The sequence below is a fragment of the Oceaniglobus indicus genome, from assembly GCF_002751875.1.
Lineage (GTDB): Bacteria > Pseudomonadota > Alphaproteobacteria > Rhodobacterales > Rhodobacteraceae > Oceaniglobus > Oceaniglobus indicus.
Genome location: NZ_NMZM01000005.1, coordinates 223,869 through 314,828, shown reverse-complemented (window position 1 = coordinate 314,828; position 90,960 = coordinate 223,869). Strand labels below are relative to the sequence as shown.

Here is a 90,960-nt window from a genome sequence, read left to right as displayed (position 1 = left end):
TGGTGCGCCCGATCAGACGCCCACGTCCCCCTTTTTCACCGCAAGGCTGGATGCCGTGCGATGGGCTTTAAGGTATGGGGCGTCGATCATCACGGTCTTCTCTTCGCCGTGGTCAGCCGCCAAAACCCTCGGGCACCTGTCGTAACGGGTCGCGACCCGCCTCCAGTCCTTGAGCCTGCCGAACATGATCTCGATCCGGTTGCGGCGTTTGTATCGGCGCTTGTCGTATTTGACGGGCTTCCTGCGTTGTCTTCGGCCCGGGATGCAGGCGCGTAACCCTTTGTCTTGCAACGCTTCCCTGAACCAATCGGCGTCATGGCCGCGATCCCCGAGCAGCCAATCGACGTTCGGCACGCTGCTGAGCAAGGCTCGTGCCCCGATGTAATCACTCACCTGTCCGGCGGTCACGAACAGGTTCGGTGGGCGTCCCCGGCTGTCGCAGATGGCATGCAGCTTTGTGTTCATGCCGCCCTTGGTCCGTCCAATCAGGCGACCGCGCCCCCCTTTTGACGCCCATGCTGGTCGCTGTGCGGTGTGCCTTGAGATAGGTCGCATCGTTCGCCATGCCCGGCGGCAAGACCGGCCAGCATCCGTGCGAGGACGTCTTGTTCGTGGCCTCACTCGAACCAGTGGCGTTCAGCCACTCACCTCGAGCGCTTCCAGCGCTTCCAGCGATTGTAGAGCGTCTTGTACGGCCCGTATTCCGCAGGCGCGTCACGCCAGCGCAGCCCATTGCGATTGATGAAGATAATCCCGCTCGGCACACGCCGATCATCGACGCGCGGCTTGCCGTGGGACTTCGGAAAAAAGCGCTCAAGACGCGCCATCTGCGCATCCGTCAGCCAGAAAAGACCAGACATGTTCACCGCTCGCTTTTCGAACCGTGACTCATGCCGTCTGTGAAAAATCAATGGGTCCTGAGGCTAATAGGGTTTCCCACGCTGGTGTCGATTTTTCACACCAAGGAGACTCCAGATGTTTCACCAAGCTCAACCCATCGTTCCGGCCACTGACTGGGCTGTCAACCCGCATCGCGGCGATGTCGTGCTGTTTCGCTTCCCCGTTGCCGAAGACACTGACGACGTTGAACCGCCAAAGCGGCGGCCGTGCCTGGTGCTCGATATCCGCAGAAGGGGAGGGGAATGCTTCGTAGACTGGCCTATGGCACCTCGTCCGATGGCCGCGCGAATCGCAGTTATGAGGTGATGGTCAAACAGCCGAGATCACGAACCTGCGCTGGCTTGAACAAGCCGGCGCGCTTTGTTTGTGCCCGGCGCATCATCGTGAATGTGAACAGCAGCGGTTTTCATTGTCCGGACGAGACCACCTCGCCGCTGATCGGACGCCTCGACGATGCGCTGATGGATCGGATGAACGCGATCCGCGCACGGATCCAGGCCGAGATATTGCCGCACACTACCGCGATGAGAGACGCCGGGAATAGGCGCGATGGGCGCGCGAAGATCGCGGTTTCCGATAGGGAGCCGCGCCTTCGAGCGACCCCACACCTCAACCAAAACAAGGAAAACACCAATGGAAATGCCATTCACCTCCGTCGACGAAATCACCGCACTGGCGGCCGCCTGCTTCCCGCTCGCGCGCATCGCCGCCACCGGCATCGAGGAAGACGTTCTCGAACTCATCCCGTGGGAGCCGGCGCAGGACGCCAAGGCGCTCGCAGCCCGGCTGCACCGCGGGGAGGTCTTCGACAACGGCGTCTTGGCGATGCTGCACGACCTCATCGGCGTTCTGGACGCCGAGATCACCGAGGGCACCTGCGTGCAGACTTTCTTCGACCACAGCCCGGAAAATGTTTCGAACGACATGAACTGGCAGCAGGGGCGACTCACGCCCGATGCAGACCGGCTCTCCGGCGCGCTGGCCGTGTTGCTGGAACTCTATGCCGCCTTGGCGGCGGTGTATGACATCTTGCAGGCCGAGAAGGCCTTGACAGGATTGCGCACCGCAGCCTGATCGAACACGCGGGCCGGAACACCCGCGTCAGGGCGCGCTGGCGATACTTCTGCTGCTGCAAATGCCGGCGCGCCCGCGAATGAAACGCCCGTGCGAGTCATCTCCGCACGGGCAAATGATCACGAGCGAGGGCACGGGTCTCGCCGGTCTGTCGGTTATCGGTGTCCACAGCCGAAGGAGATGTCGATGGCCCTCACGAACTTGATTGACCTGATTGCCGAAGTGGCTGCCAAAAGAATCGCCAAGGAGGGCAAGACCGGGGAAGACACACCAGAACAAGCCCGTACGGTTTTCCCTCCAATTCTGGCAATCTTTGGGCGGTTTCACGATTCTTTCGCAGGTTGATCTTGAGCATGCCCGATTTCGTGGGCCATCCTGCAATCCAACGAGACCGGGATGTGCACAATCCCCCGCGCGTGGCGATCTATGCGCGTTATTCCATCACGGGCGAGCAGGACATCAATGCAGACGAAGCCTTGATTGTTGAGCGGATCTTCAACGAATACGCCGCAGGCAAATCGCCCGTCCGGATCGCCGCCGACCTCAACGCCGACGGCATTCCCGCGCCGCGCGGCGGGGGCACCAGTTCGGGACATTGGCGCCAGACAACGATCAACGGCAACCGCGAACGCGGCACCGGGATCCTGAACAATCAACTCTACGTCGGACGGCGGGTGTGGAATCGGCTGCGCTACTCAAAACACCCGGAGACCGGCAAGCGCGTGTCCCGGCTCAATCGACCCGATGACGTGATGGTCTTTAAGGTTCCCGATCTGCGCATCATCGAACAATCGCTCTGGGACGCTGTGAAGGCGCGACAGACGGCACAACAGCGGGTTCGAGCCAAAAAGACCGCAAACGACCCCAACGGCCTGTCCGTGGCCCAGAGAATGCGCCGCCGGAAGTATCTGCTGTCCGGGCTGTTGTCGTGCGGGCAGTGCGGCGGCAACCTCACCATCGCCGGCAGTGGCAAGGCGCGGCGCTATTATTGCGCCAATGCCAAGGAGAAAGGTGCGGCCATCTGCACCGGAATGCCTGGCCTCAAAGAGCAGGATGCGGCGACCTCGATCTTGTCAGGTCTGAAAACCGGACTGATGCAGGACGAGGCCTATGCGGAATTTCGGACGAAGTTCCTGGCGCGCACGAAGGCCAAAGAGAAAGAGCGTGAGCATATGCTCCGTTTGCACGACCAGACCGTGCGCCAGTTGGAGATCCGGCACGTGAACCTGATGAAGGCCGTCGAGGATGGGGATTATTCCGCGCCGATCGTCGCACAGTTCAACAAGGTCGATGCAGAACTGGCCGATGCGCGTGCAAAACGCGCCGCGCTGACGCCCGAACCAATCGTGCTGCCCGCTGACTTGCCCGCACTCTACCGCGCCTACGTCAATGACCTCGCCGAGACCTTGGCGGACGAGGACGTATCGGGCCGCGCCAGCGAGGAACTGCACAGCCTGGTCGATACGGTGGTGGTTGATTGGGACGAAGAAGAGCGAAACCACCGGCTTGAATTGCGCGGTAAGCTGTTGGAACTGCTACAAACAACAAAGCCCGCCGGAGAGGCGGGCTTGGCTGACAGCGAAAGTTCGCTAAAGTTGGTTGCGGGAGTAGGATTTGAACCTACGACCTTCAGGTTATGAGCCTGACGAGCTACCGGGCTGCTCCATCCCGCGTCACGTGAGGCTGAGATATGGGAAAGGGCCGGGGGCTGCAAGGGGGGTGGCGCGGAAAAATGTCTTTTGGCGGGAATAAATATGCGGCGGCGCGGCAGGGTGGTCATGCGGTCAGGAAGGCGCGCACCGATGCTTCGAAATCCCGTGGTTTTTCCGCGTGCAGCCAGTGTCCCGCGTCGGGAAGCCGTGCAAAGCGGGCCTTGGGGAACAATCCGCGGATCGCGGGACGGTGTTCGGGAAGGACATAGTCGCTTTTTCCGCCCGAGAGGAACAGGGCCGGGTTGGCGAATGTGCCCTCGACGTCCGACGGCCAGCCCAGGATCCGGGGCATCTCGCGCGCCAATGTGTCGAGGTTGAGACGCCAGCGGCCGTGGGTCAGATCCAGCGATTGCAGCAGGAACGCCCGCACGCCGGGGTCTTCCACCGATTGCGCCAGGGCGGCGTCGGCCTCGCCACGCCGGGAAAAATCGCCCGCGGGCAGGGCGCGCATCGCCTCGATCAGGTGCATCTGCGTATGGCTGTAGGCCACGGGCGCGATGTCGGCGACGATCAGCCGGCGCACCGCATCGGGATGACGCAGCGCCAGAACCATCGCGGCCTTGCCGCCCATGGAATGCCCCAGGACGTCGGCAGGTCGGGGCAGGGTGGTCAGCACCTCGGCCAGATCGCCGGCCATTTCGGCATACCCGTGCGTGTCGCTGTGAAACGAATCGCCGTGGTTGCGCATGTCCACGCAAACCACCTGTCGGGCGTCCGACAGCCGCTTGGCGATCACGCTCCAATTGCGTGCCGACCCGAATAGCCCGTGGGCAATCAGCAGCGGTGGCAGGTCGCTCGGGTCACCATGAAAGACGGTATTCAACATGTTGCCATTCTAGCGCCGCCAGCGGACCTTCACCAGCCGGGACTTGAGCGGGTCCGGGTGTCGGGCTATGCCGCCTGCCGAAAGGATATCCGATGACCCCGAAAGAGCAGGCCGAGGATCTTGCCGCGTTGATCGGATCGCGCCTTGGCGTGGGCGGTCGGGGGCTGGAGGCGAAGCTGCGGCGCGCCGGACGGCTGTTGCCGCGCCGGATCCGCCGTGAAGCCGAAACCGTGGCCGAGGCCGCGCGGCTGTCCGATCATCCGAAACTGGCCAAACGGCTTGCCGGTGGCGATCACGATCGTGCCTATCGAGACTGCAAGCGGTTCCTCGAGAAAATCGACGGCTCGGAACGCGTCGTGCGCATGGCGTTGGGGCTGCTGACAGTCAACGCGTTCAACGTGTTGGTCGTTGGCGCGCTGGTGATTGCGGTTCTGGTCTGGCGGGGGTTCCTGTGATCAAGGGCCGGGGCGCGATGGATAGTTGCGCCAGATGCCGTGACCGGACGGTCGCCCGCTGATGCCATTGCAGTTACTTTCGGATGAGGACGGCAAGACGGCCCAACGCCGTGCGGTGACACGGCGCTTGGTCATTCGGTGGAATTGTCTCGCCGCTAGAAACGTAGGACGGTTACGAAAAGAGAACGAAACCTCGCGGGAAAACCCCTAAGGAATGCCGTTCGATAAAAGGGACGCGGATGGCGTGCCAACCGCAGGCCCCTCCAACTTTTCGTCCTCAATCCCGGCTTTCAAACAGCGTTGGACATTTTATGCTCCGGCCCGGGGTCGTGCCATTCCCGTGCACGGTCTTCAACCTTTCGCGGAAGGGGCGGCCTTGATGCGCGCCGCCCCTTCCGCGTTCGGTCGAGTCATGCAGTCGGATAGATCGGGAACCGGGCGCAGAGGTCTTCGACCTCGGCTTTCACGCGCGCTTCGGTCTCGGCGTTGCCCTCTTCGCCATTGGCGGCAAGTCCGTCGACGACTTCGACGATCCAATCCGCGATCTGGCTGAATTCGGCGGTTCCGAAACCGCGCGTCGTGCCTGCGGGCGAACCCAGCCGGACACCGGATGTCACCGTCGGTTTTTCATCGTCGAAGGGGATGCCGTTCTTGTTGCAGGTGATGTTGGCGCGGCCCAGGGCCTTTTCGGTGGCGTTGCCCTTCACCCCCTTGGGGCGCAGGTCCACCAGCACGACATGGGTGTCAGTGCCGCCGGTGACGATGTCCAGACCGCCCTCGATCAGGCGCGCGGCCAGTGATTTCGCGTTGGCGATGACCTGTTGCTGATAAAGCTTGAAGCCGGGTTCCAGCGCCTCGCCGAAGGCCACGGCCTTGGCCGCGATGACATGCATCAGCGGTCCGCCCTGAATGCCGGGGAAGATGGCCGAGTTGAACTTCTTCGCCAGCGCCTCGTCGTTGGTCAGGATCATGCCGCCACGCGGGCCGCGCAGGGTCTTGTGGGTCGTTGTCGTGGCGACATGGGCGTGGGGGAAGGGCGAGGGGTGTTCGCCCGCCGCCACAAGACCCGCGAAGTGCGCCATGTCGACGTGCAGGTAGGCGCCCACCATGTCGGCGATCGCCCGCATCCGCGCGAAATCGACCTGACGCGGGATGGCCGAGCCGCCGGCGATGATCATCTTCGGCTTGTGTTCCTTCGCCAGCGCCTCGACCTGGTCGTAATCCAGTTCCAGCGTATCGCGCCGCACGCCGTATTGCACCGCGTTGAACCATTTGCCCGACTGGTTGGGCTTCGCGCCGTGGGTCAGGTGACCGCCCGCGTCCAATGACATGCCCAGGATCGTGTCGCCGGGGGTCAGCAGTGCGGTGAACACGCCCTGGTTGGCCTGCGATCCCGAATTCGGCTGGACGTTGGCGAAACCGCAGCCGAACAATTCGCAGGCGCGCGCGATGGCCAGGTTTTCGGCGATGTCGACGTATTCACAGCCGCCGTAATACCGCCGTCCGGGATACCCTTCGGCGTATTTGTTGGTCAGAACCGTGCCTTGCGCCTCCATCACGGCGCGCGAGACGATGTTCTCCGACGCGATCAGCTCGATCTCGGTCTGTTGGCGGTGCAGTTCCTTGCCGACGGCCTCGAAGATCTCGGGGTCGGCATCGGCCAGCGACCGGGTGAAAAAGCCGGTATTCTTGTGGGGGGCGTTCATCGCGCATCTCCTGACGGAAGGGAAGTTGCGCGGTGTCTAGCCCATGCGCGGGATCGGAAAAAGCCCACAAAGCGGCGCACCCCGCATCCTTCGCGCGGCGTGCCCGGCCCGGCGCTTGGCAACCTTCGCGGTTGCGGGTATCCGCACCCAACCCCCGAGGAGACGGCCATGGCCCTGCGCGCTGCCACGTACGAAGACGCCTCCAGCATCGCCGCGCTGTCGCTCGAGGTGTGGCTGTCCACCTATATCCGGCGCGGCATCAACGGGTTCTTCGCCGATTACGCGCTGGACACCTTCACCACTGCGCGCACACGCGCGATCCTGAACGACCCGACCGAATGCGTCACGGTGTCGGACAACGTCGAAGGGATCGACGGCGTCCTGCGTCTGACCCACGGGCGCGCGGCGCCGGTGCCGGGCTGTTCGCCGGTCGAGATCACGACGCTTTACGTCCAGCCGCGCCACCAGGGGCGCGGCATCGGCGCCGGTCTTCTGGCCCACGCGCAAAGATGCTGTGTCGCCGCCGGCGCGCCGCGCCCCTGGTTGGCCGTGAACGCCGAGAACACGGCCGCCGTGGGGTTCTATGCCGGGCAGGGTTTCGAAATCGTCGGCGAAACGCATTTCAGCATCGCCGATCAATCCTATCCCAATCATATCATGTCCTTGCGCCCTGACATCTGACGCGCGGCCCTTGTGTTTTCGCGCCCTGCACGTCAATCCTTGGCGACCTCATCGGAGAATGTCATGGCCCGCGCCATTGCCTTTCAGGCCAGCAACGCCCCCATGGCCGAAACGGCCGCCCGCCGTCTGCGTGCCCTGCATGGCACCGTGCCGCTGGAAGAGGCCGATGTGATCGTCGCCCTGGGGGGGGACGGTTTCATGTTGCAGACGCTGCACGCGACCATGGCGTTGGATCTTCCGGTTTACGGCATGAACCGGGGCACGATCGGGTTCCTGATGAACGAATACAGCGAAGCCGACCTTCCCGCCCGGCTGGACGAAGCCATGGAAGAGGTGATCAATCCGCTGGTGATGCACGCCACCGCCATCGACGGCACCGTCCACGAGGCCCTGGCGATCAACGAGGTCGCGTTGTTGCGGGCCGGGCCGCAGGCCGCGAAACTGCGCATTGCGGTGGATGGGCGCGAGCGGATGGAGGAACTGGTCTGCGACGGTGCCCTTGTTGCGACACCGGCCGGATCGACCGCCTACAACTATTCGGCCCACGGCCCGATCCTGCCCATCGGCGCCGATGTTCTGGCCCTGACGGCGATGGCCGCGTTCCGACCGCGCCGCTGGCGCGGTGCGCTGTTGCCCAAGGCGTCGGTCGTGCGGATCGAGGTGATCGAACCCGACAAGCGGCCGGTCATGGCCGACGCCGACAGCCGTCAATCGGTGCGTGACGTGGCGGTTGTGGAAATCCGCTCGAAGACCTCGGTCCGGCACCGTCTGCTGTTCGATCCGGGTCACGGGTTGGAAGAACGGCTTTTGCGCGAACAATTCGTCTGAGGATCGCATGGGTTCGCCGCGTGGCGGAACCAATGCGTGCGCTGGAACATTGGGTGAACGCAACAGGAGGATGACATGGACGATCCGACCAACACCCCAAAGAGCGACGCACCCGGAAACGCGGAAAAGCCGGTGGACGACTGGGTCACGGGCGACGAAAGGATGACCGGCGCTCAGGCGTCGTATCTCAAGACGCTGAGCGAAGAGGCCGGCGAGGATTTCGATCCCGATCTGACCAAGGCAGAGGCCAGTATCAGGATCGATGCCTTGCAGCAGAAGACCGGGCGGGGCGCCTGACCCTCCCCCGCGTGGCATCGGTTTCGCGTTCGGATTGAAACTGTTTCACGGCGCGCGACGGGATCAGATCATTTGACAACGGCCCTCGAAGAACGGGATATGGACAGACGCCATATATTCCGGGAGGGGCCAAGATGGACGATGCCAAAAAAGACAGCCTTCGTCAGGCGGCCTTGGATTATCACCGATATCCCAAACCCGGCAAGCTCGAGGTGCGGGCGACCAAACCACTGGCGAACGGTCGCGACCTGTCGCGCGCCTATTCCCCCGGCGTCGCGGAAGCCTGCCTTGAGATCCAGTCGAGCCCCGACGCCGCGCGCGATTACACCTCGCGCGGCAATCTGGTGGCGGTGGTGTCGAACGGCACGGCGGTCCTGGGCCTTGGCAACATCGGCGCACTGGCCTCCAAGCCGGTGATGGAAGGCAAGGCGGTCCTGTTCAAGAAATTCGCCAACATCGATTGTTTCGACATCGAGTTGAACGAAAACGACCCCGAGAAGCTGGCCGATATCGTCTGCGCGCTGGAACCGACGTTCGGCGCAATCAACCTGGAAGATATCAAGGCGCCCGATTGCTTCATCGTCGAAAGGATCTGTCGTGAACGGATGAACATCCCCGTCTTCCACGACGACCAGCACGGCACGGCGATTGTCGTCAGTGCCGCCGCCACCAACGCATTGCGGCTGGCGAAGAAGCGGTTCGAGGACATCAAGGTCGTCTCGACCGGCGGTGGCGCGGCGGGAATCGCCTGTCTGAACATGCTGGTGAAACTGGGTGTGCCGCGTGAAAACATCTGGCTGTGTGATTTGGCCGGCCTCGTGCACGAGGGGCGCGTCGAAGACATGACCGAGCAGAAAGCCGCGTTCGCCCAGCCGGGCGGGCCGCGCACGCTGATGGACGTGATCGATGGGGCCGACCTGTTTCTCGGCCTGTCCGGCCCCGGTGTGCTGACCAAGGAAATGGTCGCCAGGATGGCCGACAGCCCGGCGATCTTCGCGCTGGCCAACCCGAACCCCGAAATCGACCCCGACGACGCACGCGCGGTTGCGCCCAACGCCCTGATCGCCACGGGCCGCAGCGATTATCCCAATCAGGTCAACAACGTGCTGTGCTTTCCGTTCATCTTCCGCGGCGCGCTGGATGTGGGCGCAACGGCAATCAACGACGAGATGAAGATCGCCTGCGTCGAAGGCATCGCCGAACTGGCCCGCAAGACCACCAGCGCCGAGGCGGCGGCCGCCTATCAGGGCGAACAGATGACCTTCGGCCCCGATTACCTGATCCCGAAACCGTTCGATCCGCGCTTGATGGGTGTGGTGGCGACCGCTGTGGCGCGCGCCGCGATGGAAACCGGCGTGGCGACCCGCCCACTGGACGACCTTGCCGCCTACAAGGCCAAGCTGGACGGTTCGGTGTTCAAGTCCGCCATGATCATGCGCCCCGTGTTCGAGGCCGCCTCGACCTCGGAACGCCGTCTGGTGTTCAGCGAAGGCGAGGACGAGCGCGTGCTGCGCGCCGCCAACGCGATCATGGAAGAAACCATCGACAAGCCGATCCTGATCGGCCGCCCCGACGTGATCGAGGCGCGCTGTGAACGGGCGGGGCTTTCGATCCGTCCCGGCCGCGACTTCGAGATCGTGAACCCCGAAAGCGATTCGCGGTATCGCGAATACTGGACGACCTACCACGAGATCCTGCAACGCAAGGGCGTCACGCCCGATCTGGCCAAGTCGATCATGCGCACCAATACCACCGCCATCGGCGCGGTGATGGTGCACCTTCAGGAAGCAGACAGCATGATCTGCGGCACCTTTGGCCAGTATCTGTGGCACCTCAAGTATGTTCAGCAGATCCTGGGCACGGGCCCGGTGCAGGGCGGGTTGCACGCAGTTGCCGCGCTGTCGCTGATGATTCTGGAAGACGGTCCGTTGTTCGTGGCCGACACGCATATCCACGCCACCCCCTCGGGCGCGCAGATCGCCGAAACCGTGATCGGTGCCGCGCGCCATGTGCGCCGCTTCGGGGTGGTGCCGAAGATCGCGCTGTGTTCGCATTCGCAGTTCGGCAACCTCGATTCCGATTCCGGCCGCCGGATGCGCGATGCGCTGGCCATACTCGACAGCCAGCCGCGCGATTTCGAATACGAAGGCGAAATGCACGCCGATGCCGCCCTGGATGGCGAGTTGCGCAACCGGATCTTCCCGTCCAGCCGGATGCATGGCGCGGCGAACGTGCTGATCTTCGCCAACGCCGATGCGGCCTCGGGCGTGCGCAACATCCTGAAGATGAAGGGCGGCGGCCTCGAGGTGGGACCGATCCTGATGGGCATGGGCAATCGCGCCCATATCGTGACGCCGTCGATCACCGCGCGCGGGCTGCTGAACATCTCGGCGCTGGCCGGCACGCCGGTCGCGCATTACGGCTGAACCCCGACAGGCAAAACGGCCGGGCACCGCCATCGAGGCGCCCGGCCGTTCGCGCGCTGTGATACTCCGTTACTTGCGCGGTGCCTTTTTCTTCGCCTCGACCACTTTCGGCGCGGCTTCGACCGGGGCGGTCATGCGCGCATCCGGTTTCGAGGGTTGTTTCATCTTCTTCTTCGGATTCTTGTCGCCCATGGCAACGTGACCTTGCTGACGGACCGGCCCTGTGCCGGTGCCTGGGATCAGCCTAGCAACCCCGTGCGTCACGCGCCTGTCCGTTTTCGACCGGGATGTCGCAAATCGCCCATTGCCCGAAGGCGCCCACACTCCCTAGACTTGATCATCTCGTGGGGGAGGCGCGCATGAAATACTCGGATATCTACAAAAGCTGGCAGGATGATCCCGAAGCGTTCTGGATGGAACAGGCCCGGGCCATCGATTGGGATCGGGCGCCGACCCGTGCGCTGGACGACAGCCGCCCGCCGTTCTATGGCTGGTATCCCGACGCGATGGTAAACACCTGTTTCAACGCGGTCGACCGGCACGTTCTGGCCGGACATGGCGACCGGGTGGCGATCATCCACGACAGTCCCGTGACCGGCACGGTGTCGCGCACCACCTTCGCCGAATTGCAGGACCAATGCGCGCGGCTGGCCGGGGCGCTGTTGGCAAAGGGCGTGACCAAGGGCGACCGCGTCATCATCTACATGCCCATGGTGCCCCAGGCGCTGGTGGCAATGCTGGCCTGCACCCGGATCGGTGCAATCCATTCTGTCGTCTTCGGCGGATTCGCGGCCAACGAACTGGCCAAGCGGATCGACGACGCGACCCCCAAGGCCGTGATCGCCGGATCCTGCGGGATCGAGCCATCGCGCACCGTGGCCTATAAACCCCTGCTGGACGCGGCCATCGAGCAGGCGACCCACAAGCCCGATTTCTGCATCATCCTGCAACGCGACACGCTGCGCGCTGATCTGATCGAAGGGCGCGATGTCGACTGGCACGCGGCGCAGGACGGCGTCACCCCCGCCGATTGCGTTCCCGTCGAAGGCACGCACCCGGCCTATATCCTCTATACCTCGGGCACGACGGGCGCGCCCAAGGGTGTCGTGCGCCCCACCGCCGGGCACCTGGTGGCGCTGAACTGGACCATGAAGAACGTCTATAACGTCAACCCGGGCGAGGTGTTCTGGGCCGCGTCCGATGTCGGCTGGGTCGTCGGGCACAGCTATATCTGCTATGCGCCGCTGATCCACGGCAACACCACGGTGGTGTTCGAAGGCAAGCCCATCGGCACCCCCGACGCCGGCACCTTCTGGCGGGTGATCCAGGACCATGACGTGCGCGTGTTCTTCACCGCCCCCACCGCGTTCCGGGCCATCCGGCGCGAGGATCCGAATGGCGAATTCCTGCGCAAATACGATCTATCGGGCCTGCGTGCGCTGTATCTGGCCGGTGAACGGGCCGATCCGGACACGGTGGAATGGGCGCGCGCGCAATTGAACGTGCCGGTCATCGACCATTGGTGGCAGACCGAAACCGGATACACCATCGTCGGCAACCCCATGGGGATCGAGCCGCTGGCGTTGAAGACCGGATCGCCGACGGTCGCGATGCCGGGCTATGACGTGCGGGTGCTGGACGAAGGCGGTGCGCCCGTGCCCCCCGGCACGCTGGGCGCCATCGCGATTCGCCTGCCGCTGCCCCCCGGCACATTGTCGACCCTGTGGAACGCAGAAGAACGGTATCACAAAAGCTATCTCGCCCATTTCCCCGGATATTACGAAACCGGCGATGCCGGCTATATCGACGAAGACGGATACCTTTTCGTCATGGCCCGCACCGATGACGTGATCAACGTCGCAGGACACCGCCTGTCCACCGGCGCGATGGAGGAGGTTCTGGCGGCGCACCCGGACGTCGCGGAATGTGCCGTCATCGGCGTGGCGGATCCGGTGAAGGGACAGGTGCCCATGGGGTTCGTCTGCCTGTCCAAGGGCGTGGACAAGCCCGTCGCGCAAATCGAAAAGGAATGCATCGATCTGGTGCGCAACCGGATCGGCCCCGTTGCCGCGTTCCATCTGGTCCGGGTAGTCGACCGTCTGCCGAAGACGCGATCGGGCAAGATCCTGCGCGCGACCATGGCAAAGATCGCCGACGGTCACGATTTCAAACCGCCCGCGACGATCGACGATCCTGCCATCCTCGACGAAATCCGCGCGACCCTGGCCGAGATCGGCTATCCCGCATCCTGACCGGGCGGTTGGCCAAACACGGTGCAGCGGCTGACCGGTCAGTCGTCTGTGCGCGATTTCAGGTAATCGATCCGGTCCTGCGCCTGCGCGCTGGTCAGGTTGCCATCGAACGGCTCGCCGGTTTCTTCGCAAAGCGCGCGCAGTTCGGCCGCCTGCTTTTCGGTCATCGGATCGTCGCCTGTCGTGTCGGGCGATGATGTCGCGCCGATTGTCGTCGCGGCGATGATGTCGGGGTTTGCGCCTGTTGCCATGATGTGTCCTCCTTTCGGGATCAACCATCGGCGGGACTTCGCGGTTCCCCTTGCACCTTGCCGGAACGACCTGCACCATGCGCCGCAGATCAGACCATCCGGAGGCGACATGACCCTGAAGACAGCCGCACGGCAGGTGCGCGAAAACGCCCACGCTCCCTATTCCGGGTTCAAGGTGGGCGCGGCGATCCGCACCGGCAAGGGCAATGTCTATGCCGGATGCAACGTCGAAAACGTGGCTTATCCCGAAGGCACCTGCGCCGAGGCGGGCGCCATCGCGGCCATGGTCGCCGCCGGGGAATACGACATCGTCGAAGCCTATGTGATCGCCGACAGCCCGGCACCGGTGCCGCCCTGTGGCGGGTGCCGCCAGAAGCTGGCGGAATTTGCGGGCGCGGACGTGCAGATCACCATGGCCACCACCGCGGGACGCAGCGAAACCGCCACCGTAGGCAGCCTTCTGCCCGGCGCCTTCACCGCCTCGCACATGGCCAAGGACGGCTGAGCGCGTGGACGCCCGCGCGCTGATCTCGGATCTCAGGGCGGGGCGCGCGCCGTCGGCCGATGCCCTGCGCGCCTTTGCCGCCGGTCTGGCCGATGGCACGGTCAGTGATGCGCAGGCGGGGGCCTTTGCCATGGCGGCCTGCCTGAACGGTCTGGGCGATGGCGGGGCGGTGGCCCTGACCATGGGCATGCGCGACAGCGGCGACGTGATGACCTGGGATTTGCCGGGGCCGGTGGTCGACAAACACTCGACGGGCGGTGTCGGTGATCCGGTATCGCTGATCCTCGCGCCGGCCCTGGCGTCCCTCGGCTGTTACGTTCCAATGATCTCGGGGCGGGGGTTGGGCCATACGGGCGGCACGCTGGACAAGCTGGAATCGATCCCGGGCCTGTCCACCGACCTGGACGAGGCGCGGTTTCGCGCCGTGGTGGGTGAGGTCGGCTGTGCCATCGTGTCGGCCACCACGCGCCTTGCCCCGGCCGACCGGCGGCTTTACGCGATCCGCGACGTGACCGGCACGGTCGAGTCTCTGGATCTGATCGTGGCGTCGATCCTGTCGAAAAAGCTGGCCGGGGGGATCGATACGCTGGTGCTGGACGTGAAGGCCGGATCGGGGGCCTTCATGGCCGATGTGCCGGCGGCACGGGCGCTGGCGCGCGCGCTGGTCGATACCGCGCGGGGGGCCGGATGTGCCTGTGACGCGCTGATCAGCGACATGAACCAGCCGCTGGCGCCGGCCTGCGGCAATGCGCTTGAGGTGCGCTTCGTGCTGGATGCCATTGCCGGGCGCGGCGATCCGTCGGATCTGATGGATCTGGTGAACCGTCTCGGGGCGCAGGCGCTGACCCTGGCCGGGATGGCCGATGACGATCGGGCAGGGATTGCCGCGATGAAACGGACGATCGCCTCGGGGGCCGCTGCCGAACGCCTGGGGCGGATGATCGCGGCCATGGGTGGTCCCGCCGATGTGCTGGACGACCCCTGCCGCCATCTTCCGGTCGCGCCGGTGGTGCGCGATGTTGCCGCGCCGCGCGACGGCTGGGTGACGGCCATCGACGGCCAGGCGCTGGGACAGACGGTCGTCGCGCTGGGCGGCGGGCGGATCGACGTGGGCGACCCGATCGATCCCGCGGTCGGGCTGGATCGGATCGTGCGGTTGAACCGGCCGGTGAAACAGGGTGAACCGCTTGCCCGGGTGCATGCCCGTGATGACACCGACGCCGCCCGTGCGATCCACGAGGTTCAGGCGGCGTTTCGGCTGGAGGATGAGCCGCCCGGCACGACCCAGCCGCTGATCCACGAGGTCTTGCAATAATTCGCGTCATCCAACATCTTCAGGTCCGCGCAACAGCGCCACCCATCGAAAGGACCACGCCATGAGCCGCGCCATCCTGATCGTGCTGGATTCCGTGGGCTGCGGCGGCGCGCCCGATGCGGCCGACTTCGGCGATGCGGGGGCCAATACCCTGGGTCATATCGTCGCCGCCTGTGCCGCCGGCGACGCCGACGAGGGGCGGCAGGGCCCGCTGCATGTGCCCAACCTCGACGCGCTGGGGCTTGGCGCGGCGATCCGTCTGGCATCGGGGGTCGAGACGCCGGGACTTACGGCGATTGCGACCGGGTGCTGGGGGGCCGCGACCGAAGTGTCGCGGGGCAAGGACACGCCGTCCGGGCATTGGGAACTGGCGGGTGTTCCGGTGCCGTGGGAGTGGCACACGTTCCCCGACACGACACCGGCCTTTCCGCCGGACCTGTCCGCGCTGATCGCCCGGCTGGCCAGCACCGATGCGATCCTCGGCAACTGCCACGCCTCGGGCACCGACATCATCGAGCGTCTGGGCGCCGAGCATGTGAAAACCGGCTTCCCCATCTGCTATACCTCGGCAGATTCGGTGTTGCAGATCGCCGCCCATGAAGAGGCTTTCGGTCTGGATCGCCTGCTGAAGCTCTGCGCCGACCTGGCGCCGCACCTGCATGCGATCAAGCTGGGGCGCGTGATCGCGCGGCCCTTCACGGGCAGCGCAGAACAGGGGTTCGTGCGCACCGCCAACCGCCACGACTATGCCATCGCATTGCCCGAACCGTCGCTGTGCGATGCGGTGCAGGCGGTGGGCGGGACGGTCCATGCCATCGGCAAGATCGGCGACATCTTCTCGATGCAGGGGATCGATACCGTCAAAACGGGACCGGATGCCGCGCTGCTCGAGGCGCTGAAAGCCCGCATGGACAGCGCCGCGGACGGATCCCTGATCTTCGCCAACCTCGTGGAATTCGACAGCCAGTATGGCCATCGCCGCGATGTCGCCGGATATGCCCGGCATCTTGAATGGTTCGACGCCGCGCTGCCGGACCTGCTGACGCGGATGCGCGATGGCGATCTGCTGGTGATCACCGCCGATCACGGCAACGATCCGACATTTCATGGCACGGAACACACCCGTGAACGGGTGCCGGTGCTGATCGCGGGGCAGGGGACAAAGCCGTTGGGCCATTGCGGCTTTGTCGATGTCGGTGCGACCGTCGCCGCCCACATGGGTGCAACCCTGAAACGCGGAAGGACCCTGTTGTGAGCCATGGCGCACGCCCGAAGATCGAATTGCACCTGCACCACGAGGGCGCGGCACCGCCGGCGTTCATCCGCGGCCTGGCCCGCGAGAAGTCCGTCGACATCGCGCGCATCTTCGATGAACGCGGCAATTACGCCTATGACGGTTTCGTCGATTTCCTGCGTGTCTACGAGGCGGCGACCTCGGTTCTGAAAACGCCCGAGGATTACTCCCGCCTGACCCGTGCGGTTCTGGCCGAATGTGCCGAGCACGGGGTGATCTATGCCGAAACCTTCCTGTCGCCCGATTTCTGCGGGGGCCGGGATGTCGGCGCGTGGCGCGAATACCTGCACGCGATCCGCGAGGCGGCGGAGGCGGCCGAACGTGCCGACGGCATCGTGCTGCGCGGTATCGTCACCTGCATCCGGCATTTCGGCCCCGACAAGGCCCGCCAGACCGCGCGCTGTGCCGCCGAAACGGCGGGCGACTGGATCGTCGGGTTCGGCATCGGCGGCGATGAAAACGCCGGCGCCCTGAAGGATTTCCGATGGTCGTTCGACATGGCCCGCGAGGCCGGTCTGCACCTGACGGCCCATGCCGGTGAATGGGGTGGGCCGCAATCGGTGCGCGACGCGCTGGACCTGGGCGTGTCGCGGATCGGTCACGGGGTGCGGGCCATCGAAGACCTCGCGCTGGTCGACCGTCTGGCCGAGGACGGTATCGTTCTGGAGGTCTGTCCCGGATCGAACATCGCGCTGGGCGTCTATCCGGACTGGCGCGCGCACCCCATCGAAAAGCTGCGTGCGCGCGGCGTCAAGGTCACCGTGTCCACCGACGATCCGCCGTTCTTTCACACCACGATGACGCACGAATACGACCGGCTGGCCGAAACCTTCGACTGGGACGAGGACGTGTTCGAACAGATCGAACGCACCTCGGCCGATGCCGCCTTCTGCGATGCCGACACCCGCGCGCGGATCCTCAAACGACTGGAGACACGATGACCGATCATTTCACCCTCGTCCGTCACCCGCTGGTGCAGCACAAGCTGACGCTGATGCGCCAGAAGGAAACGTCAACCGCCCTGTTCCGCCAGTTGCTGCGCGAGATCTCGCAACTTCTGGCCTATGAGGTCACGCGTACCCTGACGCTGACCACCCAGCGGATCGAGACGCCGATCTGCGAGATGGACGCGCCGGTTCTGGACGGTCGCAAGCTGGCGCTGGTGTCGATCCTGCGGGCGGGCAACGGGTTGCTGGACGGCATCCTGGAACTGGTGCCGTCGGCGCGGGTCGGTTTTGTCGGGCTGTATCGGGATGAAAAGACGCTGAAACCCGTGCAGTATTACTGCAAGCTGCCCGAAAAGCTGGACGAGCGGTTGGTGATCGCGGTCGATCCGATGCTGGCCACCGGCAATTCGTCGGTGGCGGCGATCGATCTGCTGAAGGCGGCGGGCGCGACCGATATCCGCTTTCTGTGCCTGCTGGCGTCCCCCGAAGGTGTCGCGCGCATGAAAGAGGCCCACCCCGACGTGCCCATCGTCACCGCCGCGCTGGACGATTCGCTGGACGAGAACGGCTATATCGTGCCGGGCCTTGGCGATGCCGGTGACCGGATGTTCGGCACCAAGTGACGCGATTGCCCCTTTACGCGAGGGGCGAAACCGGTGATTCTGACACCATATAATGTCTGGGGGGACATGATGAAAAGATTTTCCACCGTCGCCGGTCTGCTGTCGGCCGCAGTGTTTTCTGCCGCTGCTCTGGGCGCAGGCCCGGTCACGGCACAGAAGATTTCAGCCTATGATCAACCGGCCGAGATACCGCCGTCCAGCTTCAGGGGCCGCCAGTATGTCGACAGCCGGGGTTGTGTCTATATCCGTGTCGGCACCGACGCCGCGGTGACATGGGTGCCCCGCGTCAGCCGCAAACGCGAAGTGCTGTGCGGTCTTCAACCCACACGCACCGCCGCCGCCCAGGTTCCGGTCATCCCCGATCCGGTGGTCACGCCGCCGGCCCCGGTGCGCACAGCATCGTCGGTTCCGGCGCGCCCCATGGCCACGCCCGTCGCGCCCCGCACGGTGATCAGGACCGCCGCGGCGCCGCGCGCGCCGGCGCCCCGCATCCAGCCCTATCAGATCCCGCTGACCGGGAACGCCACCCTGATCCGCGGCGGCGCGGGCCATGCCCACGTGGCACCCGGGACATACGGCACGTTGCCGCGTTTCGAGACGGCGGCGGCGACCGGACGCTATGCGGTCGGCACGCCGTTGTCGGCGCCCCCGATCCCACCCGTCGTCACGCCGAAGGGCTATGTCGAGGCCTGGGATGACGGACGGCTGAACCCCCACCGGGGCAAGCAGCTTTTGTCGGGGGCGTTGCAGACCGCGCTGATCTGGACCCAGACCGTGCCGCGCCGCCTGGTCGATCGCAGCACCGGCAAGGATGTCACGCGCGATTACAATTACCTGATCTATCCCTACACCGATTACGGGCGCCAGAAGCGTGACCTTGCCGGGGGACAGCACGTCACCGTTCAGGTCAACGGCCAACGGATGATCGTCGCCAAGAGCCGCCTGCAGGAAACCCGCTCGGGTCACGTGACACTGTCGACGAAATCGGCGCCGCGCAAGGCGGCCGCGCCGCGCGTGCAGACCGCGGTCAGAACGGCCGCCCCCGCGCCGCAGGCGGTGCCCGGCAAGCGGTATGTCCAGGCGGGCACGTTCGGCGATGCGGCGAACGCCGGCCGCACGGTTGCCCGGTTGCAGAACGCCGGCCTGCCCGTGCGCACCCAGACGATCCAGCGCGGCGGGCGACAGTTGCAGATCGTCCTGGCGGGGCCGTTTGCGGATGCGCGCCAGACGCAAGACGGGTTGGCCGCGGTCCGACGCGCCGGGTTCCACGACGCGTTTGCGCGCAACTGAGGGGCGCCGGCGGACGCAGGACGAATGGCCCGGGCCCTGCCGTGCGGGGCCGGGGCTTGCCGATCACTCGCCGCAGATCGCCTGAAGCGCGACCCAGGTGCCATCATCCATGATCGGGCGCGCCAGGTCGGGGCGCACCGGATCGCCCTCAATCAGGGGCAAGGTGTCTTCGCCGGAAACGTCCAGCGCATAGGCATAGGGCGTCGACGGTATCCCGGCCTCGGCGAAGCGCGCCAGAAGCACGTCATCCTCGATCGGCGCGGGTGGGGTCAGCAATAGAGATTCGGCATAGGTTTCCAGCGTTTCGACCGGCAGCGCGCCGGTGGTCAACAGCCGGAACGCCGTCATCGGCCCGGTCTTCAGCAACAACCGCTCCAGCGGATCGGTCTGCATCGCACGGGTATCCTCGGCCAGGATGAACCCCGCCACCGGGGTCGGCCCCTCGAAATCCTCGATCAGCGCGCGGTTCAACAGGATGTAACCGCCGGGCAGGTGTTCGGCGAAACCGACCCCGCGCGACAACACCACAAGGCGCACGGGCTTGCGGCCCAGAACCCGGTCCGACAGCGCGTTCAAAGTGGTTTCGCTGCCGGGGGCGGCGCAGGGGCGGCCCGCGACCCGCTGGATCGTTTCCAGCATGGTGGCCCCGATATCGGCCCGGCTGGCATCGGGCACGACGCGAACCGTGTGGCGGATCATCGCGCCGGGAAGCCAGAACAGAGCCAACGCGGTAATCGTCAAGACCGCCGCGGCCGTGAGGTAATAGCGCAGTCGCCCCTCGCGCGGACGGCTGCGTTCGACCGCGGCGCGCACACGCTCGATCGCGTCGATCATCGTCTCGTCGTCGATCTCGAGAATCTCGTCGGCGTCGGCGCCGGGGATGAACAACGCCGGGCGCTGCCCGGGATTGGCGCGTTCGATGGCGGCCAATGACCAGTGGGCCAGGGCGGTGTCTTTCATGTCATAGATCGCCAGCGTGGCATCGCCGATGGTCACGACCACGTCGCGCCGCTGGGCCATGGGCCCCGAGCGCCAGATGCCTGTCGTTTCAAGCCGTTGATATTCGCTGAGTGCTGTCATCTGCGCATGCTGGCCCGGGCCGCTGCCTCGTTCTTATCGTTGGGCCGAGGGTAGGGCAGTGGCGCGGGCGCGGCAATGGCCGAGGACAGGGTGAAACGCGTGGTCAAAGAGCCTTGGCCGTCTCGCGCAGGGCGAATTTCTGGATCTTGCCGGTCGAGGTCTTGGGAAGCTCGATGAAAATCACGCGCTTGGGCGTCTTGAACCCGGCCAGTCGGGATTTGACGAAGGCGATCATCGCCGCCTCGTCGCCCGTGGCACCCGGCTTCAGTTCGACAAAGGCACAGGGCACCTCGCCCCATTTGTCGTCGGGCTTGGCCACGACGGCGCAGAGCGACACATCGGGATGGTGCATCAACGCACCTTCGATTTCGACCGAGCTGACGTTCTCACCGCCCGAGATGATGATGTCCTTGGCGCGATCGACGATCTGAAGATAGCCGTCGGGATGGCGCACGGCCAAATCGCCCGAATGGAAATAACCGCCGCGCAGCGCCTCGCGCGTTGCCTCGGGGTTGCGGTAATAGCCTTTCATCACCGAATTGCCCCGCATCATGATTTCACCCTGCGTCGTGCCGTCGGCGGGGGTTTCCACCATGTTTTCATCCATTACGGTGATGTGTTCCATCATCGGCATCGCAACCCCCTGGCGCGCCTTGAGGGTGGCACGCGCGTCATGGTCCAACCCGTCCCAGACGCCATCGTTCCATGTGCATTCGGTGACGTGACCATAGGTTTCGGTCAGACCATAGACATGGGTGACGTTGAAACCCAGTTCCTCGATCTTGCCAAGGGTGACAGCGGCGGGCGGGGCGCCGGCGGTGAAGATCTCGATCTTGTGGTCGAAGGCGCGGCGTTCTTCGGGGCGGGCGTTGACGATCATGTTCAGCACGATGGGCGCACCGCCGAAAAAGCCGACCTGTTCATCGGCGATGGCGTCATAGATCGCCTTTGCCGTGATGTCGCGGCAGCAGACGACACAGCCACCCAGCACGGGGATCATCCAGACGTGGTTCCAGCTGTTGCAGTGAAACAGCGGCACGATCGTCAGCAGGCGGGGATACAGGGTCATCCGCCACGACACCACCGTGCCCATGGTCATCAGGTATGAGCCGCGATGATGACAAACCACGCCCTTGGGCCGCCCCGTGGTGCCCGATGTATAGTTGAGCGCGAGGCTCTCCCATTCATCGGTGGGCATGATCCACGGCGTATCCGCCGCCCCCATCGCCAGAAGTGCATCGAACGTCAGGTGGCGGCCGGTTTCGGGGTATCCGGCCTGCGGATCCGGCACTTCGACGATGCGGGGCGCCGGGGTGTCCAAGGCCGCGACCGCCTGTTCGACCATCGGCAGGAACTGCGTATCGACCAATACCACCTTGGCGCCGCCATGGGCGAGGATGAAACTGACGGTATCGGGTTCCAGCCGCGTGTTGATCGTGTTCAGCACCGCACCGGCGGCCGGAACGGCGAAATGCGCCATGGCCTGTGCGGGCAGGTTCGGGATGACGGTTGCGACAACGTCGCCGGGGGCGACACCCAGCGCAGCCAACGCGCCGGCAAAGCGCGACACGTCGGCGTGATAGTCGCGATAGCTCCAGCGTCGTTCGCCGTAAACCAGCGCCTCGCGGTCGGGAAAGACGGCAGCAGCGCGGTTGAGATGCGACAGGGGCGTGAGGGCGACATGGTTCGCGGCCACCCGGTCGAGTCCCGTTTCGTCGTTCAGCCAGCCCATCGTCTTCTCCGATCCATGTGTCCGGCGCAGTATCGCCGGGGCGCACGGCGATTCAAAGCGGATTTTGCAACGCCTGCCCGGGCTTGGCCCGGAGGTTTCGCGGGTCTAGCATGCGGCATGATCATTTCGCCCGGCCGCCGGTTCATCTTTGTCCACGTCCCCAAGACAGGTGGCACCGCGCTAACCCTTGCGCTGGAAGACCGCGCGATGAAGGACGACATCCTGATCGGCGACACGCCCAAGGCCCGGCGGCGGCGCAACCGGCTGAAGCGGTTAACGGCGCGCGGGCGGTTGTGGAAGCATTCGACCCTTGCGGACATCGACGGGGTGCTGGCGGATGGCGTGCTGGACGACATGCTGGTGGTGACGCTGGTGCGCAATCCGTGGGACCGCATGGTCAGCTATTATCACTGGTTGCAGGCGCAGACCTTCGATCACCCGGCCGTCGGCCTGTCACGCACACTGTCTTTCGCCGATTTCCTTTACCATCCTATGATCGTGCAATCGTTCCGCGCGGCGCCCTATGACAGCTATGTCGCGCGCGCGGATGGCGGCCCGGTCAAGCGGCTGTTCCTGCGGCTGGAAAACCTTGACAGCGATATCGCCCCGTTCGAGGCGCACCTGGGCTTTGCGATCTGCCCGCTGGCGCCGGTCAACCGGTCCGACCGCCATGCCGATTACCGTTCGTATTACGATGAAGATCTGCAACGTCACGTGGCCGCCGTCTGTGCCGCGGATATCGCGCGGTTCGGTTATCGGTTCTGAGGCTGGTGCGCATCGGGGTTAAGAAATGATTAACCCAGCATTTGACACAATGGTGTCCCAATGCGGTCCAACCGACGGATGATGGTTGAGCGAACAAGGTTAACGCCCGGCGTGCGCGACACGCCCTCGGAGACTCAGCATGCTCGACTTCACGTCCAGACTTTTCGGCCCGTTCGGGACCGAGGCGAAACACTCCTTGGGGCGCGATCGGGATCATGCCGTTCTGCCATCCCTGGGGATGACGGCGGGCACCCGTGTGGCCACGTCGATCGGATGGCGCCCGGTCGAAGCGGTGATCCCGGGTGACCGGGTGCTGACCTTTGATTGCGGTCTGCGCGAGGTGGTTTCGGTCGAACGTTGCACGGTGTTCGAACCTTGCCCCAAAAAGCTCTGGCCGCTGCGGGTGCCTGCCGGCGTTCTCGGCAACACCGAAGCGATGATCGTTCTGGCCGAACAGCCCGTGCTTCTGGAAGCGGATTGCGCCGAGGATCTGTTCGGCGATCCCTTCGTTCTGGTGCCGGCCATGGCATTGGAAGGGCACCGCGGTATCGAACGTGTCGCCCCCGGCGAGATCGACAGCGTCATCGCGTTGCATTTCGCGGCCGATCAGGTCGTGTTCGTCAATTCCGGCGGATTGTTCTTCTGTCCGATGGACAAAAGCCGCGGTTTGGAAAGTCTGCTGAGCGACGAGTGTTCGCAGACCTATGTGACGTTGCCGATGGATCTGTCACGCGATCTGGTAAAGCTGATCGACCGCGAAGCGATGGCCATGGGCGCGACGGCCTGACGCCGCCGCACCCGATCGCTCACGCCGCGGCCTTGTCGGACGCGAACCGTCCATAAAAGGTGTCGCCGGATGCAGCCATGTCGCGCAGCAGATCCGGCGCCTTGAACCGCGCCCCATGCGCCTTGCTCAACCCATCGCAGAGTTCGACCGCACGCGCGGCCCCCAGGATGTCGAGCCAGCTGAACGGGCCGCCCGACCACGGCGCAAAGCCCCAGCCAAGGATCGCGCCGACGTCGCCTTCGCGGATGTCGGTCAGCACGCCCTCTTCAAGCGCGCGCACGGCTTCCAGCACCTGCGCGAACATCAGGCGATGCTGGACTTCGGCCAGATCCGGCTGATCCTCGGCCACGGCGAAGCGTTCGCCCAGGCCGCTCCACAACCCGGTGCGCTTGCCCTTGTCGTCATAGGCATAGAACCCCGAGGCCGACTTGCGCCCCATCCGGCCCTGATCGGCCATCCAGAACAAGACGTCGTCCACTGCGCCATCGGGATAATCGTCGCCCATGGCCGCCCGTGTGGCCTTGGCGATCTTCACGCCCAGATCGATCGAGGTTTCGTCGACCAGTTGCAGCGGCCCCAGCGGAAAGCCCAGCATCTTGGCGGCGTTTTCGACCAGGGCCGGCGCGACGCCTTCCGCCACCATGCGGATGCCTTCGTTGATATAGGGAATGATGCAGCGGTTGGCATAGAAGAACCGCGCGTCATTCACCACGATGGGCGTCTTGCGGATCTGGCGCACGAAATCCAGCGCCTTGGCGACCGCGATATCGCCGGTCTGTTCGCCCCGGATGATCTCGACCAGCATCATCTTTTCCACCGGGGAAAAGAAATGGATGCCGATGAAGTTCGCTGGCCGCGCAGATGCCTTGGCCAGGTCGGAAATCGGCAGGGTCGACGTGTTGGTGGCAAAGATGCAATCGTCGCCGACCACGGCCTCGACCGCCTTCGTCACCTCGGCCTTGATGCCCGGATCCTCGAACACCGCCTCGACCACCAGATCGCAGCCTTTCAGGGCTTCGTAATCCGTGGTGGCGGTGATCAGGGACAGCACCTGTTCCTTCTTCTCGGGGGTCGCCTTTTTGCGCGAAATACCCTTGTCCATGTAATCTGCGGCATGGGCTTTGCCCTTGTCGGCACTGTCCTGCTTCTGGTCGATCAGCACGACCTCGATCCCGGCAAGCGCCGACACCAGCGCGATCCCCGCGCCCATCATGCCCGCGCCCATGACGCCGACCTTCTTCACCGTCTGATCGGGGGCGTCGGGACGATTGGCGCCTTTTTCCAGCGCCTGCTTGTTGATGAACAGGCTGCGGATCATCGCGGATGAACTGGGGTTCATCAGGATGCTGGTGAAATACCGCGCCTCGATCTTCAACGCGGTGTCAAAGGGCACCATCGCGCCTTCGTAAACCGCCGACAGCAGCGCCTTGGCCGCGGGATAGACACCCTGCGTCTTGCCGTTGACCATCGCCGACGCGCCGACGAACGTCATGAAGCCGGCGGGATGATAGGGCGCGCCGCCGGGCATCTTCCAGCCCTTGACGTCCCAGGGCTTGACGATGTCGGAATCCTTGGCCGACAGCACCCAATCCTTGGCCTCGGTCAGCAGGTCGTCATGGGCAACGACGGCGTCGACCAACCCCGATGATTTCGCCTGCGACGGCGCCATCATCTTGCCTTCCAGCAGGATCGGCGATGCCGCCATGGCGCCCATCATCCGCGACACCCGGGTCGTGCCACCGGCGCCGGGAAAGATCCCCAACAGGATTTCCGGCAGGCCGATCTTGGCCTTGGGATTGTCGGTCATGAACCGGCGGTGACAGGCCAGCGCGATTTCCGTGCCGATCCCGGCGCAGGTGCCGTTGATGGCGCAGGCGACGGGCTTGCCGCCCTTGTTGGTCTTGGGATCCATTCCCGCGCGTTCGATCTTGCGCAGGATCCGGTGGCCGTTCATGGTGAAGTCGAACAGGCCCTGTGCGGGATTGTCGCCGCTTTCCGCGCGGATCGTTGCCAGCACGTTCAGATCCATCCCGCCGGCAAAATCCTTCTTGCCCGACGTGATGACGATCCCCTTGACCGCATCGTCGGCCAGGGCATCGTCGATGAAACCCTCGACAACGTCGAAAGCCTCGCGGGTCAGGACGTTCATCGATTTGCCCGGCGCGTCCCAGGTGATGACGGCAACGCCCTGCTCGTCTACGTCATAGGTGAAGTCGGTCATTCTGAATCTCCTGTGAAGAGGTGTTCAAGGCGGGATCCCGAAAGGATCCGAAAAGATCGGCGGGCTGTCATGCCGCCACGAATTCCTGCATCAATGCGGCGGGAATTGGGGATTTCCCACCGCTCTCGAATTCCATGAGCTGGATCTGGCAACGTCCGGCACTGTCGCGCCGCAGGTAATAGCGGCTGACCGTCCGATGCATCACCCGGTCATCGGCGGCCAGGTGATGCCAGGTGACATGGGCAACCTGCCGCCCCCTGCGGGGCAGCGACAGGATGTCGATGACGGGCACACCGCGCACGATATCGAACCGGCGCAGCATCCGGTCATAGGTGACCAGCCCATGGACGATATCCGCCTTGGTCGGGAAGGTGGCGATATCATCCCCGATGTAGATGGCAAACGGGCTGGCATAGTCGTCAACCATCTCGGACCAGCGTTTGGCCCGGAAGTTTGCGACGTGGCGCTCGAAGAACGCGGCGCAACTCATCACACCAGGGTTCCTCCGGTGCGGATCATCAAACGCGCTCGATGATGGTCGCGGCACCCATGCCGGACGCGATGCAGAGCGTCGCCAGGCCGACCTCGCGGTCCGAACGCTCCAACTCGTCCAGAAGGGTGCCGATGATGATTGCTCCCGTCGCGCCCAGAGGGTGCCCCATGGCGATGGACCCGCCGTTGACGTTGACGTGACCCGGATCGACGTCGAACCGCTGCATGAAGCGCAGCACGACCGAAGCGAACGCCTCGTTCACCTCGAACAGGTCGATGTCGCCGATCGCCATGCCGTGATCCTTCAGGATCTTCTCGGTCACCGGCACCGGGCCGGTCAGCATGATCGTCGGGTCGGTCCCGATCTTGGCCGTCGCACGAATGCGGGCGCGGGGCTTCAGGCCGTATTTCTCGCCAAATGCTTTCGATCCGACCAGCACACCGGCCGAACCGTCGACGATGCCCGACGAGTTGCCGGCATGATGGATGTGGTTGATGCGTTCCAAGTGCGGATATTTCATCAGCGCGATCTTGTCGAATCCGGGCATCACCTCGCCCATGTCCTTGAAACTGGGCTTCAGCGCGCCAAGGCTCTGCATGTCGGTTTCGGGGCGCATGTATTCATCACGCGCCAAGATCGACAGACCGTTGATGTCCTTGACCTCGACCATCGACTTGGCAAAGCGGTTGTCGGCCCAGGCCGCCGCCGCACGCTTCTGCGATTCGACGGCCAGGGCGTCGGCGTCATCGCGCGAAAAACCGTACTCGGTGGCGATGATATCGGCGCTGATCCCCTGGGGCACGAAATAGGTCTCCATCGCGACGGACGGATCGACGGCGATCGCGGCCCCGTCGCTGCCCATGGGGACACGGCCCATCATCTCGACCCCGCCCGCGATATAGGCGTCGCCCGCGCCGCCACGGATCTGGTTGGCGGCAAGGTTCACGGCTTCCATGCCGCTGGCACAAAAGCGGTTGATGGCGAGACCGGGGATGGACTGATCCAGATCCGACGCCAGAACAGCGGTGCGCGCAAGGCATCCGCCCTGTTCGCCGACCTGCGTGACATTGCCCCAGATCACGTCCTCGACCGCATGACCGTCCAGGCCGTTGCGATCCTTCAGCGCGTTCAGGATCTGGGCCGACAGACGCACGCTGGTCACCTCGTGCAGGCTGCCGTCGGCGCGCCCCTTGCCGCGCGGTGAACGGACGGCGTCATAGATATAGGCGTCAGTCATCTGTGTCTCCTTTGTATCCGATAACGGATGGATCGTGCCTTGCGAGCCGGGGCCGGTCTGCCCGTGTTCGGCCATCGGTGGTTTTCTGCCGGGTCAATGCCCGATGCTGCCGCAGGAGCGGGGGTTTGATACCCCCGCACCCCCGTCGAGTATTTCCGTCAGTAAGAAGTCAGGCCGTAGGGAAGTATTAACGTTAATGCTCCATGATCAAGCTGCGGGACAGGCTGGAGAGCCGATGACCGCTCGGTGAGAAGTCGCCCTGCCGACGGATCGATGAGGTCACGGATTAGGTTCCAGGGTTTCGGCAGGGCGCACCCATGGGCTTCTTACTGATAAAAATACTCCCCCGCCGGAGGCGTCCCACATCCGACACGCGTGCCCCGTCATCTTTTGCGCGCTTCCAGATCAGAATTGAACAGCCGCAGACGTGCGGTCAGGTTCTCGCTGTTCGTAACGCTGTCGAAATGTTCGAACAGGAAAGACAGCGCTTCGCCCTCGTCAAGCGCGGCGTCGTTGGCGAAGCGTTTCAATCGTCGATAACCGTCTTCCGTCATGGCGATCGGAAAGCGCCTGGTCAGCTTGAAGCGTTTCGGCATCTGTCCCTCCGGTTCTGGGGTGCGCGGTGAGGCGGAGCTTCGCCTGGGGGGTGGGTTTCAGAAGTGCGCCGCATCAAGGTCCATCACGACTTCGCCGCCACTCTGGATACGTGACAGGTGAAGTGCCGTGGCGGGCAGTTGGCGCGCCATGTAATAGCGGCCCGTGGCAATCTTGGTGCGGTAGAACTCGGCGTCACCATCGCCGGTCTCCAGCCCTTCCATGGCCGCCTTTGCCATCCGCGCCCACATCAGTCCCAGGCAGACATGCCCGAACAGGTGCATGAAGTCGTAAGACCCCGACAGTGCGTCGTTCGGATTCTTCATGTTCTGCATGAAATACATGGCGGCGGCCTGAAGATCCTTGCTGGATGCCTTCAGCGGGTCGAGGAAGCCGGACTTCAGATCGGCATTGCCCTCGTTCTCCTTGATGAAGCTTTTCACCATCTCGAAGAACGCCATCACGGTCTTGCCGCCGTTCAGGCCCAGCTTCCGCCCCACCAGGTCGAGCGACTGGATCCCGTTCGTTCCTTCATAGATCATGGTGATGCGGGCATCGCGCACGAACTGCTCCAGGCCCCATTCCCGGGTAAAGCCGGAACCGCCAAGGGTCTGTTGCGCGAGCACCGTCGTCTCGAATCCCTTGTCGGTCAGGAACCCCTTCAGCACCGGCGTCAGCAGCGAGATCATCGCCTCGGCTTCGGCATCGTCATTGCGGTGGGCGCGGTCGATCAGCGACGCACCCCAGAACGTGAAGGCGCGCGCGCCCTCGATGAAGGATTTCTGGTGCAGCAGGTTGCGGCGGACGTCGGGGTGCACGATGATCGGATCGGCGGGCTTGTCCGGTGCTTCGGCCCCGGTGACCGCGCGGCCCTGCAGACGGTCCAGTGCGAACCCCAGCGCGTTCTGATAGGCGACGACCCCCTGGGCATAGCCTTGCAGGCCGACGCCCAGGCGCGCTTCGTTCATCATGGTGAACATCGCGCGCATGCCCTTGTGCATCTCACCGATGAGATAGCCGGTGGCACCGTCATAGTTCATCACGCAGGTGGCGTTGCCGTGGATCCCCATCTTCTTTTCCAGCCCGCCGCAGGACAGGTCGTTGCGCGCGCCAAGGCTGCCGTCTTCGTTGACCAGGAACTTGGGCACGATGAACAGGGAGATGCCCTTGACGCCCTCAGGGCCGCCGGGAATCCGCGCCAGAACGAGGTGGATGATGTTGTCGGTCAGGTCGTGTTCGCCGGCCGAGATCCAGATCTTCTGACCGGTGATGCGATAGCTGCCGTCGTCGGCGGGTTCGGCCTTGGTGCGGATCAGGCCCAGGTCGGTGCCACAGTGCGGTTCGGTCAGGTTCATGGTGCCCGACCACGACCCTTCGACAAGTTTCGGCAGATAGGTCTGTTTCTGTGCGTCGGTCCCATGGGTGTGGATGGCGTTGTAGGCGCCATGGGACAGGCCCTGATACATGTTGAATGCCATGTTGGCGGATACGAACATTTCGCCCACCGCCGAGTTCATCAGATAGGGCATTCCCTGACCCCCGAACGCGGGGTCGCAATCGAGGCCGATCCAGCCACCCTCGCGCATCTGGTCATAGGCCCCCTTGAAGCCGGTCGGAGTGTGCACCGTGCCGTTTTCGAGGGTGCAGCCTTCTTCGTCGCCGACGACGTTCAGCGGTGCCAGCACGTTCTCGGCAAGTTTCCCGGCCTCTTCCAGGATCGCGGATGTAAAATCGCGATCCAGTTCATCGTAGCCCCCGATGCCCGACCCGGTGGCGTTCAAAACCTCGTGCAGAAGGAACTGCATGTCCTTGGTCGGTGCGGAATAGGTGGGCATTGTTTTTCCTCCGGGGGTGCGTCAGCCGATGTCAGGCGGCGTCGTGGCGGTTCAGTTCGGCCAGTCGTTCGGACGTCCAGCGCAGGTGGTCTTCCAGCTCGTTCATCGCGATCTCGAGTTCGGCGTGCTGGCGTTCGAGTTCGGCCAGATGGCGGCCTCCCATTTCCAGCGTCTTGACCAGTTGGGTCTCGTGCTGTTCCTCGGGGTTGTAGAGATCCAGAAGCTGGCGGATTTCCTCGAGCGAGAAGCCGAACCGCTTGCCGCGCAGGATCAGCTTCAGGCGGGCACGATCCCGACGCGTGAACAGCCGCTTCTGACCTTCGCGGATCGGCGCAAGCAGTTCCTTTGTCTCGTAGAACCGAAGGGTGCGCGGTGTCACGTCGAACGTGTCGCACATTTCGCGGATGGTCATCAGGGTCTGGCTCATGGTGAAAACTTTCGACTTGTTATGCCCCCGAGATGCGATCGATGCCTGCACCATACAAGCGTCGTTGACGTTCGGGTAAACGAAACGTGGCGTCATTTCATGCGGGCGACACGACTGGAACGTTCCGCAGAATTTCGCGCAACTTTTGAAGTGCGATCTGGCGCGTTCGGGCGGCGCGATCGCGCCGCCCGAATGCGACCTCAGTCGCCTTCGGGCGAGGTGGACCGCGTGGCGGCCACGCTGTCGCGGGTTTCCTGAAGCTCTTCGATCGTGCGGGCAAGCTGTTCCTGTTCGCGCTTCAGCGTTTCCAGTTGCCGGTCGGCCAGCCGCACCCATTCGTCCATCTGGGCCGCATTTCCCTGCTTGTCATAGATCAGCAGCCACTGCCGGATCTCTTCAAGCGAGAACCCCCACCGGCGCCCGCGCAGGATCAGCGTCAGGCGGGCGATGTCGCGCGGGCCGTAGAACCGCGCGCGCCCTTCCTTTTCGGGATGCAGCAATTCGATGTATTCGTAATACCGCAGGGTGCGCGGCGTCACGTCGAACCGGGCGCACATCTCCTTGAAGGACAGACGTTGATCGGACATTGCGGTTTCCTTTCGATGTGAAGATAGATCAGGGACCGGCGCGGTTCAATCGTGCCCGCGCCCCTGCGACGTTTCGGGGGTTGCCGCGCGGCGGGGAACGGAAAATAAGCGGGCTTGCCCTTTCGCCACAAGGATTGCCGGTATGAATGACACCGTGAAGGCCGTGAACGCGGCCCGTTTCATTGACGCGCTGGCCCACGCGCGTGCGCTGGGCATGTCGCTGGAACAGATCGGCGACGGGCGGGCCGAGATCAGCATGCCCTATGATCCGCGCCTGATCGGCGATCCGGCAACGGGCGTGATCCATGGCGGCGCCGTGTCGGCGCTGATGGATACCTGCGGGGGCGCGGCGGTGATGAGCCACCCGGACGGCACCCAGGCCACCGCCACCATCGATCTGCGCATCGATTACATGCGCGCGGCCACGCCGGGACAGGCCATTCGCGCCCGCGCCCATTGCTATCACGTGACGCGCAATGTCGCCTTCGTGCGGGCCGAGGCGCTGGACGATGACACCGAAAATCCGGTGGCGGCCGCTACGGGCGCCTTCACCTTCGAACGCCGCGAAGGGACGCAGCGATGAGCCGGCCAACCCCCGATCCCGTCGCCGTGGTCAAGCGACGGCGTGACGCCGCCCTTGCGGCCCTGGTGGGCGGCGTGCCCTATATCGCGTTCATGGGCATCAGCTTTGAGCGGCGCGGCGATGAATTGACCGCGATCATGGCGTTCGACGACAAGCTGATCGGCAATCCCGTGCTGCCCGCCCTGCACGGCGGTGCGACGGCGGCCTTTCTCGAGGTGACGGCGATCATCGAACTGGGCTGGTCCCTGATCTGGTCGCGCATGGAGACGGGCGCGCCCGAGCGTCGCACGCAAGGCGACGAACGACTTCTGCGTTTGCCGAAGACCATCGATTTCACAGTCGATTACCTGCGCGCGGGTCTGCCGCGCGATGCCTATGCACGGGCGCGGATCAACCGGTCGGGGCGGCGATATGCCAGCGTCCATGTCGAAGCGTGGCAGGACAACCGCGCCCGACCCTTCGCGCAGGGGACGGGGCATTTCATCATGCCGGACCTTGCGGCGTCGGACCCGGATACGGAGCCGTCCCATGAGTGAGCCCAAGGCCCTGACCCACCGGCGTGTTCTGAACATCGCGTTGCCCATCGTGCTGTCGAACGCGACGATCCCGATCCTCGGCGCGGTGGATACCGGCGTCGTGGGGCAGATGGGGCTGGCCGCGCCCATCGGTGCGGTCGGCATCGGCGCGGTCGTGCTGTCGGCGATCTATTGGGTGTTCGGTTTCCTGCGGATGGGCACCGTCGGGTTGACATCGCAGGCGCTGGGCGCCGGACAGACCGGCGAGGTCGCGGCGCTGTTGTCGCGCGCCCTGATGATCGGGCTGGGGGCGGGGGTGATCCTGATCGCGGCGCAGGTCTGGCTGTTCCACGCCGCGTTCGCGGTGGCCCCCGCCTCGGCCGAGGTCGAAGCGTTGGCGCGCGACTACATGGCGATCCGCATCTGGTCGGCCCCCGCTGCCATCGCGATCTATGGCATCACCGGCTGGCTGATCGCGGCGGAGCGCACGCGCGCGGTGCTGGGCATGCAGGTGGTGATGAACGGGCTGAACATCACGCTGGATTTGTGGTTCGTGCTGGGGCTGGACCTTGGCGTCGGCGGCGTGGCCTTTGCCACGCTGATCGCCGAATGGGCCGGTCTGGCCCTTGGCCTGTGGTTCTGCCGCGCGGCGTTCGCCGTGCCGGCATGGCGCGACTGGCCGCGCGTGTTCGACCGCGCACGCCTGAAGCACATGGCATCGGTCAACACCGATATCCTGATCCGCTCGGTCCTGCTGGAAGCGATGTTCGTGTCGTTCATGTTCCTCGGAGCACAGTTCGGTGACGTGCCGCTGGCCGCGAACCAGATCCTGATCCAGTTCCTGCATATCACGGCCTTCGCGCTGGACGGATTCGCCTTTTCCGCCGAAACGCTGGTGGGACAGGCCATGGGGCGGCGCCGGCCCGATCTGTTGCGCCGCTCGGCGGTGCTGACCTCGGGCTGGGGGCTGGCCATCGTCGTCGTGCTGTCGGCGGGGTTCGCCCTGTTCGGCGGTGCGGTCATCGACCTGATGACCACGGCACCGGATGTTCAGGCCGAGGCCCGCAAATACCTGCCGTGGCTGATCCTGATCCCGGTGATCGGCCTGCCGGCCTTCATGCTGGACGGAATCTTTGTCGGCGCGACCGCGACCCGCGATATGCGCAACATGATGGCGGTGTCGGCGGTGGTCTATGCCGTCGCGGCCTATGTCCTGCCGCCGCTGTTCGCCAATCACGGGCTCTGGATTGCGCTGGTCATTTCGCTGGTGATGCGCGGCACGACACTGTCCCTGCGCTATCCCCGGATCGAACGGCTGGCCGCCCCCGCCTAGGCCAGCCAGTCGTCGCGTCCGGTGCCCACGGCATCGGCCACGTTCGCGAACCCATCCCGCGCCAACAGATCGTCCAGCCCCCGCGCGATGTCGCCGACCAGCGCCAGCCCGCCATAGACCAACGCGGTGTAAAGCTGCACCGCCGCGGCGCCGGCGCGAATCTTGCCATAGGCTTGGGCCGCCGATCCGACGCCACCGACCCCGATCAGGGGCACGCGCCCCTCGGTCAACACGGACAGCCGGGCCAGAACGCGGGTGGACGGATCGAACAGCGGCGCGCCCGACAGTCCGCCCTTTTCGTCGGAATGGGCGCTGCGCAAACCGTCGCGCGACAGGGTGGTGTTGGTGGCGATGATGGCGTCGACCTTCTGCGCCAGCGCAACCTCGGCCAGATCCTCCAGCTCGTCCGCCGACAGGTCCGGCGCGATCTTAAGGAAGACGGGCACCCGACGCTCGAGCGCGTCGCGCGCCTCCATCACCCCGGCCAGCAGGGCCGACAGGGCGGCGGCGCCCTGCAGATCGCGCAGCCGTTCGGTGTTGGGGGATGATACGTTGACCGTGGCAAAATCCGCATAGGGGGCACAGCGCGTCAGAACGCGGGCGAAATCCGCCGCGCGGTCGTCGCTGTCCTTGTTGGCACCAAGGTTCAGGCCGACCGGAATGCCGTCGCGCGGCACCGACAGGCGCTGGGCCATCACTTCCATCCCGTCGTTGTTGAACCCGAAGCGGTTGATCGCGGCGCGATCCTCGCTCAGGCGGAACAGGCGGGGGCGGGGGTTGCCGGGCTGCGGGCGCGGCGTGGTCGCGCCGACCTCGAGAAAACCGAAACCGGCGGATGACAGCGGCACCAGGGCTTCCGCGTTCTTGTCGAACCCGGCGGCCAACCCGACGGGGTTGGGCAGCACCAGACCGGCAATGGTCGTCTTCAGGCGATCCGACGTGACCGGTCCCGGCGACGGCGCAAACCCCGCACGCAGGGCGCGCAGGGCAAAGCCATGGGCGGTCTCCGGGTCCAGCCGGCGCAATGCGGCCAGCCCGAATCGTTCGATGGCGTTCACTCGACCCCGTCGGGCAGGACGTGACCGTCTTCACCCTTGGTGATGGGGCGGTTCCATTTCACATCCGCCAGCGACAGCGCGCGATAGAGGTGCGGAAACTTGTCGCCCTCGCGCGCCTCTTCCCATTTCAGGGAATCGCCCAGGGCATCGGCATCCATCGCGACCAGGACAAGATCGTCCTCGTCGGCGAAGTGACGCTCCAGCGTGCCTTGCACCTGATCGGCGGTCGAAAAATGGACGAAGCCGTCTTCTTCGTCGATGGGCGCGCCGGGGCTTGTACCGAGGTCACGCAGGGTGGCCCATTCCTGGGCTCTCAATATCTTGTAAATCTGCATGGGCGGGTCATGCCCCGCGCGCGATCCGGGGTCAAGGCTCGTGCGTCGCTGCGGGCCGGCCGGGCACGATTGCACTTTGACAGATCGGCCATCCCGCGCCACTCTTTCAGGCAGCCAAACGCCCAAGGGGGGATCCCATGTCCATTCGTCTTCTGTCGTCGGCCGCCGTCCTGGCCCTGACCGCCGGAACCGCCAGCGCCGAATACAAGCTGACGGTCCTGCACACCAACGATTTCCATGCCCGGTTCGAGCCGATCAGCAAATACGATTCGACCTGCGCAAGCGAAGACAACGCGGCGGGCGAATGCTTCGGCGGCTCGGCCCGCCTGGTCACCGCGATCCAGGACGCCAAGGCCCGGTCCGACAACTGGATCCTGGTCGATGGTGGCGATCAGTTCCAGGGCACGCTGTTCTATACCCATTACAAGGGCAAGCTGGCGGCCGAGATGATGAACCGGATGCAATACACGGCGATGACGGTGGGCAACCATGAATTCGACGACGGCCCCGAGGTGCTGCGGGGGTTTGCCGAAACCATCGACTTTCCGATCCTGATGTCGAATGCGGACTTGAGCGGCGAGCCGTTGCTGAGCGACGTGATCCAGAAGTCGGTGGTGATCGAACAGGCCGGCGAAAAGATCGGCCTGATCGGCCTGACGCCGCAGGACACCCCCGAACTGGCCAGTCCCGGCCCCAACGTGATCTTCACCGACCCGTCCGACGCGGTGCAGGGCGAGGTCGACCGCCTGACCGACATGGGGGTGACCAAGATCGTGGTCCTGTCCCATTCCGGCCTGAACGTCGATCGCACCGTGGCCGAGAACACCACCGGCGTGGACGTGATCGTCGGCGGGCACGACAACTCGCTGCTGTCCAACACCATCGAAGGGGCCAAGGGCCCGTATCCCGTGATGGTCGGCGACACCGCCATCGTGCAGGCCTATGCCTATGGCAAGTTCCTGGGCGAGTTGAACGTCACCTTCGATGATGATGGCCGCGTGACCTCGGCCATGGGCGAGCCGATCCTGCTGGACGCGGCGGTGACCGAAGAGGCGTCGGTGGTGGACCGGATCGCCGAGGCGGCCAGGCCGCTGGACGAGATCCGCAACCGGGTTGTGGCCGAAACCACCGCCGCCATCGAAGGCGATCGGGCCGTTTGCCGGGTGCAGGAACGTGCCATGGGCAACCTGATCGCCGATGCGATGCTGGCGCGGGTGGCGGATCAGGGGATCCAGATCGGCTATCAGAACTCGGGCGGCGTGCGGGCCGGCATCGACGCGGGGCCGGTCACCATGGGCGAGGTGCTGACCGTGCTGCCGTTTCAAAACACGCTGTCGACCTTCCGGGTCAGCGGTCAGGCGATCCTGGCCGCGCTGGAAAACGGGGTCAGCCAGATCGAGGATGTCTCGGGCCGGTTTCCGCAGGTGGCCGGCATGACCTTCGCCTTCGATGCCGCGGCCGAGCCGGGGGCGCGGATCAGCGATGTCATGGTGGCGGGCGAACCCATTGATCCCGCGGCGATGTATGGCGTGGTCTCGAACAACTTCGTGCGCAACGGCGGCGACGGCTACAAGATGTTCGTGGATGCCCAGGACGCCTATGATTTCGGCCCCGACGTGGCCGACGTTCTGGCCGAATACATGGCCGCGAACGCGCCCGTGGCGCCGGTGGTCGAAGGCCGCATCACCGCGAAGTGAACCGACCGGGCGGCGGACCGTCAACGCCGCCGCCCGAAATCGGGATCGCGCCGCGTCCTGCGCGAATCGGAACGCGCCAAAGAAAAAAGCCGCGCTCGGACAATTCCGGGCACGGCCTCAAACCATCGGGAGCGGCAGATCTACTTGATCTTGCCTTCCTTGTAATCGACGTGCTTGCGCGCAACGGGGTCGTATTTCTTCACGACCATCTTTTCGGTCATGGTGCGGGCATTCTTCTTGGTCACATAGAAATGACCGGTATCCGCCGTCGAGTTGAGACGGATCTTGATGGTTGTCGGCTTCGCCATGGTTGTCTCTCCTCGCAGGGGCGCAATCCGGGCGCCCACAGAAATCCTGAACCCCGGCTTTTAAACAAGCCGGTCGTCGTGTCAACCGGGATTCGCGCCCGCGACCCAGGCGGCCCACCCGGTTTTTTCTTGCTCCAAATACTCATCTTCGAGCTGGCCCGAATATGCGCGGAGGGCCTGTAAGCCGGATTCTGTATCCCCGCGCCGAAACGCGGGGCGATGACCATTCCTCTGGTCCTCCGATTGCCCGGAGGATCAAGCTGCCAACCCGGATTTCGGGGCTGAAGCGGCCCTGGGGCGAACCCCGTGAAATCCCTATTCGGCATTGCTCCCGGTGGGGCTTGCCGTGCGGGCGCTGTTGCCAGCCCCCCGGTGGGCTCTTACCCCACCGTTTCACCCTTACCTGCATGGGCCGCACGCGACCTGTGACAGGCGGTCTGTTCTCTGTGGCGCTTTCCGTCGGGTTCCCGCCGGGTTGCCCCGCCGATCCCCGCCCGGGCGTTACCCGGCACCGTTGCTTCAGGGAGTCCGGACTTTCCTCGCGCCCCCGAAGGGACACGCGGCCATCCAGCCCTCCGCGCCCGTTGCAATTAGGCGGTGGCGCGGGCTGGGTCAACGGCCATCCGTGCGACGGCGTGGGCCAGCGCCCGGTCGGTCGCGTCGGCCGGGCCGTGCGCCCAGGGGCGAAAGCGCAGGCGGAACGCCGCCAATACCGTGTCCGGATCGACGTCGGCGGGGTATCCGGCGGCGCACAGATCGTCGTGCAAGCGGTCGCCATCCGCCGCGCCGGCGCTCGCGCCGGGCCAGATCGCCAGGCCCTGCAACGCCAGCCGCCGCCAGTCGAACCGTGCACCAGGGTCTATCTTGCGCCCCGGTGCCATGTCCGAATGACCGATGAGGCCGGCGGGCGCAATCGCCCGGCGCGCCATGATATCGCCGAGCAGGCGTTCCAGCGCGACCATCTGGCGTTCGGGGAAGGGCGAACGTCCGTCATTGTCCAGCTCGATTCCGATCGAGCGCGAGTTGACGTCGCCGCGTCCCCGCCACGCCCCCGCCCCGGCATGCCAGGCACGGTCGTCCTCGCGCACCATCTGCACGGTGTCGCCGTTCGCGCCGATCAGGTAATGGGCCGACACCTCGAACGCGGGATCGCACAGCCGCGCCAGGGCCGCCTCCATGGTGGCCATGGCCGTGTAATGCAGCACCACCAGGTCGGGCACCAGACCGCCCCGGCGCGCGCCGAAGTTCGGCGACGGATGCCAGCGGACGGGCAGGGGATCAGTTGCGCGCGACGGCACGGAACGGCGACGGATCCCAATAGCAGGCAAAACCGTCACCATCGGGATCGACGCCCAGGCGGTCACGCTGAGGACCGCCGTTCTTCAGGAAATCTTCCTGCGCCCGGTCGGGCGATGCATAACCGGCGCAGGCACGCTGGAACTTGGCGTCCTTGTTGAACGACGACCGGCTATAGATCTGCTGGCCGACGTTGTTGGTGGTGGACAGCGCGAAGGCCACAATATTGGGTTCGCCGGCGTTCGGACGGCTGGGCACCGCCGTCGGCTGGATCACCCGATACGCCTCGCGGTTCTGTTCGATCCGTTCGCGATCCGATTCGATGGTTTCACGCTCGGCCACCGCGCTGAAGTCCTGTTCATCCGAAATGCCGGGATTGTTCACCGGTGTCTGCGACACGGGCTGGGCCGGAGTGATGGCGCTGATCGGGGCGCCGGTTACCGGCGCCGGCGCCGGGAACCCGTCGGACGTGGCGGTGGATGGCGGCGGCGTGGTCGCCGAGGGCGTGCCGATGGGCAGGCCCGCGGCGCGCAGGTCTTCGTCCGAAATGACGCGGGGCGCGGGATCGGGCGTGTTGACCGGTCGCCCGGTGTCCAGCGGCACGGTCCCGCCGCCGCGCAGCGCGACCTCGCGCTGCTGACGCTGGCGTTCGTAGGCGTTGTAATCATCGAAGCCGACGCCTGCGCCGCTGTCGGGGATGGTCGGCGCACAGGCCGTCATGGCAAAGGCCAGAAGAACAAGGGTCGCGCCGATTTTGCTTGCCGGTGTCACGTCTCTTTTATCCGATTGCTGCCTGTTTGCGCCGTGCGGAACGGGGGCATTGCCCTGCGCTGCCCCCGTTCCAAGAGGTCGAAGTTACCACCATTTCGCAGGTTTGGCCACAAAGCCCGCGGCCCGCTCCAGCGTATAGGCGACGTTCAGCAGATCGGCTTCCTCCCACGGGCGGCCGATCAGTTGCAGACCCAGCGGCAGGCCCTTCGCGTTCAGCCCCGCGGGCACCGCAACGCCGGGCAGACCGGCCAGGTTCACCGTCACCGTGAAGACGTCGTTCAGATACATCTGCACCGGGTCGGCGTCGGCCATGGCTCCCAGCGGGAACGCGGCCGAGGGTGTCGCGGGGGTCAGGATCGCATCGACACCATCGGCGAACACGGTGTCGAAATCCCGCTTGATCAGGGTGCGGACCTTGCGCGCGCGGTTGTAATACGCGTCGTAGAATCCCGCCGACAGCACATAGGTGCCGACCATCACGCGGCGTTGCACCTCCGCGCCGAAACCTTCGGCGCGGGTCTTTTCATACATCTCGGTGATGCCGTCGCCCTGCGACAGTTTCGCACGATGGCCGAAGCGCACGCCGTCATAGCGGGCCAGGTTGCTTGACGCCTCGGCCGGGGCGATGACGTAATAGGCGGGTAGGGCGTATTTCGTATGCGGCAGCGAGATGTCGACGATCCTGGCCCCGGCATCGCGCAGCATGGCGGTGCCGTCTTCCCACAGCTTTTCGATCTCGGACGGCATGCCGTCCATCCGGTATTCCCTGGGGATGCCGATCGTCTTGCCCTTGATGTCGCCGGTCAGCGCCGCTTCGAAATCGGGCACCGGCATGTCCATGCTGGTCGAATCCTTGGGGTCGTGGCCGCACATGGCCGACAGCATGATCGCCGCATCGCGCACGTCCTTGGTCATCGGTCCGGCCTGGTCCAGCGACGAGGCGAAGGCCACGATGCCCCAGCGCGAACACCGCCCATAGGTCGGCTTGACCCCTGTGATCCCGGCAAACGCGGCGGGCTGGCGGATCGAGCCGCCGGTGTCGGTGCCGGTCGCGGCAAGGCACAGATCGCCCGCCACCGCCGCCGCCGATCCGCCCGACGATCCGCCGGGCGTCAGGTCGGCGCCGTCGTCGCCCTTCCAGGGGTTCACGACGTTGCCATAGGTGCTGGTCTCGTTGCTCGACCCCATGGCGAATTCGTCCATGTTCAGCTTGCCCAGCATCACGGCGCCGGCGTCGAACAGGTTCTGGGTAACGGTCGATTCGTATTCCGGGCGGAACCCGTTCAGGATCGCGCTGGCGGCCTGTGACGGCACGCCCTTCGTGCAGAACAGATCCTTGATGCCCAGCGGAATGCCGCACATGGCGGGCGCGTCGCCCTTGGCAAGCCGGTCATCGGCGGCCTTTGCCTGTTCGCGGGCGATGTCGGGCGTGTGGTGGGCAAAGGCGTTCAGCTTGCCGGATCCTTCGGCGGCCGCCAGGCAGGCTTCGGTCAATTCGGTCGCGGTGATGTCGCGCGCGCGCAGCTTGTCGCGGGCGGCGGCGATGGTCAGGGCGTTCAGATCGCTCATCATTCCACCACCTTCGGCACGGCAAAGAAACCCTCGCGGGCGTCGGGCGCATTGGCCAGAACCGCCTTCTGCTGGGCGCCGTCCGTCACCACGTCGTCGCGCCGTTTCAGCCGCATGGGCGTGACGCCGGTCATCGGCTCGACCCCGTCCACATCGACCTCGTTCAACTGCTCGACAAAGCCGAGAATGGTGTTGAATGCATCGGCCAGCGCGGGCAGCGCATCGGGTTCGACCCTGATACGGGCCAGCTTGGCCACGCGGGCGGCGGTTTCGGTGTCGATGGACATGTGGCGGCTCCGGGATTTCCTGTCGCCTGTGCGTTTATCCATTCGCATCGCGGGCTTCAAGCGCGGCGCGCTTTCCCCCTCGGTGCGCTGTGTTACACTGAGGGCAAACACGAAAGGACATGACATGAAGATCATCTGGCTTGGCCACGGCAGTTTCCGCATCGAGATCGCCGATCAGGTGTTGCTGATGGACCCGTGGTTTACCGGCAACCCGTCATTCCCCGAAGACCGCAAGGCCGAAGCGGTGGCCGGCGCGACCCACGTCTTGCTGACCCATGGTCACGGCGATCACGCCTCGGACGCGGCGTCGCTGGGCCTGCCTGTGGCAGGAATGGTCGAGCTGATGAAGTGGCTGGACGATCAGGGGGTCGAGACCACCGGCTTCAACAAGGGCGGGACCATTACACTGGGAGATGTGAAGGTGACGATGGTCAACGCCACCCATTCATCGACCACGCCCGATGGCGGCCATGCCGGCTCCGAAGCGGGGTTCATGATCTCGGGCGAGGGGCGCACGATCTATTTCAGCGGCGACACCGACATCATGGCCGACATGGAATGGATGGGCGAATTGCACCGCCCCGATATCGGCATCCTGTGCGCCGGCGGCCATTACACCATGGGCATGAAGCGCGCGGCCTGGGCGGCCAAGCGGTATTTCCAGTTCCGCACCGTCATTCCCGGCCATTACAAGACGTTCCCGCTTCTGGCGCAGGATGCCAAGGCGATGATCGCGGCCCTGCCGGACGTGCAGGTCCTGACCCCCGAGGTGATGGAGGTTGTGACGCTCTAGCGTCGCGCCGGGTCTCAGCGGCGGGCGCGAAAGAAATCGCGCAACAGGGTTTCGGCCTGATCGGCGGCGATCCCGTCATAGATTTCGGGAACGTGATGCGCCTGGGGGTGGGTGAAGATCCGCGGCCCCTGGGCCACGCCGCCTGATTTCGGATCGCCCGCGCCGTAATAGAGCCGGGCAATGCGGGCGGCGGAAATCACCGCCGCGCAAGCCGGGCAGGGTTCCAGCGTGACCCACAGATCGCAACCCGGCAGCCGGTCGGACCCGAGGGCGGCACAGGCCGCCCGGATCGCCAGGATCTCGGCATGGGCGGACGGGTCGTGCAATTCGCGCGTGCGGTTGCCGGCCCGTGCGATCACGACACCGCGCGCCACGACCACGGCGCCCACCGGCACCTCGCCACGGGCGGCGGCAGCGCGGGCCTCGGCCAGGGCAATCTCCATGTGCGACACAAAGCTCATCCTGCCGTTGTGCCGGTTTTACGCGCCCTGTCCACCGTTGCCTTGATGGCGGTTGCGCCGCTAGAAGGGTGTCAAAGCCCGCACGCGAGGAACCATGATCCATCCCGTCCGTCTCCTCGTTCTCTCCGCGCTTGTGGCCGGCTGCGCCACGTTCCCCGAGCTTGACACCGCGGAAAGATCCGCCGCGGCGCGGGTGGATTATCCGAAACTGGTGCCGCTGGGCCCGCTGTTGGCGCGGGCCGGATCCGATGACCGGATCGATGCGGCGCTGCCCGATACGCTGGCCGCCCGCGCTGCCGCCCTGCGGGCGCGCGCCGCCCTGTTGCGCGGATCGCCGATCACGGCGGCCGAGCGCACCCGCCTGCGCAACGCGGGGCAACGCAACGCCGCCCGCCTTGCCGGTGGCTGAGCGGGCGCGACCCACGTTGAACGCCCGCGCCAAACCCGCTAGGTCAGGGCGGACCCATCACCATACGGAGCGCGCCCCATGACCACCCCCCTTCGCCTTGGTATCGCGGGGCTCGGCACTGTCGGCACCGGCGTCGTCAAGATCGTCCAGCGGCACGCGGCGGTGTTGCAGGCCCGCACCGGGCGCGCGATCGAGATCACCGCCGTGTCCGCGCGCAGCCGTGACAAGGATCGTGGTGTGCGTCTGAACGGTTACGCCTGGGAGGATGACGCCGTGGCCCTGGCCCGGCGCGATGATGTCGATATCTTCGTCGAACTGGTGGGGGGCGACAGCGGCCCGGCCCATGACGCGGTGGCAGCCGCCATCGCGGCGGGCAAGGACGTGGTCACCGCCAACAAGGCGCTGCTGGCGCACCACGGTCAGGATCTGGCCGAACGGGCCGAGGCGAAGGGCGCCGTGATCCGCTTCGAGGCCGCCGTCGCCGGTGGCATCCCGGTGGTCAAGGCCCTGACCGAAGGGTTGGCCGGAAACGAGATCACGCGCGTCATGGGCGTGATGAACGGCACCTGCAACTACATCCTGACGCGGATGGAAAGCGCGGGTCTGCCCTACGCCGACGTGTTTCAGGAGGCGTCGGACCTGGGATACCTCGAGGCGGATCCGAACCTGGACGTGGGCGGGATCGATGCGGCGCACAAGCTGTCGCTGCTGGCGGCCATCGCCTTCGGCACCCGCGTCGATTTCGGATCGGTCGTCATGGAAGGCATCGGCCGGATCAGCATTGACGATATTCGCCAGGCCGCCGACATGGGCTTCCGCATCAAGCTTCTGGGCGTCGCGCAACTGACCGGGCGGGGGTTGGAGCAGCGCATGACACCCTGCCTCGTGCCATCGGATTCACCGCTGGGACAGCTTGAGGGCGGCACCAACATGGTGGTTCTGGAAGGCGACAGCGTCGGGCAGATCGTGCTGCGCGGGGCCGGTGCGGGCATGGGCCCGACGGCCAGCGCGGTCATGGCCGACGTCATGGACATCGCGCGCGGCATCCGCATATCGACCTTCGGTCAGCCGGCCACGACGCTGAAACCGTCACCCGCCGCCCATTCCGGACCGCCGGCGTCGTTTTACCTTCGGATGCGGTTGCAGGACAAGCCGGGGGCGCTGGCGCGGATCGCCACCGTGCTGGGCGAGGCCGGGATTTCCATCGACCGGATGCGCCAGTACAATCACGCCGAAACCACCGCGCCGGTGCTGATCGTCACCCACAAGGCCACGCGCGATGCGCTGGATCGGGCGATCGACGGCATGGCCGGCACCGGGGTTCTGGTGGGCGATCCGGTGGCGATCCGCATCGAGGACGTCTGAGGGTTGCGACGCTAACAGTCTTGTGTGGGCCGCGCCGCGCGGGTTAGATCGCGCCTGACCGCTCACCTGTCCCGACGCAAGGAAATCCCATGGCCAACCAAACTGAATTTCACGACCGCATGCTGTCCCTCGGGCTGGCGCGGGTGTCGGAGGCGGCGGCGTTGGCATCGGCCAAGCTGATCGGGCGCGGCGACGAGAAGAAGGCGGACCAGGCGGCGGTCAACGCCATGCGCGACCAGCTGAACAAGCTGGACATCGCCGGCACCGTCGTGATCGGCGAGGGCGAGCGTGACGAGGCGCCGATGCTCTATATCGGTGAAGAGGTCGGCACCGGTAACGGTCCCGCCGTCGACATCGCGCTGGATCCGCTGGAAGGCACGACCCTGACAGCCAAGGACATGCCGAACGCCCTGACCGTGATCGCCATGGGCGCACGCCATTCCATGCTGCACGCGCCCGACGTCTATATGGACAAGCTGGCCATCGGTCCCGGCTTCCGGACCGGTGTCGTGACAATGGACATGAGCCCGGCCGAGCGGGTCAGCGCGCTGGCCTCGGCCAAGGGGTGCAGCACCGAGGACATCACCGTCTGCGTTCTGGAACGGGACCGCCACGCCGAGATGATTGCCGAAATCCGCACCACTGGCGCCGCGATCCGGCTGATCACCGACGGCGACGTCGCCGGCATCATCCACTGCGCCGAGGCGGAACGCACCGGCATCGACATGTACATGGGATCGGGCGGCGCGCCCGAAGGCGTGCTGGCCGCCGCCGCGCTGAAATGCATGGGCGGGCAGATGTTTGGCAAGTTGCTGTTCCGCAACGACGATGAAAAGGGCCGTGCGAAAAAGGCCGGGATCACGAACTTCGACCGCGTCTATACCCGTGACGATCTGGTCACCGGCGACGTGATCTTCGCCGCCACCGGCGTCACCGACGGATCGGTCGTGGCCGGGATCAAGCGCGAGCCGGGGTTCCTGACCACCGAGACGATCCTGATGCGCTCGAAAACCGGATCGGTGCGGCGCATGAGCTATCGCAACCCGGTCAGATAGCTCCAGGAACGCGCGCATCCGGCAACCGGGCGCGCGCCCGTTCCATTGCGGCGGTTCCGCTTGCCCAACGGAAGCTGAACGTTTATGTCTCGCGGCGGAACGTTTCACGCGCCCGCGCCGACCAAATCCGCCTGGGTTCCGACCGGGTATTTGACCGTCGCGGGCAGGGCGAAGAATGAACGCGCGACATGGCACGGTCCCGTAGCTCAACTGGATAGAGCACCTGACTTCTAATCAGGATGTTGGGGGTTCGAGTCCTCCCGGGATCGCCACTTTCCCCAGTGGTGACAAATGGCTCCGATAATACGCCGGACCCCCGACGAGGGTGCGCATCACGGACGGTGGTGTGTCCGCTAAGATCTTCAGCACCTGTTGTCTTCGGTATCGTGCGAATCGCCGAGGAAGAGGTCGGCTTCGGCGCTTTCAGTCATGACGGTGCGCGCGTTGGTCAGGTCGTTGCCGCGGGCCCGTGCTTCGGCGGCGGCGGGGGCAAGCCCGTGGTGGCGCCAGCGGGCGATCAGGCGCGCCTCAAGCTCGGCCAGTGGCGGCGCCAGCATGACCGTCAGATCAAAGAGGTTGCTCAACCCGGCCCAGGCCCCCTGGCGCAGAAGCAGATAATTGCCCTCGACCACGACAAGCGGTGTGGCTTCCGGCAAGAACCCGGCGCCGGGAAGCGTGCGATCCTGCGCCCGATCAAAGAGCGGATATCGGATATCGGCATTGCCTTGCCGGACATGCCGCACCAGCGCCACGAAGCCGTCGGCGTCGAAGGTGTCGGGCGCGCCCTTGAGCTGGCGCAGCCCGCGCGCATCCAGCGTTGCGTTGTCGAGGTGGAACCCGTCCATCGGCAACAGCGCCGCCGTGTCGCCTGCCTTGCGGTTGATGCCCTCCACCACGCGCGCCGCGAGGGTCGACTTGCCCGATGCCGGCGGGCCGGCGATGGCGACCACGCGGCGGCGTCCGGCGGCAAGATCCGCCCCCAGTCGACGTTCGATCAGGTCGAGGATGATGGTCGTATCGCGATCGAGATCCCGCATCTTCAGGCGGCCCAGGTCAGGCCGTCGGGCAACAACGCACCGGTCATCAGCGCAACGGTGTCGGACATGCAAACCTCGTCGGGCTTCAGCACGCACAGCCCCCGCCCCAGACGATGACCATGGATCTGGTCGGCGACCTCGAAGACGTGGGACATGTTGTGACTGTTCAGGATGATCGGCACGCCGCGGTCGCGCACGCGCTGGATCAGCTTCAGCACCTTCCCGAGGATCACCATCTTGGAGCCGAAGGCCGGCGCACGGGCCAAGGCTATGCCCTGACGCTCACCCCCGGACATGGTTTTGATCGTCTGCTTAATGTTCTGGATGGTCAGGATGGGTTCGGGGTTCATCACAGGCTGGCCCTCCGGATACGTTTGTCGACGGTGACGGCGGACATGATCAGATCACCGATCAGCAGATAGGTCCACTGGACATCGCCCCCGATGAGACGCAGCCTCAGGGTGAGACGCCCACGATCAGTGCCCCGAAAAGCGTGCCGGCAATGGCACCGCGCCCCGGCCTGCGGCGAGACCGCCCCGATACGCCCGATCAGGGCCCAGCCGGCGAAGGCGCAGATCGGCCCGCCGAGTGCATGGACCGAAATCAGCGTCGCACGCGCGTTGACCCCGGACAGCGCCGCTGCGGCGGGATCGTCGCCCCCGGCATAGACGTGCCGGCCCCATACGGTTTGCGACAGGGGACAGCCCGACGATCGAGGAAGGCAGCTTTGGCGCCGTCTCACGGGCGGTCAGCGCCTCGTTTAGGCATCCAGTTACCGCTGAGGGGCGGGAACGCTGCCAAGCGGCCAAACCTCGACACCTCGACGAAAAACGCCTGCCGAAGGATATTCGGCAGGCGTTCTTTCCGTGACTTGAAACCGGACGCCCAAGTCGAATGTGGCGCCCGGTTTCAGGGGTATGGTCGGCCGTCAATGCTCGTGCCGGATGTCCCAGTCGCTCTGCTTGGGCAGCTGCTCGAACGTGTGCTCGGGCGGCGGCGAGGGCAGGGTCCATTCCAAGGTGTCCGCAAACTCGTTATACGGGTTTGCCGGTGCTGTGCGCGGCTTGGTGAACATCACCCAGAAAATCGCGACGATGAAGAACAGGAACGATGCGAAGGACAGGAAAGCCCCCCAGGACGAAACCAGGTTCCACGTCGCGAAAGCGTCGGGATAGTCGATATAACGACGGGGCATGCCCTGACGACCCAGGAAGTGCTGCGGGAAGAACGTCAGGTTGGCGCCGATGAAGAACGCCCAGAAATGCACCTTGCCGATCCACTCGGGGATGATCTGACCCGACATCTTGGGGAAGTAGAAATAGATCCCCGCGAAGATGGCAAACACCGCGCCCAGCGACATCACATAGTGGAAGTGTGCCACGACATAATAGGTATCGTGATACGCACGGTCGATCCCGGCCTGGGCCAGCACGACGCCGGTCACACCGCCCACGGTGAACAGGAACAGGAAGCCGAACGCCCAGAGCATGGGCACCTTGAATTCGACCGAACCGCCCCACATCGTCGCGATCCAGCTGAAGATCTTGATGCCGGTCGGCACCGCGATCACCATGGTCGCCAGCATGAAATACGACTGCTGCGTCAGCGACATGCCCACCGTGTACATGTGGTGTGCCCAGACGATGAAGCCCAGTGCGCCGATGGCGATCAAGGCCCAGACCATCGGCAGGTAGCCGAAAATCGGCTTGCGCGCGAAGGTGGCGATGACGTGGCTGATGATGCCAAAGCCGGGCAGGATCACGATATACACTTCCGGATGGCCAAAGAACCACAGGATATGCTGATACAACACCGGATCGCCGCCACCCGCGGGATCGAAGAAGGTCGTCCCGAAGTTGCGGTCCGTCAGCAGCATCGTGATCGCGCCGGCGAGAACGGGAAGCGCCAGCAGAATCATCCATGCCGTGACGAAGATCGACCACGAGAACAGCGGCACCTTGAACAGGGTCATGCCGGGGGCACGCATGTTCAGGAAGGTGGTGATCATGTTGATGGCGCCGAGGATCGACGAGGCGCCGGAAACGTGAACCGCGAAGATGGCAAGGTCGGTCGAGAACCCGCCCTCGCGCGTCGAAAGCGGTGCATAGAGCACCCATCCGATGCCCGATCCGGACTGGCCGTTGCCGCCCGGTGCGAACACCGATGCGATCAGCAGGCAGGAACCGGCGACGAACAGCCAGAACGACAGGTTGTTCATCCGCGGGAACGCCATGTCGGGTGCGCCGATCTGCAATGGCATCAGATAGTTGCCGAAACCGCCGAACAGCGCCGGAATAACGACGAAGAACATCATCATCAGGCCGTGGCCGGTGATCAGCACGTTCCACAGGTGCCCGTTGGGCGTGCAGCTTTCCACCGCTGTCGGGAACAGGCGCGCGCCTTCCAGGCACATGTACTGCACGCCCGGATGCATCAGCTCCATCCGCATGTACACGGTGAAGGCGACCGAGATGAAGCCGACGGCGCCGGCGGCGAAGAGGTATAGAATACCGATGTCTTTATGGTTCGTGGACATGAACCAGCGGGTGAAGAAGCCCCGCTCGTCGTGTCCCTCGTGGCCATGAACGGTTGCGTCCGCCATGTAGGTGCCTCCTGGGTTCCCGTAAAATCTGGCTGGCCCGCCGACGCGGAGTCGGCAGGGTCTTCCTAACGTTCTAAAGCCAATCAGGGGGTGGGGCAATGTTGCACCCTGCCGCAGGCAAGGAAAAAATGCGAATGCGCAAAATCCGGCGGTGGATTCGCGAAAAAAGGCGAAGCTTCGAGACGTCCCGGGCGGAACCGATGCAGTGATTGCTTCGCAAGGTGTAACGCGTGCGGTCGTTCCGGTCGCCGCCTTTCGGGCGTTCAGGGCCGACCGTTGCGCAGCAGGTCAGGCCGCGTCGGGCAGGAAATCCATCGGCTGGACGTTCTTCTTTGCAAGCTTGCGACGATAGGCCAGTCGCCAATGATCATAACGGCCCAACTTGTCCTGCTGGGCCGCAAGCATTTCGATGAAAGCCACCCTGTGGGCGTCTTTCTTCAGCGACTTGAACATCGACTTCTGCGCCTTTGTCATCGAACAGCCGATGCAATGGCCGTTTCGCTTGAACTTGCAGACATCGATGCAGGGGCTGGGTGTCTTGGTCATTGGCCTTGCCTTGTTGAACGACGGGGCGTCGCGTCGCCAGACGTGCCCCGTCGCGCGCCTACTTGGTCAGGATCAGCTTGCCCGCGCGGGTGATGCGCAACCAGTATGTCTTGTCGTCCAATTCGATGCGGGCCTGAACACCGGCACCGATCAGGTCGCGCGCGTCGTGTTTCGGCGGTGTCGCGACCTCGGGTTGCTCTGGTGTCATGGTGCGGCGCATGGCGGGCGCGAGGGCGGCGGCGGGTGGCATGTTCAGACCTCCATATCCATTTGTCCGGGCTGCCCGTTACGGGTTGGCTGGGCGTTTGATGGGTGGAGTTTCTTTATTCCGACAGAAAGAGTCAAGATAATTTCGGCCCGATTGACGGACCTGTTATCGCGGCTGGATTGTGCGCCGGGGCGATCCGATCCCGATGTGCGGGGGATTCGGCGCCAGCCACTCAGTCACACCGCCAGGGCGACCAGGTGGTTGTCCCAGGCCACGGGGTGCTTTCGTGCGCCGTGATCGGTCAGGACGCCGCCGGTGCCATCCGTGAACGCCAGCCCCGAGCGGGTCATCGCCACACCGCAGATATCGGGCCGGTGCAGCGTTTCGAACGTGTCGTCGGTCAGGATCGCGGCGCGGTTTCCGCGTGGTGCGGTGATCGCGATCCGCCGCCCCGTGCCGGCCCATGCGACCGATCCGACATACCCGCGGCACACCCCGGACATCTCGGCGCCGAAGGTTCGCAACAGACGGCCGCGCCGGTGCACAGCCAGCAAGGCCACCGGAGCGTCGGGGTCGCGCTGAGATTGCAGGCCCATGGCGATGGTGCCGTCGGGATGGGCCGCGATATGGCGGATCGACAGTTTCGGGTCGGACAATTCGACCGTTTCGATCACCTGCCCGGCCCGGATATATGTCAGGTTCGGGCGTATGGTATCGATGTTCAGCTTTTCGCGCCCGCTGTCGGGGTGGGTTCTGATCCCGCCGTTGGCCACCACCAAGGTGTCGTCCGACAGGCGGATGATCTCGTGCGGGCCGATCCCGCCCGATGGAATTTCATCCAGTCGGGCGTATCCGGCGCGCACATCCCAGAACCCGATGCGCCCATCGCCGGTCGCGAAATCGTTCTCGGTGGTGGCCAGGATGCGCCCGTCGTCGATGAACACGCCGTGACCGTAGAAGTGCCGCCCCTCGGGCGCCGAAAGCCGGTGCAGAACCTGGCCCGAAGCGCAGTCGATCACCAGGGCGAAGGTGCCGGGGCGGCGGGCAAAGGCCACGGCCTCGGCGCGGTGGGGATGTGCCGCTGCCGCATGTCCGCGTTGGGGCAGCGGGACGCGGAACGTGAGGGCACCGGTGTCATCCAGGCCGAACAGGGCGAAATCCCCGTCGGCTTCGCGGGCGGCGGCCAGGAACGCCGGTTTGCCCAGATCGGCCCAGGTCGGTGTCGGAACCGCCGCGGCGGCCCCTCCGGCGACGAGAAAGCGGCGGCGTGACAGCATCAGTCGCCATCCGCGGAATTGAAGCCGGCCGAGACGCCCAGGGCGGCGCCGATTTCGGTTGCGGCGATGTTGCGGGCCTCGCGCACGGCGGTCTGGAGCGTTTCGACGCGAAAGCGCGCCTGCGGATCGGCGACACCGGCAAACACCGGATCGTCCAGATCCTCGGTGGTGGCAATGGCGCGATCCAGCGCCTCCAGCGTCCGGGGCGCATCGGCCAAGGTTGCCGCAAGCTCGCGCAGCGAGACAAGGGCGGCCTGCACGCTGTCCAGCGACAGCCCCGACCGGCGGTATTCGGCGCGCGCCGGGCGCGGATCGTCGAACGTGCCCAGGGGGCGCCCCAGGCGGGTATCGGCCGTGTATTCAAGCCCGGCAAGAAGCGCGGTGAACAGGGCGGCCGCCGCCTCGCTTTCCGTCAGGAACCGGGTGTTGCCGGGGCCGCCGGGGGTGCGCATCATGTCGGCAAAGCCGTCGTGCCAACCGTCGCGGATGGCCGCCGCCGTCGCGGCAAGATCATCGCTCAACGCCAGGGTCAGCGCGCAGGGTTGTGCGTCGTCCTCGTGGATGAGACGCTCAAGCGCGCCAAGGCCCCGCGCCGCGACCGAAGCGCGCGCAATGGCGTCGGGCGTCCATGCGTCGGCACCCTGTTGCATCAGCAGGCGCAGGCCGCGGCCCGTCGAATCGCGTTCGTCGGGCCAGAACAGGATCGCGCGCGCGCGCCCGTTTTCCTCGGCGGGGCCAAGGGTCAGGTGCGACGCGGCCGACCACGCCAGCGCCGCATCGTCGAAGGCGGCGCGCAACTGGCCCGCGTCGCAGGGCGTGTCGGCCAGGGCGCGGGTTTCGGCGGCCAGATCGTCGATTCGGGGCAGGACATGGCGGTCCAGCGCGGCATCCACATCCGCCACGGCAGGCGAGGTCAGAACGGCAACGGCACAGGGCAGGATCGCGAACAGCTTCATAGGGACTCCAGGAAGGCGATGATGGCGGCGCGGTTCTCGGCGTTCAGCGCGGCGAAATGGTCGCGGGCGGCCTGGGCTTCGCCGCCGTGCCACAGGATGGCTTCGCTCAGCGATCGGGCCCGCCCGTCGTGCAGGAACTGTCGGTGTCCCGAAACCTCTTGCGTCAATCCAATCCCCCACAGCGGTGCCGTGCGCCATTCGGACCCGTCCGCCTGTCCGGCGGGCAAGCCATCGGCCAGACCCGGTCCCATGTCGTGCAACAGGAAATCGGAATAGGGCCACACAAGTTGAAAACTGTCCTCGGCGCGGGTTTCGTCAAGGCGGTGGGTCACGAATTTCGGCACATGGCAGGCGGTGCAGCGCGCTTCGTAAAACAGCTGCTTGCCGCGCAGCACCTGCGGATCGTCCACCGCGTCGCGCCGCGGCACCGCAAGGTTGCGTGTGTAGAACGTCACGAGGTCAAGGCTCTGCTGCGAGACCTCGAAACCGCCCTGTTCGTCGTCCATGCCGTGTGGGGCATCGCGACAGCCGGCCTGGGCCGGCGTGCAATCGCCCGCCGGATCGGGACGCAGGGGCGAGGCCAGGCCGATATCGGCGTTGAACGCATCGGCGGCCTGCTGACGCAGGGTCGGGGTGGTGGCACGCACACCGAAACGGCCCAGCATTTCGGCCTGATATTCGGGCGACCACACAAGGTGCGCGCGCCCGGATATGCCGTCGCCGTCTTCATCGTCGGGGTCGGCGTGGGCCAGGATGTCGTCGGCGGGAATTGCCTCGACCAGGCCGAGGCCGATCATCTGCGGCGCGACGCGCGGGCTGATCCGGGTCGCCGGGTCCATCGGACCGTGACCCAGATCGCGCAGCGTCCAGTGGGGCCGGCGCAGCGTGACGCGCTCGCCACCGGGCAGATCGACGGTCTCGGCCTCGATCCATTCGACGCTGACCTGTCCTTCCGCCGCCACCCCGGGAATCGCGTTGTCGGAGAATTGATGGCCATAGACCGGATCGGGATCCGCGCCGAGATAGCGTTCCAGATCGGCGCGCGTTGCCGGATCGGACATCAGCGGAATGCCCAGCCGCACCACCAGCGATCCGGCATCGTCGTCGGGGCCGGCCGGGGCGTGGCCGCGCCCATCCTTGATGTGGCAATCCTGGCACGAGCGGGTGTTGAACATCGGCCCCAGCCCGTCCGACGCGATGGTCGAGGCGGGCGCCGTCACCCACAACCGTTCGAACAAACCGTTGCCGACGGAAAATTCGGCGCCCTGTGCAAAGCTGAGGTTGGATTTCGGCAGGCTGAAGGCCTGTGCGTCACTGCGCCGCCGCACCGTGCCGGCGCCGCCCTGGTTCGCCTCGAACGGTTCGGGCGCGGCGAAATCGGTCGTGGGTGCGGTGACGGTCGCGATCCGGGCGGCTTCGGCCGGGGTGCGCGGCACGACATCCAGGTGCCGTTCGCCGATCTGCGGCGCCTGCGCAAGAGCCGGCGCAGCCCCCATCAGGGCAGCAATGGCAAAGGGGAGGTATCTCATCGGGGGGCTCCATCCATCGGGGCGGCGCGACCGTATCGCGCCGCCCGGACAATCATGCAACGGATCGGGGGCGCGAAAAGCGCGCCCTGCCGCGGTTATTCGAACACGGCGTTCGGGTCATCCAGGCTGTCCGATCCTTCAAAGGCGATCTGATCGCGGCCCAGCGTGTTCACCGCCCGCTCGATCTCGCGGGTTTGCGCGATCAACCCGTCGATCGCCGCCTGAATCAGCGCACCGCCCGCTTCGTTTGCCGGGTCCAGCATCATGTCGTAATGGAATCCGGTTTCGGCCACGACTTTCATCTCGGTCATCCTGAATTGCGTGTGGTCCAGCGCGGCCCCCAGGGCGTCGGCCACGGCCGGGTCGGTTTCGGCAATCAGATCGCGCAGGCTGGCGCCCGATGTCACCTCGCCGCCAAGTCCGACGTATCGGCCGTTGAACACGTTGCGGATGCCCAGCGCGTCATAGAAGTGGTCATTGTGGGTGTTGTCCGAGAAGCACGAGTGTTCTTCCTCGGGATCGTTCAGCAACAGGCCCAGCTGCATCCGCTCGCCGGCCTGTTCGCCATACGACAGGCTGCCCATCCCGGTGAGGATCCGGCCGACGCCGTCGGAATCTTCCAGCACGGCCTGGCGCGCTTCGCCCCCGGTGGCCCAGGCCGACGCCATGTATTCCAGATCGGACACCAGAAGATCGGCCGCCGCGACAAGATAGGCGCCGCGCCGGTCGCAGTTGTCGTTGGTGCAGGCGTCGCCGGACGCATAATCGGTCCACGGACGCTGACCGGCTGTCGAATCATAGGCGCCGATGTCCTGGCCCCAGAGCAGGAATTCGATGGCGTGATAGCCGGTGGCGACGTTGGCCTCGGCGCCGCCCGCTTCGTGCAGCGTTTCGGCCAGCAGTTCGGGCGTGATCCGAGTGGCATCGATCTGTTTGCCCGACAGTGTGAAGGTGGGATTGGCGATGACGTTCAGGTTGGCCGCCGGATTGTTATCGTAAGCTTGTGTCGGCGCGGTGCCTGCGGCGTCGACGTAATCGATCAACCCTTCGTCCAGGGGCCAGGCGTTCACCCGGCCCTCCCAGTCGTCAACGATGGGGTTGCCGAAGCGGTAAACCTCGGTCTGCTGATAGGGCACACGCGCCTGAAGCCATGCCGTGCGCGCGGCCTGCAGCCCCTCGGCCGAAGGGTCGTTGACAAAGGCGGTCACGGTGTCGCGCAGATGTTTCGCGGTCGTCAGACTGTCGCCATAGGCGGCGGCGGCGATGTCGGTATAGGTCGCCAGCACATCCGCCTCTTCGACGGCAAATGCCGGCGTGGCCAAGAGGGCGCAAAGCGCGGTGGCAGTCAGTTTGTTCATGATCCGTGTCTCTCTGTCGGTTCTGGTGCATGGCGTGCGGGCGGTCGGTCAGGCGGATCGGCCGTGGCCGGCCGATGCCATTCTGCGGCACGGCTTTATAGGTGACAAAATTACTATGGTAATACAACCCGGTTTTTCACGACGCAGAAAATCCGCCGCCAGCCGGGCGCGTGACCGCACGCAACCGGGGCGCGCCCGGGCGCGGTGTGGGGGTGAGACAGGGACGGGATCGACGATCGGTCGGTATCAGCCGGACTGGCCGAAAACCTCGTCGAACCCGCGTTTTAGCGCCAGATCAAGATCGTTCATCGTCACCGGCAGGCCCAGGTCGACCAGGCTGGTCACGCCGTGGTCGCGGATGCCGCAGGGCACGATGCCGTCGAAATGCGACAGATCGGGTTCGACATTGATGGAAATGCCATGAAAGCTGATCCATTTGCGCAACCTGATGCCGATGGCCGCGATCTTGTCCTCGCGCAGGGCGCCGTCGGGGCTGCGGGCTTTTTCGGGCCGCTCGACCCAGACGCCAACCCGGCCCTCGCGGATCTGGCCGGTCACGTTGAACTCGGCCAGCGCGGCGATCACCCAGGTCTCGAGTTGTTTGACGAAACGGCGCACATCGCGCCCCCGCGCCCCCACGTCCAGCATCACATAGGCGACGCGCTGGCCCGGGCCGTGATAGGTGTATTGGCCGCCGCGCCGCGCCTCGTAGACCGGAAAGCGGTCGGGATCGGTCAGGTCGGCAGGATCGGCGCTGGTTCCGGCGGTATAGAGCGGCGGGTGTTCCAGCAGCCAGACCGTTTCAGGGGCCGTTCCGGCGTGGATGCCTTCTACGATCTGCTCCATCCGGCTGAGCGCCTCGGGATAGGCAACAGGGGTGTCGGTGGTGATCCATTCGACCATGGGGCTGTATTTCCTGCACAAGCTCAGACAGTTGGCTCAATTCGAGGGGAGATTCCGCTATATCGCCTTTTTTCCGGCTACGCCACAAAGCGATTCCCGTGCTAGTCTGTTGACACATCAACGCCTTGTATTCAGCGGAGCGCACCATGTTTCAGAAAATCCTTTTGTCCACCGCACTCGTTTCATCCCTCGCTCTTGTCCCGCCAAGCCGGGCCATGGCCGGAAATGATTTCGCCGCCGGCCTGATCCTCGGTGCCATCGGCGGCGCCGTCACCAACCAGGCGGTGCGCAACAGCCAGCGCCAGAAGGTCTATGTCAAGCGCAAGTCCACGAAAACCTATCGCAAGGCGGCCCCGCGGATCCCGGCCACGGCGGAGGGCCGCCAAATCCAGTCGTCGCTGAACTACTTCGGGTTCGATGCGGGGGCGGTCGACGGCCAGTTGGGGCGCAAATCGCGCAACGCCGTGTCGCAGTATCAGGCGTATCTGGGGTATCCGGTGACCGGTCATCTCTCCAGCTTTGAACAGGATCTGCTGGTATCATCCTACAACCGCGCCCAGGCCGGCGGGTTCGCAACACAGCAACAGGTCGCCGCGACACCCGATGGCGTGCGGGGCCTGTTGAAAACCTATCGCGCCGAAATGGCAGGCACCACGACCGTCGCAGCCGCGCCGCACACGACCGTCGCCGTCGCCCCGGTCGCACCCCCTGCTGCCACCACCACCGCACAACCCACCCTGACCACCACCACGACGACGGTCACGGCGCTGGGCGCGAGCGCGGCCAACGCCACCGAACCGGGCGGGCTGACCAATCTTTTCGGTGATACGGGGTCCGCCAAGGCCTCGCTTGCGTCGCACTGCAACACCGTCAGCCTGCTGACCAGCACCAACGGCGGCTTCACCACACTCGCCACCATGACCGATCCGAACGTCGCGCTGAATGAACAGTTCTGCCTGGCGCGCACATACGCGATCGCGGACGGCGAACAGCTGGCCCAGGGGCTGACGGCGACCCAGGACCAGATCGCACAGCATTGCGCCGTCTACGGCGAACAGATGCGCCCCCATGTCGCCGCGCTTGCGGTCAAGGATCGCGACGCGGTCGTGCGCGATGTGTCGGCGTTCGTGCTGGGCACCGGCATCTCGACCCAGGATCTGGCCGCGACCGCCAAGGTCTGTCTGTCGGTCGGATACCGGGTGGATGATCTGGACCAGGCCATCGGCTCGGCGCTGATCCTGGTCAGCCTGGGGCAGGCCGGCTATGGCGAGCTGATGGGCCATCACCTGGCCCAGGGGTTCGGAACGGCACGCCGCGATGACCTGGCGGTATCGTGGTATGAAACCGGCCTCAAGGGGGCCGCGACCAACGCGGTTTTCGCGCCGGGCCAGCCGGAACGCACCGAGCTTTTGCGCCAGGCCTCGGCACGGCTCGGGGCTGACGATGCGATGGCGACGCCGGCCAGCCCCGCAGCGCAGAAGGCCGCGACACTGCCGACCTTTGTCAGCAATCCCTGAGGCTGGCGCCGCGGCGCCACGTTGCGATGCAGAACGTGGCGCCGCGGGAAATTAGGGGCTTCACATCGCAGCGAGCCTGATCTAAAGACCGCCATGCCCGAACAGTGCGGTCGTGGCGGAATTGGTAGACGCGCAGCGTTGAGGTCGCTGTTCCTTAACCGGAGTGGAAGTTCGAGTCTTCTCGACCGCACCAACTTTACCCCCTTGAGCCCAGTAAAAGCTGTTGGCGATCGCGCGGGTTTTCTGGTCGTTCTCAAAACCTGCAAGACCGGACGCCCGAGAGCGTTGGTGTAAATTGCCACGGATTGCGGTGATGGGGACCGGGCGACCCGGCGCCCGGCGTTCGGGGTCGCCTTTGGCGCATCGACGATCGGGATCTGCCTTGTCAAAGACGCGCTGGCCCGCGGTCTGGTCGGCACCATCATGCGCACGCGCCAAAAGTAGGCACCCTGCCATGTTGCACCGGACCCGGCGCCCGGCGGGGAAGGGGCGCCCCGCCCCCCGGCCCGTGTCAGCCAGGCAATTCGCCGGTCAGCACATAGCGCAGGATCTGTGCCACCTGCCGCGGGTCCTCGCAGACGGCAAGGGCCGCGGCATCGACTTCTTTCAGGGGGTGGGCGTGGTCGGGACCGTGGACCACGATCAGCGATTTGCCCAGCGCCGCAGCATAGCCCGCGTCGAAGGCCGCATTCCACTGCTTGTATTGATCGCCGAAGCGCACGACCACGACATCGGCCTGTTCGATGCCCCGCCGGGTGCGGATCGCGTTGATCTGGGCCCCCTTGCGGTCATGCCAGAACTTCTTGTCCTCGGCGCCCAGGATCGCCACGCCGCAATCGTCGCTGGCCGCATGATCGGTCACGGGCGCGTCGAACTGCACGTCCAGCCCTTCGGCGGCGGCAACGATCTGTTCGCGCCAGTCGGTATGGATTTCGCCCGAGAGATAAACCTTCAACATCGCTGTCTCCTTCGTTCGTTACGTCGTGCTGCCCTGGCTGCGCAAACGGCCGCCTGTGGCGTTTTCGACCTTTTCGACAATCCGTGCCGAAACCGCTTCCAGATCCTTTTCCGTCAGCGTCGCGTCGCGCGGTTGCAGGCGGACGGTGATCGCCAGGGATTTCGCATCCTCGCCCAGCGATCCGCCGATGAACTGATCGAACACGCGCACGTCTTCGATCAGCGTCTTGTCGGCCCCCTGTGCGGCATTCACCAGGGTCAGCGCCTCGACCCCGCGATCGACCACGAAGGCAAAGTCGCGTTCAACGGCCTGCAGATCGTTCAGCACCAGGGGCGGGCGCGCGGCGGAGGTGTTGCGCGGCATCGGGATCTCGCCCGGATAGAGGGTGAAGGCCACGGCCGGGCCCTTCACATCCATCTCGCGCAGGATCTTGGGATGCACTTCGCCGAACACGCCCAGCATCTTTTTCGGGCCAAGGCAGATGCGCCCGTGGCGGCCGGGATGCCACCAGGCATCGCCGTCGCGCAGGATCTGCACCTTGGCGGGGGCGCCGATGGCTGCCAGCACCGCTTCGGCGTCGGCCTTGACGTCATAGATCTCGACAGGGCGGGATGCGCCGTGCACGTCCTTCGGCCCGGTGCGCCCGATCAGCAGGCCGGTCACCTCGGTCTGCTGTTCGCCCGGCTCGCCGCCGCAGAATGCCGCGCCCAGTTCGAACAGCGCCATGTTGGTCATGCCGCGCGCCTGGTTGCGCCGCGCTGCCTGAAGCAGGCCGGGCAGAAGGGCGGGCCGCATATGGCTCAGCTCGCTCGAGATCGGGTTCTCCAGCCGCGTGGTTTCACCGCCGCCGCCAAACAACGCGGCGGATGGGCCGTCGATGAAGCTGTAGGTGACGCATTCGTCGTATCCCAGCGCGGCGGTGGTGCGACGGGCGATCTGTTCGCGCTTCTGCGCCGACGTCAGCACCGGCTTGGGCACGCCGGGTTGCGCGCGCGTCAACGGCTGGCCTTTCAACCCGGAAAGGGACGCAAGGCGCGCGACCTCTTCCACCAGGTCCGCTTCGCCGTGGACATCGGGCCGCCAGCTTGGCACGTGGACGGTATCGCCCTCGATGTGGAAACCGAGGGCGGTCAGCCCGGCCAGCTGGGTTTCCGCCGGGATCGCCATGCCGACAAGGCTCTGCACCCGGTCGGTGTCGAGGCGGATCGTGCGCGCGTGGTCGGGCACTTCGCCGGCGACGACCACTTCGGACGCTTCACCACCGCAGAGATCCAGGATCATCCGCGTGGCCAGTTCCAGACCGGGAAGCGTGAACGCGGGATCGACGCCGCGTTCGAACCGATACCGGGCGTCGGAGTTGATCTTCAGCGCGCGGCCCGTGCGCGCGATGGTGACGGGATCCCACCAAGCGGATTCGACGAACACATCGGTGGTCGCGTCGGTGCATCCCGAATGGGCGCCGCCCATGATGCCCGCGATGCTTTCGGCACCGGCGTCGTCGGAAATCACCATCATCTCCGGCGCGAATGTATAGACCTTGTCATCCAGCGCGGTCAGGCTTTCACCGCCCGCCGCACGGTGCACGCGCAGGTCGCCCTTGACGATGCCCGCATCGAAAACGTGCAGCGGGCGGTTCCGGTCGTAGGTGAAGAAGTTGGTGATATCGACCAGCGCGGAAATCGGCCGCAATCCAATCGCCTTCAGCCGCGCCTGAAGCCAGGCGGGCGACGGGCCGTTCTTGACGCCCCGGATGACGCGCCCGGTGAACAGCGGGCAGCCGTCGCGCGTGTCGGCGTCGATGGTGACCTTGATCGGGCTGGGGAAGGTGCCGGCGACCGGTTCGACCGCGCGTTTGATCAGCGTGCCCAGCCCCCGCGCCGCCAGATCGCGTGCGATGCCATGGACGCCCAGCGCATCGGGCCGGTTCGGGGTGATCGCGATCTCGATCATCGGATCGACGCTGGCCGGATCGTTGGCGGCCAGCCAGTCGGCATAACCCTGTCCGACCTCGCCCGAGGGCATTTCGATGATGCCGTCGTGTTCCTCCGACAACTCCATCTCGCGTTCCGAACACATCATGCCGTGGGATTCGACGCCCCGGATCTTGCCGACCTGAATCGTGGTGTCGATGCCCGGAACATAGGTGCCGGGTTTGGCCACCACCACCGTGATCCCGGCCCGCGCGTTGGGCGCGCCACAGATGATCTGCAACACGCCAGCGTCGGTTTCGACCTGACAGACGTTCAGGCGGTCGGCATCGGGGTGCTTTTCGGCGGATTTGACATGGCCCAGCGTAAAGGCGTTCAGCTTGGCGGAGGGGTCCACGACATCTTCGACCTCAAGCCCGAGATCGGTCAGGGTCTCGACGATTTCATCGACCGAGGCCGTGGTGTCGAGGTGTTCTTTCAGCCAGGAGAGGGTGAATTTCATGGGTCAGCCTTCGATTATTCGGCGCGTTCGGACAGATCGGAAAAATCGCCGATGCGGTAAAGATGGATCTCGCGGCACAGGCGCAAGGTGGGTTTCATTGCAAACAGGACCGATCCGACCACGAAAAGCCAAGTGCCCGGATACTGCCATGCTTCGAAGAAGAACATTACCGACCCGATGATGAAACACAGCGCGGCGCAGAAATCGACCGCAGTATAGGCCAGTTCATAGCGCGCATAAAGACGGCGGCTTCTTCTGCTTTGCTCGCGGGAATGCAGGCGGAATAACTTCATCTTGCCTCCTTCGAGACCGATCGGGCGGCCTAGACCCCCCCATGCAGCGTCGGCACCGCCAGCGGCGAGAAGCCGTAATGGCGCAGCCAGCGCAGGTCCGACTCGAAAAATGCGCGCAGGTCGGGGATGCCGTATTTCAGCATGGCGATGCGGTCGATGCCCATGCCGAAGGCAAAGCCCTGCCAGTCGTCCGGGTTCACGCCGCCCGCGCGCAGGACGTGGGGGTGGACCATGCCCGAGCCCAGCACTTCGAGCCAGCCGTCGCCTTCCCCCACCTTCACCGTGCCGCCTTCCCAGGAACACTGGATGTCGACCTCGGCCGAGGGTTCGGTGAACGGGAAGTGCGAGGCGCGGAAGCGGGTCTTGACCGTGGTGCCGAAGTAGGCCGAGAAGAATTCCTCAAGCACCCATTTCAGGTTCGCCATCGACGTGCCCTTGTCCAGCACCAGGCCTTCGACCTGGTGGAACATCGGCGTATGCGTCTGGTCGTAATCGGCGCGATAGACCCGACCGGGACAGATGATGCGGATCGGCGCGCCCTGTTGCTGCATCGAGCGGATCTGCACCGGCGACGTATGGGTGCGCAGCACGTGGGGCGGGCGGTCGTCGTCCTCGGTGCGGTGCATGTAGAACGTGTCCATCTCGCCGCGGGCCGGGTGATGGTCGGGGATGTTCAGCGCATCGAAGTTGTACCAGTCGGTTTCGATTTGCGGCCCTTCGGCCACCGCGAACCCCATGTCGGCGAAGATGGCCGTGACCTCCTCCCAGACCTGGCTGATCGGGTGGATGGTGCCGGGCAACGCGCCGCGGCGGCGGCCGGGCAGGGTGACATCCAGCCATTCGCCCTTCAACCGCGCGTCCAGCGCCGCATCCTCCAGCCCGGCCTTGCGGGCGGCGATGGCCGACGCGATCTCGTCCTTCAGGGCGTTCAGCGCGGGGCCGACCGTCTGACGCTCCTCGGGGGTCATGCGGCCCAGTTCGCGCATCTTCAACGCCACTTCGCCCTTTTTGCCGATGGCCGACAGGCGCACCTGCTCCAGCGTGGCCTCGTCGGTCGCGCCGGCGATCAGGTCGATGAATTTTTGCCGCAGATCGTCCATTTCATGTCCCTCGAAAACGTCCATGACGCCATACGCAATCCTGCGGTGCGCCGCAAGTTGACGAACCCCGCGGACGCGGTGAAGGCCTAGCGCAGGCGCCGCCGCTCGAGCCACGCCAGCCACTGGGCCGGCGATCCCGCGAAGGCGTTCAGGTCCACATCACCGGTAAAGCCCGGCACCCGTCCGGTGCCGGAATACTGCCAGAAGGTCCAGCGCGCACCGGGATAGATTTCGGCGGGCGGCCTTGCCACTGCCCGCAGCCAGGTTTCTTCGTTCAGCGATCCGATGTCGTTGCGATCCCAGAAATCCGGCGTGGTATAGATGATCGGACGCTGGCCGTAATGCCGTTCCAGTATCCCCATGAACACGCGGACCTGCGCGCGCACCTCGCTGGCGGGAGGGCGATGGGTGCAGGTGGGCGAGAACGGGTTCCATTCCAGGTCCAGCACCGGCGGCAGACTGCCCGCGACGCGCGGCACGGTGTTGATGAAGTTCTGTGCCTGAACCTGCGGCGAGGTGCAGAAATAATAGAAGTGATAGGCGCCGCGCTGAATCCCGGCGCGCGCCGCACCGTCCCAGTATTCAACGAACCTTTCGTCCCGGCGGTCGCCGCCCTCGGTTGCCTTGATGAAGGCGAAATTGACGCCGGCCGCGTGGGCGGCCGCCCAGTTCACGGCGCCCTGGAACTTCGACGCATCGACGCCGTGGACCGCATAGGCGGCCGGGCCGCGGCCCGGCCAATCGGTCGGGTCGCTGTCGCCGAACCGGGGCGCGCGTGGGGTTTCGAGAGGTGCACTGCCCGGCCCGGAACAGGCGGCAAGCACGGTGAGGAACAGGAGGGCAAGGATGCGTTTCATGGCGGGCACCGTGACCGCGAAACCGATCCGGTGCAAGGGGTTCGCTCGCTCAGCCGAACCGGGCGGGCGACAGCGCGGTCACCACGTCGCCGGGCAGTTCGGGCGCGCGTCCGGCCACCAGGTCGCCCAGCAGTTGCGACGCGGCCGGTGCCGTCTGGAATCCATACCCCCCCTGCGCCGCGCACCAGAAGAACGACGGCATGGTGGCGTCCGGTCCGATCACCAGGGCGCGGTCGGGCGCGAAGGTGCGCAATCCGGCCCAGGTCGTTTCGACCCGTGTGACGGGGGTGGTGACCATCTCGGAATAGCGGGCCAGCCCTTCGGCCACGACCATATCGTCGGTGAAGGCGTCATGGGCGTCCATCGGGTCTTCTTCGGCGGGCGACACGGTCAGTTTGCCGGCGCCCGGTTTTGCATACCAGGCGCTGTCGACCCCCTCGAACAACGGCCATGCGGTGACGTCGTGACCTTCGGGCGCGGGAAGCTGGGCCATCGACCGGCGATAGGGTTGCAGGCCCAGCGGTGCGATTCCGGCCATGCGGGCGACATGATCGGCCCACGCGCCAGCCGCGTTCACCACGATATCGGCGTCGGCTACGCCGTCTTTCCAACGCACGGTCCATCCCGCGTTGGCGCGCGCGATGGCATCGACGCGGACACCGGTGACGATCCGGGCGCCCGATGCCCGCGCGTCACGGGTGAAGTTCTGGATCAGCAGATCGGTGTCCAGATCCATGACGTCCGCCCGATAGGCCGCATGGGCCACCGTGTCGCGGTTCAGGATCGGCACCATGTCGCAGGCTTCGGGGACCGAGATATCGTCCATGCCCATGTCGATCCGGTCGCTTGCAAAACTGTCGGCCTGGTCGGCCCGTGCCACCAGCAGAACGCCACGCCTGCTGAGCACGCCGCCGGCATGATCCGACAGGTGCCGCAGGCTGGCGCGGTTCAGGGCGCGCACCGTGGCATTTCCGTAATCCTCGATGAAGGCGGCGGCGGACCGGCCCGAGGCATGGGTGGCCAGGGCCGGCTCGGCCTCCAGCACCGTGACCTGGCCCAAGGGCGCAAGCCGTGCGGCCGCCGACAGGCCGGCGATGCCGCCGCCGATGATGACGATCCGGCTCACGCTTCTTCCAGACGATCGGTGGCGGGGGCAGGGGTGGGCGACAACGCGGTGATCCGTGCGTAAAGCGCATCGTCCATGTCGAAGGACATCGCGTTCAGCGACGGCTGCAACTGTTCCACGGTCCGTCCCGAGATGATCGGCGCGGTGATGTCGGGATGGCGCGCCGCCCAGGCAACCGCCAGCGTGATCGGATTCTCGCCGATCTCGCGCGCCAGATCGGTCAGTGCAGCCGCCGTGTCATACATCCATTGCTGGCTGTAGCGGCTGCTGTACATCGCGCTTTCCTTCAGCCGCCCGGCACCACCGCCGTTGCCGTACTTGCCTGTCAGAAGGCCGCCGCCCAGCGGCGAATAGGGCACCACGGCATAGCCTTCGGAGCGGGCCATCGGCAGGATCTCGACCTCGACCTGCCGCTTGACCAGGTTATACATCGGCTGGATCATGGCGATGGTCGTGCCCAGGGCGCGCGCCACCGACTCGGCCTTCATCACCTGCCAGGCGGCAAAGTTCGACACGCCGATATGACGGAACCGACCGGCCTGCTGCTCTTTCGCCAGGGCCTCGAAGGTCTGCTCAAGCGGCGTGTCGTCGTCCCAGCGGTGCAGGTAGAAGATATCGACGCTGTCCATGCCCAGCCGGCCCAGGCTTTCGTCCATCGATCTGCGGATCACATCCGGTGCGGCGCCGTTCGGGAAATCATGCTTGGTGGCGATCACCAGCTTGTCGCGTTCGGGCGCTGCGAATTCACCCAGGAACCGTTCGGATGCGCCTTCGGTGTAATTGTGGGCAGTGTCGAAAAAGTTGATCCCCGCTGCGCGGCAGGCATCATACATTGCGCGCGATTGCGCGTGGTCCGCAGCGCCGCCGAATTGCATGGCGCCAAAGGCGAAGGGTGAAAGCGGGGTGCCGTCCGGGCTGGTGATCGGTGTTTTCATGGCCTCGACCTTGGCACGTCGCGGGCGGCGTTGAAAGCGCCGGTTTGCCGGGTTGGACGTTTCTCGTTGGCCGCCCGATCAACGCAAAAGGCGCGCCCCGATCGGGGGCGCGCCAGGGATCCGCACCGGATCAGTTCGGGATTTCGCCGGTCAGGCCTTCGACGTAGAAGTCCATGCCCAGAAGTGTGCCGTCATCCGCGGTTTCGCCTTCGGCCAGCCAATCGGATCCGTCCTGCTTTTTCAGCGGGCCGGTGAAGGGATGGTATTCGCCGCTGGCAATTCGGTCCTTCAGCGCCAGGGCTTCGGCCTTGACGTCAGCGGGAACCGCATCGGTGATTTCGCCGATGCCGACCATGCCGCTGTCGATGCCACCCCATGTGTCATCGCTTTCCCATGTGCCGTCCATCACCGCTGCCACGCGTTCGATGTAATAGGGCGCCCAGTTGTCGATGATCGAGCTGACGCGCGGCGCCGGTTTGTATTCGGCCATGTCCGATGCCTGACCGAAGGTATAGACGTTACCGGCCTTTTCCGCCGCCGCCTGCGGCGCGGTCGAATCGGTGTGTTGCAGGATCACGTCGTTGCCCTGTTCGATCAAGGCGGTCGCGGCGTCCGCTTCCTTCGCGGGATCGAACCAGGTGTAGGCCCAGACCACGTTGAAGGTGACGTCGGGGTTGGCCTTCTTCGCGTGGATATAGGCCGAATTGATGCCGCGGATCACTTCGGGAATGGGGAACGACCCGATATAGCCCACCTTGTTCGTCTTGGTCAGCTTGCCGGCGATGTGCCCCTGAATTGCGCGCCCTTCATAGAAGCGGGCGGAATAGGTGCCGATGTTGTCGGCGCGCTTGTATCCGGTGGCATGTTCGAACTTCACGTCCGGGAACTTGGCCGCGACGTTCACGGTCGGGTCCATGTATCCGAAGGATGTGGTGAAGATCAGCTTGGCGCCCGACAGGGCCATCTGTGTCAGCACACGTTCGGCGTCGGCACCTTCCGGCACGCTTTCCTGATACATGGTTTCGACCTTGTCGCCGAATTCGGCCTCGACGGCCTGGCGGGCCTGGTCGTGTTCATAGGTCCAGCCGCCGTCGCCGACCGGACCGACATAGACAAACCCGACCTTCAGCGGTCCGTCGGATTGCGCCAGTGCGCCGGTGGCCAGCATGGTCAGCGCCGCGGCGGTGCCAAGAAGTGTTCTGCGTTGCATGGATATTCCCCTGTTGAACGCCCGGATCAGTATTGCGGGCAAAGATGAACGAAACCTCAAGACGAGGCGTGGAAAATGCGCCCCAGCATGGCCGGCGCTGCGCCCGATGCGCCGCGACGGCGCGCCGAGATGATGACCAGCACGACGATCGTTAGCACGAAAGGCGACATCGACAAAACCTCGACCGGAACGGGAAGCTGTGCCGCCTGCAGGTTCAACTGCAACACCGTCAGTCCGCCGAACAGGTAGGCGCCGACCAGCACGCGACCGGGCCGCCAGCTGCCGAAGACGACGATGGCCAGCGCGATCCAGCCGGCGCCGGCGGTCATGCCGTCGGTCCATTGCGGCACCCGGATCAGCGACAGGTAAGCGCCCCCCAGCCCGGAACAGGCCCCGCCGAACAGGATGGCGGCAATGCGGATCCGCACGACCTTGTATCCCAGGGCATGGGCGGCCTCGGCGCTTTCGCCGACAGCGCGCAGCACCAGCCCGGCGCGGCTGAATTTCAGGAACGCCCAGATCGCGACCACCAGGGCCAGGCCGAAATACACGACCCAGTCATGCGAAAACAGCACCCGCCCCAACACCGGAATATCCGACAGCGGCCCCAGATCGATTCGCCCGGTCGGCGGCGGCTTGACCCCGCGATAGCCCTGGCCGATCAGCGCCGATATGCCGAGCCCGAACAGCGTCAGCGCCAAGCCGCTGGCCACCTGGTTGGCCAGCAGGACCTGCGTCAGCACCGCGAACAGCAGCGCCAGCACCGCGCCGCCCAGCGCCGCGCCGAGAAACCCCAACAGCGGTGATCCGGTTTCGACGGCAACCGCGAAGCCGCAGATCGCGCCGGTGATCATCATCCCCTCGACGCCCAGGTTCAGAACGCCCGACTTCTCGCAGATCAGTTCGCCCAGCGCGGCCAGCAGGATCGGCGTCGATGCCACCATCAGCGACGCGATCAAAAGGGCCGGGTTGATGACGCTCAGGTCCATGGTGCAACTCCGAAACCAGGGGGCAGAGGAAAGGGCGTGGCGGTGCTCATGCCTGCCCCCGCGACAGCCGGACGCGATAATTGGTCAGGACATCGACGGCCAGCAGGAAGAACAGAAGCATCCCCTGGAACGCCTGGATCGCCGCCGCCGGCAGACCCATGGTCGATTGCGCCGCTTCGCCCCCGATATAGGTCAGCGCCATCAGCAGCCCGGCCAGCAGGATGCCCACCGGGTGCAGCCGGCCCAGAAAGGCGACGATGATCGCGGTAAAGCCGTATCCGGTGTTGAAATCGATGCTGATCTGGCCCGCGGGTCCGGCGACCTCGAACAACCCCGCCAGACCGGCCAGCGCGCCCGACACGCCAAAGCAGAACAGCACCAGGCGCGCCGGGTTGACGCCGGAAAACCGCGCCGCGCGGGGGGCCTGGCCGGCCAGGCGGATGTGAAAGCCGGTCATGTGGCGGTTCAGCAGGACATAGGCGAAGATCACGGCGATGAAGGCGGCGACGATGCCCAGATGCATCCCCGTTCCCGCGATCAGCTCGGGGTTCGATCCGGCAGGATACTGCGCCAGGTTGCGCGAGCCCGGAAAACCCTGGCCTTCGGGGTTCTTCAGCCATCGCAACGCACTGGCCGCCAGAAGCTGTTCGGCGACATAGACCAGAAGCAGCGAGACCAGGATCTCGTTGGTGTGGAACTTCGTGCGCAAAAGGCCGGGGATCATCGCCCACGCCCAGCCGCCCAGCGCGCCGGCAATCACCATCAGCGGAAAGATATACCACCCCTCGGCCGGATAGAACGCCAGCCCCACGGCGCCGCCGCACAGCGCGCCGATGATGTATTGCCCTTCGGCGCCGATGTTCCACACCCCGGCCCGGAACCCCAGCGCCAGGCCCACCGCGATCATCACCAGCGGCGCGGCCTTCACCAGCAACTGACCGCGATAGTAGAAGGCAAATTCGCCCAGGATCGGATCCCAGAAGATGGTCTTGATCGCGATCACCGGATCCTTGCCGAGAAACGCGAACAGCACCCCGCCCGCGATCATCGTCAGCACCACCGCCAGCGGCGGCGTTGCCCAGGTCCAGGCGCGCGACGGTTCGGGCCGTTTTTCCAGCCGGATCACGGACGGGCGCCGATCATTGCGGAAGTCGGGACATCACGCTGCGCCATGGCCCACCTCAAGATCGTGGGCGCCGCCCAGCATCAGTCCGATATCCTCGACGCTCAGGCCCGCGGCGGGCCGGGGCGACGACAGCCGCCCCTCGTTCAGGGCGGCGAAGGTGTCGGATATTTCCATCAATTCATCCAGATCCTGGCTGATGACAATGATCGCCGCGCCCTTCGTGGCCAGATCCAGCAAGGCCTGGCGGATCGCGGCGGCGGCACTGGCGTCGACGCCCCAGGTCGGCTGGTTGACCACCAGGACCTGGGGATCCTGAAGGATCTCGCGGCCGATCACGAATTTCTGGAGGTTGCCGCCGGACAGCGAGCGCGCAACATGGCCCGGTCCGGGAGTGCGCACGTCGAAGGCTTCGATGATCTCGGTCGCAAAGGCGCGCGCCTTGGTCCAGTTCAGGAAACCGTTCCGCGTCAGCCCGCGCCGCTGGGCGCCGGTCAGCATGGCGTTTTCCGTCAGGCTCAGGTCGGGGGCCGCGGCGTGGCCCAGGCGTTCTTCGGGGGCGGCCAGAACGCCCAGACGGCGCCGTTCGACCGGGCCCATGGCGCCGATCGGTTGGCTGTTCATGCGCACCGTGTCGGCGTCGGTCACGGTTTCGCCCGACAGCACGGCCAACAGTTCGTCCTGCCCGTTGCCGGCCACGCCGCCGATGCCCAGAACCTCGCCCGCGCGCACCTGGAAGCCGATCTCCTTCAGGCTGGTGCCGAAGTTCGTGCTCGCAGGCAATGACAGGCCCGTCACCTCGAGCACGACGGCACCGTCGGTTCCGCCGACCCGGGTCGGCGTGATCAGGGTCTGTCCCACCATCATCTCGGCCAGGTCGCGCGCGGACACCTCGGACGGGGTGCAGGTGTCCACGACCTCTCCCAGTCGCAGAACGGTGGCGCTGTCGCACAGGCCGCGGATCTCCTCCAGCTTGTGCGAGATATAGAGAATTGCCGTGCCCTCGGACGCCAGCTTGCGCAGGGTGCGGAACAGGATCTCGACCTCTTGCGGCGTCAGCACCGACGTCGGTTCGTCCATGATCAGCAGCTTGGGCGCCTGCAGCAGACAGCGGATGATCTCGACCCGCTGGCGTTCTCCCGCGCTCAGATCGCCGACGGTGCGGCCCGGATCCAGCGGTAGGCCATAGGTCTGCGACACCTCGCGGATTTTCGCGGCCAACGTGCTGCGCGGGGGCGGATCCTGCATCCCCAGCGCGATGTTCTCGGCCACGTCCAGCGCGTCGAACAGCGAAAAATGCTGAAACACCATGGCCACGCCCGCGGCCCGCGCCGCGTTCGGATCAGCGGGTGCATAGGGTTCGCCATGCAGGCGCATCGATCCCGCGTCCGGGCGCACCAGCCCATAGATCGTCTTGACCAGCGTGGATTTTCCGGCACCGTTTTCGCCCAGCAGCGCATGGACCTTTCCGGCGCCGATGGAAAACGACACGTCCTTGTTGGCGACAACGCCGGGATAGGCCTTGGTCAGCCCCTCGATAAGCAGCAGCGGTGTCGCCTTTGTCACGCCGTCTCCCTCGTCGTGTCGATCCCGGTTCGTGAAAGGACTAGCGTGTGACATACCCTGACGGCAATGGCTTACGGATGTTTTCCGTTCGCAGCACGCAATTCGGCGCGTGATCCGTAGACGACGCAAGGATGCCGTGGCGCCAGTTGCGATTTCTGTCCTTTCCGTCACCGGTGCAGAGGGCTAGCCTTGGGGCATGACTGCATCCCCCCGATTCATCCATCTGCGTCTGCACACCGAATATTCGCTGTTGGAAGGTGCCATGCGCCTGAAGAAGCTGCCGGACCTGTGCGCGCGCGCCGGAATGCCCGCCGTTGCCGTGACCGACACCAACAACATGTTCGCCGCGCTGGAATTTTCCGTCGCGGCGGTCGAGGCGGGCATCCAGCCGATCATCGGCTGCCAGGTCGATGTGGCCTATGACCCCGCAGAACTGGGCGAGAAGCCGCGCGATCCCGCGCCGCTGGTGTTTCTGGCCCAGAACGAGGTCGGGTATGGCAACCTGATGAAGCTGAACTCGGCGCTGTATCTGGACAAGGGCGGCGCGCGCGCCGAAGTCACGCTTGAACAGATCGAGGGTCATAGCGACGGCATCATCTGCCTGTCGGGCGGGCCCGGCGGGCCGGTGGGCCGGTTGCTGGCGTCGGGGCACCGCGCCAAGGCCGAAACGCTGGTGCGGCGTTTGGCAGCGGCGTTTCCAGACCGGTTCTATATCGAGCTTCAGCGCCACCCCGAGGACGGCGCGATCAACGACCGCGCCCGCGCCATCGAACGGGGCCACGTCGAAATCGCCTATGATCTGGACCTCCCTCTGGTCGCCACCAACGATGTCTATTTCCCCAAACCCGAGATGTACGAGGCGCACGATGCGCTGATCTGCATCGCCGACGGCGCCTATGTCGATCAGGCCGGGCCGCGCCGCCGCCTGACGCCGCAGCATTACTTCAAGTCCGAGGCCGAGATGGCGACGCTGTTCGCCGATCTGCCCGAGGCGCTGGAAAACACGGTGGAAATCGCGCGGCGCTGCGCCGTCAAGGCCGAACGGCGCGATCCGATCCTGCCGAAGTTCGCCGATGACGAGATCGAGGAGTTGCGCCGTCAGGCCAAGGCTGGGCTGGTCGAGCGGCTGAAGGTGATCCCCCACGCCGCGCCGGTCGAAGACTACGAAAAACGGCTGGAGTTCGAGCTGGGCATCATCGAGGGCATGGGCTTTCCCGGTTATTTCCTGATCGTGGCCGATTTCATCAAATGGGCCAAGGAGCAGGACATTCCCGTGGGGCCGGGCCGGGGGTCGGGCGCCGGATCGCTGGTCGCCTATGCGCTGACCATCACCGATCTTGATCCGCTGCGTTACTCGCTGTTGTTCGAACGCTTCCTGAATCCCGAACGGGTGTCGATGCCCGACTTCGACATCGACTTCTGCATGGACCGCCGCGAAGAGGTGATCCGTTACGTCCAAGGCAAATATGGCCGCGACAAGGTCGGGCAGATCATCACCTTCGGCGCGCTCTTGTCCAAGGCCGCCGTGCGCGACGTGGGGCGGGTGTTGCAGATGCCTTACGGCCAGGTCGACCGCCTCTCGAAGATGATTCCGGTCGAGGGGGTCAAACCCGTCAGCATCGAAAAGGCGCTGGCCGACGAACCCCGCCTGCGCGAGATGGCGCGCGAGGAAGAGGTGGTCGCGCGGCTGCTGGAGTATGGCCAGCAGGTCGAGGGATTGCTGCGGAACGCATCGACCCACGCCGCCGGTGTGGTGATCGGCGACCGACCGCTGGACGAGCTGGTGCCGCTCTATCAGGATCCGCGGTCCGACATGCCGGCGACGCAGTTCAACATGAAATGGGTCGAACAGGCGGGTCTGGTCAAGTTCGACTTCCTCGGCCTGAAGACCCTGACCGTTGTGCAGAACGCCATCGACCTGATCCTGGACCGCGACGACGCTGGCGCGATCCGGGGTCGTCCGCTGCACGTCTCGGCCGACGGGCGCACGCTCTATGAACCGCCCGAAGGGGGCGAGAACGACATCGCGCTGATCCCGCTGGACGACAAGGCGTCCTATGATCTGTACGCCAGCGCCAAGACGGTGGCGGTGTTCCAGGTGGAATCCAGCGGCATGATGGACGCGCTGCGCCGCATGAAACCGACCTGCATCGAGGATATCGTCGCCCTGGTTGCGCTGTATCGGCCGGGGCCAATGGAGAATATTCCCACCTATTGCGAGGTGAAGAACGGCCTGAAGAAGCGCGCGTCGATCCATCCGTCGATCGACGGCATCCTTGAGGAAACCCAGGGCATCATCGTTTATCAGGAACAGGTGATGGAGATCGCGCAGGTCATGGCGGGCTATTCCCTTGGCGGCGCCGACCTGCTGCGCCGTGCGATGGGCAAGAAGATCGCCGCGGAAATGGCCAAGGAACGGCCCAAGTTTGAATCCGGCGCCAAGGCGAACGGGGTGGACCGCAAGAAGGCCACCGAGGTGTTCGACCTGCTGGAAAAGTTCGCCAACTACGGCTTCAACAAATCCCACGCTGCCGCCTATGCCGTGGTGTCGTATCAGACGGCCTGGCTGAAGGCGAACCACCCGGTCGAATTCATGGCCGGGGTGATGAACTGCGACATCCACCTGACCGACAAGCTGGCGGTTTACGCCGAAGAGGTGCGCCGGGGGCTGGACATCGAGATCGTGCCGCCCTGCGTCAACCGCTCGGCCGCGACCTTCACCGTGAAGGACGGCGCGCTGGTCTATGGTCTGGGCGCGCTGAAGAACGTGGGCGTCGAGGCTATGAAGATCATCACCGCCGCGCGGGGCGACAAACCCTTTGCCACGCTGTTCGACATGGCGCGGCGTGCCGATCTGAAACGGGTGGGCAAGCGGCCGATGGAAATGCTGGCCCGCGCCGGGGCGTTCGATCAGCTGGACCCGAACCGCCGCCGCGTGTTCGATTCGCTGGATGCGCTGGTCGGTTATTCCGCCGCCATCCACGATCAGAAATCCAGCAACCAGGTATCGCTGTTCGGCGAGGCGGGGGATGATCTGCCCGAACCGCGCCTGTCACCGGTGGGTGACTGGCTGCCCAGCGAAAAGCTGGCCGAGGAACACAAGGCCGTTGGCTTCTACCTGTCGGGCCATCCGCTGGATGATTACATGGTGCCGCTGAAACGCAAGGGCGTGATGACGCTGGAACAGCTGACGGCGAAAGCGGTCAACGGCCCGCAGATCGCCAAGCTGGCAGGGGCGGTCGCCTCGCGGCAGGAGCGCAAGTCGGCCAAGGGCAACCGCTTTGCCTTCGTGCAGATGTCGGACCCCACGGGGCTGTACGAGGTCACGCTGTTTTCCGACACGCTGGAAAAGTGCCGCGAGCATCTTGAACCGGGCATGAACGTCGTGGTCACGGTCGAGGCGACGATGGAAACCGAGCAGCTGAAACTGCTGGGCCGGTCCGTCGCGCCCATCGATTCGGCGGTGGCGGACGCGGGCAGCGCCGGTTTGCGCGTGTTCGTCGATGACGCGGACGCCGTTGCATCCGTCGCGTCGGTGTTGAACAACGCCATGGGCGATCGCACCATCCGGGTGCGCGGGCCCGTATCGCTGTGCCTGATGCACAAGGATCTGCCCGGCGAGGTCGAGGTCAGCCTTGGCGACCGGTTCCCGGTGACACCACAGATCAAGGGCGCGATCAAATCGCTGGGCGGCGTCGTCACGGTCGAGGATCTATGACCATGAGATTCCTGATTTTCGCAACCCTGGCCATCGGTCTGGCCGGGTGCATGCCGCAAGGCGCGCAAGACGATCCGCCCATGGTGGGCCTGGCCGAAGCGCAGGTCGCCGATGACGCGCCGGACGGGGTTCCGGCGGACGCGGTGGAAAATGCGGCTGCAGAGGCCGCGCCGCAACGCGGCGGTCTGTTCGGCCTGTTCCGCCGACGCGGGGCGTCCGGTGCGGATGATGCGCCCGAAATCGACCCCGGCACCGTGCTGCCGTTCGGGCAGGTCGCGTCGGTCTGCGGCGTTTCGCCCCGCAACCTTGGAGTCGAGGTCGACGAGGCGCCCAGGGAAGGCCGTGCCCGGTTCAACCTGATCGATACGGCGCCGGATTCAACCGCGGCCCGAACCCAGTTCATCACCGGGTTCTCGGACCGTTGCGCGCGCCAGTTTACCGGTGCGCTGGTGCTGTTCGGATCGTCGGAAGTCCATGAAACCACCCGCTATGCCCAAGACAATTCCAACCCCTACAGCGCGACCGATGACGCCTATGAAGCGGTCAAGGCAAAGGTCTGCGGCGTGCGCCGCAACGTGCCCTGTCCGGCGGACCGGCGTGACAGGCTGAACCGCGAGGTGGTGTTCGTGACCATCTATCCGCGGTTTGGGGCCGATGGTCAGTGGTTTGAACTGATGCTGTCGGATGGTGCGCTTGTGGCGCAGGGCATGGGCGGCACCTGATCCCTCACCAATGGGGCGGGCGTTGATCGGCCAGCGCGACGCTGCCGCCTTCCTGCGCCTCGCGCTCGGCCTCGCGTTCCATCACCATGGCAAGACGGCGTTCGATCCGGTCGATCCGGTCCTGTTGCGCCGCGACGATATCCGACAGCTCGTCGACCGCGCGCGTCAGATGCGCGATGCGTTCTTCAAGGTTTTGGCGATCCTGATCCATGGCCCCGGCTTACCAGCCCATGTGCCGCACCGAAAGCCCCCTTGCGGCCGGTCCGCCGGTCGCCTAGTCTCGGCGTCACCTCGGGGTGCCTTACAAGGCTGAGATGCGCGCACGCAGACCCGTTGAACCTGAACCGGTTAGCACCGGCGGAGGGAAGGTCAGAACGTTTCCTGCACCCCCACTCCGATCACATCTTGTCCGGCTGGCCCGCGCCGCCGTTCTGAAAGGATCGAAGCCATGAAATACCTCGCAACCGGCCTGATGGCCCTGTCTGCCACGGCCGTTTCGGCACAGGAAAAACCGGTGCTGAACGTCTATACCTACGACAGTTTCGTGACCGAGTGGGGGCCGGGCCCGGCGATCGAAAAGGCGTTCGAGGAAACCTGCGCCTGCGATCTGGTGTTCACCGCCGCCGGTGACGGCGCGGCCCTGCTGGCCCGTTTGCGGCTGGAAGGCGCGCGCACCAAGGCCGATGTGGTTCTGGGGCTGGACACCAATCTGACGGGCGCCGCCGCCGAAACCGGCCTGTTCGCGCAATACGACGGTGCGGCGATCGCGTTCGACCTGCCCGTCGAGTGGGAGGATGACACATTCGTGCCCTACGACTGGGGTTATTTCGCCTTCGTCCACGACCGGGCGCTGGCGGATGCCCCCGACAGCTTCCGCGCGCTGGCCGACAGCGATCTGAAGATCGTGATCCAGGATCCCCGCTCGTCCACGCCGGGTCTGGGCCTGCTGCTGTGGGTCAAGGCTGCCTATGGTGACGGGGCCGAATCGATCTGGGCCGACCTGTCCGACAATATCGTCACCGTGACCAAGGGCTGGTCCGAGGCCTATGGCATGTTCCTGGAAGGCGAGGCCGACATGGTGCTGAGCTATACCACGTCACCCGCCTATCACCTGATCGCAGAAGACGATGACAGCAAGACCACCGCGCCGTTCACCGAAGGCCATTACCTGCAAATCGAGGTTGCGGGCGCGGTCGCTTCGTCCGACCAGCCCGAACTGGCCCGCGCGTTTCTGGATTTCATGGTGACCGACGCGTTCCAATCCGTGATCCCGACGACGAACTGGATGTATCCCGCGGTCACGCCCGAGGGTGGTCTGCCCAAGGGCTTTGACACGCTGGTCACGCCCGAAACCGCGCTGTTGTTTCCGGCCGGCGAGGCGACCGAGGCCCGCGACACCGCGCTCGAGGAATGGTTGCGCGCGCTGGGCCGGTAACGGCCTTGCGCCCCCTGGGGTTCAGCGCCGCCGCGCTTGTGCTGGTATTGATCGGCGGCAGCGTCGTGGCGGTGCTGGTGCGGGCCGAGGGCGGTTTTTCCCTTGCGCCACAGGATTGGGCCGCCTTGCGCTTCACGGTGCTTCAGGCGGCGCTGTCGGCGCTGTGTTCCGTCGTGCTGGCGGTGCCGGTAGCGCGCGCGCTGGCGCGGCGGCGGTTCGCAGGGCGCGGGGTTCTGGTCACGCTGATGGGCGCGCCGTTCATCCTGCCGGTGATCGTTGCGGTGCTGGGTCTGGTGATGGTGTTCGGGCGGGCCGGCTGGGTGTCCGACCTGCTGGGCGTTTTCGGGATCGCGCCGCTGAACATCTACGGGTTGAAGGGGGTCGTGCTGGCCCATGTGTTCTTCAACCTGCCACTGGCGACCCGCCTGATCCTTCAGGGGTGGCTGGCGATTCCGGCGGAACGGTTCCGGCTGGCCGCATCGCTGGGGGCCGGACCGCGCGACATCGCGCGGCTGCTGGAACGGCCCATGCTGCGCGCGGTGCTGCCGGGCACGGTGATGGTGATCTTCCTGATCTGCACCACGTCCTTTGCCGTGGCGCTGGCGCTGGGTGGGGGGCCGCGCGCGACCACCGTCGAACTGGCGATCTATCAGGCGTTCCGCTTTGATTTCGATCTGGGCCGCGCGGCGGTTCTGGCGTTGCTGCAACTGGCGCTGTCCGCTGTCGCGGCGATGGTCGCGCTGTGGGTCGCCGTGCCGTCCGACGCCAGCGGCGGCCTGGACCGCACCGTCGAACGCTGGGACGCGACCCGCACCGGCCTGCGGGTGATGGACACCGGGCTGATCGTGCTGGCGGCGCTGTTCCTGTTGCTGCCGCTGCTGGCCATCGCGTTGCGGGGGCTGCCGCAGATCGCGGCATTGGACGCGGCCGTCTGGGCGGCGGCCTGGCGGTCGCTGTGGGTGGCGGGCGTGTCGGTGATCGTGACGCTGGCCCTGGCCCTGCCGCTGGCGCTGACCATTGCCGACCTGCGCGCGCGTCCGCGGGTCGCGCGCGGGGTCGAAATCGTGGTTTACCTTGCCGTCGCAACCTCGCCACTGGTGATCGGCACCGGCCTGTTCCTGTTGATCTTTCCGTTTGCCGATCCCGTCGCGCTGGCGCTGCCCGTCACGGCGCTGGTCAACGGGGTCATGGCATTGCCGTTCGCGTTGCGCGCCATGGTGCCCGCCGCGACAGAAACCGAGGCTCGGTTCGGGCGGTTGGCGGCGTCGCTGGGGCTGACCGGCACGGCCCGGCTGCGCCTTCTGACGCTGCCGCGCCTGCGCCGGTCGCTGGGGTTCTCGGCGGCCCTAGCGGCGGCGCTGTCGCTGGGCGATCTGGGGGTGATCACCCTGTTTGCCGATCCGGGCGAGGCGACACTGCCCTTGCTGCTGTACCGGCTGATGGCAGGTTATCAAATGGATGCGGCGGCGGGCGTGGCGCTGTTGCTGCTGGCGCTCAGCCTCGGGGTGTTCTGGCTGCTGGATCGCGGGGGGCGTGTGGATGCTGAGGTTTGACCGTCTGGACCTGCGACAGGGCGCGTTCCGGTTGACCGCCGACCTGACGATTGCCAAAGGGGATCGCGTTACCGTCATGGGACCGTCCGGTGCCGGCAAATCCACCCTGCTGGCGGCGATCGGCGGGTTCTTCGCGCCGGCGTCGGGGGCGATCGTCTGGGACGGCCACGCCATCGACGGCCTGCCCCCCGGCCAACGGCCGGTCAGCACGATCTTTCAGGACAACAACCTGTTTCCGCACCTGACCCTGTTCCAGAACACCGCCATGGGCGTGCGGCCGTCGGGCCGCGCCAGCGCCGCTGAGACCGCGCAGATCCACGAGGCGCTGGAGGCTGTGGGGCTGTCGGGCATGGGCGCGCGCAAGCCCGCGACCCTTTCGGGGGGGCAGCAAAGCCGCGCCGCCCTGGCGCGGATGCTGGTCCAGGCGCGGCCGATCGTGCTTCTGGACGAACCCTTCTCGGCCCTTGGCCCGGCCCTGCGGGCCGAGATGATCGGGCTGGTCACGGCGCTGTGCGACCGGACCGAGGCGACCTTGCTTATGGTCAGTCACGATCCCGGCGATGCGCTGCTGCTGGGGGGGGATCTGATGCTGGTGGCCGAGAGCGTCGTGCATCCGCCGGAAGAGGCCGCCGGTGCGTTGGCGGCGCCGGGGCCGGCGCTGGCCGCTTATCTGGGGCCGACGCGCCCCGGTTGACACGCCAGCGCGGATCACGGCAGGGCGCGACGCAAAAGGGCGGATCGTTTCCGATCCGCCCTTTATCTGTCGTGGCACAAAATCGAAGGCCTACTTCGCTGGCGTGTCCGCTTCGACGCGGCCCTTGATCGGCAGCCAGATCCGCTTGTTCGTGAAATACAGCAGCGTTCCCAGCAGGATCAGCATCAGAACACCGACGAACCCGGCCTGCTTGCGGGCCATCAGCTTGGGCTCCGCCGTCCACATCAGGAAGGCGGCGACGTCCTTGGACTGGGCGTCGATGCTGTTGTCCTCGCCGTTGACGTAGGTCACGTCCTCGCCGTAGAGGGCCGGCGGCATCGAGATCCAGCCGCCGGGGAAGGCGGTGTTTTCATAAAACAGCGTTCCCGCCTGTTCCTTTTCCTCGCCGGTGTAACCGGTCAGCAGGGCGTGGATATATTCCGGCCCGCCCATGCCCTTGAGGAACTGGTTGATGCCCAACCCGTAGGGGCCGTGGAAACCGGCGCGTGCCTTGGCCATCAGGGTCAGGTCCGGCGCGGTTGCCAGCCCGCTCTTGCCGAAGTGGTCGGTTTCCTTGGCGGGGCGAAAATCGCCCTCGCCATCGGCCAGCTCGGGATCGAAGACCTCGTATTGGCTGGCATAGGCGCGAACCTGATCCTCGGGAAGTTCCGGTCCGCCCGGTGCGGCAAGATCGCGATAGGTCAGGTATTGCAGGCCGTGACAGGCCGAACAGATCTCGGTGTAGACCTGCAGGCCGCGCTGCAACTGCTGCTGGTCATAGGTGCCGAACGGCCCCTCGAAGGAGAAGTCCACATCGTCGACGTGGCCTCCTTCGGCGGCCAGCGCGGCCCCGGAGGGCAGGGCCAGCGCAAAGGCTGCGGCGAGGGTGAGATGCTTGAGCATTGTCGTGCAGTCCTTTCTCACTCGGCCGGATTCACGAGGGTCTTGGTGCCCCCGGTTTTCGGCGCATAGTGTTCTTCGAAATCGTCCTCGATCGTGGCGGGACGCGGCAGCGGTTTCTCGATCACGCCCAGCAGGGGCAGGATGACGAGGAAATAGCCGAACCAATAGGCCGAGGCGATCAGAGAGATCGAGGCATAGGGTTCGGTGGTCGGCATCGCGCCCACCCACATCAGCACCATGAAATCGACGCACAGCAGCGCGAACCACCACTTGAACATCGGGCGATACCGACCCGAGCGTACCGACGACGTGTCAAGCCAGGGCGCCAGGGCCATGACGATGATCGCGCCGAACATGGCCAGCACACCGAAGAACTTGGCGTCGATGATGCCACCGGTGATGAAGCTGGCGAACTGCACGACCCAGACGTCCGCGGTGAAGGCGCGCAAAATCGCATAGAACGGCAGGAAATACCATTCGGGCACGATATGGGCGGGCGTCGCCAGCGGGTTGGCCGGGATATAGTTGTCGGGGTGGCCCAGATAGTTCGGCATGAAGCCGACGATCGCGAAATACACCGCCAGGATCACGACCAGCGCGAACAGGTCCTTCATCACGAAGTAGGGGAAGAAGGGAACCGTATCCTTCTGTGCATCGGCCTTGGACGTGCGGCGCACTTCGACACCGGTGGGGTTGTTGTTGCCCGTGGTGTGGAAGGCCCAGATGTGCAGGATCACGAGACCCGCGATGACGAACGGCAGCAGGTAATGCAGCGAGAAGAACCGCGTCAGGGTATAGTTTCCGACGGCCGGTCCGCCCAGCAGCCAGGTCTGAAGCGTTTCGCCGACGAAGGGGATCGCGCCGAACAGGCCGGTGATCACGGTGGCGCCCCAGAACGACATCTGGCCCCACGGCAGGACATAGCCCATGAACGCGGTGGCCATCATCAGCAGATAGATCAGGATGCCGATGATCCAGGTCACCTCGCGCGGTTCCTTGTACGAGCCGTAATAGAGGCCGCGGAAGATGTGCAGATAGACCGCCACGAAGAACAGCGACGCACCGTTCGTGTGCATGTAACGCAGCATGAAGCCGCCGTTGACGTTGCGCATGATATGCTCGACGCTGGCGAAGGCCAGCGAGGTGTCGGGCGTGTAATGCATGACCAGGACAATGCCGGTCACGATCTGAAGCACCAGACAGAAGGTCAGCACGATCCCCCAGATCCACATCCAGTTCAGGTTCTTGGGGGTGGGGATCATCAGGGTGTCATACAGCAGGCCGACGATCGGCAGCCGCTTGTGAAGCCACTTTTCGCCGCCGGTCGTCGGTTCGTAATGGTCGTGTGGGATTCCAGCCATTGGGGCCTCCGTTATCCGAGGACGATCGTCGACTCGTCGGCGAACGAGGCGACAGGAATATGCAGGTTCTCAGGGGCGGGGCCGCGGCGGATGCGTCCGGCCGTGTCATAGTGCGACCCGTGGCAGGGGCAGAACCAGCCGCCGAAATCGCCGGCGTCGCCCAGCGGCACACAGCCGAGGTGGGTGCAGACGCCGATCATGACCAGCCATTCCTCGTTCGCCTCGTCCCCCGGGGGCACCAGCGCACGGTTGGGATCGGTGGCGGGGGCGGTCGCGTCGATGTTCGGGTTGCGCGCGATCTGGTCGGGCAGGTCGGACACGTCGACGGCCCTCGCCTCGGCGATTTCCTCTTCGGTGCGGCGCCGGATGAACACCGGCTTGCCCAGATACTTGACGGTCATCTGCGTGCCCGGTTCAAGCGAGCTGACGTCGACGCGGATCGACGACAGCGCCTGAACGTCCGACGACGGATTCATCTGGTTCACAAGCGGCCAGATGGTGGCACCTGCGAGGACGGTGCCGGCACCTGCGGTCGCGTAATACAAAAAATCGCGGCGCGTGCCTGGGGTCTCGTCTGCGTGGGACACGACATTCTCCATTTTCTTGCCCGTTGCCGGGAATGAACGATCGGAGCGCCCCGAAGGCACCCTCATAAAAAAGTTGTCTAACGGGCGAATGGCGTCAGGTCCAGCGGACAAAGGCGCGCGGGGCACGGGTTCTTCCGCAAAACCCCGCGCGACCGGTGGCGGTCGCCGTCCGCCACCGGTCCCACCTTCAGCGCAGCTTTTCGAGTATCGCCAGCGACGCATATCCGTCGGGTGCCTGGTCGACCGACCGCTGGAATTGGCGCACCGCCTGGATGGTCAGCGGTCCGATCTTGCCGTCGATGCCCTTGGTGTCGAACCCCTTGGCGGTCAGGCGGCGCTGCAGTTCGCGGCGCTCATCGAAGGTCAGCGCGCGGTCGCCGCGGGGCCATTCGGCGCGAATCGGGGCGCCGCCCGCGATCCGGTCGGCCAGGTGGCCCACGCCGATCACATAGGCATCGGCGGTGTTGTAACGTTCGATCACCGCGAAGTTGTCGAAGACCAGGAAGGCCGCGCCCTGCGCCCCGGCGGGCAACAGGACCGAGGCGCGCCCGTGATCCGTCACCGCCGCCCCGTCGACGCCGACGACCCCTTGCCTTGCCCAATCCGAGGGCAACATCCGCGTGTCGCGGTTGGCCCGTGCGTAATCGAACCCGTCAGGCAGCGTGACCTCGACCCCCCAAGGCTGACCCTTCTGCCAGCCATGGCGTTTCAGGTAGGCGGCGGTCGAGGCCAGGGCGTCGGTCGGATCGTCGCCCCAGATGTCGCGTTTGCCATCGCCGGTGAAATCGACGGCATGGGTCAGATAGGATGTCGGGATGAACTGTGTGTGCCCCATGGCCCCGGCCCAGGATCCGTCCATGGCGCGCGGATCGGTATCGCCCGCCTCGAGGATCTTCAGCGCGGCGATCAGCTGTGCCTCGAAGAACCGCCCGCGCCGCCCGTCATAGGCCAGCGTGGCCAGCGATTGCACCACGTCGCTGCTGCCCTTGAAGGTGCCATAGGCGCTTTCCAGCCCCCAGATCGCGACGACGACCTCCTTGTCGACACCATAGTCGGCTTCGATCCGGCTGAGCACGGCGTCGTGGCGGGCCAGTGCCGCCTTGCCGTTGCTGACCCGCAGGTCCGAGACGGCAGTGTCCAGATACGCCCAGATCGTCTTGGTGAATTCCGACTGGTTGCGGTCGCGCCGGATCACTTCGGGGTCATAGGCGATGCCGTCAAAGGCCCGGTCGAACACCGCAGCGGTGATTCCCTGGGCCAGGGCGCGGCCCCGGAAATCGCGGCTCCAGTCCGTGAAACCGCGTGCCTTGCGCGCAAGCTCGGCGTTCACGACGGCAGGGGCGGCCTGTGCCATGGCTTGAGGGCCGGAGTGAAGCGTGACGGCCGCCATCATCGCCATCGCGCCGGAAAAAAGCATGAATCGTTGCATGAGATACCTGCAATCTGCCTGAAAGACCCAAATTGGGTCATTATCGGAAACAGCTTAACCGAAGGTGTCCGTCTGGCAAAGCCGTACCGGCGGGATCAGCGCCGGGTGCGTTTCACCTTGCGCTTGACCTTGGCGGCCTTGGCGCGGGCCTTGCCCGGTTTGCGTTTGGCACCGCCCGCGCGACCACGGGGCGTGGGCCCGCGTGCGACGCCGTCGCCTTCAACCGCCAGCAGTTCGAGGATCAGGCCGCCGGTGACGGGCACCGCTTCGGTCAGGCGTACCGTGACCTTTTGACCCAGACCCAGGGTGAGGCCGCTGTCCGATCCCTGCAATGTCTGGGCGTCGGGGTCGAAGTGGAAGAATTCGCGCCCCAGGGTGCGCACCGGAATCAGCCCGTCGGCCCCGGTTTCGTCCAGCCGGACGAAGGCACCGAACTTCTGGATGCCGGAAATCCGGCCGGCCAACTCGGTGCCGATCCGTTCCGACAGGAACGCCGCCAGGTAGCGGTCGGTCGTGTCGCGTTCGGCCGCCATCGACCGGCGTTCGGTGTCGGAAATCAGCTTGGCCGTGTCCTCCAGCGTCTCGATCTCCTCGGCGCTCAGCCCGTCCTTGCGGGGGTCCGGCCCCCATCCGTGGGCCTTGATCAGGGCGCGATGCACGATCAGGTCGGAATAGCGCCGGATCGGCGATGTGAAATGCGCATAGTTTCGCAACGCCAACCCGAAATGGCCAAAGTTCTCGGGGAAGTAATAGGCCTGGGTCATCGCCCGCAGGGTCGACATGTTCATCAACTCGTCGAAATCGGTGCCTTCGGCCTGGGCCAGAAGCTGGTTCAGGTGCCGGGTCTGCAACACCTGCCCCTTGGCCAGGGTCAGGCCCGACGCCTGGGCCACCTCGCGCAGCGCGTCCAGTTTTTCGGGGCTCGGTTCCTCGTGGATCCGGAACAGCAGCGGCGTGCGGCGCTTGACCAACTCTTCGGCGGCGGCGACGTTGGCCAGCACCATGAACTCCTCGATCAGCTTGTGCGCCTCAAGACGTTCCTTGAACGCCACGCTTCGGACGCGGCCGTCCTCGTCCAACTCGATCCGCCGTTCCGGAAGCTCCAGCGCCAGGGGCTGGCGCGCGGCGCGGGCCGTCGCCAGCGCGCGATAGGCGGCATAGAGCGGTTCGATCAGGGTATTCATGACCGGAGCCAGCCGGTCGGAAGGCGCACCGTCGGCGGCGGTCTGCACCTCTTCATAGGTCAGCGAGGCATGCGAGCGCATCATCGCCCGTTCGAACCGATGCGACAGCTTGTTGCCGTCGGCGTCGATCTGCATCCGCACGGCGATCACCGCACGGTCGACCCCTTCGTGCAGCGAACACAGATCGCCCGACAGCATGTCGGGCAGCATCGGCACGACGCGGTCGGGGAAATAGGTGGAATTGCCGCGGTTCTTCGCCTCGCGGTCCAGCGCGCTGCCCGGACGGACGTAATAGGCGACGTCGGCGATGGCGACCCAGACGACATGACCGTCCGGGTTCGCGGGATCGTCGTCGGCATGGGCATAGCAGGCGTCGTCGTGATCGCGCGCATCGGCCGGATCGATCGTGACCAGCGGCAGATCGCGCAGGTCGGTGCGGCCCTTCATCGTGGCGGGTTTCGCGGCCTCGGCCTGTTTCAGCACGTCATCGGGGAAATCGTCGGGGATGCCGTGCTGGTGGATTGCGATCAGCGACACCGCCTTGGGCCCCGACGGGTCCCCCAGCCGTGCAACGATGCGCGCGGCAGGCAGGCCCATGCGGTTCTTCGGCCCGGCCAGTTCCGCCTCGACCAATTCGCCGTCTTGGGCGTCGTGGGTGGCACCGGCGGCGACACGCCATTCGGTGTCGGCGCCCTTGTCCACCGGCACGATCCGCCCGCCTTCGGATGCGGCGCGGAACACGCCCAGGATCTTGCGCGCGCTCGCCTGGATGCGGCGGATCAGGCGGGCCTCGTAATCGTGATCCTCGCCCGGGGTCTGAGTCAGACGGGCAAGGATGCGGTCGCCTTCGGCCAGCGCCGGATCGCCCTGGCGCGCGAGGAACAGGATCTTCGGTTCCGCCCCGTCGCCCTGCCATTCCATCGGTCTGGCATAGAGATCGCCGTCTTTGTCTGGCCCGGTGATGCCCAGCACCGACACCGGCGGCAGGCTGTCGGGGTCGCGATAGGTCTTGCGCCGCTTTTGCAGGTGACCTTCGGACTCAAGCTCTTTCAGCAGGCGTTTGAGGTCGATCCGCGCCGCGCCCTTGATCCCGAAAGCGCGGGCGATGTCGCGCTTGGCGGTCTGGGTGGGGTTTTCGGCGATCCATTGCAGGATCTCGGGCTTTGTGGGGATGCGTGTCATGCCTGCTGGCTATCATGGCGCGTGGTAGGTGTCAGCGCGATTGTGTGGCCGGCGTCAGATCGGCGGCGGTGTCCACATCCGACAGTGTCGCCGCCCGCGCCCAGTCCAGATGCGGCGCCGACGCGATGGTATCGGCCATGGCGGTCGCGCTGGACCAGCGGACGCCGTGGAACAGGCCGGGCGGAACCGCGCGCGTGCGCCGCAGCCCGACCAGCCAGTAACCGCCATCGGTGGCGGGGCCCAGCACGGCGTCGTGCCGGCCCAACAGATCGAAGGCTTCGGCAATGCGCGGGCGGGTGACGCCGGGGATGTCGGCGCCGATCACGGCGACCGGGCCGGGGGCAGGGTGGCGGAGCAGGCGCAGCATCCGCGCGCCCAGATCGCCGTGTCCCTGGGGAATGCGCGCCAGATCGGCGGGCCAGATGCGGCTGTCCAATCCCGCCCGGTCGGGGGACACCGCCACCGAAAGCGTCCAGCGCGGATCGCGCAACCGCGCCAGCACCGACAGCGCCTGATGACGGAACCACCACGCGGCGGGCACCAAGCCGATGTCGCGGCCAAGCCGGGTCTTGACCCGGCCGGGGCGAGGTTCCTTCACCATCACGATCAGGTGGCGTCGCATCAAAGGTGGTGGTCGATGTCGCGGTGCGGAATCCCCGCGTCGTCGTATTGGGGGCCAAACGCGACAAAGCCCAGCCGTTCATAGAACCCGATGGCGTGGATCTGGGCCCCCAGACGGGCCGTGGTCACGCCCGGCATCGCGCGCACCTGTTCCAGCGCGGCGCGGATCAGGTGCGCGCCCAGACCCGTGCCGCGATGGGTGGCCAGCACACAGACCCGGCCGATGTATGCGATCTCGTCCCGCCGGAATACCCTTGCGGTGCCGACCGGACGGTTCGCGTCGCAGGCCAGCAGGTGAATGCAGGCGCCGTCCAGATCGTCCCACTCATCGGCCTCGGCAATGCCCTGTTCGGCGATGAACACCGCCCGGCGCAGGGCGTGGCAGGCGGCAAGATCATCTGTCACGCGGATCGTGACGTTCATGCAAAGAAATCGGTCAGGATGCGGTGATAGACGGCCTTGAGCTGGCGGATGTGGTCGATTTCGACACATTCGTCAGCCTGGTGCATGGTGCGCCCGACCAGGCCGAATTCCACCACCGGGCAGTAATCCTTGACGAATCGCGCGTCCGAGGTGCCGCCGGTGGTGGACAACACGGGTTGCATGCCGGTTTCGGCCTGCACCGCCCGCGCGACCAGGTCCGACAGGTCGCCCGGCGGTGTCAAGAAGCTTTCGCCGCTGATTCGCACGTCCATGTCAATCGTGACATCGGTTTCGGCGGCCACCTTCGCGGCCTCGGCGCGCAGCCATTCGGTAAGGTCCGCGCCCGAATGGGTGTCGTTGAAGCGGATGTTGATCGTGGCCCGGCACGCGCCGGGAATGACGTTGTTCGCCGGGTTGCCCGTGTCGACGGTGGTGATCGCGAGAGTCGAGGCGTCGAAATGATCGGTGCCCGTGTCCAACTCGTGCGAGGCCAGCCGATCCAGCAGCCGCACCATGGCGGGCAACGGATTTTTCGCGCGATGGGGATAGGCGGAATGGCCCTGAACGCCGGTGGCGGTGACATAGGCGGTCATCGAGCCGCGCCGCCCGATCTTGATCATCTCGCCCATCGTTTCGGGGCAGGTGGGTTCACCCACCAGACAGACATCCATCCGCTCGCCGTTGTCCGCCATCCAGTCGAGGATCGCGGTGGTGCCGTCGATGCCGTCGCCTTCCTCGTCGCCGGTGATGGTCAGCACCACCGCGCCGTCGGGCGGGGTGTCGGTAACGAAATCGATGGCGGCGGCGGCAAAGGCGGCCACCCCCGATTTCATGTCGCAGGCGCCGCGACCATACATCACCCCATCGACGATCTCGGCGCCGAACGGATCATGGGTCCAGTCCGACAGGGGGCCGGTCGGCACCACATCGGTATGGCCGTTGAATCCGAACACCCGGCGGTTGCCGCCATCGCCCCAGCGGGCGTGAAGGTTGCTGATGCCGCCCCGTTCGATACGGGTGCAGACGAACCCGGCCTGTTCCAGAAGCTGTTGAAGCAGGACGATCGCGCCGCCTTCTTCGGGGGTGACCGAAGGGCAACGGATCAGATCGGCGGTCAGGGCGACGGGATCGGTGGGCATTGCGGGGCTCCTTGTGCTGGTCCCGCGATACCGCTCTCCCGGCGCTGGCTCAAGTCCCGGTGGGTTCGGATTTTTCGAAGAAAGGGGTCATCTGGGCGACGATCACGGCGTTTTCAGCCGCCGCGCGATCCATCAGGGCGCGCTCCTCGTCGGCGATGTCGTGCCCGTCTTCCAGGCGTTCCTCAAGCGTGCCGTAACCGGTGACATCCAGCGGGGCCAGATCGGCCTGCTTCAGGATCGCGACGGTTTCACGCACGGCCTCGGCTTCGTCCACGCCGGCGGCATAGCACATCAGCGCGGCGCCGGTTGACCCTTCAGGCAGGCCATCGCCGGCCTTGCGACCGACGTCGACCAACAACGTATAGACAAAGCGGGGTTTCGTGGATTTCGCCATGGGCAGGGGAGTGCCAGCAGCCGGAGCCGCTGGCAAGTCCGATGTTCAGGATCTGACGCGGCGCCAGACGAAAATCAGCAGGCAGGCGCCGATCAGCCCGACAATCAACTGCGGCACCCAGGCATCCGCGGCATAGATGCCGAACACGCTGAGGATCAGGTTCAGGATGACCGCGCCGACGATCCCGAGGCCGATGTTCAGGATGATCCCGGTATCGGCTTTCATGATCATGCTGGCGATCCATCCCGCCAGTCCCCCGACGATGATCGCGCCCAGAAATCCGATGCCCATGTGTGTCTCCTGATTGGATGTAAACCTGAAGGTGATAAGAGCCGTCGGCGCGATTGGTTCCCTGCAAAGCGAAACTTCCGCGCACAAGGGGAACGGGGACCGGCGTGGCCGGTCACCGTTTTGTCGAAGGGCGCGCGCGGCTCAGTCGCGCAGCAGGTCGTTGATTGCGGTCTTCGACCGGGTGCGTTCATCGACCCGCTTCACGATCACCGCACAATAGAGGTGGACGCCGTTCTTCGACGGCATCGACCCGGCGACGACCACGGAATAGGGCGGCACCTCGCCATAGGTGACGTTGCCGGTCTCGCGATCCACGATCTTGGTGGATTTGCCGATGAACACGCCCATGCCCAGAACCGATCCTTCGCGCACGATGCAGCCTTCGACCACTTCGGAACGCGCGCCGATAAAGCAGTTGTCCTCGATGATGGTGGGGCCGGCCTGCATGGGTTCCAGAACGCCGCCGATGCCGACACCGCCCGACAGGTGCACGTTCTTGCCGATCTGGGCGCAGGATCCCACCGTCGCCCAAGTGTCGACCATGGTGCCGCTGTTGATATGCGCACCGAGGTTGACGAAGGACGGCATCAGAACGACGCCAGGCGCCACATAGGCCGATTTGCGCACGACGCAGTTGGGCACGGCGCGAAAGCCCGCGGCCTTCCATTGTGCATCGTTCCAGCCCGCGAACTTGCTGTCGACCTTGTCCCACCAGCCGCCGCCTTGCGGGCCGCCGGCCTGATGTTCCATGTCCTTGATGCGAAATCCCAGAAGCACCGCCTTCTTGGCCCATTGGTTGACGTGCCAATCGCCGTTTTCCTGACGCTCGGCCACGCGCAGTTCGCCGGAATCCAGCGCGTTCAGCGTGTCCTCGATGGCGTCGCGCGTTTCGCCCGTGGTGGCCGGGGTGATCGTGTCGCGATCTTCCCAGGCGGATTCGATGGCGGTTTCAAGCTGTCGGGTCATGATGGCCCCCTGTTTCTGGCAATGTTGCGGCGTTGTCACGTGCTATAGGCAGTCGCGCGCGGTCACGCAATCCGCGGGTGGCCTTACATCGGGCGGTCGGTGGCGTTATACGCGTCCGGCAGACCGCGTTGCCGATCCACAGGAGCCCTTGATGACCGCAGACCACCGCACCGCCCGACTGGACGCTCTCACGGCGAAGGGCATCCCGCACACGCCGCAGACCGTCGCGCCCTCGTATGCGTTGGCCTTCACCGACGGCGATTTCCTGACCCGTCGCGAGACGCGCAGCGTGCGGTTGCAGCTTGAGTTGATGAAGGCCGACCTGTTGCTGGCCGAAGCGGGGATCGAGACGACGATCGTGATGTTCGGCGGCGCCCGGGTGCCCGCGCCCGAGGCAAGCGAGGGGGCAAAGCCGGGGCTGGCCGCGCTTTCGGTCTTTTACGAAGAGGCGCGCATCTTCGCGGCCCTGATGACCGAACGGTCATTGCGCAACGGCGGCAATCGCGGTGTGATCGTCACCGGCGGCGGTCCGGGCGTGATGGAGGCCGGAAGCCGCGGCGCGGAAGAAGCCGGCGGCCGCTCGGTCGGACTGAACATCGTGCTGCCCCATGAACAGGCGCCCAACCCCTATGTCACGCCGGGGCTGTGCTTCAACTTCCACTATTTCGCGATCCGCAAGATGCACTTTCTGATGCGGGCCGAATCGATCTGCGTGTTTCCGGGCGGTTTCGGCACCCTGGACGAACTGTTCGAGGCACTGACCCTGATCCAGACGGGCCGGATGGAACGGATGCCCGTCCTGCTGTTCGGGCGCGCGTTCTGGGAAGGCATCGTCAACTGGCAGGCACTGGTGGATGCCGGAACCATCGCCGCCGAGGATCTGGACCTGTTCCGCTTTGTCGAAACCGCCGACGAGGCGGTGGCCGCGATCGACAACTGGGACGGCAAGGGCACCAAGCGTCAGAACATTCCCGGCATCTGACCGGCGGTCAGTTCGCCTTGGTCAGCTCGCTGCCCGATTTCAGCACCTCGTCGCCGTCGTCCTGTTCGATCAGGTAGGCGGGGTCGTCGTCGGACGCATCTCGGGTGACCTCGTTGCCCTTGATCGTGCGGGTGACCTTGCTGGTGTATTTCTTCATCACCTTGCCTGACCCGGTGCCATTGCCCCAGTTCCATTCGACCTTGGTGCCGTGGGTGTAATCCGTCATTCCATCACCTCCTGTGTTTCGCGGACTGCCTGAATCTGGTTTTCGCCCTCGCGGCGGGCCTGTGCCGCGCACACCAGCGCCTGAAACAGGGCGCGTTGGCGATGCGCATAGAACAGGTGTTCGGGATGCCACTGCACGCCCAGCGCCATGGGGTCGGCGACCCGTTCGATGGCCTGTATCATGCCGCCGTCATCGCGCGCCGACACCTGCAAACCTTGGCCCAGGTTCTCGACCGCCTGGGAATGCAGGGCGTTGACCTTCATCACCTTCGTTCCCGCCAACCCGGCCAGTCGCGTGCCGGGGGTGACATGCACCGTCTTGCGCGGCAGGATCGTCCAGTATTTGCGGCTTTTCAGATAGGTGCCATAGGCATCCTGATCCAGGTTGCCGCCCAACGCCACATTCAGCATCTGCGAGCCGCGACAGATCCCCAGCACCGGCTTGTTCTGCTCGAAGGCGGCGCGCACCAGGCGCTGTTCCATCTCATCGCGGGCGGGGTCCAACCGGGCGCTGGTGATCAGCTTGCCGCCATAGAGGTCGGGCGAGATGTCGTCACCGCCCCCGATGATCACCCCGTCGACGTGGTCGATGTCCTGTGGGCGGGTCGATACCCAGCGCACGGCCGTGCCGCCGGCCAGCCAGACGTTCAGCCGCATCAGCGGAAACACCCGCCATCCCGATTTGAGCGAGGTCGTGACGCCGATCACCGGTCTGCTCAAGCTGCACCCCCGGCCATTGCGTGCCGTTTCAGGATCGCACCCGACACATCGGCCCAGTCGGGTCGGGTCAGCGCAAAGGTGTCACGGTTCACCCGCCAGGCCAGAACCAGTTCACTCAGGATCTCGGGATTACAGGCAACCCGTTCGACCGCCAGCCAGCGTTGCCAGGCCCGATCAAGCGACCAGCCGGGTTCGTCGATCAGGCAGTCGGGCAGACGGAAATGGAAGGTCGGGCGCACCGCCTGATCCGCGCCCATCCGGGCCTTCACTTCCTGGGGATAGAGGTGGGCGAACAGCGGCAGCATGTCCAACCCGTAATTTCGCGAAGCAGCATGTTTCAGATAGGTGGCGATCACCCGGTCCAACGCGGCATCCGGCCCCAGTTCGACCAACGCATCGGTCAGGCGTGCGGGATAGGGGTCGGAGAACGGCAGCAGCCGCCGGGTGGGGTTGATCGGCGCCATCAGGCGCGACCATTGTTCGATCAGCGCCCAGGCCAGCAGGATCGGCACGATGTCGTGGGCGTCTTCGCCCGGCGTCTCGACGTTCAGATGAACCCCGAACCCATAGAAGATGCCCGCCGCACTGCCCAGTGCACCGGCATCCCGCAGCGGTGCAATCGTGCTTTCGAGCGCCAGCAATCCGTCGCGGTCCAGCGGTTCGGTGACGATCTCGACCGGGATCAGGTCGTGCCCCGCGTCCAGCACGGTGTCGCGCAACAGCGATTGCTTCTTCTGGTGCAGGAAGATGTCGAGATAGACCTTGACCGTCCCGATGCGCGTGCCTTCGACGATCCAGTCCACACGGTCGGTCTGGCGCGCCGTGCCGCCCAGTGTGCGGGCCACGACCTGGGCGGCCGCCGCTTCCTTCAGCCCGCCAAATTCGATTTCGACGCCGGTCTTGCGGGGCGTTCCCGCCACGGTATCGGGTCTTGGC

88 protein-coding genes, 3 tRNA genes, 1 other RNA gene, 4 pseudogenes and 1 riboswitch (1 of these 97 cut by a window edge) are annotated in these 90,960 nt (G+C 65.5%); of the genes and pseudogenes, 34 read left to right on the top strand and 62 right to left on the bottom strand.

The window, feature by feature from the left end:
• Positions 1-123 precede the first annotated feature (123 nt).
• Positions 124-860 (bottom strand): annotated as a pseudogene (locus CFP68_RS18205) (IS5 family transposase); the annotation flags it as partial.
• Positions 861-1,533: 673 nt separating this feature from the next.
• Between CFP68_RS18205 and CFP68_RS10460 the strand changes: the two are divergent.
• From CFP68_RS10460 to CFP68_RS18610, 3 genes and pseudogenes are all read left to right on the top strand, one after another.
• Positions 1,534-1,974, top strand: a complete 441-nt coding sequence (locus CFP68_RS10460; protein ID WP_145953430.1) for a hypothetical protein — start codon at positions 1,534-1,536, stop codon at positions 1,972-1,974.
• A gap of 186 nt (positions 1,975-2,160) precedes the next feature.
• Positions 2,161-2,319 carry a hypothetical protein gene (locus CFP68_RS18100; protein ID WP_158234156.1) on the top strand — a complete coding sequence of 53 codons (159 nt, stop codon included), beginning with the start codon at positions 2,161-2,163 and terminating at the stop codon, positions 2,317-2,319.
• Positions 2,320-2,327: 8 nt separating this feature from the next.
• Positions 2,328-2,969, top strand: a pseudogene (locus CFP68_RS18610) (recombinase family protein); the annotation flags it as partial.
• 78 nt (positions 2,970-3,047) lie between these two features.
• On the opposite strand, the gene CFP68_RS18445 reads toward CFP68_RS18610, so the two are convergent.
• The 3 genes from CFP68_RS18445 to CFP68_RS10445 form a co-directional block, all read right to left on the bottom strand.
• Complete coding sequence (locus tag CFP68_RS18445) at positions 3,048-3,476, bottom strand: hypothetical protein (RefSeq protein ID WP_241524038.1); 429 nt, start codon at positions 3,474-3,476, stop codon at positions 3,048-3,050.
• A gap of 94 nt (positions 3,477-3,570) precedes the next feature.
• Positions 3,571-3,647, bottom strand: a tRNA-Met gene (locus CFP68_RS10450).
• Positions 3,648-3,750: 103 nt separating this feature from the next.
• Positions 3,751-4,512, bottom strand: coding sequence for an alpha/beta fold hydrolase (locus CFP68_RS10445; protein WP_099826846.1), 762 nt, complete (start codon positions 4,510-4,512; stop codon positions 3,751-3,753).
• A 92-nt stretch (positions 4,513-4,604) separates the two neighbouring features.
• Between CFP68_RS10445 and CFP68_RS10440 the strand changes: the two genes are divergently transcribed.
• Complete coding sequence (locus CFP68_RS10440) at positions 4,605-4,967, top strand: hypothetical protein (RefSeq protein WP_099826845.1); 363 nt, start codon at positions 4,605-4,607, stop codon at positions 4,965-4,967.
• Between the two features lie 410 nt (positions 4,968-5,377).
• Here the strand turns inward: CFP68_RS10440 and glyA are convergent, their stop codons facing one another.
• Entirely contained in the window at positions 5,378-6,673 is a 1,296-nt protein-coding gene (glyA, locus tag CFP68_RS10435) for a serine hydroxymethyltransferase (RefSeq protein ID WP_099826844.1), read from the bottom strand.
• 168 nt (positions 6,674-6,841) lie between these two features.
• Here glyA and CFP68_RS10430 point away from each other — a divergent pair, with 168 nt between their 5' ends.
• The 4 genes from CFP68_RS10430 (at position 6,842) to CFP68_RS10415 (ending at position 10,905) form a co-directional block, all read left to right on the top strand.
• Positions 6,842-7,354: a GNAT family N-acetyltransferase gene (locus CFP68_RS10430; protein WP_099826843.1), complete on the top strand. Its 513-nt coding sequence runs from the start codon at positions 6,842-6,844 to the stop codon at positions 7,352-7,354.
• A 63-nt stretch (positions 7,355-7,417) separates the two neighbouring features.
• On the top strand, positions 7,418-8,182 hold the full coding sequence (locus CFP68_RS10425) for an NAD kinase (protein ID WP_099826842.1): 765 nt from the start codon (positions 7,418-7,420) through the stop codon (positions 8,180-8,182).
• 75 nt (positions 8,183-8,257) lie between these two features.
• Positions 8,258-8,479, top strand: a complete 222-nt coding sequence (locus tag CFP68_RS10420) for a DUF3072 domain-containing protein (RefSeq protein ID WP_099826841.1) — start codon at positions 8,258-8,260, stop codon at positions 8,477-8,479.
• A 134-nt stretch (positions 8,480-8,613) separates the two neighbouring features.
• Complete coding sequence (locus CFP68_RS10415) at positions 8,614-10,905, top strand: NADP-dependent malic enzyme (protein WP_099826840.1); 2,292 nt, start codon at positions 8,614-8,616, stop codon at positions 10,903-10,905.
• Positions 10,906-10,974: 69 nt separating this feature from the next.
• Here the strand turns inward: CFP68_RS10415 and CFP68_RS18585 are convergent, their stop codons facing one another.
• Positions 10,975-11,097 (bottom strand): hypothetical protein, encoded by a 123-nt coding sequence (locus CFP68_RS18585; protein WP_277621461.1) that lies wholly within the window; start codon positions 11,095-11,097, stop codon positions 10,975-10,977.
• Positions 11,098-11,264: 167 nt separating this feature from the next.
• Between CFP68_RS18585 and CFP68_RS10410 the strand changes: the two genes are divergently transcribed.
• Entirely contained in the window at positions 11,265-13,157 is a 1,893-nt protein-coding gene (locus CFP68_RS10410) for a propionyl-CoA synthetase (protein WP_099826839.1), read from the top strand.
• Between the two features lie 38 nt (positions 13,158-13,195).
• On the opposite strand, the gene CFP68_RS10405 is transcribed toward CFP68_RS10410, so the two are convergent.
• A complete protein-coding gene (locus tag CFP68_RS10405) occupies positions 13,196-13,408 on the bottom strand; it encodes a DUF3072 domain-containing protein (protein ID WP_099826838.1) in 213 nt (70 codons plus the stop codon).
• A 109-nt stretch (positions 13,409-13,517) separates the two neighbouring features.
• On the opposite strand from CFP68_RS10405, the gene CFP68_RS10400 reads away from it, so the two are divergent.
• The 6 genes from CFP68_RS10400 (at position 13,518) to CFP68_RS10375 (ending at position 19,382) form a co-directional block, all read left to right on the top strand.
• Positions 13,518-13,913: a cytidine deaminase gene (locus CFP68_RS10400; RefSeq protein ID WP_420915823.1), complete on the top strand. Its 396-nt coding sequence runs from the start codon at positions 13,518-13,520 to the stop codon at positions 13,911-13,913.
• 4 nt (positions 13,914-13,917) lie between these two features.
• The gene (locus CFP68_RS10395; protein ID WP_099826836.1) at positions 13,918-15,228 is read left to right on the top strand and encodes a thymidine phosphorylase; all 1,311 of its coding nucleotides are present in this window, start codon (positions 13,918-13,920) and stop codon (positions 15,226-15,228) included.
• Positions 15,229-15,289: 61 nt separating this feature from the next.
• Complete coding sequence (locus tag CFP68_RS10390) at positions 15,290-16,483, top strand: phosphopentomutase (RefSeq protein WP_099826835.1); 1,194 nt, start codon at positions 15,290-15,292, stop codon at positions 16,481-16,483.
• Complete coding sequence (locus tag CFP68_RS10385; RefSeq protein WP_099826834.1) at positions 16,480-17,463, top strand: adenosine deaminase; 984 nt, start codon at positions 16,480-16,482, stop codon at positions 17,461-17,463. Before CFP68_RS10390 ends, CFP68_RS10385 begins: the two co-directional genes overlap by 4 nt.
• The gene (gene upp / locus CFP68_RS10380) at positions 17,460-18,092 is read left to right on the top strand and encodes a uracil phosphoribosyltransferase (RefSeq protein ID WP_099826833.1); all 633 of its coding nucleotides are present in this window, start codon (positions 17,460-17,462) and stop codon (positions 18,090-18,092) included. Before CFP68_RS10385 ends, upp begins: the two co-directional genes overlap by 4 nt.
• Positions 18,093-18,161: 69 nt before the next feature.
• The gene (locus tag CFP68_RS10375; protein WP_158234155.1) at positions 18,162-19,382 is read left to right on the top strand and encodes an SPOR domain-containing protein; all 1,221 of its coding nucleotides are present in this window, start codon (positions 18,162-18,164) and stop codon (positions 19,380-19,382) included.
• 63 nt (positions 19,383-19,445) lie between these two features.
• Here CFP68_RS10375 and CFP68_RS10370 read toward each other — a convergent pair whose 3' ends face one another.
• Positions 19,446-20,462, bottom strand: a complete 1,017-nt coding sequence (locus tag CFP68_RS10370; protein WP_099826831.1) for a hypothetical protein — start codon at positions 20,460-20,462, stop codon at positions 19,446-19,448.
• Between the two features lie 103 nt (positions 20,463-20,565).
• A complete protein-coding gene (locus tag CFP68_RS10365; protein WP_099826830.1) occupies positions 20,566-22,194 on the bottom strand; it encodes an AMP-binding protein in 1,629 nt (542 codons plus the stop codon).
• Between the two features lie 117 nt (positions 22,195-22,311).
• Between CFP68_RS10365 and CFP68_RS10360 the strand changes: the two genes are divergently transcribed.
• Both CFP68_RS10360 and CFP68_RS10355 read left to right on the top strand, forming a co-directional pair.
• Positions 22,312-22,959: a sulfotransferase family 2 domain-containing protein gene (locus CFP68_RS10360; RefSeq protein WP_099826829.1), complete on the top strand. Its 648-nt coding sequence runs from the start codon at positions 22,312-22,314 to the stop codon at positions 22,957-22,959.
• A gap of 139 nt (positions 22,960-23,098) precedes the next feature.
• Positions 23,099-23,746 (top strand): Hint domain-containing protein, encoded by a 648-nt coding sequence (locus CFP68_RS10355; protein ID WP_099826828.1) that lies wholly within the window; start codon positions 23,099-23,101, stop codon positions 23,744-23,746.
• A gap of 19 nt (positions 23,747-23,765) precedes the next feature.
• Here CFP68_RS10355 and CFP68_RS10350 read toward each other — a convergent pair whose 3' ends face one another.
• From CFP68_RS10350 to CFP68_RS10320, 7 genes are all read right to left on the bottom strand, one after another.
• The gene (locus tag CFP68_RS10350; protein ID WP_099826827.1) at positions 23,766-25,967 is read right to left on the bottom strand and encodes a 3-hydroxyacyl-CoA dehydrogenase NAD-binding domain-containing protein; all 2,202 of its coding nucleotides are present in this window, start codon (positions 25,965-25,967) and stop codon (positions 23,766-23,768) included.
• Between the two features lie 67 nt (positions 25,968-26,034).
• Positions 26,035-26,460: a hypothetical protein gene (locus CFP68_RS10345; protein WP_158234154.1), complete on the bottom strand. Its 426-nt coding sequence runs from the start codon at positions 26,458-26,460 to the stop codon at positions 26,035-26,037.
• A gap of 25 nt (positions 26,461-26,485) precedes the next feature.
• Complete coding sequence (locus CFP68_RS10340; protein WP_099826887.1) at positions 26,486-27,697, bottom strand: acetyl-CoA C-acetyltransferase; 1,212 nt, start codon at positions 27,695-27,697, stop codon at positions 26,486-26,488.
• Positions 27,698-28,080: 383 nt separating this feature from the next.
• Positions 28,081-28,293 (bottom strand): hypothetical protein, encoded by a 213-nt coding sequence (locus CFP68_RS10335; protein WP_099826825.1) that lies wholly within the window; start codon positions 28,291-28,293, stop codon positions 28,081-28,083.
• Positions 28,294-28,350: 57 nt separating this feature from the next.
• Complete coding sequence (locus tag CFP68_RS10330; protein WP_099826824.1) at positions 28,351-30,126, bottom strand: acyl-CoA dehydrogenase C-terminal domain-containing protein; 1,776 nt, start codon at positions 30,124-30,126, stop codon at positions 28,351-28,353.
• 31 nt (positions 30,127-30,157) lie between these two features.
• The gene (locus tag CFP68_RS10325; protein WP_099826823.1) at positions 30,158-30,553 is read right to left on the bottom strand and encodes a MerR family transcriptional regulator; all 396 of its coding nucleotides are present in this window, start codon (positions 30,551-30,553) and stop codon (positions 30,158-30,160) included.
• 200 nt (positions 30,554-30,753) lie between these two features.
• On the bottom strand, positions 30,754-31,140 hold the full coding sequence (locus CFP68_RS10320; protein ID WP_099826822.1) for a MerR family transcriptional regulator: 387 nt from the start codon (positions 31,138-31,140) through the stop codon (positions 30,754-30,756).
• A gap of 142 nt (positions 31,141-31,282) precedes the next feature.
• Between CFP68_RS10320 and CFP68_RS10315 the strand changes: the two genes are divergently transcribed.
• Genes CFP68_RS10315 through CFP68_RS10305 form a run of 3 tightly spaced genes read left to right on the top strand, consistent with a single transcriptional unit; the run spans position 31,283 to position 33,571 of the window.
• The gene (locus CFP68_RS10315) at positions 31,283-31,723 is read left to right on the top strand and encodes a PaaI family thioesterase (protein WP_099826821.1); all 441 of its coding nucleotides are present in this window, start codon (positions 31,283-31,285) and stop codon (positions 31,721-31,723) included.
• Positions 31,720-32,259, top strand: a complete 540-nt coding sequence (locus tag CFP68_RS10310; RefSeq protein ID WP_099826820.1) for a PaaI family thioesterase — start codon at positions 31,720-31,722, stop codon at positions 32,257-32,259. The genes CFP68_RS10315 and CFP68_RS10310 overlap by 4 nt, the downstream gene beginning before the upstream one ends.
• Positions 32,252-33,571 carry an MATE family efflux transporter gene (locus CFP68_RS10305; RefSeq protein ID WP_099826819.1) on the top strand — a complete coding sequence of 440 codons (1,320 nt, stop codon included), beginning with the start codon at positions 32,252-32,254 and terminating at the stop codon, positions 33,569-33,571. Before CFP68_RS10310 ends, CFP68_RS10305 begins: the two co-directional genes overlap by 8 nt.
• Here the strand turns inward: CFP68_RS10305 and CFP68_RS10300 are convergent.
• Together CFP68_RS10300 and CFP68_RS10295 are read right to left on the bottom strand one after the other, a co-directional pair.
• A complete protein-coding gene (locus CFP68_RS10300; RefSeq protein WP_099826818.1) occupies positions 33,568-34,629 on the bottom strand; it encodes a quinone-dependent dihydroorotate dehydrogenase in 1,062 nt (353 codons plus the stop codon). The genes CFP68_RS10305 and CFP68_RS10300 overlap by 4 nt on opposite strands.
• The gene (locus tag CFP68_RS10295; protein WP_099826817.1) at positions 34,626-34,964 is read right to left on the bottom strand and encodes a DUF952 domain-containing protein; all 339 of its coding nucleotides are present in this window, start codon (positions 34,962-34,964) and stop codon (positions 34,626-34,628) included. Before CFP68_RS10295 ends, CFP68_RS10300 begins: the two co-directional genes overlap by 4 nt.
• Before the next feature lie 137 nt (positions 34,965-35,101).
• Between CFP68_RS10295 and CFP68_RS10290 the strand changes: the two genes are divergently transcribed.
• Entirely contained in the window at positions 35,102-36,661 is a 1,560-nt protein-coding gene (locus CFP68_RS10290) for a bifunctional metallophosphatase/5'-nucleotidase (protein ID WP_099826816.1), read from the top strand.
• Positions 36,662-36,801: 140 nt separating this feature from the next.
• Here CFP68_RS10290 and rpmG read toward each other — a convergent pair whose 3' ends face one another.
• The 6 genes from rpmG to gatC all read right to left on the bottom strand — a co-directional run bounded on the left by rpmG (position 36,802) and on the right by gatC (position 40,892).
• Positions 36,802-36,969, bottom strand: coding sequence for a 50S ribosomal protein L33 (gene rpmG, locus CFP68_RS10285; RefSeq protein ID WP_099826815.1), 168 nt, complete (start codon positions 36,967-36,969; stop codon positions 36,802-36,804).
• A gap of 164 nt (positions 36,970-37,133) precedes the next feature.
• An RNA gene (rnpB, locus tag CFP68_RS10280) (RNase P RNA component class A) lies at positions 37,134-37,548 on the bottom strand.
• Between the two features lie 11 nt (positions 37,549-37,559).
• A complete protein-coding gene (locus CFP68_RS10275) occupies positions 37,560-38,267 on the bottom strand; it encodes an N-acetylmuramoyl-L-alanine amidase (RefSeq protein WP_241524037.1) in 708 nt (235 codons plus the stop codon).
• A complete protein-coding gene (locus tag CFP68_RS10270; protein WP_241524036.1) occupies positions 38,248-39,036 on the bottom strand; it encodes a hypothetical protein in 789 nt (262 codons plus the stop codon). Before CFP68_RS10270 ends, CFP68_RS10275 begins: the two co-directional genes overlap by 20 nt.
• 84 nt (positions 39,037-39,120) lie before the next feature.
• Positions 39,121-40,605, bottom strand: a complete 1,485-nt coding sequence (gene gatA / locus CFP68_RS10265; RefSeq protein WP_099826813.1) for an Asp-tRNA(Asn)/Glu-tRNA(Gln) amidotransferase subunit GatA — start codon at positions 40,603-40,605, stop codon at positions 39,121-39,123.
• Positions 40,605-40,892, bottom strand: coding sequence for an Asp-tRNA(Asn)/Glu-tRNA(Gln) amidotransferase subunit GatC (gene gatC, locus CFP68_RS10260; protein ID WP_099826812.1), 288 nt, complete (start codon positions 40,890-40,892; stop codon positions 40,605-40,607). Before gatC ends, gatA begins: the two co-directional genes overlap by 1 nt.
• A gap of 124 nt (positions 40,893-41,016) precedes the next feature.
• Here gatC and CFP68_RS10255 point away from each other — a divergent pair, with 124 nt between their 5' ends.
• Positions 41,017-41,685, top strand: coding sequence for a metal-dependent hydrolase (locus CFP68_RS10255; RefSeq protein WP_099826811.1), 669 nt, complete (start codon positions 41,017-41,019; stop codon positions 41,683-41,685).
• Between the two features lie 14 nt (positions 41,686-41,699).
• Here CFP68_RS10255 and CFP68_RS10250 read toward each other — a convergent pair whose 3' ends face one another.
• Complete coding sequence (locus tag CFP68_RS10250) at positions 41,700-42,146, bottom strand: nucleoside deaminase (RefSeq protein ID WP_099826810.1); 447 nt, start codon at positions 42,144-42,146, stop codon at positions 41,700-41,702.
• Between the two features lie 94 nt (positions 42,147-42,240).
• Here CFP68_RS10250 and CFP68_RS10245 point away from each other — a divergent pair, with 94 nt between their 5' ends.
• The 4 genes from CFP68_RS10245 (at position 42,241) to CFP68_RS10230 (ending at position 45,247) form a co-directional block, all read left to right on the top strand.
• Positions 42,241-42,555, top strand: a complete 315-nt coding sequence (locus tag CFP68_RS10245; RefSeq protein ID WP_241524035.1) for a hypothetical protein — start codon at positions 42,241-42,243, stop codon at positions 42,553-42,555.
• 78 nt (positions 42,556-42,633) lie between these two features.
• Positions 42,634-43,920: a homoserine dehydrogenase gene (locus CFP68_RS10240; RefSeq protein WP_099826809.1), complete on the top strand. Its 1,287-nt coding sequence runs from the start codon at positions 42,634-42,636 to the stop codon at positions 43,918-43,920.
• An 89-nt stretch (positions 43,921-44,009) separates the two neighbouring features.
• On the top strand, positions 44,010-44,975 hold the full coding sequence (glpX, locus tag CFP68_RS10235) for a class II fructose-bisphosphatase (RefSeq protein WP_099826808.1): 966 nt from the start codon (positions 44,010-44,012) through the stop codon (positions 44,973-44,975).
• 195 nt (positions 44,976-45,170) lie between these two features.
• Positions 45,171-45,247, top strand: a tRNA-Arg gene (locus tag CFP68_RS10230).
• Between the two features lie 90 nt (positions 45,248-45,337).
• Here CFP68_RS10230 and CFP68_RS10225 read toward each other — a convergent pair.
• The 11 genes and pseudogenes from CFP68_RS10225 to lipB form a co-directional block, all read right to left on the bottom strand.
• Positions 45,338-46,012, bottom strand: coding sequence for a nucleoside/nucleotide kinase family protein (locus CFP68_RS10225; protein ID WP_241524034.1), 675 nt, complete (start codon positions 46,010-46,012; stop codon positions 45,338-45,340).
• Between the two features lie 2 nt (positions 46,013-46,014).
• Positions 46,015-46,347 (bottom strand): annotated as a pseudogene (locus tag CFP68_RS10220) (P-loop NTPase family protein); the annotation flags it as partial.
• 14 nt (positions 46,348-46,361) lie between these two features.
• Positions 46,362-46,709, bottom strand: a pseudogene (locus CFP68_RS10215) (ABC transporter permease subunit); the annotation flags it as partial.
• 231 nt (positions 46,710-46,940) lie between these two features.
• Positions 46,941-48,614 carry a cytochrome c oxidase subunit I gene (gene ctaD, locus CFP68_RS10210; protein ID WP_099826806.1) on the bottom strand — a complete coding sequence of 558 codons (1,674 nt, stop codon included), beginning with the start codon at positions 48,612-48,614 and terminating at the stop codon, positions 46,941-46,943.
• 288 nt (positions 48,615-48,902) lie between these two features.
• Positions 48,903-49,160, bottom strand: coding sequence for a DUF1289 domain-containing protein (locus CFP68_RS10205; protein ID WP_099826805.1), 258 nt, complete (start codon positions 49,158-49,160; stop codon positions 48,903-48,905).
• Positions 49,161-49,218: 58 nt separating this feature from the next.
• Positions 49,219-49,380 carry a hemin uptake protein HemP gene (gene hemP / locus CFP68_RS10200; RefSeq protein WP_099826804.1) on the bottom strand — a complete coding sequence of 54 codons (162 nt, stop codon included), beginning with the start codon at positions 49,378-49,380 and terminating at the stop codon, positions 49,219-49,221.
• Between the two features lie 224 nt (positions 49,381-49,604).
• Positions 49,605-50,645, bottom strand: a complete 1,041-nt coding sequence (locus tag CFP68_RS10195; protein WP_099826803.1) for a DUF1513 domain-containing protein — start codon at positions 50,643-50,645, stop codon at positions 49,605-49,607.
• Entirely contained in the window at positions 50,645-51,601 is a 957-nt protein-coding gene (locus CFP68_RS10190; RefSeq protein WP_099826802.1) for an imelysin family protein, read from the bottom strand. Before CFP68_RS10190 ends, CFP68_RS10195 begins: the two co-directional genes overlap by 1 nt.
• The gene (locus tag CFP68_RS10185) at positions 51,598-53,130 is read right to left on the bottom strand and encodes a di-heme oxidoreductase family protein (protein ID WP_099826801.1); all 1,533 of its coding nucleotides are present in this window, start codon (positions 53,128-53,130) and stop codon (positions 51,598-51,600) included. The genes CFP68_RS10190 and CFP68_RS10185 overlap by 4 nt, the downstream gene beginning before the upstream one ends.
• 95 nt (positions 53,131-53,225) lie before the next feature.
• Complete coding sequence (locus CFP68_RS10180; RefSeq protein WP_099826800.1) at positions 53,226-54,488, bottom strand: imelysin family protein; 1,263 nt, start codon at positions 54,486-54,488, stop codon at positions 53,226-53,228.
• A 246-nt stretch (positions 54,489-54,734) separates the two neighbouring features.
• Positions 54,735-55,391, bottom strand: coding sequence for a lipoyl(octanoyl) transferase LipB (lipB, locus tag CFP68_RS10175; RefSeq protein ID WP_099826799.1), 657 nt, complete (start codon positions 55,389-55,391; stop codon positions 54,735-54,737).
• Positions 55,392-55,537: 146 nt separating this feature from the next.
• On the opposite strand from lipB, the gene CFP68_RS10170 reads away from it, so the two are divergent.
• Both CFP68_RS10170 and CFP68_RS10165 read left to right on the top strand, forming a co-directional pair.
• On the top strand, positions 55,538-56,908 hold the full coding sequence (locus tag CFP68_RS10170) for a peptidoglycan-binding domain-containing protein (RefSeq protein WP_099826798.1): 1,371 nt from the start codon (positions 55,538-55,540) through the stop codon (positions 56,906-56,908).
• A 106-nt stretch (positions 56,909-57,014) separates the two neighbouring features.
• A tRNA-Leu gene (locus CFP68_RS10165) sits at positions 57,015-57,101 on the top strand.
• Between the two features lie 318 nt (positions 57,102-57,419).
• Here the strand turns inward: CFP68_RS10165 and CFP68_RS10160 are convergent.
• From CFP68_RS10160 to CFP68_RS10110, 11 genes are all read right to left on the bottom strand, one after another.
• Positions 57,420-57,866 (bottom strand): YtoQ family protein, encoded by a 447-nt coding sequence (locus tag CFP68_RS10160; RefSeq protein ID WP_099826797.1) that lies wholly within the window; start codon positions 57,864-57,866, stop codon positions 57,420-57,422.
• Between the two features lie 18 nt (positions 57,867-57,884).
• Complete coding sequence (pheT, locus tag CFP68_RS10155) at positions 57,885-60,296, bottom strand: phenylalanine--tRNA ligase subunit beta (protein WP_099826796.1); 2,412 nt, start codon at positions 60,294-60,296, stop codon at positions 57,885-57,887.
• A gap of 14 nt (positions 60,297-60,310) precedes the next feature.
• Positions 60,311-60,589: a YrhK family protein gene (locus CFP68_RS10150; protein WP_099826795.1), complete on the bottom strand. Its 279-nt coding sequence runs from the start codon at positions 60,587-60,589 to the stop codon at positions 60,311-60,313.
• Between the two features lie 29 nt (positions 60,590-60,618).
• Positions 60,619-61,689, bottom strand: coding sequence for a phenylalanine--tRNA ligase subunit alpha (pheS, locus tag CFP68_RS10145; RefSeq protein WP_099826884.1), 1,071 nt, complete (start codon positions 61,687-61,689; stop codon positions 60,619-60,621).
• Positions 61,690-61,775: 86 nt separating this feature from the next.
• The gene (locus tag CFP68_RS10140; protein WP_099826883.1) at positions 61,776-62,546 is read right to left on the bottom strand and encodes a glycoside hydrolase family 25 protein; all 771 of its coding nucleotides are present in this window, start codon (positions 62,544-62,546) and stop codon (positions 61,776-61,778) included.
• Positions 62,547-62,595: 49 nt separating this feature from the next.
• Positions 62,596-63,672: an NAD(P)/FAD-dependent oxidoreductase gene (locus CFP68_RS10135; protein ID WP_099826794.1), complete on the bottom strand. Its 1,077-nt coding sequence runs from the start codon at positions 63,670-63,672 to the stop codon at positions 62,596-62,598.
• The gene (locus CFP68_RS10130; protein ID WP_099826793.1) at positions 63,669-64,607 is read right to left on the bottom strand and encodes an aldo/keto reductase; all 939 of its coding nucleotides are present in this window, start codon (positions 64,605-64,607) and stop codon (positions 63,669-63,671) included. Before CFP68_RS10130 ends, CFP68_RS10135 begins: the two co-directional genes overlap by 4 nt.
• A 130-nt stretch (positions 64,608-64,737) precedes the next feature.
• On the bottom strand, positions 64,738-65,817 hold the full coding sequence (locus tag CFP68_RS10125) for a BMP family ABC transporter substrate-binding protein (protein WP_099826792.1): 1,080 nt from the start codon (positions 65,815-65,817) through the stop codon (positions 64,738-64,740).
• Positions 65,818-65,873: 56 nt separating this feature from the next.
• The gene (locus tag CFP68_RS10120; RefSeq protein ID WP_099826791.1) at positions 65,874-66,806 is read right to left on the bottom strand and encodes an ABC transporter permease; all 933 of its coding nucleotides are present in this window, start codon (positions 66,804-66,806) and stop codon (positions 65,874-65,876) included.
• Positions 66,807-66,852: 46 nt separating this feature from the next.
• Positions 66,853-67,932, bottom strand: a complete 1,080-nt coding sequence (locus CFP68_RS10115) for an ABC transporter permease (RefSeq protein WP_099826790.1) — start codon at positions 67,930-67,932, stop codon at positions 66,853-66,855.
• Between the two features lie 33 nt (positions 67,933-67,965).
• Entirely contained in the window at positions 67,966-69,495 is a 1,530-nt protein-coding gene (locus CFP68_RS10110) for an ABC transporter ATP-binding protein (protein WP_241524033.1), read from the bottom strand.
• A gap of 196 nt (positions 69,496-69,691) precedes the next feature.
• Here CFP68_RS10110 and dnaE point away from each other — a divergent pair, with 196 nt between their 5' ends.
• Both dnaE and CFP68_RS10100 read left to right on the top strand, forming a co-directional pair.
• Positions 69,692-73,213, top strand: a complete 3,522-nt coding sequence (gene dnaE, locus CFP68_RS10105) for a DNA polymerase III subunit alpha (protein ID WP_099826788.1) — start codon at positions 69,692-69,694, stop codon at positions 73,211-73,213.
• Positions 73,214-73,215: 2 nt separating this feature from the next.
• Positions 73,216-73,935, top strand: coding sequence for a hypothetical protein (locus tag CFP68_RS10100; RefSeq protein WP_099826787.1), 720 nt, complete (start codon positions 73,216-73,218; stop codon positions 73,933-73,935).
• 4 nt (positions 73,936-73,939) lie between these two features.
• Here the strand turns inward: CFP68_RS10100 and CFP68_RS10095 are convergent, their stop codons facing one another.
• Entirely contained in the window at positions 73,940-74,146 is a 207-nt protein-coding gene (locus tag CFP68_RS10095; protein ID WP_099826786.1) for a SlyX family protein, read from the bottom strand.
• Between the two features lie 71 nt (positions 74,147-74,217).
• A riboswitch (TPP riboswitch) is annotated at positions 74,218-74,318 on the top strand.
• A 65-nt stretch (positions 74,319-74,383) separates the two neighbouring features.
• On the opposite strand from CFP68_RS10095, the gene thiB reads away from it, so the two are divergent.
• Genes thiB through CFP68_RS10080 form a run of 3 tightly spaced genes read left to right on the top strand, consistent with a single transcriptional unit; the run spans position 74,384 to position 77,617 of the window.
• The gene (thiB, locus tag CFP68_RS10090; protein WP_099826785.1) at positions 74,384-75,370 is read left to right on the top strand and encodes a thiamine ABC transporter substrate binding subunit; all 987 of its coding nucleotides are present in this window, start codon (positions 74,384-74,386) and stop codon (positions 75,368-75,370) included.
• A complete protein-coding gene (locus CFP68_RS10085) occupies positions 75,346-76,923 on the top strand; it encodes an ABC transporter permease family protein (RefSeq protein WP_099826784.1) in 1,578 nt (525 codons plus the stop codon). Before thiB ends, CFP68_RS10085 begins: the two co-directional genes overlap by 25 nt.
• Positions 76,910-77,617, top strand: coding sequence for a thiamine ABC transporter ATP-binding protein (locus tag CFP68_RS10080; RefSeq protein WP_099826783.1), 708 nt, complete (start codon positions 76,910-76,912; stop codon positions 77,615-77,617). The genes CFP68_RS10085 and CFP68_RS10080 overlap by 14 nt, the downstream gene beginning before the upstream one ends.
• Before the next feature lie 90 nt (positions 77,618-77,707).
• Here the strand turns inward: CFP68_RS10080 and CFP68_RS10075 are convergent, their stop codons facing one another.
• From CFP68_RS10075 to dapD, 11 genes are all read right to left on the bottom strand, one after another.
• Entirely contained in the window at positions 77,708-78,520 is an 813-nt protein-coding gene (locus CFP68_RS10075; RefSeq protein WP_099826782.1) for a cytochrome c1, read from the bottom strand.
• A gap of 17 nt (positions 78,521-78,537) precedes the next feature.
• A complete protein-coding gene (gene petB, locus CFP68_RS10070; RefSeq protein WP_099826781.1) occupies positions 78,538-79,881 on the bottom strand; it encodes a cytochrome b in 1,344 nt (447 codons plus the stop codon).
• A gap of 11 nt (positions 79,882-79,892) precedes the next feature.
• The gene (gene petA, locus CFP68_RS10065; protein WP_099826882.1) at positions 79,893-80,468 is read right to left on the bottom strand and encodes a ubiquinol-cytochrome c reductase iron-sulfur subunit; all 576 of its coding nucleotides are present in this window, start codon (positions 80,466-80,468) and stop codon (positions 79,893-79,895) included.
• A 187-nt stretch (positions 80,469-80,655) separates the two neighbouring features.
• On the bottom strand, positions 80,656-81,885 hold the full coding sequence (locus CFP68_RS10060; RefSeq protein ID WP_099826881.1) for a lytic murein transglycosylase: 1,230 nt from the start codon (positions 81,883-81,885) through the stop codon (positions 80,656-80,658).
• Positions 81,886-81,992: 107 nt separating this feature from the next.
• Complete coding sequence (rnr, locus tag CFP68_RS10055) at positions 81,993-84,263, bottom strand: ribonuclease R (RefSeq protein ID WP_099826780.1); 2,271 nt, start codon at positions 84,261-84,263, stop codon at positions 81,993-81,995.
• Between the two features lie 31 nt (positions 84,264-84,294).
• Positions 84,295-84,885, bottom strand: a complete 591-nt coding sequence (locus tag CFP68_RS10050) for a TIGR04282 family arsenosugar biosynthesis glycosyltransferase (protein WP_099826779.1) — start codon at positions 84,883-84,885, stop codon at positions 84,295-84,297.
• Positions 84,885-85,307 carry a GNAT family N-acetyltransferase gene (locus CFP68_RS10045; protein WP_099826778.1) on the bottom strand — a complete coding sequence of 141 codons (423 nt, stop codon included), beginning with the start codon at positions 85,305-85,307 and terminating at the stop codon, positions 84,885-84,887. Before CFP68_RS10045 ends, CFP68_RS10050 begins: the two co-directional genes overlap by 1 nt.
• Positions 85,304-86,446 (bottom strand): succinyl-diaminopimelate desuccinylase, encoded by a 1,143-nt coding sequence (gene dapE, locus CFP68_RS10040; protein ID WP_099826777.1) that lies wholly within the window; start codon positions 86,444-86,446, stop codon positions 85,304-85,306. Before dapE ends, CFP68_RS10045 begins: the two co-directional genes overlap by 4 nt.
• Positions 86,447-86,495: 49 nt before the next feature.
• A complete protein-coding gene (locus CFP68_RS10035) occupies positions 86,496-86,840 on the bottom strand; it encodes a hypothetical protein (RefSeq protein ID WP_099826776.1) in 345 nt (114 codons plus the stop codon).
• 45 nt (positions 86,841-86,885) lie between these two features.
• Positions 86,886-87,131 (bottom strand): GlsB/YeaQ/YmgE family stress response membrane protein, encoded by a 246-nt coding sequence (locus CFP68_RS10030; protein WP_099826775.1) that lies wholly within the window; start codon positions 87,129-87,131, stop codon positions 86,886-86,888.
• Between the two features lie 141 nt (positions 87,132-87,272).
• A complete protein-coding gene (gene dapD, locus CFP68_RS10025; protein ID WP_099826774.1) occupies positions 87,273-88,097 on the bottom strand; it encodes a 2,3,4,5-tetrahydropyridine-2,6-dicarboxylate N-succinyltransferase in 825 nt (274 codons plus the stop codon).
• Between the two features lie 151 nt (positions 88,098-88,248).
• On the opposite strand from dapD, the gene CFP68_RS10020 reads away from it, so the two are divergent.
• Positions 88,249-89,079, top strand: a complete 831-nt coding sequence (locus CFP68_RS10020; protein WP_099826773.1) for an LOG family protein — start codon at positions 88,249-88,251, stop codon at positions 89,077-89,079.
• Positions 89,080-89,086: 7 nt separating this feature from the next.
• On the opposite strand, the gene CFP68_RS10015 is transcribed toward CFP68_RS10020, so the two are convergent.
• The 3 genes in view from CFP68_RS10015 to CFP68_RS10005 are tightly spaced (each overlapping or abutting the next) and all read right to left on the bottom strand, a layout consistent with a single transcriptional unit that may run on beyond the window.
• On the bottom strand, positions 89,087-89,305 hold the full coding sequence (locus CFP68_RS10015) for a hypervirulence associated TUDOR domain-containing protein (protein WP_099826772.1): 219 nt from the start codon (positions 89,303-89,305) through the stop codon (positions 89,087-89,089).
• Positions 89,302-90,024 carry a gamma-glutamyl-gamma-aminobutyrate hydrolase family protein gene (locus CFP68_RS10010; RefSeq protein ID WP_241524032.1) on the bottom strand — a complete coding sequence of 241 codons (723 nt, stop codon included), beginning with the start codon at positions 90,022-90,024 and terminating at the stop codon, positions 89,302-89,304. Before CFP68_RS10010 ends, CFP68_RS10015 begins: the two co-directional genes overlap by 4 nt.
• Positions 90,021-90,960, bottom strand: the 3' portion of a protein-coding gene (locus CFP68_RS10005) for an amidoligase family protein (protein ID WP_099826771.1). 14 nt of this gene lie beyond the right edge of the window; 940 of the gene's 954 nt are visible here — the last part of the coding sequence; the start codon falls outside the window, past its right edge; its stop codon occupies positions 90,021-90,023. Before CFP68_RS10005 ends, CFP68_RS10010 begins: the two co-directional genes overlap by 4 nt.

Excerpts from the sequence above, each read along its gene's own strand:
- CFP68_RS10015 (WP_099826772.1), bottom strand. The coding sequence starts at position 89,305 with ATGACGGATTACACCCACGGCACCAAGGTCGAATGGAACTGGGGCAAT.
- CFP68_RS10420 (WP_099826841.1), top strand. The coding sequence starts at position 8,258 with ATGGACGATCCGACCAACACCCCAAAGAGCGACGCACCCGGAAACGCG.
- CFP68_RS10325 (WP_099826823.1), bottom strand. The coding sequence starts at position 30,553 with ATGAGCCAGACCCTGATGACCATCCGCGAAATGTGCGACACGTTCGAC.
- CFP68_RS10085 (WP_099826784.1), top strand. The coding sequence starts at position 75,346 with ATGGTTGCGCGCGCTGGGCCGGTAACGGCCTTGCGCCCCCTGGGGTTC.
- CFP68_RS10330 (WP_099826824.1), bottom strand. The coding sequence starts at position 30,126 with ATGCCCACCTATTCCGCACCGACCAAGGACATGCAGTTCCTTCTGCAC.
- CFP68_RS10335 (WP_099826825.1), bottom strand. The coding sequence starts at position 28,293 with ATGCCGAAACGCTTCAAGCTGACCAGGCGCTTTCCGATCGCCATGACG.
- glyA (WP_099826844.1), bottom strand. The coding sequence starts at position 6,673 with ATGAACGCCCCCCACAAGAATACCGGCTTTTTCACCCGGTCGCTGGCC.
- CFP68_RS10245 (WP_241524035.1), top strand. The coding sequence starts at position 42,241 with ATGATCCATCCCGTCCGTCTCCTCGTTCTCTCCGCGCTTGTGGCCGGC.
- CFP68_RS18100 (WP_158234156.1), top strand. The coding sequence starts at position 2,161 with ATGGCCCTCACGAACTTGATTGACCTGATTGCCGAAGTGGCTGCCAAA.
- CFP68_RS10355 (WP_099826828.1), top strand. The coding sequence starts at position 23,099 with ATGCTCGACTTCACGTCCAGACTTTTCGGCCCGTTCGGGACCGAGGCG.
- CFP68_RS10295 (WP_099826817.1), bottom strand. The coding sequence starts at position 34,964 with ATGCAGATTTACAAGATATTGAGAGCCCAGGAATGGGCCACCCTGCGT.
- gatC (WP_099826812.1), bottom strand. The coding sequence starts at position 40,892 with ATGTCCATCGACACCGAAACCGCCGCCCGCGTGGCCAAGCTGGCCCGT.
- CFP68_RS10225 (WP_241524034.1), bottom strand. The coding sequence starts at position 46,012 with ATGCGGGATCTCGATCGCGATACGACCATCATCCTCGACCTGATCGAA.
- dapD (WP_099826774.1), bottom strand. The coding sequence starts at position 88,097 with ATGACCCGACAGCTTGAAACCGCCATCGAATCCGCCTGGGAAGATCGC.
- dnaE (WP_099826788.1), top strand. The coding sequence starts at position 69,692 with ATGACTGCATCCCCCCGATTCATCCATCTGCGTCTGCACACCGAATAT.
- CFP68_RS10405 (WP_099826838.1), bottom strand. The coding sequence starts at position 13,408 with ATGGCAACAGGCGCAAACCCCGACATCATCGCCGCGACGACAATCGGC.
- CFP68_RS10180 (WP_099826800.1), bottom strand. The coding sequence starts at position 54,488 with ATGAACAAACTGACTGCCACCGCGCTTTGCGCCCTCTTGGCCACGCCG.
- pheS (WP_099826884.1), bottom strand. The coding sequence starts at position 61,689 with ATGGACGATCTGCGGCAAAAATTCATCGACCTGATCGCCGGCGCGACC.
- CFP68_RS10120 (WP_099826791.1), bottom strand. The coding sequence starts at position 66,806 with ATGGACCTGAGCGTCATCAACCCGGCCCTTTTGATCGCGTCGCTGATG.
- CFP68_RS10410 (WP_099826839.1), top strand. The coding sequence starts at position 11,265 with ATGAAATACTCGGATATCTACAAAAGCTGGCAGGATGATCCCGAAGCG.
- CFP68_RS10170 (WP_099826798.1), top strand. The coding sequence starts at position 55,538 with ATGTTTCAGAAAATCCTTTTGTCCACCGCACTCGTTTCATCCCTCGCT.
- CFP68_RS10425 (WP_099826842.1), top strand. The coding sequence starts at position 7,418 with ATGGCCCGCGCCATTGCCTTTCAGGCCAGCAACGCCCCCATGGCCGAA.
- CFP68_RS18585 (WP_277621461.1), bottom strand. The coding sequence starts at position 11,097 with ATGGGCGACAAGAATCCGAAGAAGAAGATGAAACAACCCTCGAAACCG.
- CFP68_RS10160 (WP_099826797.1), bottom strand. The coding sequence starts at position 57,866 with ATGTTGAAGGTTTATCTCTCGGGCGAAATCCATACCGACTGGCGCGAA.
- CFP68_RS10370 (WP_099826831.1), bottom strand. The coding sequence starts at position 20,462 with ATGACAGCACTCAGCGAATATCAACGGCTTGAAACGACAGGCATCTGG.
- hemP (WP_099826804.1), bottom strand. The coding sequence starts at position 49,380 with ATGCGCCGCACCATGACACCAGAGCAACCCGAGGTCGCGACACCGCCG.
- CFP68_RS10255 (WP_099826811.1), top strand. The coding sequence starts at position 41,017 with ATGAAGATCATCTGGCTTGGCCACGGCAGTTTCCGCATCGAGATCGCC.
- CFP68_RS10460 (WP_145953430.1), top strand. The coding sequence starts at position 1,534 with ATGGAAATGCCATTCACCTCCGTCGACGAAATCACCGCACTGGCGGCC.
- CFP68_RS10125 (WP_099826792.1), bottom strand. The coding sequence starts at position 65,817 with ATGCAACGCAGAACACTTCTTGGCACCGCCGCGGCGCTGACCATGCTG.
- CFP68_RS10390 (WP_099826835.1), top strand. The coding sequence starts at position 15,290 with ATGAGCCGCGCCATCCTGATCGTGCTGGATTCCGTGGGCTGCGGCGGC.
- rnr (WP_099826780.1), bottom strand. The coding sequence starts at position 84,263 with ATGACACGCATCCCCACAAAGCCCGAGATCCTGCAATGGATCGCCGAA.
- CFP68_RS10290 (WP_099826816.1), top strand. The coding sequence starts at position 35,102 with ATGTCCATTCGTCTTCTGTCGTCGGCCGCCGTCCTGGCCCTGACCGCC.
- dapE (WP_099826777.1), bottom strand. The coding sequence starts at position 86,446 with ATGCCCACCGATCCCGTCGCCCTGACCGCCGATCTGATCCGTTGCCCT.
- CFP68_RS10400 (WP_420915823.1), top strand. The coding sequence starts at position 13,518 with ATGACCCTGAAGACAGCCGCACGGCAGGTGCGCGAAAACGCCCACGCT.
- CFP68_RS10150 (WP_099826795.1), bottom strand. The coding sequence starts at position 60,589 with ATGAAGTTATTCCGCCTGCATTCCCGCGAGCAAAGCAGAAGAAGCCGC.
- CFP68_RS10315 (WP_099826821.1), top strand. The coding sequence starts at position 31,283 with ATGAATGACACCGTGAAGGCCGTGAACGCGGCCCGTTTCATTGACGCG.
- pheT (WP_099826796.1), bottom strand. The coding sequence starts at position 60,296 with ATGAAATTCACCCTCTCCTGGCTGAAAGAACACCTCGACACCACGGCC.
- CFP68_RS10060 (WP_099826881.1), bottom strand. The coding sequence starts at position 81,885 with ATGCTTTTTTCCGGCGCGATGGCGATGATGGCGGCCGTCACGCTTCAC.
- CFP68_RS10100 (WP_099826787.1), top strand. The coding sequence starts at position 73,216 with ATGAGATTCCTGATTTTCGCAACCCTGGCCATCGGTCTGGCCGGGTGC.
- petB (WP_099826781.1), bottom strand. The coding sequence starts at position 79,881 with ATGGCTGGAATCCCACACGACCATTACGAACCGACGACCGGCGGCGAA.
- CFP68_RS10440 (WP_099826845.1), top strand. The coding sequence starts at position 4,605 with ATGACCCCGAAAGAGCAGGCCGAGGATCTTGCCGCGTTGATCGGATCG.
- ctaD (WP_099826806.1), bottom strand. The coding sequence starts at position 48,614 with ATGGCGGACGCAACCGTTCATGGCCACGAGGGACACGACGAGCGGGGC.
- CFP68_RS10095 (WP_099826786.1), bottom strand. The coding sequence starts at position 74,146 with ATGGATCAGGATCGCCAAAACCTTGAAGAACGCATCGCGCATCTGACG.
- CFP68_RS10340 (WP_099826887.1), bottom strand. The coding sequence starts at position 27,697 with ATGACTGACGCCTATATCTATGACGCCGTCCGTTCACCGCGCGGCAAG.
- CFP68_RS10080 (WP_099826783.1), top strand. The coding sequence starts at position 76,910 with ATGCTGAGGTTTGACCGTCTGGACCTGCGACAGGGCGCGTTCCGGTTG.
- CFP68_RS10320 (WP_099826822.1), bottom strand. The coding sequence starts at position 31,140 with ATGTCCGATCAACGTCTGTCCTTCAAGGAGATGTGCGCCCGGTTCGAC.
- CFP68_RS10205 (WP_099826805.1), bottom strand. The coding sequence starts at position 49,160 with ATGACCAAGACACCCAGCCCCTGCATCGATGTCTGCAAGTTCAAGCGA.
- CFP68_RS10310 (WP_099826820.1), top strand. The coding sequence starts at position 31,720 with ATGAGCCGGCCAACCCCCGATCCCGTCGCCGTGGTCAAGCGACGGCGT.
- CFP68_RS10305 (WP_099826819.1), top strand. The coding sequence starts at position 32,252 with ATGAGTGAGCCCAAGGCCCTGACCCACCGGCGTGTTCTGAACATCGCG.
- glpX (WP_099826808.1), top strand. The coding sequence starts at position 44,010 with ATGGCCAACCAAACTGAATTTCACGACCGCATGCTGTCCCTCGGGCTG.
- CFP68_RS10035 (WP_099826776.1), bottom strand. The coding sequence starts at position 86,840 with ATGGCGAAATCCACGAAACCCCGCTTTGTCTATACGTTGTTGGTCGAC.
- CFP68_RS10020 (WP_099826773.1), top strand. The coding sequence starts at position 88,249 with ATGACCGCAGACCACCGCACCGCCCGACTGGACGCTCTCACGGCGAAG.
- CFP68_RS10075 (WP_099826782.1), bottom strand. The coding sequence starts at position 78,520 with ATGCTCAAGCATCTCACCCTCGCCGCAGCCTTTGCGCTGGCCCTGCCC.
- CFP68_RS10445 (WP_099826846.1), bottom strand. The coding sequence starts at position 4,512 with ATGTTGAATACCGTCTTTCATGGTGACCCGAGCGACCTGCCACCGCTG.
- lipB (WP_099826799.1), bottom strand. The coding sequence starts at position 55,391 with ATGGTCGAATGGATCACCACCGACACCCCTGTTGCCTATCCCGAGGCG.
- rpmG (WP_099826815.1), bottom strand. The coding sequence starts at position 36,969 with ATGGCGAAGCCGACAACCATCAAGATCCGTCTCAACTCGACGGCGGAT.
- CFP68_RS10190 (WP_099826802.1), bottom strand. The coding sequence starts at position 51,601 with ATGAAGCTGTTCGCGATCCTGCCCTGTGCCGTTGCCGTTCTGACCTCG.
- CFP68_RS10240 (WP_099826809.1), top strand. The coding sequence starts at position 42,634 with ATGACCACCCCCCTTCGCCTTGGTATCGCGGGGCTCGGCACTGTCGGC.
- CFP68_RS10360 (WP_099826829.1), top strand. The coding sequence starts at position 22,312 with ATGATCATTTCGCCCGGCCGCCGGTTCATCTTTGTCCACGTCCCCAAG.
- CFP68_RS10185 (WP_099826801.1), bottom strand. The coding sequence starts at position 53,130 with ATGAGATACCTCCCCTTTGCCATTGCTGCCCTGATGGGGGCTGCGCCG.
- thiB (WP_099826785.1), top strand. The coding sequence starts at position 74,384 with ATGAAATACCTCGCAACCGGCCTGATGGCCCTGTCTGCCACGGCCGTT.
- CFP68_RS10030 (WP_099826775.1), bottom strand. The coding sequence starts at position 87,131 with ATGGGCATCGGATTTCTGGGCGCGATCATCGTCGGGGGACTGGCGGGA.
- CFP68_RS10195 (WP_099826803.1), bottom strand. The coding sequence starts at position 50,645 with ATGCTGTCACGCCGCCGCTTTCTCGTCGCCGGAGGGGCCGCCGCGGCG.
- CFP68_RS10415 (WP_099826840.1), top strand. The coding sequence starts at position 8,614 with ATGGACGATGCCAAAAAAGACAGCCTTCGTCAGGCGGCCTTGGATTAT.
- CFP68_RS10430 (WP_099826843.1), top strand. The coding sequence starts at position 6,842 with ATGGCCCTGCGCGCTGCCACGTACGAAGACGCCTCCAGCATCGCCGCG.
- CFP68_RS10140 (WP_099826883.1), bottom strand. The coding sequence starts at position 62,546 with ATGAAACGCATCCTTGCCCTCCTGTTCCTCACCGTGCTTGCCGCCTGT.
- gatA (WP_099826813.1), bottom strand. The coding sequence starts at position 40,605 with ATGAGCGATCTGAACGCCCTGACCATCGCCGCCGCCCGCGACAAGCTG.
- CFP68_RS10365 (WP_099826830.1), bottom strand. The coding sequence starts at position 22,194 with ATGGGCTGGCTGAACGACGAAACGGGACTCGACCGGGTGGCCGCGAAC.
- CFP68_RS10250 (WP_099826810.1), bottom strand. The coding sequence starts at position 42,146 with ATGAGCTTTGTGTCGCACATGGAGATTGCCCTGGCCGAGGCCCGCGCT.
- CFP68_RS10375 (WP_158234155.1), top strand. The coding sequence starts at position 18,162 with ATGAAAAGATTTTCCACCGTCGCCGGTCTGCTGTCGGCCGCAGTGTTT.
- CFP68_RS10130 (WP_099826793.1), bottom strand. The coding sequence starts at position 64,607 with ATGAAAACACCGATCACCAGCCCGGACGGCACCCCGCTTTCACCCTTC.
- upp (WP_099826833.1), top strand. The coding sequence starts at position 17,460 with ATGACCGATCATTTCACCCTCGTCCGTCACCCGCTGGTGCAGCACAAG.
- CFP68_RS10350 (WP_099826827.1), bottom strand. The coding sequence starts at position 25,967 with ATGACCGACTTCACCTATGACGTAGACGAGCAGGGCGTTGCCGTCATC.
- CFP68_RS10050 (WP_099826779.1), bottom strand. The coding sequence starts at position 84,885 with ATGCGACGCCACCTGATCGTGATGGTGAAGGAACCTCGCCCCGGCCGG.
- CFP68_RS10045 (WP_099826778.1), bottom strand. The coding sequence starts at position 85,307 with ATGAACGTCACGATCCGCGTGACAGATGATCTTGCCGCCTGCCACGCC.